The organism is Paenibacillus sp. FSL H8-0168 (assembly GCF_038592955.1).
In the GTDB taxonomy this organism is placed as follows: domain Bacteria; phylum Bacillota; class Bacilli; order Paenibacillales; family Paenibacillaceae; genus Paenibacillus; species Paenibacillus polymyxa_B.
On sequence record NZ_CP151948.1, the window covers coordinates 4,550,906 to 4,666,248 of the forward strand.

A 115,343-nucleotide genomic window follows, 5' to 3' on the forward strand; every position below is an offset into this window, starting at 1 on the left:
CGGTACCAGTGAAATTATTAATCTGAAAGCAGGCTATGATGACGATATTTTTGCTGGTGCCTGGCATCATAACGCCGTCATTCAAAATCCAAAACCGGGCACCTATAAACTGAACGTCACAGTTCCTGATCAAGGAGCATATCTCCTGATTGCACGTTACCAGGCTGTTCAAGTTCCAGAGCTGAAATACAATCTGAATGCAGTGGGCCCGAAGCTAAACCTGAAACCACAGGATTCCCCGGACAGCGTTACACAAGTTACCTACCAAGTTCAATATTATGGTGATCCGCAGCAAGCAGTCACTTCTGCCTCCAAAGGTTTGACGGTACAGCAAAAAACCGTTAAACCTACCGGACAAATAGAGCTATCCAAAGCGGACAAGCCCGGCATCTATTCTGTAACCTATGAAATTAGCGGCACCACAGAAGCAGGTTATCCGTACCGTCGCACAGCTGTTCAATCCATCTATATTGATGCTGACGGCAATAAGTATGTTGACTAATTAGTACAACCTAAAAAGCCTGCGAACCCCTACATATATGGGGCGTTTGCAGGCTATTATTCATTACAAAACTTCTTGATAGTGGTAATACTTTGTAATTCCATTCTTGTGTTCAATCGGTTGTTTGATTCTGATTCCTCAGCTTATGAAGCCAATAGTAGCGGTGTAAATCCATAATAAAATGGAAAAGAACAAATGCCAGCATGGAGTATACACTGATCAATACTGTGGCAACTAATTGTTGTGTAGCAAATCCGAGGGAAACATTAGCTATCAGATAACCAGCCCCAGTAAATGTGGTGATCGTCACTACAGGCGCTCTCTTGTTTTTTTCCTTAACTTTTGGTTTCTTCTTATGTTTTGAAGGATCTTTGAATTTCGCCAAATTATATTTTATAAAGGAATACAAGGCGACTCCATAAAGGGCAAAAGAACCTATAAAATACCATGAAGTATCCAGACCCAACATGCCATAAGCAAACTTTTGTGTCATGATCATGAAGCCCATAGAACAAATCAAACCAAATACACCACGGAATAAAATGTAATTCAACTGCAATTTGCGTGGCATGATGACCAGTACTAGAGCCCAAATGTTTATCATAACAATCGGTGGCAACAGTACATAAACGTAAACTGCAATGTATGGATTTCCCACTAAGGGGATAACCAGAAACAGATCTAACAGTAATAAAACAAGAATGATGACATTGGAACGAATACTGTTGACTGGGTACATCTTCATACTTTTCTCAAAAGAAGCCCTGTTATCACTCATAAACTTATAAGCCCTCCGTTAAATAAGTAAACCTACGGATAAGGATAGCCAAGGCTATATCCATTGTCCACTTTTTACTGTCTTTAACTCTTGTCGCAGTTCTTCTATAAAATCAGTCACAATGCTTTGGACAGCATCTTCACGGGACATACGAATATACCGACTGGTCTTTTGAATGTCTTCCTCGAACAATTGAAGTATCCTATACATGGCCTCCTGATCTCCACTTCGTACTAATTTTAGCAATTGGACGAACTCAGCATCCGAAATAACTCTTTGAGCATTTTCTTTTTCCATTTATTCACCGCCTGTTGGGATAGCTTTAACTCTTTTGCAATCTGTGCTTCGGTTTTATCTAGTATGTAAAGGTCAAAGATGATCATTTTTCCGATCTCAGAAGATAGAGAGTTGATAAGCTGTAATGTGTACATATTAGAGTTTGAAGATTCTGTAAAAGATGGGGCGCTGACGGCTTCGTTCTTTTCCATTACAAATTCATGATTGGTTTGTACCCGAGCACGATACTGGATTCTCCAGGCAATGCGGTACAGCTTCTTTCGATATTGTTCCACCAATGTTAGCTGAGACTTATCCATTGTAAATCACCCTTTCTCTTTGGATTTGACTTTTTCTAAATCCTCATACTATAGGGTAATTTGCAAACCTATTTTACAACCAAAACAGAACATTTGTTCTTATTTATTATACTATTTTTACATGCAGTTGTATATGGTTCTTTTAATTTACCTTCCTTTATATATGGCTAAAAAGGAGGGAATACATTGCAAATGGATGATGCTCTTTCTATGGTTACCAACGTAGGCTTTCCGGCTGGACTTTGTTTTATTTTGTTGCGACACATCCTGCACACGATGGAGGAAAAGCTGGATAAGCTGGATCTCTCACTTCATGAGCTGATTCAGGTTATCCAAGATTTAAACGACACTAACAGCTCTTCTTCCAAAAGCAGCAAACCTGACGAATAACGAACACAAAGAAGCTCCAGACGACGATCATCCGCCGTTGGAGCCTCTTTGTGCGCTAATTTAATTTCTAATGATTATTTTCCAGTCTGAGCTTGGTCGTGGCCATTCTGCTCAGCACGATTTACGTCAGATACTGACAGACCATAAGCCCAGTTACTTTGTGGCGGTACAACCCATACGGTATCTGGATCATCGCTAAGCGTCCAGCCCTGATAGACCAGCTGGGAATCATCCTTACCCAGTGATATGCTCAGCGTAAAGCGGTGAACAGGCTTGTTCAGCTCAGAGGCTTTGCGCAAGGCCTGACTGCTGGCCAGGTTTTTGATTTGCTGCGAGAGGGAAGTCGCCGTGTCACTGGCTACTGACTTTCCGTTCAGCGTCCAAGATGTGGAAGCACTGTCTCCGGTTCCGCTGTTACCGGAGGATTTGAGCATCCATGAAGCATTTTGGCCTTCCCACTCTATTCCGCTCAGCTTGGTATCGTCCCAATCGAACGGCGTTGTATCTATAAAATCATCAGCACCCAGCAACAACCCTGAAAGTGTATCGATAGGTACAGAAGCTATCTCTTTTTTGTCTGATAATACATAAACAGCATCTCCGGAAGGCAACGTTTCACCGAAGGCAAAGGTACGAACGTCACCCTTCTTGGTCTTAATCTCAATCTGATCATGGGTAGCGCTGATCCCATATTTGGCTACGTCTGTAGGAGAAGATTCCACCACTTCACCCAACTTTACATTTTGAATCGCCGCTAGCCAATTGTCTATTGTATATTGGTTTAATGGGTAAGTCCGTGGCTTGCTCATGCTCCAATGACCATCATGTTGTTCAAGTTCCACCGACTTGCCGTCCTTTCCAGTGATCGCGAAAGACGTAATATTCTCTTGCGTAAGCTGAACCAGCTGGCGAGCCGCCGGCGCTTGTTCACGAAAGAAGTTTTGGCTCTTTGCATAGATTATACCCGCTCCCAATACAACTAACAGTAGCACTGTGGGTATCCATTTTCTCATGCTCTTCTTCGCCTCCACCATAATAAGATTCCGATGACCGCGAACAGCAACGGCAATCCGATGACAGATATGGTCAATATCGTTTTCGCTTGTGCAGGAGTCAAGTAAGCTACCTTATAATCCTGCTCCTGACGAGGACGAATGGTGAGCCCATCAGAGTGTTCCTGCACATAATTCAGACTGTTCAGCACAAAGTCTCGATTGCCTCCTGTGCTGATCTCAGTGTCGCTTAAGAGGGCCGACGTTCCGAGAATAACGGCTTTGGGCTTGCCGTCTTTTCCTTCTACCGCATAACCGAGATTCAGCGGCCCCTGCGGGTCTTTGTCATCCTTCTGCGTTTCGTTGTTCAGCAGTCCTTGGATATTCGTTTCACCATAGCTGGCTGCAGAAGATTTCATCAAAAGCGTCGTCTTCCAATCCTTCTGCTCTCCTGCCTGCAAAGCAATAGACAGTGAAAGAACCGGGTACAGATTGGAAGCTGCCAACTTATCGGTGATCGCATGACTGCCGAAGGTAGGAACCGTCCATAGAGGTCCAAGTGTATTCGTCTGTTCCTGATCCACCACGATGGCATGAGTGTCCTTCACTCCATAATCAGCTGCTAATGCATCAAGGTTTTTCCAATCGGACCCCATGTTCGGGTGAAAGCCTAGTGCCATAAAAAGCTTTCCGCCATCATTCAGATACGTACGAATACTCTTCAGTTCCGTTGCACTGATATCACGTTCTGGTCCGACAATAGCCAATATAGACGCATCTTTGGGCACGCTACCCGCCTGATTAAGCTGAACTTCCTCTGTTTTCACATTATCTTGTGACAGTGAGCTGCTTAATTCAGTCATTTGGGACAATGGGATTTCCTCATGTCCAGTTAGAAAGACCACTTTCCCTTGACGGGTAGATGATAATCCCAGCAGTCCACTAGTCAGCTTTTCTTCCCCGGTAAATTGGTATGCCCCTTCACCACTCCCCTGAGCTTGCGTAAATAGACTCCCAATATCTATAACCCGCTTCTTCTCCCCCTGCACCAACACAATAGATGCTGAAGTAACACCATATTGCTTGGCCAGTATCGGTTCCTGATTCAGATCGTATTGTTCGACCTTAAGCTTGTTGTTACGCTTGGCATATTCATTCAGCATGTCCGTAACATCCCGGTTCAGCTTCTGATTTTGTGAAGTAGATACGGTAAAAGCAATGAGCCGTACGTCTTCCTTTACACCTTGGATGGTCGTCAACGTTTGGTCAGACAGCGTATACTGCTTGCCTGCCGTCAGATCCAGTTGAAAGCCACCCAAAGACCGCAGAAATAACGTCAATAAAATAAAAATACCTACAGCAGCAACTGATAGTACCACACTATTGGTATGACCCAGCCATTTTTTCATATTCATTACCTCCACCGTTTCCGTTCAACCACCTGGATGCTGAATAGCAAAAAGAGCACCGCCACCGTCACGTAGTACATCACATCGGCTCCATTCAGCAATCCTTTGGTGAAACTGTCAAACCGTGCGGTTAGTGAAAAAGGTTCCAGCCATTGCTGCACCGCCGCAGATGCACCCGTCTGTCCACCAAACGAATCCAGCATCCAGAACATAAGTAAAATAATAAAACCGACGACCGCTGACATCATCTGATGCTGTGAAAGCGTCGAAGCGAATAAGGCGATCGCCATCATGGCTGCGCCAAGCATAAATAGACCGATCACAGATGTAAATACCAGTGTCCAATCCAGCGACCCATAAAAGGACATCACGACCGGATACGCTAGACTGCACAGCACTAATATGAGCAACATGCCCAGCGACGCCAAAAATTTACCCACGATCATTTCCGTCACACTCACAGGGGAGGTAAGCAGCAGTTCATCCGTACCTTGCCTGAATTCCTCCGCAACCAGCCTCATCGTGAGTAATGGGACGACGAACACCAGCATGGACAAGGTGTCACCGAGTACCAGCCGATAGTCCAGAATGCTAGGCTGATACATAACAAAATTTGTATAAAAAAGTAACCCCGTCAGCAGCATGTACACTGCAAGCGCAAAATAGGTCGTTGGGGTCCACAGATAGGCTTGCAGCTCTTTTTGACAGACCGCGAACAAACGCCTCATGACCGATTACCTCCTGTATCCTTATCTTCTTCAGCCTTATCGTCGCCGGACGCAGCATCTCCATGCTCCACCGTGATAGCCGTAGGGGCTGCATTCTCCGAGGAATGTAGGTCTTGTACTGCTGGATCGCTGACCTGACCTTCTTCCGTCTCGCGGGTCGTTAACTGCTGGAAGATATTTTCCAAGCTAAGACTTTCTTTTTTCATCTCCAAAATCGGAAGCTTCGCATCAGACAGCACATAAAATAGTTCTTCGCGAAAATCCTCACCGGAGGCTCCTGTGAGTAGCAATCCGGTCATATCTGGCTCTGCGGCGGTCAGCTTCGTGTTCGCTGGAGGCAGCGTGGTCGTCATAGATTCAACCTCTACTTTTCCCCAAGTACGAAGGACATCCAACACCTGCTCACGCTTCCCTCTGACCTCTACCTTCACCTTGAATCCATCTTCCATCGAACCGCCGAGCGCGTCAGGGCGCCCATCCATGACCAGTTTCCCTTCATGGATGATGAGAACACGATTGCATAACGCATCCACCTCAGGCAATATATGCGTGCTAAGCAATACCGTATGATTTTCGCCAATCTCCTGAATGAGCTGACGAATCTCCAAAATCTGATTGGGGTCCAAACCCGAGGTCGGTTCATCCAACACCAGTAAATCCGGGTTATGAATAATCGCACCTGCCAGTCCCAAGCGCTGTTTATACCCTTTGGACAAACTGCGGACTAATTGTTTTTCCCGCCCATTCAGTCCTAGCCTGGAAATCATCTCCGAAATACGCAGCTTCTGCTCTCTCGCAGGCACGTCCCGAATACTAGCTACAAACTTCAAATAGGATCTTACGGACATATCCTCATACAAAGGGGGAGTCTCCGGCAGATAACCGATTTTGGAACGGGCCTGTCTACCCTTATCCTGAATCGGGATACCATCAATCGTAATCACTCCCTCGTTGGGTTGAAGATACCCTGTAATCATGCGCATCGTCGTCGTTTTACCCGCACCATTCGGCCCGAGGAAACCAACAATTTCACCGCGCTGCATTTCAAAATCCAGCTTATGTACACCCCGGTTGCCCTCATACCACTTGCTCACCTGCTGCACTTTGAGCACATGTCCCACCCTTTCCCTTATCGTATTGACAGATCATTTCGAACTACACACACATATCAAAAGAATTCCATAGCGATAAGTTCGGAAGACCAAAGCCTTCGCGAAGCGGCCTCCTCCTACTTCCCTCCACCTAAAATGTTGCATCAGTAGCGGGTAGCGGAGCGGAGGATTTGGAGCTGGAGAAGCGTCAGCGTTCGCCTTTGCCTTCGGATTTTTACCTTTACATGTCTTATTTAATCACAGAAAAATCCCACGGCAACAGCGATCGGAAGCCCAAAGCCTTCGCGGAGCGGTCTTCCCGCACCTTATGCTACACTTTTAAATTCTAATAATAATCCCCCACATATAACTCCAGCTTAACGTCACTTAAATAGAAGCTTAAAATAATGTGTCTGAAATGTGAACACAAAATTACACATATACCCTCAGAAACTTGTACGGTTCGCTAAGGTATGGATTCGCATCTACTATCATTACAACGTGTGAAGGGAGTGTATAAAAGCGATGAGTGTATTGTTTACCAATCTAGTTTCTAACGGCGACTTCGAGATCGGATCAACCCTTTTTTGGAGCTCTGTCAATGTGACTGTCACTAACTTATCTGTAAAAAAGACAAACTTTTATAGTGCGATCCTGGCAGGAGGCGCAGTAGATGCATCTCTTTCCCAGGTCGTTTTTGCTGCACCAGGCGAAAGTTATACGTTAAGCCTTTCAGCTGCAAAAATAGGAAGTCTGTCCAGTCCTCAAGTTAACATTTTTCTGTATTACTATGACGCAACCTTTGGCTTCCTTGGCACGGGGCTGACTACCTATTTGAGTGCAGGTACATTGCCAGACGCTGTGAATGGGACATGGCAAAGCCTATACGAAGTAACAGCTCCTGTACCAGCCAACGCAGCCTATGCCTTTTTGATTATTAGTAAAAATGCCATGGCTAACACCGCTGATGTAGCTATTGATTCCATTGCTCTTGTTAAAGCAAGTGCAGCTGGAGCTGTGGGTCCAGCCGGACCTGCCGGCCCAACTGGTGCTACAGGCGCTAGTGGCGCTACAGGTGCTACGGGGCCTGCGGGTGCCACAGGCGCTACGGGCGACACTGGCGTTACCGGACCTGTCGGACCTACGGGTGCCACAGGTGACATAGGCGCTACCGGACCTGTCGGACCTACGGGTGCCACGGGCGACACAGGTGTTACTGGACCTGTCGGGCCTACGGGTGCCACGGGCGACACAGGTGCTACTGGACCTGTCGGACCTACGGGTGCCACAGGTGACATAGGCGCTACCGGGCCTGTCGGGCCTACGGGTGCCACGGGCGACACAGGTGTTACTGGACCTGTCGGACCTACGGGTGCCACAGGTGACATAGGCGCTACCGGGCCTGTCGGGCCTACGGGTGCCACGGGCGACACAGGTGTTACCGGACCTGTCGGACCTACGGGTGCCACGGGGGACACAGGCGTTACCGGACCTATCGGGCCTACGGGTGATACCGGGCCTACAGGGCCGACTGGACCTACTGGACCATTCGGCCTTGGATTTACCGGACCTGTCGGGCCTACGGGTGCCACGGGGGACACAGGTGCTACCGGACCTGTCGGGCCTACGGGTGCCACGGGTGATACAGGACCTGCTGGACCTATCGGGCCTATCGGGCCTATCGGCGACACAGGCGCTACTGGACCTGTCGGACCTACGGGCGACACGGGACCTACAGGGCCGACTGGACCTACCGGACCGTTTGGATTTACTGGCCCGATTGGGCCAACAGGAGACACTGGTCCACAAGGACCGATTGGACCTACCGGACCTACGGGGCCGACTGGACCTACGGGGCCTACCGGACTCTAACCTCCTTTTCTACCACATCATGTTTAAGCGATGTACCATACCTTATCGACAAAGCCGCACAGCATGTTAAAAGCTTTGTTATCCTTGCCCTGCCGCGATTGTGGCAGGGCTTCTATAAATCAGACCTCTTTTAAATCCAACTTTATGTTTGACCTGAACCCTTAGATGGTTCCCAAAGGAGTGATGCTCAATTGATCAGTATCAGCCTGTGCATGATCGTCAAAAATGACCAAAATACGATTGGCCGTTGCCTGGAATCGGTCCATCCTATTGTGGATGAAATCAACATCGTGGACACAGGTTCACAGGATCGGACCATTGACATATGTCGCAACTTTACGGATCGAATTTTTCCATTTGAATGGGTAGATCATTTTGCCCTTGCACGTAACTACTCGTTTGAGCAAGCTACGCAGGAGTACATTCTCTGGCTTGATGCCGATGATATTTTGAAGGAGCAGGATGCCGTCAAGCTGCTTGAGCTGAAGCAAACCCTTGATTCCTTAGCCGTACCAACCGTCGATTCCGTGTCTATGAATTATCATTATGGCTTTGATGATCATGGCAATGTCACCCTACATTTTCGCCGAAACCGCTTGATCAGAAGGTCAGCCGGATTCCGTTGGCACGGAGCCGTGCATGAGTACCTCGCCGTAGACGGGAATATTCAACATGCCGATATCGCCATAACTCATACCAGAACACATACGGTCTCTCCAGGAAGAAATCTGCGAATTTATGAGAAGTTGCTCGCCCAAGGTCATGCCTTCTCTCCTCGTGACCTCTACTATTACGCTAACGAGTTAAGAGATAATGAAAGATATGAGCAGGCCGTGCAGGCTTACCAGAATTTTCTAGATACCGGACAGTGCTGGGTAGAGGATGCGATTAGTGCATGTAGCAAAATGGCCGACTGTCTGCAACAACTTGGCAAGCTGGAGCAAAGTATTACCGCGGCTCTCCATAGTTTGACCTTCGATACGCCCAGGGCAGATCTATGCTGTCGGATAGGTCATTATTTTTTGCATAAAAATGAGATCTCCAAAGCTATTTATTGGTACGACATGGCTACCACTCTGAATCCTCCCGACACGATGGGCCCGGTACAGGACGCGTACCAAACGTGGTTTCCTCATATCCAGCTATGCATTTGCCATTTTCGGATGAAGGATTACACACGTGCGAATTGGCACAACGAACAAGCTGCAATGTACGTTCCCAACGACCCGCATGTCCTGCATAATCGGCAATTTTTCAGCTCAATCCTGAATCCTCCCCAATAGAGATGTCTCCCATACTCACCCCTCAATCTTTAAGTAAGTCAAAGGAGGAGCAAGCGGAATGCAACAATCGAATCGGTACAAGATAGCTGTCTATGCCATTAGCAAAAATGAAGCCCGATTCGCCAAACGCTGGATGCACACCATGCGTGAAGCCGATGTTGTCATTGTAGCGGACACCGGCTCTACAGACGATACTGTTTCCCTGCTACGCGAAGCGGGTGCAGAGGTGCATCGTATCGAGGTAACTCCTTGGCGTTTTGACAAGGCTCGCAATGAGTCCCTACGGCTGGTCCCTGACGATATAGATATTTGTGTCTGTACGGATCTGGACGAAGTCTGGGAGGAAGGTTGGCGGTCGCGGCTGGAACGGAACTGGAAGGAAGGAACTACCCGGATGCTATATGCCTTTACGCATGGACAGCCTGGGCAAGATACCGTTTATACATGGTTCTGGAAAGAAAAAATACACACTCGTCACGGTTACCGCTGGGTACGCCCGGTTCACGAGGTGCTTGAATATATCGGGGAGGGTGAAGAACGCAGCATTCGATCCGATCAGCTCCGCTTGTATCATGATCCCGATCCGCACAAATCCCGCAGCCAATACCTTCCGCTGCTGGAGCAGTCTGTGCGCGAGTTTCCCGAGGATGACCGCAACATGCATTACTTGGGGCGAGAATATATGTATCATGGCCGCTGGGATGAGTGCATTACTACACTGCAACAACATCTTGCCATGCCGCAGGCACGCTGGGCAGATGAACGCAGCGCTTCGATGCGCTTTATTTCTAGAGCCTATAAAGCAAGTGAACAATGGCAGGAGGCAACACGTTGGTTATACCGGGCTATTGCGGAAGCGCCGTATTTACGTGAACCTTACACGGAAATGGCTCAGCTGGCCTATCATACACGGAACTGGTCCGCCGTCTATCATATGGTTGAAGAAGCGTTGCGTATTTCAACACGACCCGATACGTACATGCAAGAAGATTTTTGCTGGGACGCCACACTGTATGATCTTGGTGCCCTCGCTTGCTACGAGTTAGGCCTTTTACACAAAGCTTGTGAATTTGCGAGAGAAGCAACAGAGCGCTCCCCGGACGATTCTCGCCTTAGCCATAATTATGCGCTAATTCAATCTAGGCTTCCATAGAAACCCACACCCCGTCCTGTAGGTTGAATAACTTGGTATAGGAGCTTGTGATTGGCAAAGGAGGTTATTGAGATCAAAGTTCTATTTACTTTTTATATACCGAGCGGCGGCGTAGAAACCTTGAACCGCCAACGCTGTAAAGTGCTCATGCAGGACGGGATTGAATGTCATCTTCTCTATTATCAGCAAGGTACAGGGATGCAAAACCTGAACGGCGATATTCCTGTATTCATGACTTCCTCTGAAGAAGAAATTCGAATGCTGGTAATTACTAACCGCTATGATGCAATTATCGTCTCATCGGATTATCCTATGCTCCCCAGACTGCGAATGTTGGGCTATCAGGGGGTATTAATCTATGAATCGCAGGGCTTTGGTTCTCACGAAGAGGCTGCTTGGGTGGTCGCGGATGCAGTTCCGTATCTTCAGAGACATGCCAACGCGGTGCTCTTGCCCAATACAACTCATCTGGTGCAGCTATTTACCGACATGTGTCCATGGCTTAATCGTTATGTATTTCCAAACGTACTGGATACCAGCGTATTTAATTATGTACCTAACACTCCTCCGATCAATCCGATTATTGCCTGGGTTGGGCGGTTGGAGCCCAACAAGAACTGGAGGCATTTTGTCGACATTTCTTACTGGATGCTGCAAAACCGTGCGGATCTTCGAATCTGGATGTTTTATGATGACACCTTGTCTCAGCCGGAGGATAAAATACAATTCGAGAACATGCTTGCTCAGCTTGGCATGTCCTCCATTATCGAGCGTTTTAAAAGCGTACCTCATGCCCAAATGCCCCTGTACTACTCCATGATTGGCGACTCAGGCGGCTACCTGCTATCGACCTCGCTGGTAGAGGGCTTCGGCTATGCGGTTGCTGAGGCGATGGCCTGTCGTTGCCCGGTATTAAGCTCTGATTCAGACGGAGTACGAGCATTCATTGACCACAACGAAACCGGTAAATTTTATCAGCAGGGGGACATCTTGCAGGCGATACTGCAAGGACTAGACCTGATGAACAACGTACCTCAACGCGAATCTATCCGCAGGAAAGGGCTGGAACGAATCGTTAGTCTGTTGGCACCGGATAAATATGTGCGCTCCTTCAGGCAGATGATGAATACGCTGGGTGTGAGGTAACTAAAAAACAGCTGACGACAACCCTTTTTATATACGGGTCATCGTCAGCTTTAACTTGCTTTTTTATTATGGAATATTGGAATCTATCTAATCTTTAGTAAGCGGTCTCCTGCATGAATATCCTTGGGATCCTCAACTAAAATATCCGTGTACACGGCTGTATTGGTTACAATGACGGATGTGGTAATATCATATCCTTCATCCTCTATAGCCTTGGGATCAAATTCAACCAGCTTGTCCCCTTTTTGAATCGTATCCCCTTCAGACACAAAGGAAGTGAAATGTTTTCCTTTCAAGCTGACCGTATTAATCCCAATGTGAATGAGCAGTTCAACTCCATCCTCAGAAATAAGCCCGATGGCATGCTTGGTTTTGAAAACGGTAACAACAGTTCCGTTAAATGGCGCATAGGCTACTCCTTCTTTCGGAATAATTGCGGCCCCCTGGCCCATCGCACCGCTGGAAAAAGCTTCATCTTTTACTGCAGTTAAAGGAATCAATTCACCGTGTAGAGGACTGAATACCGCTTTTTCTTCTTCTTTGTTTTCATCTGCAATTTTAATCTCAGACGCAGGTTTTGCATTTTTATAACCGAAAAGATAGGTCAAAATAAATGCGACTACAAAAGCTACAACCAAAGATATAATAAAGCCGATGAAACCTGCATCCATGCCTTTTGGATTAATGAATAGAGGTATACCAAAAATGCCGCCTGAAGCAAATCCATATGCCGTTGAGCCGAGTAAGCCTGCAGCAGCTCCTCCTATACCTCCAGCGATCGAGGCTAAAATAAATGGTTTTTTGGCGGGTAAAGTAACCCCGTAAATAGCTGGTTCAGTAACCCCCATCAAACCCGCAATTGTGGCAGAAGTGGCGATAGGTTTTAATTTAGGGTCCCGTGATTTCAAAGCGATGGCAAATGCCGCACCTGTTTGCGCAAAAGTCGTACAGAAAAGCATACCGTTAATCGGATCAAAACCGTTCGTAACTACATTATTCAGGAGAATTGGAATGAACGCCCAATGCAGACCGAAGATAATAATGCCCTGCCAGAATCCGGCCAGAACGAGGCCAGCTACAGCCGGACTTAACTGGTAAATCCACATAGAGCCTTTGGCTAACCCATCGCTGATTATAGTTGCTATCGGTCCGACAACCAGAAAAACAAGCGGTGATATGATGAGCAAGGTCAGAAAAGGCACCATGAACATTTTAATGGAGGCAGGTGCAAACTTACTTATCATTTTTTCGACCTTTGCTGCCAAGAACGCTCCAATAATGATAGGTATAACAGAAGAAGTATAATTAATCAGAACGACAGGTATGGTCAAAAAGGACAGCGCCGTTTTATCCGTAAAGGCGGAAGTAATGGTCGGGTACACCATCGCTGCTCCCAAAACGGCAGACAGATACGGGTTTCCTCCAAATTTTTTACCTGCTGAAAACCCTAGAATAACCGGAAAGAAATAAAACATTGCGTCTGCTGTCGCATATAAAATTTTATACGTGCCCATCTGATCAGTCATCCAGCCCAGGGATGTGCATAAGGCCAATAGTCCTTTTAGAATCCCCACAGCAGCGAGCACACCCACAACGGGCATAAACACACCTGAAATTACATCGACAAATCGGCTGAATAGGCTCGCTTTTTCATTCTTTTGATCATCTTCAACCATCTGATCTCCATGCTTTACTCCCATTGTATCCAGAAGAGCTTCGTATACTTTGGGAACCTCATTCCCAATGACCACCTGAAATTGGCCACCACTTTCCACGACGGTAATGACACCGTCAATCTGCTTGATCTTTTCTTTATCTGGTAATTGATTATCCTTCAATTTGAATCTCAATCGAGTGACACAGTGAATGACACTGTTCACATTTTCATTTCCGCCCACGGCACTCCATACTTCTTTGGCTGTTTTTTTATGATCCATCATGTTCACTCCTTCTTGGATGCGCTTTCTATTTTTCTATTCGTAGTAGCTGGATGTGCTATAACTGCGACAATTACGGCACTGATCCCGCCTGCAAGTTTACCCACGATCATGGCAATCACCATATTCTTGTCCATTCCTGCTACAAAGCCAAGATGTCCCCCCAGAACGAAAGATCCACTGACAGCAAAAGCAATACTGATCACTTTGCCTCTGGGCTCCATCTCTTTGACTAAAGTGAACGTAGGAATATTATGAGCAAGACTAGCTACCAGACCTGCAGTAGCCGATGGATCTATGTTTAGCAAACGTCCTGCCCGTTGAAGCGGATTTTTAAATATTTTTGTAATCCAAGCAACCAACGGAAACGCACCAGCCAATACAATAGCAATCGTTCCAACCGTTTGCACACCGACAGACAACGGAGCCATATTGGGAATAATAACAAATCCAGTTAAGGTTTCGACCCCAATCGCTGCCAAACCGACAAGGGATAGAAGCCTAATGCCGTTACCAAACCACTTGAACAATCGGATCGTAAGCTCCGTAAATAGACGTAAACCCAGCATAATGATTATTGAAAGAAGCATGGGAATAATCAGATTTTTTAAAATCATTATCACGTCAAAACCAGCGGTTATTCCCCCTATGAAACAACCAACGGGAATTGTACTGGTACCGATTAAGATTCCTTTTGCAAAATATGGATGATCCTTTTTTTCCAAAATGCCGAGGGCAACCGGAATCGTAAATACGAGCGTTGGGCCAAACATGGTCCCTAGAAAAACCCAGGAAAATAAACCCGCTTGCTGGCTGTGCGCCATTTCTGCCGCAAGCGCGTATCCTCCCATATCTACCGCCAATATCGTATTGGCAAAGGATGCCGGATCGGCACCCATTGCCACATATAATGGTGAAACAATAGGAATCAACCATGAGGCGAGCACAGGAGCCAAGGAAACAATTCCTATCATGACCAGAGCAAGAGAACCCATGGTCATGAGCCCATTGTTGAAGGCTTGTCCCAACCCCCAGCGATTTCCCAAACATTGATCCAATGCACCCAGCACTAAAAAAAGAGCAATAACATACATCACAATATCGTTAATGGACATCCTGTTGCCTCTTAATACACATGAACTTTATGATTTTCTGCGCTGTCATAGGTGTCGAATACAAGCTGAAGGGTCTTGATATTGTCGTGACCACTCGTTTGAAATTCTTTTCCTGTGTTGAGACAATCTATAAAATGAGCCTGTAGCTTTTTATGGCTTTCCTCATAGTTTAATTCAGTCTTTTCAACCAATACTTTTTCGACTCCCTGATTATTAATGAGAGATAATTTACCTGTGTTATACAGTTTTAGGGTGGCCTCATCGCCTTCAATCACCAGCTGTTCTTTATGATCGGGAAGGACCTGCTCTGGAAGCTGCCCATTCAGTTCCCTACGAGTCGCCCAGCTCATGTCCATAAGACCAAAATAATGTTCATAACCTAACATGATAATGCCCGTGTCTTCTCCCTGTGTGTATGGGCTGACCCGCTTGGTTTCCGCATACAAACGCTGAGGTTCACCGAATAAGAAACGCCAAGTATCCAGCCAATGAACTCCCATTTCATAAAACAAGAGCTTGGGCATATCTCTGAAAAATGGCTGCGGCAGCTCTTTTTCCGGAGCAAACCTCGGCGAATAAAAATCGGTATGCGTATAACGTATAACATTCATATTCCCAACGATATTCTCTGCCAGCAATTTTTTTATAATTTGAAAAGGTTCAAGCCAACGCCAATTTTCGGTCACCATTAGTCTGACTCCTGCTGCTTCAGCAATACTTACCATCTGCTCGGCTTCCTCCACAGAACGTGCAAAAGGTTTTTGGCACATAATATGTTTTCCGGCTGCGGCCGCCAGTCTAACCAGTTCCAGATGTGTCTCAGGAGGTGTAATAATGTCCACGACATCAATATCCGCTTCGCTTAGCATCTCCTCCAGGCTGGTATAACAATATTCAGTAGGGATATGGAATTGAGCTGCTTTTTCAAAAAGTAAGCCTTTATTTCGATCACAAAATCCTGTGATTTCTGCATCCGAGATAAACTGCCATGCTTTTATATGTTTTTCCGACCAATATCCCGTTCCAATAACGCCGATTTTCCACATGTTGCTTCACTCCATCCACGTTCTTCTCTGTTTTTATTTTGTTCCGATGATGACAACATCACTTTCAAAGCTGTGCATGTCTAGCACCGATTGATCCTTTTGGACGGACACGTCGGTTTGGGCAAAACGCTTCCCGGCTAAATCAATCGTTGTAAACTTGTAATCCTGCACGTTGATACTTAGTCGTACCTTCGTGTTAAATGGGACATACAAGATCATGGAATTCTCGTTCCCCGCAGCTCTGATTTCCTCTGTCTTGTTTAAAACAATATCTAGCGGCTTTACGCCAATCAGGTTATACATTTCAAATAAATATTTAATAAAGGAATAATCCCACGCACCTTCAAATCGCAATGCTGTTCTCCAATCATAGGGACTATCGAATCCTTCCCCTTCTACAATGCCGAATTTCTTTCCTTTTTTGTGCCAGCTCCAAATCCCATGCGCCCCGTAGGTGATGCCCGCTCCCCCGCCTGCAAGGAGGCTTTGCCATGCCGCTTTTCTGGCATCCAGTGCAGTGTATCTGCCATACATATTGCGGCTATAACTAATTTGTTCATAACATGGCTCTCCATTAATGACAGGCCGTATATCTGGCTTATGGTAGAAATGTTGAGCAATCTCGTGACCCACATGCTGAAACTCGGAATTATGTCCTGATTGATACATATAAAATCCAAGACCCTTGTGTTTCTCAAAGGCTGGAGGAATTTCTCTCAATCTCCCTTGAATATGCAGCGTAGTTAAGCTTGCAGGGCTTAATTGTTGTACAATTTCCAGTGCTTTTAAATAATAGGAATTGGCACGTTCGGTCGGAAAATCACTATCCCCGCTAATCAGAAAAATAGGATCAAATGGAGAAAAACGGTTTACGACGTATGTTACATAGGGTTCAACGCATTTAAACGGCATTTTATTACCCTTTTGGAACATTTCAGCCCATGTATCCGGCACATAGTTACACCACAACAAAACCAGTGCTGGAACAAATCCACGCTCTATAGCCATTTTCAACATGATTTCTGCCCGGTCAAAATAAGCTTCGTTTAATGTATGGTAGTCAAAATCCCCATTTTCCAGTAATGCAAACGGCTGTAGGTTCAGATCCGATTCACTTGCGTCCCATTGTCGGAGCATGTTGATTTGCAACACATTGAAACCTTGCATCTTCCGATAGTCAAGATAATCGCTCCACTCTTCTATCGTAGCGTTGGTAAATACACTCCAAACCGTATCTGCCAAATAAAAAAACGGTTTTTCCTCTTTTGTAAAACTTCTTTGATTTTCAGCCATGTTTAAACTCAAATGAATCACCGTTCCTCTCTTGCTGTATTCCCAAAATCACCTAAACAAAACTAAATAAATAACTAAATTTATATGATTATTTCGCAAAATAAACTAAATTAAAGCGCTTTACACTTGAATATTAACACTATAAATCATAAATGGTCAACAAATTTTTATTTTTAGTTATTTAGTTTAGTTTAGTTTATAAACTAAACTTTCTTGCAGAGTAATGATATAATTTATGTAGTTTAGTTCAATAGGGGGTTCCACATTGAAAATTGATGATATTGCAAGGCTTGCAGGTGTTTCGAAATCTGCTGTCTCTCTTGCTTTTAATAACAAACCCGGAGTGAGTGAAGAAACCAAGGAGCAAATTCTAAAAATAGCCCAAGAGCATGGATATAAACCACGCACCATGAAGACAAGCAAGGAAGTTATTAAAAATCATCATGTGATACGCTTTGTGGCCTGTAAAAATACAGACATCGTAACAGAACATTATGATTCACTTCCATTTTTCAATGAGTTAATTCATCATATTACCAATCAGGTGAGAGAACATGGAAACACCTTGATTTTTTCGTCTTTTGATAGCCATAGCCTCGAAGAAGAATTATCTGCTTTGGAAAAAGATCAGCCTTCTTCAGGCATACTTCTGCTCGGTACCAATTTAACTTCTGAGATTATTCATTCCATACAATCCATTCATTCCAATATTGTGATTCTGGATACTTGCTTTGAACACGTCGATGCCAGTTTCGTATCTATTAACAACTATCTTGGTGGGTATCAGGCAGGCCAATATTTAATTCAGTCAGGACACAGAAAGATAGGATACGTACAATCCAGTACGAGGATTCTTAACTTTACAAAACGAAAGGAAGGGTTTATTGCGGCTTTAGAGGAGCACAATCTTTCCATAGAAAATGGGCTTACATTTGATATGCATCCCATGCTTGTGATGTCACAGGACGTATTTAAAACAGCTATTCATGAACTGAATGAGCTACCTTCGGCCCTATTTTGTGAAAATGATTATATGGCGATCAGTGCCATTAAAACGTTTCAAGAAATGAACATTCGAGTGCCTGAGCAAATTTCCGTCATGGGATTTGATAATATACATGAAGCCAAGGTGATTAGCCCGGAACTCACAACCATTCATGTGAAAAAGGATATTTTGGCCCGAACTGCTGTAAACTTGCTTATGGAGAGGCTTAACAATCATCAGGGGCATCATACTCAGGTTCTTGTGAATACGGAGGTTATTCAAAGAAGATCTTGTGTAGCCTTGAAATGACCTATGATCATTGGTTTATTATTGCTTGCTCTCTCTATGATTTTAGAATAAAGCCGCCATGTTGGCGGCCTTTTCTATTTTCGGACTCCATATTGGACATTTTCAATTTATCGTCATTCGTTGAAATCTTCCTCTGTCAAATCCATATTTACGCTCGCAGCAGTTCGACTGCCGTCGGCCGCGGCAAAAATCAACTGGGAAGGCATGAAGTACGATGAATCCCCGGCAGCATATACACCAGGTATGGAGGTTCTCCCCGCTTCATCCGTCTTGATCCCACCCGACTCCGTTCTTTCACAGCCCAAACGTTCTCCAAACGGTGCACTTTGTACAAACTGGGGAGACACAAAGCCGCCGACCCTCGGGACTTGAGTGCCATCCGTAAAGCGCACATGCTCCAACTTTCCATTGTGACCGATGAACGCCGCAACAGGTTGCTCCATTACGATGATTCCTTTAGAATAGAGCCGTTCTTTTTGCTCGTCCGACAGGGATGCCTGACCATTCGTACAGACGATCAAATCCTTACTCCAGTTAAGGAGTAGTTTGGCTGTATGAAATATAGCTGCCGATTCAGAGACGAGAACAAGCGGTTTATCCCGCAACTCCCAGCCGTCGCAATAAGGGCAATTAAATAAACTTTTCCCGTATAACGGATAAAAACCTTCAATCTCGGGGAATATCTCCTTTACGCCCGTCGCCAATATCAATTTCCGCGCTTGAACGCGATGGCCTGACGAATCAAGTACCTCAAATCCAGATTCGTTTTTTGTAATCGAAACAACCTCGGTTTGCAGATGATGGACAGACGGATAACGCAACACTTCCTCATAAGCTACACGGCGGAACTCGGCCGGCGTTACGCCGTCTCTCGTAATAAAACCGTGCGACGCATGCGTAACCGCATTTCTGGGCCGATTATTATCAATCAAAGCCACACTTCTTCTGGCCCTGCCAAGCACGAGGGCTGCATTCAATCCGGCGGGCCCTCCGCCAATAATAGCGCAATCGTACAGCATAACACCCAACTCCTTTTAAAAGATATTAAAGATTCTTTATATCTATGATAAAACAAAAAAAACTCTATACATAACTGGCAACCACCCTCTTTCTATATAAAGTCGCTTACTTTGAAACTTGCGTTTGCTTTTGCGCCAAATCGGACAATTTCGTATTTTTAAGATGTCGTTCCATTTTCTCCTCTGCTTCCCTCATTACAACTTGAATCAGGCACTCGGAGCCGTGGACAAAATCACATTCAAACAAAGAATTGGTTCCTTCAATGGCATGGATAATATCCAAAAAGGTAATGTCCTCTTTATGACGAGATAGTCGATAGCCTCCATTGGCTCCAGAAACCGATTCGATCATCCCAGCCTTCACAAGCCTTGTCAAAATTTTCGAAAGATAAGTTGGTGAAACATTTTGGGATTCGGCTAGTTGCTGAACACCTACCGGCTTCACCGACGAATCCGTAACGAGCATGAGCATAGTGTGCAGAGCATAATTCGTTGCTTTTGTAAATTTCATAACTACACCTCAATCAAAGACTTATTGTATCCACTATATCCCCGAATCTGCTAGTGTGTCAAGGTCATCTAGCATTCAGGCTGCTGTTAATCCTTCTTTTGGTTACGCTCTAACCGTTGTATACTGTTCATCAGAACAGCTAAGAAAGGGGGCTCGTTGTGCGTATTTTTGATATTCTTCGTATATTGGTTGCAGAACAGATGGTCAAAGGAGAACACTTGGCAAATGCATTGAAGGTATCTTCTCGAACGATACGAACGGATTTAAAGGAATTGGGTGCTCTGTTGTCAAAGCATGGAGCAGCAGTTAAGCCCCTTAAAGGAACAGGATACAAGTTAGAGGTTCGGGACGAACAAGCATTTCATCATCTACTGAAGCAATTAAAGGATTATGATCATCATGTGCCCTATCCATTAGCGAGTTCTTCTGAAGCTAGAAACCGTTTTTTAATGAAAAAGCTATTGCTTACCAATGCATATGTCAAACTTGATGATTTAGCCGAGATCCTGTATGTTAGTCGATCTACTTTACAGAATGACCTCAAAGAACTGCGCAAGTTACTGGCAACTTACGGACTATCTCTGGAGAATAGACCCTATCATGGTATTCGAGTCAAAGGTAATGAGGCCAAGCTGCGTTATTGCATTTCCGACTATATATTTAACAGGTTAGATGAAATAGGCGAGCAGCAGGTGTCCCCCCCTCTTCTGATCTCTAACGAAGAGATGGAATTCATAAGAGAAGTGATTCTGGATCGTATTGAGATCCATGATATTCAGTTGTCGGACATTGCCCTGAACAATCTGGTCATTCATATCGCTATAGCATGTAAGCGTATTCGCGAAGAAAGGTATGTGTCGTATTATCCGCAAGAGATGAAAAAAATTGAAGCGCAGAAAGAGTTTAGGGTGGCGACTGAGATCGTATCCGCCTTGGAACAAATCATGAAGCACTCCTTTCCACTTGTTGAAGTTGCGTACATTGCTGTTCACCTGTTGGGTGTAAGGACCGTCGTTAGTGCCCGTATGGATGAGGTGGAGATTAAAAAGATCATTGATAAAGATATCTACGAACTGACTATCGAAATACTAGACCAAATTGATCAGCAGTTGAAGATGAACATTCATAACGATCAAGAATTGCTAATTGCATTTTGCCTTCACCTCAAACCGGTGATCAACCGTTATCAATACGGAATGAATTTGCGTAATCCTATGCTGGATGAAATCAAAGCCAATTACCCGCTTGCCTTTGAAGCAGGTATCATTGCTGCGGAAGTCATCAAGCAGCGGCTTCATATACACATCGAGGAAAATGAAATTGGGTATTTAGCCATTCATATCGGAGTCGCGATGGAAAGAAAGAAAATGGAGGACGCGCCCAAAAGATGTATGATCGTATGTGCTTCTGGACTCGGCAGCGCTAAGCTGCTGTATTATAAGCTTCAATCGGTCTTCGGTTCCAGGTTGGATATCGTAGGAACCACTGAATTTTATAAGCTGAAACAAATGTCGTTGGATACATTGGACTTTGTCATTAGCACGATCCCCATTTCAGAACCACTTTCTATCCCCATGATCCATGTGAATACATTTTTAGGCGGTTCCGATATTACTAAAATTGAGCAAGCCATTTCTGAGGCCAGACTTCCTGCTGTGCAGTATGTACGAAAAAAATTGGTCTTTCTTCAGCAGAAGTTTGAGAACAAGCTCCAAGTGCTTGAATTTATAGCCGAAAAAATACACGAAGCAGATCTTGTAAAAGGCCCCCTGCTGCAATCTGTAATAGAGCGTGAAGCCGTTTCCCCCACTTCATTTGGCAACTTGGTCGCGATCCCGCATCCGATGGAACCTTTCGCAGATTCTACGTTTTGGGCCATCTGCACATTACAAAAAGCTATCGACTGGGATGGCAAGCCGGTACAGTTTATTTGTATGCTCTGTATACAGCGCACCAAATCAGAAGATTTACAGACTATGTATCATATTTTGCTTGAAATTTTAAATAATGAACAGCTCGTCCAGCAGCTTATTCGCTGCAAATCATATACAGAATTCATAGAAGTGTTGCATAAAAATTGTTGAACACAAGGAGTATGTGAACAAAGGAGAAATCTAAAGCCTACAGGGCTGGGGTTTCTCTCTTTTTATATTTAATGATAAGACTTCAACTAGAAAGAACGATTTATTTCCGTTAAGAAGAGGAAATAATGTGCGTTATGTTGAAAGCGATTCCAAATTATAATAGCCATACGACGAGGATGATTGAAAGGAGAGAGGATCACGTGAATAATGATGAATCTACAGAGCACGACGTGAACATGGAGGACATGGATGACACAGAGATTGTATTCCAAATTATATTATACGCAGGGAATGCACGCAGCTCGGCCATGGAGGCGATTGAGCTTGCAAAGGCGGGGAAATTTCGGGAAGCCAAAGATGAATTAGCCACAGCAAAAAAAGAACTGGTGTCCTCCCACAAAATTCAAACCAGAATTATCCGCAATGAAGCAGCGGGTGAAAAAACAGAGATGTCCGTCATGATGGTACATGCTCAAGATCATCTGATGAATGCCATCACCATTCGCGATATGGCCTCAGAGTTTGTAGACCTGTATGAACGCATTGATCAATTCGTACCGAAATCGTAGAGGGAGGGACGCTATCCCATGGCATTCAAAGACAAACTGGTCGATGGCCTCACATCAGTAGCAAATGCAATCAATAATTTTAAATATATTATAGCGATCAAATCAGCTTTTATCACATTGATGCCTGTTATTATTGTCGGTGCCTTTGCTGTATTGATTTCTAATATGGTCATGGACCCGGTCAATGGTCTTGCGCATTTTAAGCCGTTCTCATTCCTGGCTGAGTACAAACCGATTTTCTCGGGCATTAACTATGCCAGCTTGAATATCCTTACCATTCTGGCTATTTTCATGATTGGTCTGGAGCTAGGAAAAATTAACGGTGAGAAAAATCTCTTCCCCGGTTTGCTTGCTTTAATCTGTTTTATCTCTGTGACACCAACCACGATAGAGTTGATGGTTAACGGTGACATGCAAAAAGTAACAGACGTCTTAGCCCGTCAATTTACGGATACCAAGAGCTTGTTTTTAGGTATTTTCATAAGCATCCTATCCGTTGAGCTGTACAGTAAGCTGGGCAAGTCCGATAAGCTAAAAATCAAAATGCCTGAAAGTGTTCCCAGCAATGTGGCCGTTTCTTTTTCTGCATTGATACCAACCATCATAACGGTGACAGTCTTCTCAATGCTCGGATTTTTCTTTCATAAGTTTACAGGTCTCTACCTGTACGATGCCGTCTATAATGTGGTGCAAAAACCTCTGGAGACCGTAGTACAGGGACTGCCAGGTATACTGGTGCTGATGCTGGTTGCGCAAATCTTCTGGGTGATCGGTATTCACGGGAACCAAATGGTAAAGCCCATTCGTGAACCCCTGCTACTTGGCGCGATTACCGTCAACATGACTGCTTATGAGCAAGGACTGCCCATTCCGAACATTATTACGATGCCTTTCTGGGACGTATACATGAGTATCGGTGGTTCAGGAATTACGCTGGCCCTCTTGATTTGTATTATGATCGCTTCCAAGCGTGAAGATATGAAGGAAATAACAAAGCTTTCATTGGGTCCGGGTCTGTTTAATATTAATGAGCCTGTCATTTTTGGACTTCCGATTATGTTGAATCCATTGATGGCTATCCCTTTCATTATTACTCCGCTCATCACAGGAACGATTGGTTACTTCTCGACGTTGCTTGGATTTGCAGGTAAAGCCGTCGTCATGGTTCCATGGACTACTCCGCCTATTATTAATGCCTACCTGTCTACAGGTGGAAGCATTGGCGCCGTCGTAACTCAGATCATTTGTATTGTGGTAGCCATTATCATTTATTTCCCGTTCGTCAAAATTGCCAACAAGCGAACGGCTGAATAATGCGTTACTATAGAAATACATCAATAATTGAAAACGCATTCTTTATACAATGAAAAGGAGAAACATGTCATGGCTAAACATACGATACAAATTCCGTCGAATTTCATCATGGGTGCAGCGGCTTCCGCTTGGCAGACAGAGGGATGGAGCGGTAAAAAAGAAGGTCAGGACTCATACCTAGACCAATGGTACAAAAATGACCGCTATGTCTGGCACAATGGATATGGACCCGCGGTTGCAACCGACTTTTATAATCGTTATGCCGAGGATATTGCGCTGATGAAGCAGATTGGACTAACCCATTATCGTACTTCTATTAATTGGTCCCGCTTCTTAACGGATTATGAGAATGTAGTGGTGGATGAAGCGTATGCGGATTATATGGGCCGGGTCATTGATGAGCTGATTGCAAGCGGAGTCGAGCCGATGATTTGTCTGGAACACTATGAGGTACCCGCTTATTTGCTGGACAAATATGAGGGCTGGTCCTCCAAGCATGTAGTGGAACTGTTTGTAAAATATGCGGAAAAAGTGTTTGAACGGTATGGCGATCGGGTCAAGCACTGGTTTACGTTTAATGAGCCCATTGTTGTACAAACGCGTGTCTATCTAGATGCCCTCCGCTATCCCTATGAACAAAATACGCGGAAGTGGATGCAATGGAACTATAATAAAACGCTGGCTACCGCGAAGTGTGTACAGCTTTTCAAAGCAAAAAACTATAGTCAGCACGGGGCTAAAATAGGCGTTATTCTGAATCCCGAAGTCACGTATGCCCGATCAAGCGCCCCTCATGACCAATACGCGGCGCATGTGTATGATTTATTTTACAATCGAGTATTTCTGGACCCGCTTATTAAAGGCGAATACCCACAAGAATTATTCGATCTCATGGGCAAGCATGATATTACATTTGAAGCTACAACGGAAGAGCTGACCGTGATTAAGAAAAATACCGTTGACTACGTCGGAATCAATCTCTATTATCCCCACCGGGTCAAAGCGCAGAGTAAAGCGTGGAATGAAAACACCCCCTTTCACCCCTCTTACTACTATGAGCATTTTGATCTTCCGGGTAAAAGAATGAACAAGTCACGGGGCTGGGAGATTTATCCGAAAATCATTTACGATATGGGAATGCGTATCAAGAACGAATATCACAATATCGAGTGGTTTGTCGCGGAAAATGGTATGGGCATTGAGAATGAAGTTGCTTTCAAAAATGAGGAACACATTATTCAGGACGACTATCGTATTGACTTTATAACTGAGCATTTATACTACACATTACAAGCTGTAGAAGCGGGCTCCAACTGTACAGGTTATATGCTGTGGGCCTTTACAGACAACGTTTCTCCCATGAATGCTTTTAAAAATCGCTACGGACTGGTGGAAATTAACCTAGACAATGATCGAAGTCGGCATTTGAAGAAATCCGGCTACTGGTATCAAGCTGCTATCAAGGAACGCTCGTTTGTTGCTGATCTGGATGAAGAGTATAAGTAGTTAAAAATGAATTTCTGGAGGCGCTCAACGATGAAAAAAATTATTCTGGCATGTGCTGCGGGTATGTCCACATCTATTTTGGTTTCTAAAATGAAAAAAGAAGCAGCAGCAAGATCCATAGAGCTGAACATCGAAGCCATCCCCGAAAGCACCATTAAGGAAGAGCTGGAAGGCATTACAGATTCTGTGATTGCTATTTTGCTCGGACCTCAAGTACGCATGCGTAAAAAGGCAGTAACCGAAATTGCTGCTCCCTATAGCATTCCTGTAGATGTCATTGACACGTTGGCTTATGGTAGAGGAAACGGTGCAGCTGTCCTAGATCAAGCCTTGAAGCTGGCTGGCGAGAACATCTAATTGCTATTCAAATGAAAAAGAGGCTGAGTATTTCCTCAGTCTCTTTCTTGATATCCGCGCGCTTTTGATCACATACCTTCTTTGCCTGAGCCCATACTACTCACATACGTTTCCTGTAAACCAGCAGAAATGCCGTATAGCGGTTCCCAACGAAGCCAATGTCTGGCGACTGCGTTACTAAGACAGCTATGGTGAATATCTCCAGCTCGCGCCGGTGAATATACAGGGCGGACAGACGAACCGTGCAGCTTTAGTAAATCGTAGGCCAGTCGATTGATAGACGTCGTTCGTCCCGTACTTACATGTACTGTGCGTTGATCCGCTGCATGAATAGCCGCCATATTCGCTCGAACGACATCCTTGACGTACACAAAGTCGCGGGTTTGTGTCCCATCGCCGTGAATGAGCAAGGGGCTTCCTTTTTTCAGCCGCTCCATAAAGAGAGCGACTACACCACCCTCTCCCTTCGCAGCCTGACCGGGACCATACACATTTCCATAACGCAAAATCGTGTAGTTCATACCGTACAGCCGATAAAAAAGTCGAATATACGATTCTGCGGTCAGCTTGGACAGTCCGTAGCCTGAAATCGGCTCCACGGGATCGTCTTCCTGTATACATTGCTTTTGTAGCTCTCCATATACACCGGACGTGGACGCAAATATAAATTTTGACACACCAGCTTCATGACAAGCCTGCAACATATGAATCGTCCCCAGTACATTCACATCCGCGTCCTCATCGGGTTGATGAATGGATTGCTGCACATCCGCCTGTGCGGCCAAGTGAAACACAATATCCGGGCTTTCCCGAATCAGCAGCGTCCTAGCTTCAGAGCTGCGAATATCCGCAATATGCATGACTGCGCGCGGGTCCACATTTGCGATATTCCCGGTCGTCAGATTATCCAGCACATGCACTCTGATGCCCGAATCAGCAAGCGCATGTACCAGCTGAGAACCAATAAATCCGGCTCCCCCGGTGACCAAAGCCTTCACTAGCTCACCCTCCTTTTGAACCGAAGCATATGACTTCCCTTCGCATCATGTTATGCGACTCCCTATAGCTTGGCGCAGGCACAAGCACAGTCCGAAGACAATCTATAATGTGTCTCTGGAATCTCACCACCTCAGACATGCAGCCTGACATTTTCCAGCATATAACGCCACATCTCATCCTGACCGTTCCATATATCCTCAGGCGGTAGCTCCACTGAAACCAGCCGCTCCAATCCCCAATCCAGCTCCGTCACACCATCAGTCCCTGTATAATCCACGTATAATAAGCGAAAATCGTGTGTAATCCTCTGCAATAACACATCATGTAGTTCCACCGCTTGCTCCCGACTGCCCCCGAGACGAACCAGTAGCAGACGGGACGCAAGCGTGAATTGATCTAGTAGACGTGCGATGCGGCGATCAAGCGTCGTTTTGAATGCGGGGTAGGAAGTCAGCTGCTCCGATGTATTCTCGCTAACCGGAAAATGGTGTGCCGCTGTAATCCCATAGTTTGCATCCTCGACCATGAAGTTATGCTCGCCGTAATCGTGCCCCGTGACACGCAGACTGTCAACATCCATAAAACCGGCAAAACGGGCGTCCAGCAAGCGACTGATCTGTGACAAGTTACCGGAAATCATCCAGTCCAGCGGACCCGCATAGGGACGCAGTCCGTTTTTATCCAGCTGAATGGAAGGCAAGCAATGTCCACCCAGACTGAATACAGCATCATAATCCCCCTGCAACCGCTCAAGCACGACGCCCTCCCCTTTCCGAAGACAAGGTCATCCCTTTAAAAAGGGTACGCCAATGCGGATCACTCTTGTAATTCCATACATCGGCAAAAGGCATTTCCACCGCGCATACATGCGGAAGCTGCCAATCCACCTCCGTCAACTCCGTTACACCGGAACAATTCACCACCAACAAACGAAATTCATTCGCTACCATGCCTGACAAAATACGTTCCAGTTCCTCTACTTCTTCATAGGTTCCCAGCATACGGACGAATAAGCTGCGCTTCGCCATCTGTGTTTTTGCAAAAAAACGTTCGATACGACGGTCTATCTTTTCCCTGAACTCGGGATAGGTCACCAGATCTGAGGACGTATTGCGTTCCTGTGGAAAATCATGCACCGAGATCACATTATAAGCGATATCTCTGACCATATAATTCAGTTGGCTCGTACCAACGACACTTAAATTGGGCAAATCCATAAATCCGGCAAACCGATTTTCTAGCAAGCGGTTCACATCGGACAGCGTGTCAGACATCATCCAATCCAGTACCCCGGCAAACGGCCGCAAACGGTTCTTTTCCAATTGAATGGCAGGTGTACAGTTTTGTCCCAGACTGAAGACCGCTTCATATTCCCCTGCCAGCTGTGCGAGTCTCATAGCCGTGCCTCCTTTTTTAATACGCCCCTTCCCTCAGCGACCCTTCTTCTGTAGTCGAAAAGGGACTTCAGGCCGTAGTATGTTCCACTCTACATTACATGCACAGCACGGCGAAAAGGGTTGGACACCAATGCGCTTTTTGTCAAAGAGGCGTACAACTATCCAGTCCAATCCCGGTTATTTTTCATATCTTATTAAGGCTGGTAACCTAACGGAATTCAAGGAGGCATCATCATATGTCCGTGTTTCTTTTAACCGTCGATCACCATCTCGCTTACCACAGCGCCCATATAGAAAGCTGCCATGTGACCTTTTTCAATCGTGAAAAGAGAGCCGTCGATGTGTTGCTGGAAATGGGAAATGACAGTGGCGTTTTCCGACGGCAGCTCCTTCGATTGAGCCCTTCTCCCGAAGCTGGCTCCGTGCTAGAACTCAAGGATATGGAGACCGCCCAAAATCCTTTTTACCTGCGAGTGGTGACGAGTATTTACAATCCGGAAACGCTGTTTATCCTGGCTGAATTTTTGGAAAACGGGAACATTGTCGCTAAACGTACAGCCAGTCATTTTACCGTGACGCCCTAATGAACGGGCAGAGGAGGAAGAAGGTATGTTGAAATATTCAGTTCAAAATAAAGCTGAGCCAGGCACATATGCACTGCCTTTTCAGGTCACCGAGCAGGAGAGTGTGCTCTCTACATTAATCATTCCTGCAAGTAAATCTGAAGGACGTATTGTCATTGAAGTCTCTTTGGCATGGGAAAATCCGCTGCTCAACTGGGATATCGGGGAGCTAGACATTCGATTGCGTCGCAATGATGAGCGGGGACCTATGCTGGATTGGTTGCAGGATTCCTGTTATCAGGAGGGATTTGCTGAGTTAAGCTATGAGGAAACGGGAAAACAGGCAGAGCCTTATGTATACTGCTTGACCGTACAATCAGCTGACCGTCGTGCTGTTGTTACGGGACCGCTCATAATTCGAGGCTCCGTTTATGAAGATTAACGAAAACCTGGATGGACAATGAGCTGAAATAAACTAAAGGCAGGTGGGACTTTTAAGCCCGACCTGCCTTTTTATATGGTCTGTGCTCTCATGGTGCGGGTTGTTTCAGTCGTTCCAAAATGTCAACGTCCGGCAGCTTATAATCTTCCGGCAACGAGGTGTTAATTCGGTTCCATATTGCGTAATCGACCTTCAGATCCGGGTGCGACTGCTGGATTTCAAAAATACGGTTGTACAAGTCTCCAACAACAGGAAAAGTCATGCTCTGCCTCCTAACTGTTGAATCAACGTACTCAACGTACTTGATTCAGCGCTTGCCCATAAATATTCACGAGCCGTTCAATCATAACATCCAGAGACCAATGCGCGGTCCCCCATGCTTTGGCACGTTTTCCCATAGCTATCCGCACTTCATCCTGAGCCAGTAAATGCTGCAAATGAGCTGCCAGTGCCTCCACATCGCCAACCGGGGAGACCAGTCCGGTGTGTTCATGCTTCACCATTTCCGGCAGTCCGCCCGCATCCGATACCACTGCCGGAAGCCCCATAATCTGCGCCTCCATGACCGAAAACGGCTGATTGTCCTGTATGCTCGGATGGACAAAAAGGTCCGCCAGTTGTAAAAGAGCAGGTACATCTTCACGATGCCCCAGAAAAACCACGTCTTCCTCCAGCCCTAGCTCCTTCGCCTGTGTTTGAAGCTCTTCCCTTTTATCTCCCTCCCCGACAATCCAGCAAACCCAATCCGTACGACTTGCTTTCAGTAGGCCAAGAGCGCTTATTAAATAATGCAGCCCTTTGATATAGACCAGCCGTGAAGGACAAATTATAACTTTTTTCCCCTCAGGTCGTACTACGTCCGTTCCCCGGGCGTGGACTTCCCAGAAGTGCTCGGTATCCAATCCGTATTGAAAAGTGACAATCTGCTGCTCAGGCACTTCGAACTCACGCACGAGCGTCTGTTTCATCCATTCTGTAGACGTAATGGTAATATCCGCGGATAGAGCGCCATAGTGCTCCAGCGCCCAATAATATTTCCACATCAGCGTCTCACGGTAACCCTCCTCATGATCCCGCTCCAGAGCCATCATGACTTCACGAGCCAGCGAGCCATGAATATTCGCTACCAACGCACTGTCCTTACGTTTGACCCGACTTAGAGCACGCGTCGCAATAACATCTTGCGTGTGAATAACATCATACTGCTCAACCCCGAAATACGCCGCTGCCAGCTCCATACAGTATCGATCCTTTTCCACCGTCTGCACCCATGAATCCAGATGTAATACAGGGACAGCCGATTCATTCAGCTTCGTATGCAGTAGGGGCAGCAGTTGATCCTTCAGTAGCTCCCTATCTTCAAAAACAATATGGTATTTAGGTGTATCCGGTCCGTTCCCCATCAAATCTACCGTGTGACCCAGTAGCTCCAGTCTCCGTTTAATTTGCAGCATAAAGGGCCATACGCCACCCAAATGAGGAATCGGCCAGTACGTAGCCAACAAAATTTTCAAAACAGCCTCACCTCCTCTGTCTCGTACGCTGAGCTACATTCCGTTACTTCCGTAAATTTGCTGGAAACCCGATAACGCATCTGTCCAGACCGCAAAAAATCCATTATTCGGCACGATCGTTACATCAATAAAATTACCGATCGTAACGACTGGAACCGGACTAATCCCGTTAGGATTAAAGGAGCTGTCTGTTATTCTGAGGTTCGTAAATGTATTCCCTCCGTTCGCTGATTCGGCCACAAATACGTCTAATAAAGAGGTCGTTATTTGATTGGTATAATATACGATCTTAATCACGCCGGTCACAGGCGAAACATCAATAGCCGGGAAAAAATGCTGTGCCCCGGCACTGGCTCCTGTCACCGATTGCGGTGCAGTCCAGCTTAATCCACCATCCACCGACCGGGCGAGTAGTACATCCGCATACCCTGCCCGATTATCCTGCCAGACCGCATAAAGTGTTCCCTGATTCGGGCTAGTAGAGCGATCCACCGCAATGTTGGCCATCGGCAGCACATTGAAGCCAAAACCGGCCACGGGCAACGGACTTGGAACCGGGACAACAGAAGACACAGGCAGCGAAGAACTGAATGCTGTCCCCCCATTGAAGGATACAATGACCTGATATTGGTTAACCGGATTCGTCACAATGTACCCGACATAAATCACCCCTGTAATGCTCACGGTGATTTCCCCACGCGTAATCTGATTGGAGCCAGGGGTGAGCACCACGGGTGTATCCCACGTGATCCCTCCATCCTGTGAGCGCTGGAAAAACATGACGGACCCGCCGAAAAAGTCAGGATTGTATTGATGCGTATAACACAAATAGATGTTTCCGGTATAGGAGCTGACCTGAGAAGTATCAAATTTCACGCTGACCTCAACATTATTGACAAATGTCCCATACCCCCGCTGGGCAATCACGGGCGGATCAAATGTATTACCGTTGTCTCTAGATACATAGGTAGCGATAGTACCGCTCAAGCCGTCTGCGGTAAATACGTGACAGGCTATGACAAACAAGTTGGGAAAACCGTAGCTGACGCTATGGGATTCCGCCCCTACATAGCCGGCTGGTAGCGGTAAAATCTGCTGTGTAAAGGAGACACCGCCGTTACCTGAACGGTATACCGCCGTCAACGGCGGCCCTGTCGTAAAATCGATAGCCGCAGACACAATGGTACCGTCGAGCAGGTTGAAAGCTACACTCGGTTCCTGCGCCAGCCTTCCGTTAGGCGTAAGCTGTACGTTCGGCATCAGTCCCCACCTCCCGGTACACCAGCAAAAATTGTCAAACTGCCTGTGCGCGTATCCGTCCAGACGGAAATGTAGCTATTCGGCGGTACAATGGCGACATCAATATAGTCGCCGATCAGCTCTGATTCGCCTCCACCGACATTCGGATTAAAGGAGGTCGTCGTGAGACGGCTGTTCGTAAAGGTGTTGCCTCCATCTGACGATTGGGCGGCGAACACATCCAGATTAAAGCCGTCCAAGCGATTGGTATAGTACACGACAACGACCAGTCCCGTCTTAGGCGACACCGAAATCGCAGGAAAGAAATTTTGCGAGCCAGGCGGGCTGTCTGTCACAATGATCGGAGCACTCCAAGTACCGCCAAAATCGCTTGATTTGGACAACAAAATATTGCTGTATCCCTGACCAAAGTCCTGCCAAACGGCATATAACGTATTTGTTGTGGACGGCACAGCCGAGCAGTCAGCAGCCAAGCTGGGAATATTCAGTATCCTAAAGCTGTAACCGGGGACGGGCAAAGGATTGGGCACCAGCGTTATGTTGGATACGAGAATATCCCCGCTAAAGGTAGCGCCTCCATCGAAGGATCGCCGGATAAAATAAGCCGGTGTTTGCGGACCCGTACGAATCCAACTGACATAGACACTTCCATATTTGTCGACCGCAGGCTCAGGTCGTTCTGTGGAAGATTGGATATTCGAAAGCAATAACGGTCGATCCCAAGTTAGTCCTCCATCGGTGGAACGCTGGTAGAACGCCGCAGATTGAGCATTAAAATCTACATTATATTGGCGGTTATACGTGACATAGACGTGCCCGAGATAGGGACTTGCCCCCGCATTATCCGTCGTAATATTAGTCCAGTCATTATTAATGTAATCTCCAAAACCCGGATTAATGACCACCGGGGGGGAAAAGGTGGCCCCATCGTCCGTAGAGCGATAGATCACGACAGCCCCGTTCTCATTTCCCGGAAACACATGTGCGGATATGATAAAAATATTCGGGAACAGATAGGCTACCATTCCTGCCTCGGCTCCTGTATATCCCGGTGGAATTGGCAGTAAAGAATCAGTCCAGTTCGCCCCAGCGTCCAAGGAACGATACAGTCCAATGAGCGGGGGCCCGCTACTAAAGTCAACAGCGACAGCCACAACAATATTCGGATTCAACAAATTAACGGCGACACTGGGCTCAAATTTGGGCAACCCGCTGGGTGTAACCTGAAAATTAAAGGGCATTGCGAGCATTCCCTTCATTATATAAATGGACATGCCTGAAGTGTTTCTATTAAAATGTACTTTTTTCAGCACAGCCTACAGACAACCATACAAGCTTTCTTTTCGATAGATTCATAGTATAGAAGCATCCCTTCAGGGATTTTTCCAATATTCTGTTTTTTGAGAGGATGATTCGATTGGCTTTTACAACCGGATATATGACCAACACTAGAGATTTTGGTACTGCCTGCTCCAATGTCGTTGTAAATTTGGTCAACGAGGATACAGTGAACGCGGCAACCGTAACGGTACAAATTTTTTTCTCACTCGTACCGGATACCAAGATCCCCTTGTACGTGACATCGATTAACGTACCTGCAAACTCCATTGCCCGACGTACCTTCTTTGTACAAGGGGTACTTGCCTATGAGGTTCAATACAACGTAGTCTCCGCTGCACCTTCCAATGTTGTGCTCTCCAACTTTGGACTAGATCAGTTTGGTAATGTTGTACAGGAGCATCGTGTTCTTCAGTCGGAGCTGACCACAATTCCGGCGCTGTCTCCTGTCAGCTAAAAACAGCCCTGCTCCAGGGCCTGATGCAATCTGTGCGTGTAATACACGTAATTCCATTCCGGCGGTACTGACTGCACTCCTCGACCGCTGCCGATGTTTGAATGATCATCTGTATAGTAGGAAAAGGCATGTGTATCCTGTAATGGGCGCAACAAATCCGTCAGATACAGCAAATCCGTCACAGCAATATATGGTTTGACACCGAAGCATACTACAAAGCGGGTCGTTGTTTCACCAATAGCCTGAACCAGTGCTTCTTGGACAGAATAATGCGGCCTCGGCGTTACGATTAACCGAGGATCGAGCATCATCGGCAGGAAAGCGCTGGCTCCCTGTTCTGGCGTTACATCCAGCAACCGTACCACACAATTGCTGTAGTGCTGCTCCAGCAGATTATCCAGCAATGATTCAGCTTGAGCCATATCCGTGACAGGCATTAAAATCGTCATTTCAAGTGGGATGCCCCGACGTGCTCTCGCCTCATGCTTGGCGATTTGGAATGCGTGCCGCCAGCGTCGGTGCTCCTTCTGGCTGTGCAAGCCGGCCGATACACTAAAAGCAGAATTCACCCGGTAATCCATCAGGATTTCCGGGATGAATTTCATGCTGCACGTCTCGGTCAGCCGCAGCCAATAATCATAATCCTCCACAGGTTGTAGCCGATAACTCCCAATCTGACGGGCATATTGGCTTTTGTACATAAATGAAACCCCAACGATGCTGGCGTTCAGCAATTCGTGATCCGGCTGACTTTGGTACCGGATCAACGCTTGTTGATGCTGCTCGTCGTACAACGGGTTACCCGCAGCGTCAATCTGGCGGAAAGTGGAGAACACAAGCCCGAGCGAATCTGGCCCCTGCTCCAGCTCCCACCGTAATCGTTCGATAAAGGATGAATTATAAACATTGTCGCTGGATACCCAGGTCACATACTTGATCGCCGGATCTTTAAACAACTCGTCGAATCCCCGGTTAAGGGCATGGGATACTCCTTTGTTCTGAGGGAGTGTAACCAACTGAACGCGCGGGTCCCCCATTGCTGCGTTGAGCGCCGGCCCTACCATTTCCGGCGCTCCGTCAATAACAATGATGAAGCGAAATGCCCTATAGCTCTGGGCTAGTACGGATGAGATCGCAGCTTGCAGATAGCCGATATCCTGTTTGTACAGTGGCATAACAATCCCCGTATCTACCATATCAATCCCCCCTGACAGACTTTCGGCTTCATGAGGATAAACCGCTCAACACCTGACTGAAGCGATCTCGATAACGTGCTTGGGTTATGTTGTACTCCCGCTCCACAGCGGGCCAATGTTTTTTGGTTCCCATTTCATCATGCCAGCGGTAGTTAACCAAGGACTCGTTCAGAAAAGGAAATGGATATCCCGCCAGCATCACTCGGTACCACATATCCAGATCATGTGTGTACGGCAGCAGTTCATCAAACAAACCAATATGTGCAAACAGCTCCCTTTTAAACATAACCGTGCATCCATTGACCGGATTTCCTTGCTGAAAAAAACGGTAAAACTCCGTCATAGACGGAAACACGGCAGCTGCCTGGTAGCTTGTGACTTGGCTGTATTGATTAATGAAATTGAAATTGGTATGGGAGATGTACGCACCGTTTTCCACCATAAAAGAAACCTGATTATTAATTTTGTCCCTATGATAGGTATCGTCGGAGCTGAGCCACGCAATATACTCCCCGCTGGCATGTCGGATACCATGATTCAGGGCGCTGGCTGTTCCACCATTGGATTTCCCTAAATAATGTATATATGGACGATAGGGCTGAAGCATATCAACATGTTCCGTGGACCCGTCATCGACGACAATAATCTCGAGGGGCCCATAAGTTTGCTCTAGTGCACTTTGCAAAGCCTGATCCACATATGCACAGTTATAAAAGGGAATGACGATCGTTACTTTCGGTCTCATATCGTTCCTTCCTTTCCAGCTCGGCGGTATTGAATCATATCCTCCAGAGATTGCGCCAGCTGTATGGTCGGCTTCCAGCCCATGTCCTCCAGCTCTTTCGCACGGTATGCCTCGGTGGATGCTGACTCTGACACATCCCCCCATTGTATGGGAATAGATGTTTTGGCCAGCCCAACCATACGTTCTACGATATTGCCCAGTTCCACAATGCGGCCTGTGCAGACCGAGTAAACTCGGCCTGGCACACCCTGTTCCAATAGCACCCCGTATGCGCGAACAGCATCACGAACGTCGAGGAAATCACGTTGCGCATGTCGGGAAGATACCCGGAACGGGGCAATTTCAGTTACGGACTGCCCCTCCAGACGTTCCGTCTGAACGATATACCCCGCGAGTAATGCACAAAATCCGGTAGATGGACCCGGACCGATCAAGTTGCAAGGCTCTGCCAGCATGACGGATTGTTCGAACAGCGCGCCCCACGAGAGCGCGACTGCCTCTTGAAGGCTTTTGCTAAGGCTGTATGGATGCGTTGGATGATACGGTGCTTGCAAAGCCGTCTTTAGCCGAGAACCCGCCACAACAATTCTGGCTTTGGGGAAAGGTCGCAGTACATCGAGCAGATACAGAGTGGACAGTACATTGGATTCCATGTATAGCAGGGGGTTTTGCCAAGATTCAGGGACGGAATTTTTACCACCTAGGTGAAGCACGTAATCTGGAGCAATCTGTCTAATGACTTCGCCTAGACGTTTCTTGTCGAGCAAGTCACACACATAAGGCGTAATACAGCTACGGGTCTCCGCCTCTGGGCTGTTATTTTCATCATCGTGAGCCAGTAAGATCAGTTCTGGGACGGAATCGGCAGTGCGAGTCAGCGCCGCTACCTCCCAACCGAGCTTTGCAAAATGGCGGCAGGCATGCATCCCGGTATAGCCCGCCGCTCCGGTAATGACTATGACAGGCCGACGTTGTTCCGCTGTGCTTCCGTCCATTCCAGCAGCTCCTTCAGCATGATGCTGTAGTGAGGAACATCGTAGAGCAGATCGGCCCGGGTAGAACGAAGCGTCCGGTCCTGCACCGGCTCATCTTTCGGCACGATCCGAATATCCTCCCTTTTCCAGATGTCTTTGAACAGCAGCAGCAAATCATGCTTGCTGATCGGTTCAGGGTGAACCAGATGAATGAGTCCGTCCAGCGGCTCATTCATCTGCACCTGTATCGCCTTCGCTAATTCCAACGTCGTAACCCCGTTCCAAAAGACTCGGCGATACCCGTTAACGTCTCCGCTCTGCTGCAAGAACCAGTGCAGCAGACCAATGCCTCCCGGCCGAATTTCCGGCCCGATAATGGAGGTACGGATAGTCAGATGCCCTGCGGCCTTTACTTCTCCGAGTATTTTCGTCAAAGCATAGGCACTTGTCCCATCGGGTTGATCCGTCTCCTTATATAAACCAGGTACCCGATTTCCTTCGAATACGCAATCCGTGCTGATATGAATCAATCGGGCACCAATACTGTCCGCTATCCGCCGGAGAAGATGTGGCAGCAAGCCATTGATTTGGTATGCTGCAATCTGATCCTCTCCGGCATGCTGATTCAGTACGCCTACCGCGTTAATCATAACGTCTGGCCGTACACTCCGTACCAGTTGCTCCACCATAAAGCTGTCCTTTACATCCAGCAGCAGGCCGCCTTTATTTTCGGGATCACGGGTGGTGTAGAACACGTTATACCCGCTCTGGTTTTGGAAATACTTAACCAGAACATGGCCTGCCATGCCGTTACCACCCAAAATAAGCAGCTTCATTTGATGAACCCCCCGCTTTGGAGAATGCTGCGAATCTCCTCTTTCGACATCAAATTAAACTCCGAACTAAAGCTGCTGAATGACACGGGAGGGCACTGATTATAGCGGTCCTTTAATTGAGGAATATTCAGCGTTGGGAGAATGACCAAATATTGCTCGTCATAGACTACCGTCGTCAGGCTTTCAAAGTCACTCATCAAAATCTCATGAATTTTCTCGCCGGGACGCACACCTTTTTCTACAATTTCTACGTTTTCCACACCTGAATCCTCAATGAGCACCTCAGCCAAGTCCAAAATACGGCAGGTTGGCATGGTCATGATAAAAATTTCCCCGCCGACACTTTCCACCGAGGCTTTGAACAGGAGACTGATCGCATCACGCAAGGTCAGGAAGAAGCGGGTCATGTTCATATCTGTGATCGAAACCTTGCCTTTTTGGCGAATCTGGCTTTGGAACAGATGCACCACGCTTCCGTTGGTGCCTAAAACATTACCGCCGCGCACCGTCACGAAACGTGTATCGCTATTCAGCAGATTGGCGTAAACAATCAGTTTTTCTCCAATCGCCTTCGTCATGCCGTAAAAATTGGACGGATTCGCTGCCTTGTCAGTCGATATATAAATGACTTTCTTTACCTGATTGGCAACAGCGGCCTCGATCACGTTTTGGGTGCCTACGACATTGGTTTTGAGTGCCTCGTAGGGCTGATCTTCACAGACGGGAACGTGTTTGAGCGCTGCCAAATGAAATACATAGTCCACTCCTTGACAAGCGGTGGTCAGCGCATCCTTATCCCGAATATCTCCAATACAGAAGCTGAGCCGTTCATCCTCAAACTGCCTGTTCATTGCAACCTGACTGGATTCTCCGCGTGAAAAGATAATGACCTCTTTGGGGTTACGCGGCAGTAACTGGGTAACCAGCTCATGCCCCCAGGAGCCGGTACCGCCGGTAACCAAGATACGTTGGTTTTCAAACATGCCGTTTCCCTCCAAGCAGAAATTTAACTACCTTATCCGACACATCTTCCGCCAGATAGCCCGCGGGACATTGCCACTTATGGGTCATCCCGGTCATTATGGCTACCGCGTTTGCTATAACCTCGCCATCAAGACCAGACACGATATTGCTGCCGCAATCTACCGTTTCCGGCCGTTCGGTCGTCCGGCGCATCGTAACCGTCGGCACCCCCATGACACAGCATTCTTCCTGTACGGTACCACTGTCCGTCAAAGCGCAGCGGGCATGCCGCTCCAGCAGAACGAAGTCAAAAAAACCGAACGGTTCGTGAAATTCCACTAGCGGATCAAGCTGGATCGGCGGGTGGCTTGCGATTCGGGCGGCAGTGCGGGGATGAATACTGCAAATGACCCGCTGCCCGAACTGCTGGGCTACCCGGTTAAGACCATCTAAAATAGCCAGCAAATGCGGTGGATGGTCCACATTTTCAGCTCTGTGGGCAGTGACCAGGAAATATTCTCCCGGCGACAGTTCCAACTTTTTCAAAATTCCACTGCTCGATATCTCTTTCTTATAGTGCTGCATCACTTCGTAGATCGGATTTCCAGTCAGTATAATTCGTTGGCTTGGGAAGCCTTCGCGTAGTAGGTGCTGCTTGCTTTGCTCCGTATAAGGCATATTAATGGTAGATATCGCATCAATGACACGCCGGTTCTTCTCCTCCGGCACATCCAGATCATAACAGCGGTTCCCCGCCTCCATATGCACGACCGGATAACCCATACGTTCCGCAAGTAAGGCACATAAAGCGCTGTTCGTATCACCGAGCAATAGCACATGATCGGGGCGTTCCTTGTTTAAAATATCCTCCATCTGCGAGTACATGGCGGACAACTGTTTGCCCAGTGTCCCCGCTTTCTCCTGAAGTACATAATCCGGGGCACGCAGTCCCAGCTCGCGAAAGAACTGCCCGCTCAGGCTTTCGGTGTAATTTTGGCCCGTATGCACAAGCACATGTTCATCTGCATGGCGGTCCAGCTTCGGAATGATCAGGCTGAGCCGTATAATCTCCGGTCTTGTGCCGAGCACGGTCAATATTTTCATGGTTTTGGAACCCACCTTTGCTGTCGTTGTTTCATTGAATTGTGGCGTTCAATGAAGGATAGCCATCCAGCAGACTGGCTGTGCTCCAGCTTAACGTTCATCTCAACGGTCCGGCGTAGGTTCACCCGGACCGTTGTTTTGTATGCTGTCCAGCCTTGAGCGTGACTCGCTTCTGCTTGTGCGTGTTGTGTCGCCGTGACCGGTGCTTGAATTTCCGCTTGAGTTTCTGTCTGGACTTGGTTTTCGGATAAAGTCCCTTCGACAACGGGGACCCGTGAATTTTCTTGAGGCGACTCTTGCCGCCGCTTCTCTTATACCTGCGATTCCGCAGTCGGGTACGCTTGCGGCCCTTTGGCCATCTCGCCCGAATACTACGCTTGCCGCGGGGCAATTCGGGTGGTGAGTCAGGTAGAGGGGATACTGGTTGTGGCAAGCCTTGAATAGCTGCATATTCGATTGGTGGCAGGCCAAGCACAGGCAGTTGACACACCACCGATTCGGGAAATTCTCGAATCGTGTTGGTATATCCCTCCGGTATAGCGGTGACCTGACGCAACCCTTCGCCTTCCCTCGTCCATACAGGTCCACCCGGCTGCTGAATCAACGGGAACCAATGCGGATGATGACATACCCATTGACTGACCATGAGGTGTAAACTACCTCGGTAGGAATCAGGTCCGTATACACGTGTAGCCGCACTGTTGTTACGCACACCAATCCGTTCCACTTCTTCGGGATGATCGAGCAGATAGCCCACTTTTTGCGCCAGCATGTCGCTGTTGCCCGGCTCTACCAAAAAATCTGTATTTCCGGTCGCCTCCATCAACTCCACAAGTCCACCCTGCGCAAAGGCTACCACGGGCTTACCGTAAACCAGCCCTTCCAGGGCGGTCAGGCCAAAGCCTTCCTCCACCATACTTGGGATTACAACAATATCCATTGCGCTATAGGCCGTTGACACGGATTCCTCGAATGAATTGAACTGGAAGCGGCGGCTATAACGAGATTGGCGGATTAAAGAGACACATTTTACGTAATATTCCGAGTCCACCGAGCTGCCGATGATCCAGAAACGACACCGCGAATTGGTTTCGCACAGCTTTAGAGCCATTTGGACAAAAGGCAACAGCCCTTTGGCTTCGTAAATAAAGGAAGAAATATAACCAATGCAAATATGGAAATCCCGCAGCCCCAGTTTTTCACGTTTCCTTTTCCGTTCCAGCACATGCTCTTTGGGAGATGGCATATCCATATCCCGGCAGGGAGACAACACCGTATGCGGACGTGTCAGTCCCCCACCATGCAAAGGACGCATTACAGCTTGCGAAATGCCGATGACCCATTGGCTATAGCGCTCAATGATAGAAACAGAAACTGGCGTATGCGCATTCTGGTTAATGACCTCGGTTATTTTCCAGATCACCGGAATATTAAGCTCTTGGGCAGCCATTGCAGGCATGACGTTCACACAGGTATTGACCAGCACCACATCAGGTCGAGCATGCCGAAGCATCTGGAACAACGGTGCATACGCCACATGGGTCCGCAAATTCTCCGCATCCTGCGCCAATCCCTCATATGGGGTATACATGCCATGCAGCATGAACAGGTTCTGTGTCAGAACGGTGATTCCGCGCTTGCGGGCCATTGAGGTCAGCCGCCCTTCACCAGGCGTTACGAGAATACAATCGAAGTACGTACGCATGTCTAGACAAAATTGCAATAGCAGCTTCTCTGCCCCCGTAATACTGCGGACGTTGCTAACATGGCTGAATAGCATCATTTTCGGCTTGATCGGAGTTCACCTCCTTTAAAATAGCAACCATCGGACGTGTGAATCACCTTATGGAAATATGACCGACAACAGTTGGTCAATCCGGTGACCATACGTGTGCTCCCGCAGGGTTCGTTCCAGAGCACGTAGGGCAATTTCATGGCGCTCTTTTTCATGCGTCAAATAAAACTCAACCTTCTCCAGCAATTCCTGCTGAGAGCTGTAGGTCTCTATCTCTTCCCCCGGCTTATAAAAACGAGCCAGATCATCTCTTGTATCTGTCAGTTGCAACGTGCCACTGGCAGAAATTTCAAACGTGCGCGGATTGGGCGAAGCCCCCGGAATTTTCAGTGAGTTGTTGTTCACCGAATCATCCTGATGGGAACGATGAAGATTAATTACGATTTTGCTGCCGTTATACGAATCATTGGTTTCGACCGGAGACATCCAGCGACCCAGCTCAATTTTGTCGCCATACGACTGATAATCCGGGAGACGATCCCACCAGATTCCGTTGATTTTAATGTTACGAGCCATGAGCTGCGGCATAATCGGATTGAAGAAATAGATGCGGTTCCAGTAGGCTGAGCCTGTAAACCCAATCTCACGTCGTACCGAAGCGGGCGAGCTGAGTGGGAAATAGTGAGTCAGAAATGCTCCAAAGGGCAAATAGTGCACAGACGTGCAACCCAACTGACGGTACAGCTCCATGCAGTTCATTTCTAACGTGAACACATAATCATAATTCGTAACAATTTTGGTCGTCGTGTCGGTGTAATATGGATCGTCCGTTAGCCAGATGGCGGTGGGGATGCCCAACTGGCGTACCGCAGTAACTTGCTCCAACGGAAGATCCATTCCATCCAGTGCCAGCATCAGATTCGGACGGAGCTGAGCGGCAATATCTCCTACCGGCTGACGTGGGTCTGTTACGGTAACCTGAGCCGTCATGCTTTGCAACGTGGTAATGACCGCCTCATCGAGCGGAGAATACGGAAGGCCTTTGCCTGAGACGACATACAGTACATGGATTTGTCGAAAAGGGAAAACTGCTTTCATCCGTGCAACAATTGCGTTAGCACGTCCGCGCAGATATCCTTCGTCGTATCCGTCATGCACTCCCGCAATTCTCCCCCTTTCCCAGGAGGCTGCCGCCGTCTGGTGAACAGCCGGGTCATACGGTCCTGTCGTAGATATCGTCATCACTTTCACTCCTCACTGTTTATGGTGTTTACTTTAGGCCATCGCCTTGTCCAGCAGTTCTTCCATGCGATTGGAGTACATATGCTTTTGCATAGTCGTGTACAATGCGCGCCAGGCCATGCGTTCGCGTTCCCAGTCATGCTTGAGATAGTAGTCCAGCTTCACTTTCAGTTCCTCTGCTCCAGAGAAGGTTTCAATGTCATAGCCTGGTCGGTAATAACGGCTCAAATCCTTCCGAACATCCGTCATTTGAAGCGTGCCGCAAGCAGAAATTTCGTATGTCCGAGGATTGATGGACTCCGCTGAAAGCTGGTGTGTATTCCGATTATCCAGTCCGGGGTCTGTCGGGCGGTGCATATTGATGACAATTTTGGAGCCGTTATAATATTGAGCGGTCTCTTCCGGCTCCATAAAACCCGGACGGATAAAGCGTTCCAGCACATCCCGACGGGTCAACCGATCCCAGTGCCCACCTACGATCAGCACTCTTTTGTCCGCCAAGAAGGGAGCAAGGTAGTCGAACAACTTCACACGGTTCCAGAAGGCATTTCCAATGAAGCAAATATCATGCTGATGCTCCCGCTCTACCCTTCGGGGATAAAAGATACGAGCTGACGCAGCCAGCGGCAAATAGTGAACCCTCGTTACTCCCTGATCGCGATAAAACGGCAGGCAAGAAATTTCGTGCGTAAATACGACATCGTAGGATTGACAGATCAACGCCGTATCCTCCGTAAAGTAAGGATCATCTACAAACCATATGGCCGTCCGAATGCCTAGGGCTCGTATTTGCTGCACCTGCTCCAGATGATCCGCCGGAAAAACATGCAGCCCATTCATGACCAGCACGAGGTCTGGACGTTGAGCCTCGGCGTCAGCTAGCATCGTAGCAGGCGTACCGAAGACGCATGAGCTGCATATTTGACCTAATGCCTCTTGCACACCTGTGTCTATAGCTGCGAAACCTTGCGGAATATACAACACTTTCAAATGACGAACAGCAGGCTGTATTGCCACGACCTGTGACAGAGCAGCCGTGCAACCGCCCATTCTGCGTCCTTCCCGATAGCCGCATCGGTACGCTTCGCGTTCATTTCCGCTTTGTTGATCGTTCACATCCTTCACCCTGTCCTGTTGTAGGATAAACTTCTGTCACTCCTAAACTATATGCGGAGGGGTCAAACGCATCATGGACGACTGCCACTGCCCGGACAAAATTGGCGTTTGCCCGTCCAACTGCCGAACCGCAAATAACCCCAAAGCTGTTAGCTTCGGGGGTGAACAGTAATAGAATGATTTGCCCAGTTTACTGAGCTTTGTAAGCGAGCTGGTGTCCATCTTCATAACCTTTGGCAAAACCTGAATTGAAACCCTCGTTGTAAGCTGCATCATATCCCTGCTGAAATGCCTGCGGATCATGCTCCAATGCAACAGTCCCGGGCTGTGGATTCTCCGCAGAAGGGGCTGCCACCGGGTTAGCTTGAGGTTTTTTCCGCCGCCGCAAATGAGGATGTCTTCTACGTTCAGAATAAAGCCCCCTTTTACGGCGTCTTAGAGCAAGGAGACGTCTTCTTCTTCGTTTTAATCTGCGAATGCTGGAACGCCGGGCATCTTTACGTCTTTTGCGGGCTTTGTCCCGAGTGGCGCGTTCCCACCTTGTACTCATTTTCATTCCTCCTTTGCTTTCTCGTGGTGGTTTCATTTTTCTGAACAGGCACACGGAGCCACGGCTTAGTCGGTTTTCCATATACCTGCCGTCTTAATGGAATACCCGCCAACATTTGCGTGATTTCTCCCTGGTAGTTGCTGAGTATACGAATGGTTTCTTCCAGACGGGTAGCCGACATATCCGCATGGGGCGTCAAGTCCGCAAGACTGGTCAGCATCCGAGCAACGGCGTGCTGGCTGGCAGCAATAGACTCCATCATATCCAGCTTGATCTCACGTTCACGCCTCATGCTCATTAGTTCATATCCCCCGAGCCCATTCCTCCCATCATCCCTTCCATGCCGCCACCCTGCTGCTCATCCTGATCCAGCAATGCTTTGAGATTGCTGCAAAGTCCAGTCTGAAGCCGCGTTAATCCCTCCAGCATTTCCACCATTTGCTCGTGAATCTCCAAAGGTCGCCCCAACTGTTCTTCATCGGTGTCAAAGGCGTGGGGCGCCAGATGGTTCAGCGCCCAATTACGCACTTTTTCTGCTTCGACCGCCTTGGCCTCCAGGATCATAGACACATTCCGCTGCATTTTGGAGGCCGCGTCCAGCATGTGAATCATTGCTTGTTCCCTACTCATGTGTTCACTCCCTGCCCTCGGTTGTTACGTTACTCCTCTTCCGGGTATGCCGTTTCCTTCACGACACGAACGAGCATTTCAGCCATTGCTTCCTGAAGATCGGCAATGCCGTTCAGATAGGCCACAATGCTTTTGTTTACTTGTCCCGAGCTTTCGAGAATGCCCGGAATTCCGTCAAAACGCGGCTCCTCATCTGGCAGTTCATGTATGATCTGCGCCATGCGCACAACCACCTGCCGTTCCGCATCCAACAACCTTGACATCTGCTGCTGCGAGTGCGAAATGTGGATCAGCAAATCATCTAACTCGTTATGCATAAGCCCCTCCTTTATGTGCTCCGCCGTGCGGAACGCACGAATTACCTACGGGCTTTCCGCTACTACAGCGTATGCCGCAGCGAGTAGTCGGTTCCGCCTAAAAGCGCCTATTCAGATCATTACAGATGCCCGTGCAGCACTGGTGGAGCAATAATAGGCTGCTTCTCCACCAAAGCCGACAAATCTCCGGGAGACAAAAACTGAATTCGGTAGTCCTCTGCCCGCCAGCTCATCGCAGCGTACAGAGTAAGGAACGGCCTTTTCCAGCCGTTACCGATTTGATACAGTTGCCCGCCCTCAGCATACAATACCTCGATCCATCGCTTGCGTTGAGCCGGTATATTCAGTGTGGGCAGCATGGACATGTTCTCCAGATCGGGAGCTGCCAGTACAGGAATGGGTTCCTCTGGCAGCTCAGCTGTAGGTGCATCAATGTTGCCGGAAACTGTAGCCTCCGGCTTCCCTACCAAGGGAAGCACCAACAAATCCAGCTGAGACACTCTAACAGGGCGCACATTTTCACCTCCCGCAGCACTGACTCCATGCAGATATCGCCTTCTTCCCGGCTCTAACCGAAATACTGCACCGGACGGTCCCTGAACAACCGCTCCGATGGGATAAAAGCTTGCCCCTGATACGTGTGTTTCCTTACCTGTTGATATCTGGCCGTCCGTCTCCGCTGTACTGAATTCCAGATTGCGGATTAGCTTATCCGCGTCTCCCCACTTTTGTACAAAAAAGGATCGGTTCCGGCTGCTTTCCTCCATTGAACCGCTTTTTTCGGTCGTTTGAGGAAAACCATACACCGTATCCCGATCTCTTTCTTCATAATGGATAAAAGCATCTCCAGCAATTGCCATACGTATCCCCAACAAACGCACACGCAGTAGCCAATCTGCATGGGCTTCCTCAGTACTGTGGCAGCCTTCGTCCCAATAGCCCGTTTTTTCCAATGTCTCTCTGCGCAGCAATAAACAAAATCCGGCTAAGCTTTCGGTCTCTCGCCATGCATCCGGATTGGGAATATTGAAGGCCATGGCAAATTGACGAGCTCCATTTTCGTTCATATAAGGAACCTCAATCTGCTGTTCTTTGAATGGACCATTCGTTACAGCCCCAACAACACCAATACGCGGATCGCTGTATAAACACCCTAACAACCGATCCAACCAGCCGGGGGTCACCATAGAGTTTTGATCCAGTACCACGATAGTTGTGCCTTTTGCCATCATCAGCCCCTGATTCAGGCAACCTATCATTTGAACATCTTTTTTTAACAGCGCATAACGCACAGCGATGCTTTTACGGAGCAAATAGGTGGGTGTCCCGTCCGTCGATCCGCAGTCCACCACAATAATTTCGTGAGGATGGCTCGTATTCTCCTCAATACGGTGAATGCATGCACGGAGCTGCTGAAGCTGATTGCAGGACGGAATGATAATACTGACACCTTCAAAAACCTTGCCGAACGAAGCCTGGCCCAACCTGTTGCCCTGCTCCTGCCCCCTTTTATATCCTGACCAATAGCCTTTCTTTCCGAGCCGCTTGCTGTGTTTCCTTTGCATACTCAGGCGTTTCATGCCGTTCACTCCTCCGGGTGGCATTATGCCTATACTATATGCCTGGCCCGGCCGGATGGTGTTTCGTTGAGATCAGGGTAGAAGTCCTTTCATTTTCACTCCAGCTTCCTGAAGGGAATCGAAGGTTCCTGCGTCGCTCCAATAGCGCCGTAAAATATCATATTCCAGCTTGCCTTCAGCTGCATAACAGTTGTTAACATCCGTGATCTCAAGCTCACCGCGTGCCGAAGGTGTAATTTGCCGGATCTTATCGAACACGGCAGTATCGTACATATAGATACCCGTAACGCAATATTTGGATTGGGGATGCTGCGGCTTTTCTTCAATCCGCATAATGCTCTCCGGGCGCTCAGGATCAAATACGGGTACCCCGTAACGACGAGCATCTGCCACCTTTTTCAACAACACTCTGGCGCTCCCCGGGGGCTGTTGCTTGAACCGTTCGATCACAGGTCCCAAGTCTTCCTTGAACAAATTATCACCTAACAAAACAGTGAATTGCTCTTCTGACTGCATGTAACTTCTTGCCAGTTCGAGTGCTTCCGCAATGCCGCCCGCCTTTTCTTGAATCCGGTATGTCAGTTGGACACCATAATCACTGCCACTGCCCAAAAAATCGGTATACAGCCCGGCCGATTGTTTACCAATAATAATAAGCATATCGGTGATTCCAGCCTGTCGTAGCCTCTCGATACCATATACGATCATGGGATACTTGCCGACCGGAAGCAGATGCTTGTTGATTAATGTAGTCAACGGATGAAGGCGCGATCCGGTTCCTCCTGCGAGAATAACCCCTTTCATATCTTCCTTCCTCCTTCGACAGCATGTTCAGTGCATGCAACCCCAGTGTTTCCAGTTTCGATGAACATTCTGGGATCTATGCTCCATTTCTCTATAAACAAACGATAGTTCCGCTCGATCAGCTCTTCAATCCAGGAAGTTTCCGAGCGTGAGAAGCTCGCATTCCCCTCGTGATAGACAAAACAGTCGTTGCACATGAGCAGCTTGTAGCCATGCACGCGTGCGCGCAGACAATAATCGTCATCCTCATAATGTCCGGGACTGAACCGTTCATCCAGCAATCCGATCCGTTCCATCAGATCGCGCCGGAACAGCAAACAAAACCCGACCAACCGCTTGACCTCCTGCCATCTGGAGGGATTACTTGCATTATTCTGCTCCGCATATCTCAGACAACTGGCCAAATCTCCTTCCAATCCGTGTATCTGCTGAATACCGCTGACGTAATTCGTCACCGGTCCCACCAATCCCACCATGCTTTCGCTCTGCAATGCAGCCAACATAATCGATAGCCATCCCCGCGTAACCGTCACATCATTGTTTAAAATAACGAACTGATCACCCGAAGCTAGCCGGAGCCCCGTATTACATGCTGCTGGAAAGCCCCTGTTTTCAGGAAGACGTATGCTGATCAGCCGCTCGGATGCGCAAAAACCATCCGTTCCGTCATTCGAAGCGTTGTCCACAACAATGATTTCATACGGTACATCTATCGTATGTGTCCGAATTGCTTCAATACACGGCTTTAACAGATGTAGGCCGTTATAAGTCGGAATAATGATGCTCGTCAGACTCATTGTGCATTCCTCCCTTTGGCAACGTCTACCCGTGTTGGAACAGGCCCGAGCGGGGAATACCCGGCTACCTGAAACAACGCCGTCAGTGCCTCTGCATGATCACCGACGATCAACTGTTCCATAGCGTTCCCTTTGCCAACATTGAAGGTCCGCTTACGGTTTGTTTTAATGACATCGACAGCATGTACTGCCGCCACGATCATGCCATGCAGAATTGCCATGGCGTGGGCTTTTGGCGGTACGGCAAGCACTGCTGAGCCAAGCTGATCCAGTAAACGCCGAGATAATGCATGCGGTACGGCGGTTAATGAGCTTGCTCCCAAATCCGGCCTGCGCAGTACGCGATTCAGGAATGCTTTGCACCGTGTCACGCTGTCCTGCTGGGCATAGGGCGGCAAATGTCTGCCCAGATCATTAAGCGCAACATCCGTTCCCTGATCCACCGCGTGGAGAAAAGGCAGCAAATCAGATGCTGGAATCGGCAAATCTCCGTCCACGAACAGCACAATATCAGCCTGCGTCATACGCGCGCCTACCGCCCGGCCAACATCATGCCCCAGTCGATCCGGCACGTTGACAAGAGTCACACTGGGATGATGTTTGGCTACGGTGGAGCGCGTGCCGTCCGTGCAGCCGTTCAATACGACAATGATATCCGTAAGCGGAAGTTTTTCCAGCTCGCCCAGTACCCGGTCAATCGTTGACTCTTCATTACAGGCGCTGACCACGGCCGCTGCCGTTCCCTGTAACATAGTATCTCCCGGAACTTCGCGTTCCACAGGCGGAGTCACTTCGGTCATTCCTTTCGCCCGAGGTGTGGGCTTTCTCACCCTACGGCTATGCATTGAAGTCGTCGTTCCTCGTTTTCGCTGCACACGTCTGATCCCCCAGCTCGGTTCTTCACGCTTCCCTCTGCGATACTGTCTACTCACAGTTTCACCTCGTCTCTGATCCGTTTGCGCCCCAAATCCGTATATCCCGCACGCGTTCCCAGACGCGATGTAAGCCAGGCAATGGCATCCAGATGATCCTGAACAATTACATCTGCCAGCGGGTCCTTGCCGTTCTGTTTTTTACGTGTCGCATTTATTTTACCGACAGCTATTCCATATACAGTCACCACTCGTAACCCGGAGGCGATGGACATAGCTTGAAATAAAGGAGGTTTCTCCAAGGGCTTTAGACCTATTTCCTTTAGAGCCTTTTGACTTATGGCGTGTGGAATGCCAGTCATAGATGCTCCCCCTAAATCAGCACGATTCGACAAGATATTCAATACATGCTTTGCCTCCACTACAGGATGTACGGGCGTACGATTCACAGGTCCATGGTAATCATTCAGCACCACATCCGCCCCTGCACATATGGCGTGTATAAACGGCCGGAGTCTAACGCAGGGAATGACGATATCCCCATCCAGGAAAAGCAGGATCTGTCCGGATGCCGCCTCCGCTCCAATACGACGGCCAACATCATGTCCGAGCGGTTCCGGAAAGGAAAGCACACGAGCTCCCGCCGCTGCTGCCACCTTCGCCGTTCTATCGTGTGATCCGTTCTCAACGACGATAACCTCTGTATGTGGATGGACACGGCGCGCTTCGCGAATCACAGCTCCGATTGTTTTTTGCTCATTCATGGCCGGAATAATGACAGATACGAAAAACTTTCCCACTGATGACGGTTCAGATGGTCGCTCTTCGCCGATCTGTGCCCCTCTCTCCGTGTCGAGTACCTCCCTCATGGCAGGGGCTACCGGATTCTTATGCATGTTCGGCATTCGTAACGGCAGCCACATCTTAGAATGATAGTAAGCGCCGGAATGCCGCCTCCGTTTGATCTTGTATCCAGCTCTTCCCTGTTTCTTCATGCTCCCGTCTCACCTCCCTTCCTGCTGTATAGATGGACAGCATGATTAGGACAGTTCAACATAACCTATGCGGTCCAAAAGCCGTGTGTAACGGCAATCGTGGAGTCTTTTCGACACAGCAATTTTCGACTTTATTTTACATAACTTATTAATCCTATTAAATAAATGAGTTATTAGGGTCTAAAGAATCATTTTGGATAAATTTGTGACATAGATCTTCTCGTCCGTCATTCTCTGTGCTAATATCAGAGCCAGATGATGGGAGTTCAAAAAATCAACATTTGTTTTTTTTGCATAAGTTAATATTTTTCCATTATCCACCATTATTCTATTTTCTTTTTATACGACAGGAAAGGAGGAGTTTGTCACCTTATTAGGCTACATGCTTCATATTGCAGTACCCTCTTTTCACGTACGCTTCATGAAAAACACTTCGGTATTTCTCTTCATGTTCCATTTTCTTCTATTCCAGACGACAACACGACCTACATAAATGGCGCAATGCCTTATTCAAGACAGGATGATTCATCCTGACAATAATCGAGGAGAGTGAATTTTTAATGAAAAAAGTATGGGTTTCGCTTCTTGGAGGAGCTATGTTATTAGGGTCTGTCGCGTCTGGTGCATCAGCGGAGAGTTCCGTTTCGGGGCCAACTCAGCTTACACCGACCTTTCACGCCGAGCAATGGAAAGCCCCTTCCTCGGTATCCGGGGACGACATTGTATGGAGCTATTTGAATCGGCAAAAGAAATCGTTACTGGGTGCGGACAACTCTAGTGTACGTGAACAATTCCGAATCGTTGATCGCACAAGCGACAAGTCCGGTGTGAGCCATTATCGGCTGAAACAGTATGTAAACGGGATTCCCGTATATGGAGCTGAACAGACTATTCATGTGGGCAAATCTGGTGAGGTCACCTCTTACTTAGGAGCGGTGGTTACTGAGGATCAGCAAGCTGAAGCTACGCAAGGTACAACTCCAAAAATCAGCGCTTCTGAAGCAGTCTACACTGCATATAAAGAAGCAGCTGCACGGATTGAAGCCCTCCCTACCTCCGACGATACGATTTCTAAAGATGTTGAGGAACAAAGCAGTGTAAGCAAAGACACTTACGCCGAAGCAGATAACAACGGAAAAACGCTATCTACTGATAAGGAAGAGCTGAGTCTTGATAAAGCATCTGCCCTGAAAGATAGCAAAATTGAGGCGGTGGAGACAGAAAAAAGTTCCATTGCCAAAATCGCTAATCTGCAGCCAGAAGTAGATCCTAAAGCTGATCTGTACTTCTATCCTAAAGGGGATGACCTGCAGCTGGTTTATGTAACAGAAGTCAATGTTTTAGAACCTGCTCCACTGCGTACTCGCTACATTATTGATGCCAATGATGGCAGCATCGTATTCCAGTATGACATCATTAATGAAGCGACAGGCACAGGTAAAGGTGTGCTTGGTGATAGCAAATCATTCACCACGACGGCTTCCGGTAGTAGCTACCAGTTAAAAGATACAACACGCGGTAATGGTATTGTGACCTACACGGCCTCCAACCGTCAAAGCATCCCAGGTACCCTTCTGACCGATGCCGATAATGTATGGAATGATCCAGCCGGCGTAGACGCCCATGCGTATGCTGCCAAAACATATGATTACTATAAGTCCAAATTCGGACGCAACAGCATTGACGGACGCGGGCTGCAACTCCGTTCGACAGTCCATTACGGTAGCCGCTACAACAACGCCTTCTGGAATGGCTCCCAAATGACTTATGGAGATGGGGACGGTAGCACATTTATCGCATTCAGTGGGGACCCCGATGTGGTAGGTCATGAACTTACTCACGGTGTCACAGAGTATACTTCGAATTTGGAATATTACGGAGAGTCCGGTGCATTAAATGAGGCTTTCTCGGACGTCATCGGCAATGACATTCAGCGTAAAAACTGGCTTGTAGGCGATGATATTTATACGCCAAACATTGCAGGCGATGCCCTTCGCTCTATGTCCAATCCTACGCTGTACGATCAACCAGATCACTATTCCGACTTGTATACAGGCAGCTCCGATAACGGTGGCGTTCATACGAACAGCGGCATTATCAATAAAGCCTACTATCTGTTGGCACAAGGTGGTACTTTCCATGGTGTAACTGTAAATGGAATTGGCCGCGATGCAGCGGTCCAAATTTACTATAGTGCCTTTACAAACTACCTGACTTCTTCTTCCGATTTCTCCAACGCACGCGCTGCTGTGATCCAAGCAGCAAATGATCTGTACGGTGCGAACTCGGCAGAAGCAACGGCAGCTGCCAAATCTTTTGACGCTGTAGGCGTAAACTAAATCATATACGCTATAATCCTCATATCCCGTCCATAGACCTTTGCCGTTGTGCAACTGTCACTTAGGCCTGCTCATAATGGACGAAAAAATAGGGGTGCAGTGTACAAGTCTGCGCCCCTTCCCCCCTTATTTATGGCGTCCCCTCAAAGGGGCGCCCTTTTCTTGTTCATCGGGTCCCTTCGATCATTTTCGACTAAATAAGACAAATAAACAGTAAATCAGGGACTAAAGATTCATTTTGGGGTATTTTGTAAAATTAATCTTCTCGTTCGACAACCTCTGTGCTAATATCAGAGCCGAGACGATGAAATTGCAAAAAAATAAACCTTAATATTTTACATAAGGTCATTTTTATCCAGCCTCTTCACGTTTCAAAGGAGCAACAAGACTTACATATATGACGCAATACTTCTTCAAACAGGGTGTTTTTTACCTCAACATTAACAAGGGAGAGTGAGTATGAATTGAAAAAAGTATGGGTTTCACTTTTAGGAGGAGCTATGTTATTAGGATCTATAGCGCCCGGGGCCTCCGCAGCTGAAAATTCTGTTCCCGATCCGACTCAGTTTACACCAACATTCCAAACGGTGAACTGGAAGTCTCCTTCAACGGTAACAGGTGACAATCTGGTCTGGAGCTTTTTAAATCGACAACAAAAAACATTATTGAGTCTGGACGATACCCACATCAGCTCCCATGTGCGCGAGCAATTTCGTATCGTGGATCGCACCAGTGACAAATTTGGTACAAAGCATTATCGGTTAAAACAATATGTAAACGGAATTCCCGTATTTGGAGCCGAACAGACCATCCATGTGAACAAATCTGGTCAAATCACCTCTTATTTGGGAGCGGTCATTTCGGAAGATCAACAAGCCAATGCTAAAGAAAATACAACTCCAAAAATCAGTGCTACTGAGGCTGTATATACCGCATATGAAGATGCAGCTATACGGGTTCAATCTCTCTCCTCCTCCGTCCAAATCGTTCCTGAACCTTACGAGGATACAAGTAGTGTTAGTAAAGACACTTACGAAAAAGCATCTAACAATGAATTATCAATTACTACTGATAAGGACTCCTTGGATTTGGATAAAGCAGTTGAACTGGAGAACAGTAAATTGGAAGTGGTAGAGCCTGCATCCTCTATCCCCAAGATTGCCAATCTGGAACCAAGTGTGGACCCTAAAGCAGAACTGTACATCTATCCCGATGGAGACTCAACACGTCTCGTCTATGTAACCGAAGTTAATACTTTACAGCCCGCTCTGCTGCGCACACGTTACTTTATTGACGCTAATGACGGAAAAATCGTATTCAAGTATGACATTCTTAACGAAGTGATCGGCACAGGGCGCGGTGTATTCGGTGATACCAAAACATTTGAAACAACAGCTTCGGGTAAGAAGTATCAACTAAAAGATACGACTCGTGGTAAAGGAATCCTAACTTATAACGTCCACAACACCGAGACGCTCCCCGGCACCCTGTATACAGATTCCGATAACGTATGGGAAGATCCGGCTGCGGTGGATGCCCACGCTTACGCTATCCGCACTTACGATTATTACAAGGATAGATTTGGACGCGACAGCATTGACGGGCATGGCATGGCCATCGCTTCGGCAGTCCATTACGGCGCAAAGAACTACAATAATGCCCACTGGGGCGGCACTCATATGCTTTATGGAGACGGAGACGGCACGTTATTTGCCCCTTTTAGCAGCGACCTTGAAATTGTTGCCCATGAGCTGACACACGGTGTAACCGAGCATTCATCAGGGCTCGTGTATTTCGCTGAATCTGGTGCATTAAGTGAAGCCATCTCAGATATTATAGGCAACGACATTGAGCGCACCAATTGGGATTTCGGCAAAGTCGCTTATACCCCTAATATTAAGGGCGACGCCATTCGCTCCCTTTCCGATCCTGTCAAATACGGTCAAGTCGATCACTACAGCAATCTCTATCCTGATCCTAACAACGAGGATTATGGTGGAGCCCACATTAATAGTGGTATTATTAATAAAGCCTACTATCTACTGGCACAAGGAGGCACTTTCCATGGTGTCAAGGTAGATGGAATCGGACGTGATGCAGCCGTATATATTTATTATAATGCCTTCACCAATTATCTGACTTCCACGTCTAACTTCTCCACTGCGCGAGCCGCTGTGATCCAAGCGGCCAAAGATGGTTATGGTGAAAATTCAATAGCAGTAACCTCTGCTATGAAGTCTTTTGACGCTGTAGGTGTGAGATAAGTGAAATAATATAAACTTCCCCGATATTACAAGTCTCCCCCCTTCTCTCTTATGTATACGGCGTCCCACGATGGGACGCCTTTTTTCTAGTATAAAGCTGATTATTGGCAACTATATTTCCGGCTTCTTATTATTGCCCCATCGCAATCCAAAGGACCAACCCTTCACATAGCGGACCTGAGTGTATGCGTTCCACAGTAAGTACTGCTGAATACCTCTGACGTTGTGTGACGGATACCATCACTCCCGGTATACTCGCATTGGCAGTGATTACATACTGTGTATTTATAAAAGGCTTCTCAAATACAACGCTCACTTCACCCCTATCCGCTCGTGCGGGGAGGTGAAAAGAAATGCTCCCATATTGAGGTGAAGCTATATGATCGTCAGAAGCCTCGTCACTGGTCGCTGATCCGTCGTGAATGGCATTCAGGTTTAATTCTTTCTCCATATCGAAAGCTAGATCGATATCTTGCTCAGACAAGACCACGCGTTGCTTTGGGCGTGGTCTTCCTTCAGCAATGTGAATACTGGTTATGGAACAATCCAGTAATGAATCTTGCTCTGCCTGATCTTCCGTCGTAATAGACGGTTTATCGTTATCCATCCTGCATTCCGTATCTGACTCAGGCACAGACAACAGCAGTACAGATGCTCGATTCATCTGCATCGCTTCCTCTAGCGTTTTGGGGAGCTTATGCTTCTTCCATGCCGCTTCCTCTACAGCTTGAACCGAGGTATCCTTCTCTACAGGGGCAGGTACCGTTGCCGTCCCGCGTTGGTTCGGTCTATGACTGCCGGAAGTCGAAGCCGCTTTCTCCTTGTTAACACGGGGGGAGGGAACCGCATGGGAAAGGTTACGCCGTGCTGTTCTTTTATCCTTAGGGCTATGGTTCGTACGATGGTTCATGATGACCGCTCCTTTGGCACAGGAGTGAACCAGCGGTCGCTCCGCTTCATTCACCCGGCTGGGAATCATGGCTAATGCCTATAAGATAGCCTATGCGCGTAACAGCGCCTACGTCACTCCGTTACGCAGTCCGTTATGATTTGTGCCCAGCGTTGTGCTGAGTGCTGCCATAAAAATCGTCTCCGTACCTCGCCAAGTCCGGCTTCTCCCATCCGTCGTCGCAAGCCAGGTTGCTGGAGCAGCCTGATGATGGCATCGGCCATTTCCTGCTCACCGTGAGACGGATACACAAGCCAGCCTGTCTCGCCGTGTTGTACAACCTCTGGAATACCGCCGATTCGTGAAGCGACCACAGGCACTCCTGCCGCCATGGCTTCCAGATTGACCAGCCCGAAGGCCTCATCCTTGACTGAAGGAACAACGGTCACATCGGCTAGCTGATATAGCGAGGCCAATGCTGGATGCGGAACATAATCGAGGAATTGCACATGCTTCCCCAACCTTAGTTTACGCATCTGCCGATGCAACGACGCCGTGTACGGCGTGAGGCGGTCATGCCCGTAATAGGCACTACCTGCAATGAGCAGCAGTACATCCGGGCAGGCGCGGACGACATGCCGCAGGGCCTTGAGCAGCCGGTGAACGCCCTTCCCTGGCATCAGTCTGCCCGCGAATAACACGATTTGGCGGCCTGACCAGCCGAAATCGTCTAATCGCGCCGATCTGGCCGCTTCTGCTGCTGGAGTCCACCTTGGTAGGAAATCGCCGGGATGGATACCCAGCTTGTTTATGACAATGCGTTCCCTGACCGTGTCGGGACAGTCAGAAGCTACGATTGCCCCTAAATACGCACTATTCACGATAATGCGATCCATCGAGGCCAGCAGCCTACCCATGTTCTCCCGTTTGAGGTGGGGCTCTCGGATGAACGTGGTCGAATGCAAAGTCAGCACAATTCGGCTATTGGGCAAAGCCTCGCGAATGGCATACGCAACTGCCGGGCGGTTGTGTACATCTACTACCGCTGGTAACCATCTCTTTAAATCAGCAATCACCTCAAAAATATAGCCTGCTCCCCGCGTATAACGCATGCAGGGAATTCCGTCGACATCGCCATGATCCGGTGCCTCTGCTCCCTTTATGCCATAGATCTGCGCTTGAAGCTCATGACTAGCCAGCGGTACCATGCGGGCAATTACCCGCTCCACAGAACTGCTGCGGGGCGAAGGTATAACAAAGGAGCCCGGTGTAACGACTGCTACCTTCGGCCTCTGCATTACCTCACCTACTTTCTGAGCTTATTCCAACACTCTTCAACACTCATCTTTTATCATATCGTCTGCCTCGCTGAAATGTGCCTCGCTTCTAACTTTGGGCTTACCGCAAGGCAAGCGTCCATGCCTGGCCGATCTTTGATACATATGATGGACTAGAATCACAGTATGATCAGTTGGAGTGACTACAAGGAGGGCGGACATACTCATGTTGCATGTCGGCGTCATGCTCAACCCGGCAACCTACCGGGGCATTCCCGCCATGAGGACGCGATATGAATCTATCGCCAATTACGAGGACGCCGGGTTAAGCTACGAGCTCATCCCCTGCTTTCTTCGTCTGGAGGATATTCATATAGCGACCGGAACATGCCGGGCTTATGTTAAACACGGCAACGAGTATCGGCAGATGATTCTTCCGTTGCCGCCGGTCATCCACAATCGGACTCTCTATCGGCAAAATGAAAATGCTAGAGATATCAACAAGCTTGTACAAAAGGGATTCTATATTTTTAATGAACAAAACCGTTTCCACAAAGACCATATACATGCAATTCTGCAGGAAGACCCTTTGCTACGCATCCACCTCCCCAAAACATTGCAAGGCAGCCTGTCCTCCATCCATACCTTGATGGAGGAAACCGGAGATATTGTAATTAAACCCAGTAGCGGTAGCGTGGGTAGAGGAATTATGCGTCTGCGACATTCCCGCGGAGGCTGGACTTTGCAATGCGCTCATCCGGCTATACCTGAGCGTTGGTCCACCCTACGTTTGAATGTCGGAGAACTCCCATTATTTCTGCACAAGCGACTGCTGCATGTGCCTCATATCGTACAGGAAACCATACCGCTTGCTTTGTACAACAATCGTCCGTTTGATGTCCGTGTGTCGGTTCAGCGCGGATATGGCGGTATCTGGGGTGTGACAGGCATGTATGCTAAAATTGCCCCTTCCCACACCTTCGTCTCCAATGTGGCACAGGGCGGTACGGCCCGTTCCCTACTGGAGGTATTATCACAAACCGAGACGGTTCAGACTTCGAACGCAGTCCGGCTGATGAATGAACTGGAGAGACTCTCGTTACAAATCGTGCACCGACTGGCACAAAACCTTCCCCGTCTCGCCGACGTCGGTCTGGATCTGGGAATTACCCATGAGGGCAAGATTGTTTTTATCGAATGCAACGGTCGTGACCAGCGCTATGGCTTCAGCCAGGCGGGCATGCACAATGTCTGGAAAGAAACATACACTCAGCCGATGGCTTACGCTCGTTGGCTTCTCGAACGGATGCCTTCGTCAGACACCGAACGTTCACCAGGCCGTCCACTGTATTGATTTACGTCACATTCTGTGTCAATATAGTTCAGAGCGGCCGGACAGGTTCCGGCCAAGACGGCTCGGAAATGAACAAGGGGGATCTGTAATGGCAAAACAGTGGCTGCGGCTCATGACGGAGCTATCATCGCGCAAGTGGGTGTGCCGGATTGTAGGCTCCTTCGCGCAAAGCGGTGCAAGCCGACTTTTTATCCCCACCTTTATACGTACGTACCAGATCCAGACGCATGAGGCGGAACAGGAATGGAAGGAATACCGTTCCCTAAACGCCTATTTTACACGCAAATTAAAAGCGGGCATGCGCCCGATTGATACGAACGCCGAGGTGATGACCAGTCCGGTGGATGCACGGATTACTTTCACTGGCCCAATTACGTCCGGCACTCTTTTGGATGTCAAAGGGCAGGACTATACGCTGGAAGAGCTTCTTAACCGTTCTCCGCGTCTTGAAAAATACACACACGGCTATGCTTTTGTGCTCTATCTCAGCCCGACGGATTATCATCGCATTCATGCACCAGTATCCGGTACACTGGTAGAAAAAGAACATCTGCGCGGCAAGGTATACCCAGTGAATGACTTCGGCTTGCAACATATGCGAGCAGTTCTTAGCCGCAATGAACGACAGATTACGTACATTGCCCATGAATATGGTGAGGTGGCGGTCGTCAAGGTTGGCGCAATGAATGTGAGTAGCATCAAATATACGGATGATAAGGCCGTCTCATGGACAAAAGGAGACGATCTCGCCTATTTCGAATTTGGATCAACTGTCGTTTTGCTAACTGAGAACGGCACGTTTGAGCCAGACCCCGCATTGAAGCCGGGGGATGCGGTGAAAATGGGACAACGTCTGGGTTGCTTTCGACATGATCCCAAAGCATAAGTGAATTTATCGTAACAGGATTATAGCTACACATATGAGCATTGGGATGGATGATGTTAAATTGCTCATATAAAAAAGGACCCGGCGTAACTGCCCGGGTCCTTTTTTGGAATTTATCCATTATATTCTTCACGCCTAAATCCGAAACAGCTTGTCCAATGTCCATAGCATTACCGGATCTCAGACGGACTTTTCCCCGTGTACTGCTTGAATTGACGGCTGAAAAAAAAGATGTCACGGTACCCCAAAGCCTCTGCCACCTCGGTCACATTCATTCCGGCATGTAGTAATAGATGCTGTGCACGCTCAATCCGCATGCTGATAATATGAGATTGCGCGGAAACACCCAGCAGCTCCTTGAATTTAATTGAAAAATAACGCGGTGACAGCCCCGCTCGTGCAGCCAAATCCTCGACGCGATGAGGAAGTCCCGGATGCTGACGCACGTAGTTGGCCGTTTCTCGAATGACCTCGGTGAGCTGGTTACTGGCTTGTTGCTCCTGAGGCTCCTTACGGTCCGCACGCAGTAGATGAATCATCAGTTGTTTCAGGATCAGCTTGCCTTCTTCGTCAGCTCCGTAAGCACGCTCTAGGCGTAGTCTAACGTATCTGGCAAGCATATGCTCTACCTCGAACGTTTCCTCCAGCATACGGTAGCTTGCAGGAATTAGCTTTGGTTGTTCGATAAGATCAAAATGAATATAGGTAAGTATGAGCGGCTTTTGCGGGTTATGTGTGGCACGGGTATCATCCCCCGGCTTGAACAGGAAGCAGCTCCCCTTGCTCACCGGATACGACGTCCCGTTTAAGACCACTGTTCCTTCTCCGCTCCATACATAAAATAAATCATAGTTTGGCATCGGCTTCTCGCGTACCTGCCACTTCCAGCCCGGCTCGCACACAATTTTGGCGAAGGCCGACAACAGGATAAACGATGACGCAGATGTATCCAGCAAAATCTGCACCTCCTTTTGTTAATCTTTGGTTGTCCTCTATCCCGTTAATTTATAATATAAGCTCAGCGCCGTCATTAAGCAAAAAAATGCGCTTTTATGTTCCAGATGCTTTTGCGTGACGCTTACCGTGTGTAATGCTATAATATGTAATCAAAATGACTTGGAAGGATGAAACGGGAATGAATCCACTGGCAGCGCAGTTAAACCAAAACATTCAGACAGGCAACGAGCATGTATATCAAATGCTTTCTCTTTTAGGGAAAGAAATTTATTTCCCAAAAGAAGGGATTTTGAGTCAATCCGCAGAAGCAGGGAAGCTTGCTAAAAAGTACAACGCTACGATTGGCATTGCTACAGAAGGCAATGGTCCTATGCATTTGGAGGTCATTCAGGAAAAGCTGTCCGCTTACAATCCCAAGGATTTATACCCTTACGCTCCCCCTGCGGGCAAACCTGAACTACGTAGTGTATGGCGCGACAAAATGCTGAAGGAAAACCCTTCGTTGGCTGGAAAAAGTTACGGCCTTCCCGTAGTTACGAACGCGCTGACCCACGGTTTGAGCATCGTTGCCGACCTGTTCACGGATGAAGGGGATGCTGTCATTTACCCAGACAAAAACTGGGAAAACTATGAGCTGACTTTCGGTATTCGCCGTCATGGACGTTTGGTGAATTTCCCGTTGTTCACAGAGGATCAACGTTTTAATAGTGAAGGATTACGCGACGCTCTACTGGCACAGAAAGAATATGGCAAAGCGATCGTTGTGCTGAACTTCCCGAATAACCCGACGGGCTACACACCGGGAGTCGAAGAGGGTAAAGCGATTGTTGCTGCCATCCAGGAAGCCGCGGAAGCAGGCATCAATGTCGTAGTTGTGACGGATGACGCTTATTTTGGTCTGTTCTTCGAGGACTCCCTGCACGAATCACTATTCGGTCAGTTAGCTGGACTTCATCCGAGAATTCTACCAGTCAAAATTGACGGAGCTACCAAGGAAGAATTCGTTTGGGGCTTCCGTGTCGGATTTATTACCTTTGCTTCGGAACATCAGGATGTACTGAGCGCACTGGAACAAAAAACATTAGGGATTATCCGGGCAACGATTTCGAGCGGTCCTCACCCATCTCAAACCTTCGTACTGGATGCCCTAAAATCAACGGACTTTGAACAACAGAAGAAAGAAAAGTTCCAAATTATGAAGGGGCGGGCTAATAAAGTCAAAGCGTTACTCGATAGTGGAAAATACGGAGATGTATGGAGCTACTATCCTTTCAATTCGGGTTATTTTATGTGCCTCAAGCTGAACGGCTTGTCCGCTGAACGACTGCGCACACATTTGCTGGAACAATATGGGGTAGGGACGATTGCGCTGGGTGAATATGATCTCCGAATCGCATTCTCATGTATCGAGGAAGAGTATCTGGAAGACCTGTATGACATTGTTTACCGTGGCGCACAAGATTTGTTGAACGCCTAATATGTAACAGATTAAATATAGCATCATTAGCGGTATGCCGGATGTTGCGGCATACCGCTTTTTAATGGGCTGAACCATTGTAAGTCACACTTCGCAACAAACTATCCTTCAGCAGCGAGCAAAGATTTCTGTGCGAGTGGCAGCAGGATGACTACCTCGGTTCCGACTCCGGGCTCACTCTCATAGTGTATACTTCCGTTCATGGCTTCAATGATTCGAAAGGAGACAACCGTTCCCAGTCCCGTTCCTACCTCTTTGGTTGAAAAAAACAAAGTACCCACTCGCTCCAGATGCTCCTGACTCATGCCTTTTCCGGTATCCCTAATATGCAGACATGCCTTCTCTTCCTGAATCGCCAGCTTTATGTATACCCTGCCCCCATCATCCGCAGCTTCGATCGCATTTTTCGTCACATGTATTAACGCCTGTAACAGCTGATTACGATCCATATGTACGTATATTTCATTCCTTAGCTCAGTATACAGTCTTACGCCTTGCTTGGTCGCCATCGGTTTCAAAAGCAAAACAATCTGTTGAACCATGCCAGACAGATCCATCAGCTCTGTGTTCCCAATCTGCGGTCTGGATAAGTTCAGATAGTCGCTAATAATTCTTTCAGCCCGATCGACCTCTGCTAGTGCCAAAGCAATATATCTGCGATTTTTCCCTTCTAGCCCTGACTGAACCATTTGCAGGAACCCTTTAACCACGGTCAACGGATTCCTTACTTCATGAGCCATAGAGGCAGCCAGTTCACCTAAGGTATTCAGATGCTCAGCATATTTAATCTTTCTTCTCATTTCTTCCCGTTCCAAACTAAACTCCATCCAGAAAGAGGAGGCTCCAATGCTTAGGAATTGAATCACACCGAACCAGAGTATTGCCCGGATCAGCTCGACCTCATCCTTATCCAGCCTGCCATTGGCCCAGGAATGTATTAACAAAAATATAAGCATGGCAATATTGGTCCATATACTCATTAGCATATTCATGCCCACCCGAAGCAACATACTATTGAGCTGCATAAACTTTTTTCTTACCAAGAGAGGGCCCAAATAACACAACATCATGCTGGGAAAGCTCACCACCATAGACTCAGGATCTATATACATACGAGCCATCACTATCAGCGTTATATTCAGAAGCCCTGCCTTAGGACCAAAATATAAAACAGAGAGGATCAAAGGAACATATCGGAGATCCCAATATAATCCATACCAAATGTACGAAAACATAAGGCAAAGCACAGAAGACACACCCAACACCCCTCCCATAAGCAACGGGGTATGTTTCCTATGCCGATGATCTGACAAAGCGCTATATACTAATAACGGTACAAACACAAGAAATATGTTCACGAGCAGCTTATCTACCAGCATCTCGTCTTTCCCACTTTCCAAGTGATAATGACTACGTACTTCTTCTATTCTCGATAATACGTGTCTTTTCCTCTATCCTCCCCTACATCTGATGAAAAATATAAGGCGATTCGGCAACACACCTGAGCATTGGCCCACGCAATCTGAAAATCCACTTCATAAGATACGATGTATCCTTTATCACAATGACCGAGAGGAGAATGAGCATGGGAGCAGAAGAAACAAGAGGCGGTTACGGTGGTTACGGCGCATTCACAAGCACAGGAACAATTCTGGTACTGTTCATTTTATTAGTTATCATCAGCAAAACGATCTTTATATAAGCAGACGGATATCTGCACCCACGGCTACGATAGCAGTGAGCTTACAAAAAAAGGCTAATTCGCAGACAGCTCTTGCTGCTTGCGAATTAGCCTTTACTTTATTCACATAGATACAAATTACACTTCTTCCTCATCTTGACCGTCCAAACGCCATTTTTTGGCTTGAGCGCCTCGTAACAGAAACACTACTGCAACTCCCCCAAGCAGCGTGAGCAGTGTAGACAGTAGATCTTCCGTTCCTTTTGCCAGAAAAGGAAGCCACAGAACCACAGCAGCCGGCAACGTCAACCGAACAACAAAGTCGAGAAAAGACGCACGACGACTATGCGCAGGAATCGGATATAACTGAAGCCACAACGAATCCTTGTGATACTGCTTTAGTGAAGTAACCTGTACACCAATGAGGAATATGAAAAATAAATATACTGCAATCCCAATCCAGCTAGCATGGGTGATATATATAATTAACAACCCCAGAATTCCAAGCCGAATGACAATACCTGCTGGCTCTGTACGCAGGAATGTCTTAAACAGCAGGTAACGATACGCTCCCCTTCTGTTCCAAGGTATGTTACCTCCCAACCAGGACAGCCAACGACGTGGCGTCACTCTCTGCGTAAGGGCGGGCACATCGACAAACCAGCCCAAAGTGCGCATCACCCGAGCAGCCTGCATACCCTCTGTGCGAATCAGCTTTTCCCAAGCCACTAGAAGCTTGACCGGAAAACGTAGAACAAGCACGTACACCACACTGACCAATATGATAAATGGCACGCTGTGTAGTGGAGGCTGCCATAGCCATGCGGCTACCATCAGCACAGCCAATACCCACCGAAGCAGACGATAGCCTACACTCCCGCCAATCGATACCATGCGAAGCTCTTGCCAGCCGCCGTAGCTGAATAGCAGCTTTAACAGCACAAACAGTAGCAGGGTCAGTAGCAACGGCTTAGGCGCCGCATCACTGCGAATATACAGCGGCCACACGATAATAGACAGCAATAGCAAACCGAATATTTTATACACCACACCCCGAATCCGGCTGGCCTTAAAATAATGGTGCATCGCATGCTCCTGTGGACGGAGGAAAACAATATCCGCTGCGTTTAAATACGTACGAAAGCTCGAATGAGCAATCGGAATAGCCACAATAAGCATGATCCAGCGGATGGGCAAATCCGGTGGAGTATGCATTAGTAGCGACGTGTACCATGCGGCAAAGGCAATCAGCGCAAAGCCGAAGACCACCGCCAGACCACTCTGAATGACATAGCCCAGATAGGGCAGTACCTGTCCCCAGAACGCTACACGTCTTTCTTTATGCAGACGTTGCAAATCCATGCTCATTCCCTGCCCTGTACCAGCTCATAAAATGCATCTTCCAGCGGCATGCCCGGCTTACCCGCCTGTGCTGTCACTTCGTCCAGCGTACCCTGTGCAATGATGGCACCCTGATGAAGTACAATGAAACGATCACAATAATTTTCAATCGTGGACAAAATATGAGAACTGAGCAGAATGGACGAACCTGAACGCTTCATCTCTAACATAAAGTCAAGCAGGGAACGAATACCCAGCGGGTCCAAACCCAAAAAAGGTTCATCTATGACATACAACGGCGGTCCCGCTAAAAATGCGCACATAATCATCACTTTCTGGCGCATCCCTTTAGACAGATGCATCGACATACTCCCACTTTTATCCCGCATACGGAACAAGTCCAGCATTTGATCACTGCGCGAGCGGAAATCTGCTTCGCTAACTCCGTACGCTCTGGCCGTGAATTCCATATGCTCCATCACCGTCATTTCAGGATACAGCTCTGGAGATTCAGGTACAAAAGCAATGGCTCCCTGATATTCCTCGGGATTCTCATCCTGCTTATGCCCCTGCACACGAATTTCTCCGGCCTGCGGTGTCATCAGACCCAAAATATGCTTCATGGTTGTACTTTTCCCGGCCCCGTTCAGACCGATCAGTCCTACCATTTCGCCCGGTTTCACATCCAGCGAAATCTGATGCAGCACCGGGCGCTTGGCGCTATATCCGCCGGTCAGTCCGTTAATTTGCAACACAGGCTGTTGTTCCATGGCTCCCCCTCTTCTCCCTTACTCGTTCGGTTTTGATCCTTTTTCCTTCAGCCATCTTGGCGCACCCTTGTTTTTGCGATCACGCTCGCGCTGTGCTTTTCCTGCTTTGGACAAGGCTGCTCCTTTGCTCTTGCTTGGAGCTGAACCGTTCGCGGAATTCCTGCCAGGACGTCCGTTTTCGTTGCGGACAGGTGCCTTACGGTTTTCTGTCAGTGCTCCGTCAGATGTGGATCTGCCCTCGGATGGTCTTACAGGTGCACGCTTGGCATCCGCCGGACGCGGCACGACTACTCGACCTCCGTGCAACGCACGCTCTGCGATGTCAATGCCCAGTTCACGGGAGAACTTACGCATGATGAACGTTTCACGGTCGGTGACAACCGATGCCACCAATCCTTTGCGTCCCATCCGTCCTGTCCGTCCTGCACGGTGAACATAAGCTTGACTATCCGTAGCCGGGTCAAAATGAATGACCATTTCAAGTCCCTCAATATCCAGACCACGAGCTGCCACATCCGAAGCGACCAGCACTTTGAGCTTGTCCTCGCGGAATTTGGCCAACACGTTGCTACGCGTAACTTTATCCGCATCTCCATACAAGGACGCCGTAGTCAGCCCCATATGCTTGAGCTTGGCTTCAATTTCCCCGATGGCATTGGTTGTATTCACGAACACCAGCGCTTTTCTCGGATTAAAATGACGCACCAGACGGCGCAGCATATCCACCTTATCCCGTTCTTCAGATACAAAGTAATAGTGTTCCAGTCCACTGGCCGTCTTCTGGTCGGGATCAATCCCAATTTCTACGTATTCACGCATCTCCCGTTTCGCCAGCGACTGAATCTCATCGTTCAGCGTTGCGGACAGGAATACCAATTGACGATCACGTTGGGCGGTGCCCAATATGTTGGTTACATCGCCTGCTCCGCCGAGCTGGAACATCTGATCCACCTCATCGATGACAATGGCTGTAATATTGTGCATTTTCAACTTTTTCGAAGCGATGAGTTCCCGTACACGTCCTGGTGTGCCCACGGCAAGCTGTGGATGATCCTTGAGCTTTTCGATTTGACGTTTAATAGCCGCCCCACCAATCAGACCGAGTACACGGATTCCACGATGCTCTCCGTAGCGCTGACCCTCACGTACAATTTGCATGGCCAGTTCCTGGCTTGGAGCTAGTATCAGCTTTTGCGTAGCCTTTTTCTGTGGATCAATCGCTTGCAACAGCGGCAACAAATAAGCCAGTGTCTTGCCTGTGCCAGTTTGTGAGCGCGCCAATACATGCTTTCCCTTCATTATTTCCGGTATAGCCTCTGCCTGAACTGGCGAAGGCTGTGTAATTTCATGCTCAGTCAGTTTGTCCAACAGATCTTGTTCAACGCCGAGCGATTCAAAATTCAATGTCATGAAAAGGTCCAACCCCTATACGTAAATTCGTTACTCTCCATTATATGCGAAAATAGCCCTGTTACCAAATCACAAAAATAAAAGATGTCCCTCACCATAGCTAATGGCTTACGGGACATCTTTTATTTCTTATTCATCATACCATGCCCCAGCCTGTCGGTCAGTCTGGGAGCTAACTGATACAGCTTGAGAAAAGGAGATACCCACCGTGGCAGATTAACCTCCTCCTTGCCAAGCTCCATCGCTCTTACGATATGCCGTGCTACCTTATCTGGTTGTAGCATAAACCAGCTTACATTTCGAACATATCCTCCTGAAGGATCTGCCAGTTCAAAAAACGGTGTGTCGATCGGCCCGGGGTTAATCGTCGTTACAGTCACTCCACTCCCGCGCAGCTCTTGCCGGAGCGCATTGCTGAAACCGAGCAACGCATGCTTCGTCGCCGTGTAAGAAGACGATTTGGCTGTCCCGATTTTCCCAGCCATTGATGCTACATTGACAATCTGTCCATGGCCCCGCTCTGTCATTTGCGGCAGAAACGCCTTGATGCAGCGAACAACACCCATGTAGTTCACGTCCATCATTTGTTCAAATTCCGTCAGGTCGGTTTCATTAAAATACTCAAACTTTCCGTAGCCCGCATTGTTAAGCAATATATCGACCCGTCCGTACTGTTCCAATACTCGGGCAGCAACAGCCTCTACCTGCTCCTGGCGGGTGACGTCCAGTTGGATAAGCTCATGTCTGCCGCTGATTCCCGCAGATACTTGCTTCAGTCGCTCCTGTGAGCGTGCTGTTAAAATAGGAATCGCGCCCTTTTCGCTTAACAACTGAGCGCAAAGGGCGCCAATCCCACTAGATGCACCTGTAATCACAACTATCTTGTCCTGTAGTATACTCACGGTCATCCCTCCGCATTAAAGAAACTTGCTCCTTTAATATTAAGAGATCATCACCTGAATATCCAGCTCACCAATTCCTTCCACCGTAAGCGGAATATAAAGGGCACGCTGAGGCACAAAAGTGGTCAAGTTTTCTGATTTCATGACCTGCGGAGGCGTAATATCCACGACAATTCCCTGACTGGACAAAATCGTACTGGCATTACCACTAATCATATTGCCCAATTCTGAAATTGCGCTTTTTCCCATCTCATCAATTTCAGTCAACACAAATCCGCCCATCATCGCTGATACCATACGTAGCGCCACCTGTTCATTCAGGCCGAACACAATATTTCCGCTAAGCTGTCCGGTCATCCCGATCATAATCCAGATGTGGTCGTCCACCAGCTCGACATTTTTCACACCAAGATTTCCGGGTGAAGGAGATACTTGGATCAATTGTTCAATGACCCGTCGCGCCGACTCCAAAAAAGGATTTATCACTTCTGCCTTCACGATCAAAGCGCCCCTTTACGATGGGCTTTTAGACACACAACAAAAGTCCCATTTAAATTAGAATTTTTTAATTAAATATTACTGTAAAACGAATCGATCCTCAATAAAATGCTCTCTATATCACTTATCGACAGCTACCCGGTAATTTTTTATAGCTAAACCACAAAAAATGTGAATAATGTCCTATATCTTTCTTCTTACCGGTTTTAGATTGATTATTTTTGAAGGATATCAGGACTTTAGTCTTTATTTCCCAATATACCACACTTTAAGGTGCTCTGCTTCGATTCATTGCCCTTCCTGCTCGAATAACCTATAATTTAATGAAATAAAGCATAACGACGGTTTTACATATGAACCTATGGATTGGCTAAAAATATTCATTCTATACAGCTGCGACAAGATTAAGAAAAGAGAGGAGGAACTTCATGAACATCAGTCAACTTGAAACACTTATCATGATTTCCAAAACGATGAGCTTCCGCAAAGCCGGAGAACTTCTCAATTTGACGCAGCCGGCGGTGTCCGCCCAAATTAAAAGTCTAGAGGATGAGTTCAAAACCATTCTGATTGACCGCAACCAGCCTGTCACCCTGACCGACCGGGGAGCTGTTTTTTTGGAACACGCCGAGCGCATATTGGAGGTTGTTGAGGAATTAAGACAAAAATTGTACGATCTAAACGAAACACCACAGGGTCACATTGCGCTGGGTACCACAACATCCATCGCTATTCAAATTTTACCGCGCGTGCTTTCCTACTTTCAGGATCAGTTCCCTCTTATCAAAACCTCCATTCAATCCATGGCTTCCTCCATGATTTATCAGCAGGTGGAGAACGGACTTATTGATGTTGGCATCGGCTATCTGATCGAACGTAATCCTAATTTAAGCACTTCGGTTCTGTATTACGATTCCTTTGAGCTAGTCGTGTCTCCTACTCATCCGCTGGCTTCACAACCACATGCTACCATTGAAGCCCTTCGGGAAATTCCGCTGATTCTGCTCTCTCCCGATACGGTGGGACGAAAATTCGTGGATGATGTATTTAAAAAGCACCAAATCGTGCCTCATGTCGTGATCGAGTTGTCCAGCAGTGAGGAAGTCAAACGGATGGTCGAAATTAATCTCGGTGCTGCCATTATTTCCAGACTATCGGTCACTTCTGAACTGCGTGCAGGCACATTAAAAATGATCCATATTCCCGAGCTGGAAGTTAGTCATCCTGTAGGAGTGATTTATAAATCCGGCCGATATCTAAACTCAGCCATGCAGCAATTTTTAAGTGATCTGAAGGGGATGCCGGAGACGAATTTTACCAGTTCTGAATAACGTAATTCACTATGAACACCATACGAAATATAAACCCTGATTACGAAAGGAAGACAGGCTATGAAATTTGATCTGCACACCCATCATTTCCGCTGCGGTCATGCAGACGGAAACATTCGAGATTACATTGAAGCAGGCATTCAGTCGGGCTTACAAGCGATTGGTATTTCGGACCATTCCCCTTTCTTGGGCAGCGAACAAGATCAGGCTTTTCCTAAAATTTATATGGCTAAGTCACAGCTTGCTGAATACGTAGAAGAGGTACAACAGCTTAAAAAGGAATACGAAGGCCGTATTGACGTGCTCCTCGGTTTGGAAACGGATTATTTTCCTGATTTTGCTGAATTATATCGTTCCACTCTGGCTCCTTATCCATTTGATTACCTCATTGGGTCGATTCACAATGTCGAAGGGGACAGCATTTTTAACCGTAACCGTTGGAACAAATTAAGCGATGCTCGTAAAATCGAGGTCAAACAAGCCTACTATGCGCTCATTCAGGAATCTGCGCGAAGCGGCATGTTTCAGATTTTAGGCCATATTGACGCAATGAAGGGGAACTTCCCTGCCTTTTCAGACATTCCTGCTGATGCAGCCATTGATGAAACCTTGCGGGTAATTGCGGAATCCAATGTGGCGATTGAAATTAACACTTCGGGTAAAACCAAGCTAAGTGGCGGATGGTACCCGTCTGCTTCTATTTTAGAGAGAGCGCACCATTTTGGTGTGGAGGTTACTTTTGGTTCGGATGCTCATAAGCCTTCGCGTGTAGGCGATGACTGGGAAGAGGTAAAGGCAATGCTGAAGGATATCGGCTTCCGCGAATGGGTTTATTTTAAAGAAAAACGTAAAATTCCTGTGGCGCTTTAAAATTCAAGGCGGGGATTGCCGCTCCGCAAATCATTTGACCATACGAACGCTGCTGCAATGGGATTGTTGGGAATTTTAAATTATAAGGTAATATCCCATTGCAAAGGCGAACGCTTAGCAAGATTATGACATCTATGTATGAGGAGAATTACATATGCACTTGGAAGATCCTATGGACAAGCTCAAAAAGCTAAAGCATGACATTACGCGATTTATGCTCATCTATAAGTTTGCGCTCGACGAAATGGAAACCAAGATTGAAATATTAAAGCAGGAATTTCAAGCACTGCACGATTACAGCCCTATTGAGCATACCAAATCACGCCTTAAATCTCCTGAGAGCATCATGAATAAAATGATCCGTAAAAATAGCGAGTTATCGCTGGATGCTATCAAGGATCATATCAAGGATATCGCCGGTTTGCGTATTACTTGCTCTTTTATTTCTGACATTTATGATGTCAGTAACATGCTTCAGAGACAAAGTGACTTGAAGGTACTGGAAATTAAGGATTACATCAAGAATCCCAAGCCGAACGGTTACCAGAGCCTGCATTTACTGGTTCAAGTTCCTGTATTCATGTCGGATTGTGAGGAGCTAGTCTGCGTAGAGGTGCAAATTCGAACCATTGCGATGGATTTCTGGGCCAGCCTGGAGCATAAAATCTTTTATAAGTACAACCAGTCCGTTCCCGAAAGTCTGACACGTGAATTAAAGAACGCAGCGGATTCCGCTAATGCGCTCGATCTTCAAATGGAGCGGCTGCATCGTGAAATTAAGGAGATTAAAGACGCTAGAGGTGAAGAAGACTCCATAGAGGAGCTCCGGAAGATTACGATTAATAATCAGCAAATTACGGTGCCGGCCAATTTCCTGAAGCTTCTAGGGGAATAAATGGATAGGCTTCGACGGTGATCCACCGCTATGCGAATGATTTGATCTTACAATCGCTGTTGCAACGGGATTCTCTGGATTATATAAGCCCTTTAAAGGGTAGAATCCCATTGCAAAGGCGAACGCTCACGCTTCTCCAGATTCAAATCCTCCGCACCGCTGCCAACCCGCCTCTTAGCTCTCTAAAGCATATTCCACACCTCTGTAAAATGGATTCTCAATAAGCATCTGTAGGCTGATCCAACCGCCTTTAAGTTGCTTTAGAAACAGTTTAACTTCTTGTCGGTTGCCGCTGTGGATAATTGACAGGGTTAGAATAAAATTTTATACTTTTCTTGCACGGACGACCGAATTCAAATGAAGGGGATTTCTACATGACTGAGGGAGGAAATGGTACATCTGATAAAATACTCGCTGCTGCATTTAAATGTATATCTGCCAAAGGTTATGCTAACGTTTCCATGCGTGATATAGCTGAAGAAGCAGGCGTAGTATTAAGTCAATTAAATTATTACTTCAATAATAAAGAAGGATTATTCAAGGAGCTTCTTAAATCTGTAAAGCAAGAATATTTGAATAATATCGAAAATAAATTACAGAACATAGACACGACTTCAGAAAAGGTATCCTTTTTGGTTGAGTACTGCCAGGAATTGATCAAGGAAAACACGGATCTATACCGTTTGCTACTAGATTTCTTTAATATGGCCATGTGGTCCACATCATTTAACAAAGAGTTAAGCGCCTTTTTTAAGGAAGTTTCGGATGTGATTGGAAAGTACATTGCCAGTGATTATTCGATCAATGAGAATGTACAAGCTTCTCCCAAATTAATCACTCGAATGGTTATTGGCTCGATATTCGGCATTGCCATTCAATATATATTAGACCCGGATGACGAGAAGGTTTTAGATGGCTTGAATATTATTCATGCCGTCATTAAATAACTTTTTACAGAAAGCGTTAAGCCAAATGAGGCCATGTTACGTTCCATTGCAGGGACGAAAGCATGGCCTTTTGGATTGGAGCATATTGACTTTTAAACGTTGGCTTATTCTAAAATCGTCTTGCTGACGAACTTGCCTAAGCCCCTAAGGGCAGTATCAAAATGACGTTGCTCAATATGAAAACGTGAGAACCGTTTTTCGGGATACTGCTCAATAGATTCCTTAATCGCAAGCATAGCTGACCGTTGACAAAGCGCCTCCAGATCAGCCCCTGTCATTCCCTCGGTTACTTTGGCAAGACTGGCAAACGAAACATCCTCCCCCAGTGCCCGCCCTTGGCAACGTACCTGAAGAATAGACAACCGTGTATCATAATCAGGAATAGGTAGTTCAACAATAAAGTCAAAGCGTCCAGGTCTGAGCAAGGCCTTATCTAATAGATCCGGACGGTTGGTGGCTGCAAGTATTAACACCCCCTGCAAGTCCTCTATATTGTCCATTTCCAAAAGAAATTGGCCGACCATACGCTCACTCACCTGTGAACCTCCATCCCCTTTACCACGTGCGGGAACGATAGCATCAATTTCGTCGAAGAAAATGATCGAAGGTGCAGACTGACGGGCTTTTTTAAAAATCTCACGAATTCCTCGTTCCGATTCACCCACCCATTTAGAGAGCAGCTCAGGTCCCTTCACTGAAATAAAATTCACTTCACTCTCCGTCGCTACAGCTTTAGCCATCAATGTTTTGCCCGTCCCTGGAGCACCTGTGAGAAGAATACCTTTGGGGGGTCTTGTATGAGCATACTCAAAACGATCACTGTATTTCAAGGGCAGTTCCACCGCTTCGCGGAGAATATCCTTTACTTCCTCCAAACCACCAATGTCCTGCCATCTCACATCCACAACTTCGGTTGAAACCTGCCGGATCGTTGAAAGTTCAATCTCATTCAAAGCCATATCAAAGTGCTTCATGCTGACCTTAATATCGGCAAGTTGCTCACCTGAAAGCTGGGAGTGAATAAAATCAATGCGGGGCATAGCCTCACGAATGCACACCATAACAGCCTCGCGGCATAGTGCAGCAAGATCAGCACCCAGAAAACCATGCGTCATTGCGGCTACCCGTTCCATATGGACATCATCAGCCAACAGCATTTTCCGAGTGTGAATATTCAGGATCTCAAGCCGCCCTTCCTTGTCTGGAGAATTTATACCAATTTCCCGATCAAATCGACCCGGACGCCGCAGCGCAGGATCAACATTGTTAGGAAGATTAGTAGCCGCAATAACAATGATCCTACCACGCGATGTAAGGCCATCCATGAGGGCAAGAAGCTGGGCGACCACCCGTTTTTCCATATCACCGAGCACGGTATCCCGATTAGGAGCCAACGCATCAATTTCATCGAAAAAGATGATCGCTGCCGAATGCTCCTGCGCATCCTCGAAGATTCTCCGTAGCATTTGTTCCGACTCACCATAATGTTGCTGAATGATCTCAGGGCCGTTGACATGGATAAAATAAACGCCTGATTCTTGAGCAACCGTCCGGGCAATGAGCGTTTTGCCACACCCCGGAGGGCCATACAAAAGCAATCCTCTGGGGGGATCGACACCCAACTGCTCAAATAACTGAGGATAGCGCAATGGAAGCTCCACCATTTCCCGAACTCTGGAAACCTCCTTGCTAAGTCCACCTATATCCTCATAGGAAATCGTTGCCCCTTGCGCACGTAATTTAGTCCCACCTATGATGGATGTTACTGTTGAATCATTAAACACAACAACCCCCTCAGGAACCGTTTCTACAACTTTAAAATCAAATGAACGACCAAAAAGCTCCACACATATCCGTTCTCCCTTGAGTGTTGGCAATCCAGCGACTACACGCCGATACTTCCGAATATCCTCTCCACTTTCCTGCTTTTCTTTTTCACTTGGACGAATTTTTCTGATGAAGCGTGTGAAAAAGCCTCGGTCCTGATCCTCCTCTATAAAATAGGACTGGGTATGGGAGGATGGAATCAATGTAACGTTGCGAGCCGGTGTATGAGTTACCTTGGTAACATGTACCTGCTCACCGATATCCACTCCAACATTTTTCCGCAGAATACCGTCCATCTGAATCTCTCCTTCCCCGGCATCCAGCTCCGAGAGTTTGAGGAGAGCAACATTTTGACGCTTGCCTGTGACAACAACGATATCCCCATGGCTCAGACCCAAACGGACCATATCTGCCTGATTCATACGGACAATACCGTGCCCTTCATTTTTCGTGCGATCCTCTATAACACATAACATGTATGGTTTAACCGGCGTAACTTGGACGAATTCAGGCTCCATTTGTAGGTTCATATCATAACACCTTCACTCTATTAATTTCATAGCTGCCGCTTAGTCAAAATGCTGGTGGCTCACGGCTTGCCCAATGCCTGGCGCAGAGGTAACTTTAGCCCTCTTTAAATCCTTAGCCATATAGTAGCTGACTACAAATGTGAACAAACCATATGAAATAAAGGCAACGTGGTAAGACCAGTAACCATTGAGCGCAAATATGCCTTCTTTAAAATAGGGTAAAAAGGTGAGGGGCAGAAAGGAAACTCCAGTGAATATCGACAAGTAAGCAGTCCAGCGAGGCATAATAGCAGGTTTTTTCTTATCCAAAAATATAAACAAAGCAATAGCAAAGGATTGAATCGTCGTAATCATGTATGTCATATCGTAAGTATACCAACCTATAAAGTGAACAGCCTTAATCAGCTCTGGATCTGCTGTTCCCGCCATTTCAGCACACCAAACCCAAAGCACCGGGCCAAAGGAGAGCACCCAAGCAGTCAACAGCCCCCCCGTGAGATTCAACAACGACAAGATCGGTGTCTTCTCCCTTTTCCACATTTGTACCGTCAATTGACAGGACCAGGTGAGATAAAACATCCCAAAAAAAGTAGATAAGGATTGCCCTAATAAAATAGTATCGCGGTGCGGGAAATAAAAGTTTGCCACAAGCTCTGCTCCAGTAAACTTCGGATCTGGCGGCGGATAGTTATGTCCCAATATCACCCAGGTAAAACCATAGAAAATAACAAAAGCCGCTCCAGACCACGCACACCACGTTTGAATTCGGTTAACCATACGTTCGTTCACAGTTCTCTCTCCTCTCGGTATAACAGGTAAATCATTTTTGCTGTCCAACAATTAATTCGGACGTACGACCTAATATCAAAAATACAAGATCGTACTAAGGATGTCAATACTTAATCTTGAGTACATATTGAGCTGCTAAAACAACCTGTCTAAGTAACTCCTGCATCTTTATTCTCACTCTTCTTGGTTTTCAATCATATAACGTGCTGAAAGATCTGTTTGTCCAGTCGTAAAATTGGGTTATTATCGTTTCGTACCCTTTGGGATCATTATTTCGTCTACCTTAACAAAACTAATTCCTAGAGGAGTGATCAACGTATGAGAAAAATACTGGTGCTGGGTGAAACGGCTGCTGGAGGAATCCGAAAACTCCGTTACGATCCTCACACGAGGCCAAACAAGCGATCGTTCGGTGACTGTGTTCAACGGATCTGTACAGATCGTACCGATTCGCAAGCGCTGGCAGAGGGGTATTCGTTTCTTTCCCTACATGAATGGCTTCCAGAGCTGGTAGCCAGCTTGAACCGTTCCTATGAATCATAGAAATCGCCTGTAATCGTAGGTAGCTGCAATAGAAACACAAAAAAAGAGGACCCGAAGCTTCGGGTCCCAGCAACATATATTATTCAAAAGGGGGTCATGTCTGTATTGTACCCGTCCTGTGTTAGAGTTGTTTTGCAGTTATATTTCATCTTTGTAACAAAATATTCCACTGCCATTTCTATGCATAATCCCCTTGGTTCATCGAAAATACCAATACACTCGGCACCTCTCCTGAGGGATCATAAGCACCAATTGTACGCAGCAGGCGCATCTTATTTTTAATAAGTACGCGCATGGAAGCCTGATTATCCTCTTGGCAACGACTTTCGATCCGCTTGAGCTTCAAAGATCCGAAACCAAAATTCAGCATTTCTCCCACCACTTCTGTAGCCAGCCCCTGTCCCCAAAAAGGACGATCCAGAATATAGCCCAGCTGTGCCTCACCCGTTCTTTCATTCCATTGCTGAAAAGAGACGATACCGAGCAACGGTGAGGAGGTAAGCTCATTGGATTCACCAAGTAGATTGCTTTCTCCTGTATTTCTCTGATGCCATTCCACCGCAAAATGCAGGGAATCTAGTGAATCAGCAGATATTTTAATTTGCGCAACCAGACCCCGCATTCGTGTATTGACTGGTTTGCGAATTCGATTCACATATTGGATCACCAATGGATCGGATAGAATCCGTTCCAGCGCGGGATAATCCTCCGTTCTTAGCTGGCGCAATCGGACTCGGCGGGCGTAAAGCTCCGGTAGCCCAAGACGAAGCATTTCTCTGGTCAGCACAATGTTCCCCCCTGCGGATGGATTGGCTTTTAGAAATGAATGTTTCCATACTTAATCCAGGTCCTGAATCCCGCGGTAAATTCCTGTGCGCAGCTCTCGAATATAATACGGCAAAGAAGGCACAGCAGCTTCCTCCGCTTGTTCTACCGCCAGTTCTATATCATAAGGTACACGTACAAAATGAATGGAGAAGGACGTAGGCTGCTCCTCTCCCATCTCGCCCTCTAAAATGCAGTAGGAAGCCTGCGTAACATCCAACGGATTCCCGACACTGCCGACGTTAAAAAGGGTTTTTCCCTGAAAATGCTGGATAAAAGCATTGTGCACATCACCATATCCCACAACATCTGGAGCAAAAGCAACTTTTCCATTTTCTTCTGCTAACGGATCGAACATGGCAAGCCGTTTTTCCGGCTCATCCCATGGCTGCACACGGTGATATACACTTTGCGGCGAGGCATGCACCAGACGGATACGGCGTCCGCTCATTCTGAAATCATGATGAAACGGTAACTGTGCCAAATACTGCACTCGTTCTGCCCCCAAGCGCTCGGCTTGCCAGCTAAAATTGAGATCATCCGTAATACTAACCAGCTCATCCCAATTCCCCCGCACGACCACTTCACAACGTTGACGGACAGCATCCAGAACCTCACACGGGCTAGGCCCTTTGCCGATCAGATCCCCCAAACAAAACACACGGCTAATGCCTCGGGAAGCAATATCCTCCAGCACCGCCTCACAGGCAGGCCAATTGCCATGAATATCTGAAATGACAGCAATACGATCCATCTGAACCTCACTCCTTTGTCCGAAACGACTACATCTCTACACTACATTCAAGCCATCTTTATGTAGTTCCAACATATATGATAAAGATGAAAAAAAGATCATGGCCTATTGGCCGGATTTTAGCGTAATGACACTAAGCTCCGGTCTGCACAGCACGCGAATCGGCAAATGTGTCATGCCAATGCCTCGGCTGACATACAGCGGCATTCTCTCTGTTCCCACATGAAATAATCCCTGGATGTACTTGCGTCCACCCGGAGGCGGCATTGGTGCTCCAATGACCGGCAAGCGTACCTGTCCTCCATGCGTATGCCCCGACAGTTGAAGATCAAAGGACATTTGCGCCGCTACATCTGCATAGTCCGGCTCATGCATCAGCAGCAGCTTGCACATCTCATCAGGTAGCCCGTGAATGGCACGCTGCGGATTGGGCTTGCCCATAATGTTATCCTCTAAACCGACCATGGCTACACGCTGTCCCGCAAGCTCTACAATCGCATGCTCGTTTCTCAGCAGCGTAAACCCGGTTTTCGGATACAATTCCTGAACTCCGGCTGGTAAGCCTCTATAATCATGATTGCCCAAAATAGCATATTTGCCAAGTGTGGCGTGCATCGAAGCCATAACTGGAACAGCAGCCTTCATGGATACTGCATAGTCATCTACAATATCGCCTGTAAAACAGAGCAAATCTGGCTTCAGACCTGCTATACGGTCCGCAAGCTCGCGCAGATCCTGCTCATCCATATGAAAACCCAAGTGCACATCACTGAAATGTACGACCCTGATTCCGTCAAAAGCAGACGGAAGACGAGGGAGAGTCAAGTTGAAGCGTGTAATTTCCAAATGATTAGGCTCCCATAAGGAAGCATATCCTCCAGCCAGAAGCGCTGTTCCGGCTGTGGCTAAAGCCGCCTTTTTCAAAAAATGACGGCGCGAAGGATTGGCTGGTTCATTTGAAATGGAACGCCGCGAAGAACCGGGAGGGATAGCGGCCCCCTGATGCGGGCCATCCTGACTCTCGCGGCGGGTGTGCGGCGTCTTCTCCATATGCGTTCCCCCTTGCGATCTATTCCTTGATCTCACTTTTTAGAAACTCTTACTGTCCAGAAGCTTTAGCGATGGGTGGACAACCACTGCTCCGCATAGTCTACCAAATCACGTTGCCTCGCGAAAAAACATGAAGCCTCTCCAATGTTCACTCGCGTAAAAGCTGAGGGACAGTCCCGTTCAAAATCAAGTCCCAGCTTCTCAAAGTCATCTGAGGTAATATTAAAATCCTGAAAAGATACCCACGCTTTTGCTCCATCCACCATCATAGGAGCTTGATGCATGATCACTTCTCGTCCATTATAGGCTGTTCGATATTCCGCCAAATGCAAGGACGTGTTGCTGTCATGTCCGCACCCCAACAGCAGCACATAGGCATCTGCCTCATACAGCTTTGCCAAGGGCGAATGCTCACCCAGCCCATAGTCGAGCTGATGATCTGTCAGTAATCCCAAAGCAGCAGGTCCACGTGCCGCCAGAGAAACATGCGGATGCCCGCTGCGCTTGGTTCCCGGCAGGCCACGGAACGTTTCTACAATGATGCCCATCCCCCCGGTCAGCGTCCAGGCCGGATCATAAGCGGGCATTTCCTCGCGTACCAATTCCCACCATGACTCGTCCAGAGGTGGGTTCATCCAAGTCGAGGGATCAGTCAAGTCATGAGACTGTGTCGGCATCACCAGCGTCCCTTCCGGGCCAACCGCTTCGGTTAGCGCGGCAAGAATGGCCGAGGCCCCGCCTGGAATAAAGCGTCCAAAGCTGCGCATCGACGAGTGAACAAGCAATGTCATGCCGCTCCGAACTCCCAGCTCCTTTAATCCCTTCATGACATCCGACCTAGTGACAGGTCGATTCGTTATCGGTTGCACAGTCACCTGTCCAGCCTCCTTTTCTCCAAAAACGATACACAATACCATAATTATACCATAACTGCTATCCGCGCTCCTTCCTCCATGTTACCCTCCATCTTTTCTGAGCGCAAAAAAACAGGCTTTCTCCAGTTTGAGAAAAAGCCTGTTTGGGCATAACCTATTTGCTATACAGTCAGCCAGCGCTTGAACATATGCTTGGTCGTTTCCTTATTCATTTCGGCAATAGAAGTTGTCAACGGAATGCCTTTCGGGCAAGAGCGTACGCAGTTTTGCGAGTTCCCGCATCCTTCCAGCCCATCGTCCGTCATCAACGCCTCCAGCCGCTCTTCCTGATTCATTTCCCCTGTCGGATGGCTGTTAAACAGGCGAACCTGAGATATCGCCGCTGGTCCGATGAACGTCGTCTTCTCGTTGACGTTCGGGCAAGCTTCCAGACAGACACCGCAGGTCATGCACTTGGACAGCTCATACGCCCACTGACGCTTTTTCTCTGCCATTCTAGGACCAGGGCCCAGATCGTAGGTACCGTCAATCGGAATCCACGCTTTGACCTTCTTGAGCGCATTAAACATCCGGCTGCGGTCGATGACCAAATCCCGAACTACCGGGAATGTGCTCATCGGCGCGATCGTAATCGGCTGCTCCAGCTTATCGACGAGTGCTGCACAGGCCTGACGCGGCTTGCCGTTAATCACCATGGAGCATGCTCCGCATACTTCCTCCAGGCAATTCGACTCCCAGCATACCGGAGCCGTCTCTTTACCGTGGCTGTCCACCGGGTTACGCTGAATTTCCATCAGCGCGCTAATCACATTCATCCCCGGACGATAAGCCAATTCGAATTCTTCCGTATAGGGACTGGCTTTAGGATCAGCTTGACGGGTCACAACGAACTTCACTGTTTTATTCGACTTCACTGCTTGCTCCGACATCTAAATACACTCCCTTCCGTTATTTGTTCTTGGAATAATCCCGAATACGCGGCTTGATCAGCGAAACATCCACCGCTTCATACGAGATTTGTGGTCCTTCCGGTGTCCAGTCCGCAATCGTTGTTTTCAGGAAATCCTCATCGTTGCGATCCGGGAAGTCTGGTTTGTAATGGGCCCCGCGGCTTTCGTTGCGTAATAGCGCACCTTTGGTCATCGCTTCAGCCAGTTCCATCATATTCCACAGTTGCCGTGTAAACGCCGCACCCGCATTGTTCCAGCGCGAAGCGTCATTGATGTTAATGTTAGAGTAACGCTCCTTCAGCTCCTTGATCTTGTGGATCGTAGCTTCCAGCTTGTCATTATAACGAACGACAGTCATGTTGTTCGTCATCCACTCGCCCAGCTCTTTATGAAGAACATAAGCATTTTCTTTTCCGTCCATATGCAAAATACGCTCATATTTCTCCGTCTGCTGATGAACTGCTGCATCAAATACGGAGGTAGCTATATCCTGTGCAGATTTTTTCAAGCCCTTGATGTATTCCACAGCCTTAGGTCCAGCCACCATCCCGCCGTAAATGGCTGACAGCAACGAGTTCGCACCCAAACGGTTCGCACCGTGATATTGGAATTCACACTCACCAGCCGCGAACAAGCCCGGTATATTCGTCATCTGATTGTAATCGACCCACATACCGCCCATTGAATAATGAACAGCCGGGAATATTTTCATCGGGATTTTGCGCGGATCGTCACCGACGAATTTTTCATAAATTTCAATAATGCCGCCCAGCTTTACATCCAGCTCTTTCGGGTCCTTGTGGGACAGATCGAGGTAGACCATGTTCTCGCCATTAATACCCAGTCCATCATCAACGCATACACTGAATATTTCACGTGTCGCAATATCACGAGGGACCAGATTTCCATAAGCCGGATACTTTTCTTCGAGGAAATACCATGGCTTACCGTCCTTATACGTCCAAATACGACCGCCTTCTCCCCTTGCCGACTCGGACATGAGACGCAGCTTGTCATCACCTGGTATAGCCGTCGGATGAATCTGGATAAACTCACCGTTCGCATAGCGTACGCCTTGCTGATACACTGCACCGGCAGCCGTGCCCGTATTAATGACGGAATTCGTGGTTTTACCGAAAATAATCCCGGGGCCACCAGACGCCAAAATAACTGCATCCGCCGCAAAAGTCTTCACTTCCATCGTACGCAAATCCTGCCCGCAAATCCCTCGACAGATGCCTTCATCATCCAGTACAGCCTGTAAAAACTCCCAGTTCTCGTACTTGGTTACCAAACCCGCAGATTCCCAGCGCCGTACCTGCTCATCGAGAGCGTACAGAAGCTGCTGTCCTGTCGTCGCACCGGCAAAGGCGGTCCGATGATGCTGGGTACCGCCGAAGCGGCGGAAGTCCAGCAGTCCTTCCGGTGTCCGGTTAAACATGACGCCCATGCGGTCCATGAGATGAATGATCCCCGGAGCCGCTTCGCACATCGCTTTTACCGGAGGCTGGTTGGCCAGAAAGTCCCCCCCATAGACTGAATCATCAAAGTGAATCCATGGTGAGTCTCCCTCACCCTTGGTATTAACCGCACCGTTGATGCCGCCTTGAGCACAAACGGAGTGGGACCTTTTGACCGGAACCAAAGAAAATAAATGAACGTGAACTCCCGCCTCTGCCGCCTTGATCGTAGCCATTAGACCTGCCAGACCGCCGCCCACGACAATAATGTTGGATGCTGCCATTTCTGCTCACTCCTTTTTTTCAGGATTTTAACCAAATCCCCTTTTACGTTTGAAAATAGAATCTCAACACGATGTATAATTGATATGAGTCGTTTATAGTAGCTGTTTAAAAGCGCCGCATTGCACCAAGGCAGTTGCCGTTTCCTGAAATTCCGCACTGCGGAATGCAAGCAGGGAAGCGATGAAGCCGATAGACACCACCACGAACAGGGTCATACAGATATAAGAAGATACTTTTTGCGCACGTGGTCCCACGGTAATCCCCCAACTAACCATAAATGCCCACAGTCCGTTAGCAAAGTGAAAGGATGCCGAAACGACACTGATTAAATACAAAATGAAATAAACCGGGTTCGTCACGATGCCATGCATGACTCCGCCTAGCTCCTCATGGGTTACATTACCCAGAGCCACCTGAAAGCGCGTGTCGTATACGTGCCAGATAATAAATACAAATGTAATGACGCCGGAAATACGCTGGAACAGAAAGCGCCAGTTACGTGAATAGCCGAATCTTTTGACATTCGGGTCAGCCTGATAAGCAATATACAAGCCATAAATTCCGTGGAACAGTAATGGCAAGTAGATGAATAACGTTTCTAGCACAATAACCAGTGGCAAACCATTCAGGAAGGCCACGCTGCGATTAAATCCTTCCTTGCCGCCCTCCACCGCTGTGAAGTTCGTCACCAAATGCTCAACAAAAAATAGAGCCAGCGGAATGACGCCAAGAAGCGAATGCAGCTTTCTGGAATAAAATCCTCTCATCTAGGTCATGCTCCCTTCTCCCGATAATAGCGTTTTCAATAGTAATATAACATATAAATTGACAGTTTCCGACAGGAAATGTCCAACAAGGTGTCCCTTATAAGGAAAAACAAAAGTGTGAACATCTTGTGTCGCTTTCATGTTACTCCTTTTCGGCTTATAATGGAATTGCAATATACGTATTAATTATTATGTCTTTTTTGCATATAGAGAGGAAGTGGATGATTTGTTTGAGGATTTGAACGCTTTTGCCGTCATTGTCGAGCAGTCCAGCCTGAATAAAGCCTCCAAACTGCTGAATCTGTCCCAACCTGCCCTGTCTCGCAAAATTGCCAAGCTGGAGGAAGAGCTGGGTGTGAATCTCTTTGATCGTCGGGGCAAACGGCTCGAAATTACGTCCACTGGCCGATTTGTTTATACATTCGCGCTAGAGCAACGGCAACGACAGCTTCGCTTTTTACAAAAGCTGTCCCAGCACAAAAATGAAGCCCAGAGTATGCTTACACTCGGCGCAAGCCTCACGACGCTCCAAACGACGCTGCCTACCCTCGTCGAAGCTTTCATGAGCAAGCATCCTCAAACCGAGCTGAAGCTGCTCACCGGTAAAACCCATGAAATCGTCGCCTTTGTACGTGACAAAAAAGCAGACGCCGGTATTGTCGGGTCTGCCATTCATGAAGCTGGACTGCGTTGCATTCCGCTATTTGATGATCATTTGGAGCTCGTCGTTCCCATCGGACATGAATTAACGGTCAAGACAGGAACAGCCTCGATGAAAGATCTGCAAGGATTGCCGATGATTATTTTCTCCAAAGGGACCTGGTACCGCAGTCTGACGGATGACTTGTTCCAGCGCAGCGGCATCATGCCGGATATCCGTATGGAAATCGACTCTTTCGAGGCGATTGTACGCCTGCTTCCAACCTGTAAGGCTTCAGCCTTGCTGCCCAAATCCTATTTGCGTAGCGAACTATTGCGGGATAATGGACTCACTGCATTGTACTTGCCCGATTTGAAGGAGACACGCCGAACGACCTCCCTCATTTACTCGGAGACGACCGATCTCGGTCCGACAGCACGACGCTGGATTAGCGAGACACGGGCTTCGTTTGCAGGCTACCGTATGGTGTAGAGGGTTTAATCCTCTTCATTAACATTAACAACCTCATCCTCAAAGCGACCGATATTGTCATTCGAACCGATGATGACCATAATATCGTCTGCTTTTAGCCGATCCATAGCCGTCGGTGCGATCAGGATACCGTTCGCTGTATGAAGCGCCACGACGCTACAACCAAAGCGAGTACGGGCATTTAGCTCTGCTAGCGTTTTGCCATTCAGACATGCAGGTACATTGAGTTCCACAATACTGTATTCCTTAGACAACTCCAAATAATCGAGCAAATTAGGCGTGACTAGCTGGTGAGCCACCCGGATACCCATATCCCGTTCTGGATAAATAATCCGGTCCACACCGAGCTTTTCTAACGCACGCCCGTGCAGCACAGATATGGCTTTGGCTACAACTTTTTTCACACCCAGCTCCTTCAGCAAAATGGCGGTGAGGATGCTTACCTGAATGTCATCACCAATAGCAACAATGCCACAATCGAAATTACGGATGCCCAGTGATCGCAACGAGTCTTCATCGGTAGCGTCCGCCACGACAGTATGTGTCAACATCTCACTCATACTGTCCACAACATCCTCATTCCGGTCAATGCCTAGCACCTCGCACCCCATATCCACCAATTGCAAAGCCAGGCTTGAGCCAAACCGCCCCAAGCCAATAACTACAAACTGCTGCGTTTTCATATCTACTCGAAAACTCCTTATCTGAATCAATTTCATAAATGGGGATTTTGCAAAAATCCCATAAGCGACTTCCAATGAAGAAGATATAGATCGAAATGGTTTAGTTCGTCTATATCTTGACTTCGGAGCGACTGGTATCGAATTTTGCAAAATCCTGAAATGATTAAACCAACGAAATGTATATGAAATGATTCATCCTATAATCATTTTGCCTTCCGGATGACGATATAATTCTTTACCCTTTTTCGGCCCCAGTGCATAAGCTAGCGTGAGTGGCCCCAGTCTACCTGCAAACATCGTCAGGGTAATCACCAGCTTACCTATGACTGTTAAATCAGGTGTAAGCCCCATCGACAGCCCCACCGTACCAAACGCAGACACCGTCTCAAACAAGATCATCAGAAAATGATGATCTTCGGTTGCCGACAAAATCATGGTCACCCCGATCACGAACAGCAACCCCAGCAGTGTAATGGTCAAAGCCTTGTAAATTCGTCCCTGCGCAAGTCGGTACTTGAACAGTACAATATCTTCCCGCCCCCGCAGCATCGAAATCACTGCTCCAATGAGCAGGGCGAATGTTGTGGTCTTAATCCCGCCTCCAGTGGAGCCAGGGGAAGCCCCAATAAACATGAGTATGATGATAAAAAACTGCGTAGCCTGCCGCAAGCCTGCGATGTCCAGCGTATTGGCACCTGCGGTACGGGGAGTAACGGACTGGAATAAAGATCCCAGTAGCTTACCACCCCAATCAAGCGAGCCAAGAGTCTTTGGATTCGTAAACTCAAATACAAAAATCACGAGCGTGCCGACTACAATCATAGCGCCCGTCATGCTGAGTACCACCTTGGTATGCAAGGACAGTCTCTTGCGCTTGCGATATTCTGCCAGGTCTGACATCACTACAAAACCAATGCCGCCAGAAATAATTAGAAACATTGCGGTAAAATTAACAATCGGATCATATACATAACCTGTCAAGCTGCGAAATTCACCGAATAAATCAAAACCAGCATTGTTAAACATGGAGATGGCATGCCAGATTCCAAAATAAATCGCCCTGCCTACAGGCATATCAAAGGACCAGCGAACCGAGAATATCGTAGCGCATACGCCTTCAATAACCAGTGAGTACAGTAATACCTTACGGATTAACCCGACAATTCCCTCTACAGAAGTCTGATTCATCGCTTCCTGCAAAATGAGACGCTCCCGCAAGGAAATCCGACGCTTGAACACCAGTGCAATCAAGGTAGCCATGGTCATAAAGCCAAGACCGCCGATCTGGATCAGCGCAACGACGACAACTTGACCAAAAGTGGTAAAAAAGAGCCCGGTATCCTTTACGACAAGCCCGGTTACACAGGTCGCAGAGGCGGCAGTAAACAAAGCGTCTATAAACGCAAGTGGCTTTCCTGTTGTATTGGAGATCGGCAGCATTAACAATAAACTACCTATAAGAATGATAATGGCAAAGCCCGCAACGAATATCTGCGGTGGAGAAAGCCGAAGCCAGCTTGCATTGGGATTCATCTATTCATCACTTCTCTCCTAATCCTTAAAACTATAAAAACAGTGATTTAATACGGTGTAAGCTCGCTACGCGTTCCATTTGATCTTCCGATCGTCGTTGCCCCTGAATTTTTTGATTTTTCCAAACCTTAAGTAACTATAATTAGCATTCCCTGAATACAGGAAGAATGCATGTCAAGCACTATTCGATCCCCCTGTGCTAATGGCGCGCAGTAGCGAAGGGGGCAGAATTGTTCTGAAGAAGCGAAGCGTTTGCCTTTATCTCCGGATTTTAACCATTAAAGGGGGTATACAATCAAAAAATCCGGGGATAACAGCAATCGGAAGAATAATCTGCACCCGCAGCGGTCTAACCAATCCAAACACTTTTATACGCACAAAAAAAGACACCGGAAAACCGAGTGCCTGACTTGGTTCCTGCTCATAGCCTACGAGGTTAGCTGACGGATTCGGGCAGCACAGTATGCCCTATTTACACTTCCGATCCAGCAGGATCGGCTGTAAAATTCACCCCAGTAACATGGTTCCCCCGTTTTCCCATAGAAATTCGGCTCAACTGTATATCATTACCTATGTATTTTATAGGCATTGCCTCAAGATTATAATCCTTCTATATCCAGATCACAAAACCGATTTCGCCGAAAAAACGTGAAATTGGCTTTATTTTGCGAATGGGCATCGTTTAATCGCAGCTTATCTAATTTTATTGGAACTTTAAAGTGCTTTCACTCTATTTTCATGAATATCGCTAGTCTGTTGGCGGGAACCTGTGCAGTATGATATCTTTAATGGATGTTCTTATTTACAGATTAAGGAGGAAACTCATGAATCCTATCGGGAAACCGGTCGTGCTCACGGCCAACTTCAAAAAATTAGGCTTGCTGGGCGGGATTGGCCTGATTTGCTTTTTTATCTTTCAATTGCTTATTCCCTCGCTTAGCAATCCGAGTCCAGAATCAGTAATGAACGCAAAGGTCATCAGCAAACAAGAAGCGGTCATACACGCATTGGACTTCGCCCGCTCCGAGCTGGGCTATACTGAATCACAGCCTGAGGAGCCCGTCGTGACCTATCAGGCCGAAACAGATTTGTACGGTTATTTATCTAGAGAAAAACTGCTTCAACAGTACGACCGTACATGGAAAAAACGTTACCCTTACGAAACCTTTCGGGTCGATCTGCCTGAATCCTCAGCGAAGAGTAAGCTGCAAATTCATGTGGATTTATCCACTGGCAAGGTCGTTAGCTTTAAACGAATCACCTCCAATACCAATTACACACAGGCTGATATTTCTACGGATGAACAAGCACGTAACAGGCTTGTACGTGTGGCTGAGGACGGCATGACCCTCGAAGCCAAGGAGCAGGCGGCCGCAGTATGGGTCAAGCGCTTTGGCTTTAAGCCGTCGGATTTGAAGCTTGCGACCACTGAACAAGAAGGCGGATTAAAGTATACCGTAGACGATAAAAAAATCGGCGCCTCGGTACTTACATTGGCTTTTACTTTTGAAGACGGTGATGTTCGCTCCTTCACTCAAAGCTTTTCGGCCCCGTCGTCCTATACCGATTATATCGAAAAGCAAACATTTTGGGCGAATTGGATGACCTATGCGGGTTATGCCCTATTTAGCTTTGTACTGGGTGTACTTGCCATTGTGTATGCGTCACTCACCCGACGACATACTTCATTTGTACGCGGCATTGTTCTATCCGTTGTATACTTTATTGCTAGTATAGCTGGGACCATGAACATGCTGCCTTTATTGCAAGCAGAAGCAGGCGGTAAGGGCATGCTTATATTTCTTATGGTTTTCCAGATTGGTGTTACCTTCGTCATGGCTGTAGCGCTCTACTTCTCCTTGGTCGGCGGTGACGGGCTTATGCGTCAGGTTGGACTGAATGCATGGCCACGTGCAAAAGAGCCGGGCTACGGGCTGTATGTGCTTCGCAGTATGTATGTTGGCTACTTGTGGGCCTTTATTTTACTCGGGGTACAATCCATTTTGTTCTTTATACTGGAGCGCACATTTAATACATTCTCCACCACAGATGCCACGCAATCCCCTTACAATATGGCTTATCCATGGCTACTGCCGATTATGGCCTGGATGGCAGGTATTGGAGAAGAGACTGTCTACCGTCTGTTTGGTATTCCGATGGTCAAAAAAATAGTGAAAAATACTTTTGTTGCGTGTCTGATCACCACGCTGATTTGGGCACTGGGACATACACTTTATCCAATCTATCCGGTGATTTCCAGACCTATTGAGCTGACTTTTCTTGGTTTGCTGTTCAGTTTTGTGTTCCTGCGTTACGGCTTTATTGCCGCCATGTTCAGCCACGTTATTTTTGACAGCATTTTAATGGGACTTAGTGTGATGAGCCTGGGAGACACTGTGAATGTGAGCGCTGGTCTATTCTGGATCTTACTTCCAGCCATCGTGGGTTACATCATTTATTGGTTTAGTCCTAAAAAGCCAAATCGAATTATGTTTGAACCTATAAAAAAAGAGGAGCCGTATTCTACGACTCCTCCTCCCGAAGGGCAGCTATAATCTGACGCGCAAGCTTATCCCCAATAGAGAGAGGCCGGAAGTCTTCGACACTGGCCTCTCTTATTTTTTTGAGCGATCCAAAATGCTTAAGCAGTAACTTACGCCGTTTCTCGCCGATGCCTGGAATAGAGTCCAGCCGGGAAGTTACCATAGATTTGCCGCGTTGCTCGCGGTGGAACGTGATGGCAAAACGGTGAACCTCGTCCTGAATCCGTTGCAGCAGATAAAATTCTTCGCTATTGCGTGCAAGTGTCACGGCCTCAGAGGACTCTCCCACTAATAGTTGGGAAGTTCTATGTTTGGCATCCTTCACCAGCCCACACACAGGAATGAACAAACCCAGCTCATTTTGCAATACATCGGTCGCCGCCTTAATTTGTCCACGTCCACCATCGACAACGATCAAGTCGGGACGTTCCAAATTTTCCTTAAGCACACGTTCATATCTACGTCGGATAACCTCACGCATTGTTTCATAATCATCGGGTCCCTGCACAGAACGGATTTTATATTTTCGATACTCCTTCTTGGCAGGCTTGCCATCAATAAACACGATCATGGCTGAGACTGGATCGGAACCCTGGATGTTGGAGTTATCAAACGCCTCCACCCGGTGCAAGCTATCCAGTCCAATGGCACGTCCGAGATTGCTTGCAGCTTTGGATGTCCGTTCCTCATCCCGCTCGATCAGCTTAAACTTCTCATCCAAAGCAACACGTGCATTTTCCGTCGCCATGCCTGTCATTTGCTTTTTCAGTCCACGCTGCGGTACAAGTACCTTTACATCCAACCATTCAGCCAGAGCGAGAGCCGCCGTACTCGGGTCCTCCAGTCCACCGGATAGTTGGGTTTCTGTTTCCTTTACTCCGGTATCTTGGTCACCAACTTGGTCTTGATTTGTTGCTGCATAAGTTGCCCGTTCTTCAGCCACCAGCAATGAGTCAGCAGAAGGCTCTGTCTCCGTTTGTATCGCTTTCTCATCTATCTGTCCGGTAGCATCGGTTGTAGCTGCACTGTGGAGTACAGTTTCTGCCGCAACCGGTTGATCGACATTGACCTGTTCTGCCTGCATCAGCCTAGGAGAATCTGGCAGCAATATTTCTTGCGGCACTGCCGGGTTGTCACTATAATATTGCGTCACATAGGACATAAAATCACTGTAAGCTTCACCGTAGAAAGGAAAAGTCGACATATGGCGCTCGATCATTTTACCTTTGCGGACATATAGGATTTGTACACACATCCAGCCCTTATCTACTGAAAAACCGAATACATCTCGATCCTTCGCATCCGATGTGGTGATTTTCTGCTTTTCCATCATCGCGTCGATGCTGATAATCTGATCTCGCAGCTCCTTGGCCCGCTCAAAGTACAATTCCTCTGCGGCCTCCTGCATTTTACGCTGAAGATCCTTTTTAATTTCCTCATGTCCCCCGCTTAAAAAGGAACCAATCTCCTGACCAATCTGGTCATACGTTTCCTTCTCGACCTCTTTCACACAAGGCCCCAAACATTGATGCATGTGATAATACAGACACACTTCCTTGGGCATCACACCACACTTGCGTAACGGATACATACGATCCAGCAGCTTCTTCGTCTGATGTGCCGCGTAGGAATTGGGGTACGGTCCAAAATATTTTGCTTTATCTTTCAGAACGCGACGGGTCACCTCCAGCTTGGGGTGTGCCTCGTTCGTAATTTTCAAATACGGAAAGGTTTTATCATCCTTCAATAGCACGTTATAACGAGGCTGGTACTTTTTAATGAGGTTGCACTCCAAAATGAGCGCCTCCATATTACTGCCTGTAACGATATATTCAAAATCACGGATATCGGAAACCAGTCGCTGCGTCTTGCCGTTATGGCTACCTGTAAAATAGGAACGGACCCGGTTTTTCAACACTTTGGCCTTGCCGACATAAATAATGGTGCCTTCGCTATTCTTCATCAGGTAACAGCCTGATGCATCCGGCAGTAACGCTAATTTGTGCCGTATGTTCTCCAGCGCCTTCTCCTGATTCTGCAAGTCCTCCGCATAAGGTTTCATTCGCCCGGTTCCTCCTTCCATTCTTAATGATTACTCAACTAACTATTTATAATATATAGGAATAGTACACAAAAACGCCCCCGGTATTTACAACCGGAGGCATTGACCTTTCATGGCCGCTCCACCAAGCCCCCGCGGGAGCATGGGTCACATGCGATGATTATTGGTGTTTAGTAAGCATGCTTTTCAGTGCTTCTTTGGAGTTCAGACCTACCACTTTATCGACAGGCTGTCCGTCTTTGAAGACGATCAGGGTAGGAATACTCATCACGCCGAAACGGGAAGCAGACTCTGGATTTTCATCCACGTTCACCTTCGCGATTTTGACGCTGTCGCCAACTTCTGTGGACAGATCCTCCAGAATAGGAGCGATCATTTTGCAAGGACCGCACCATGGCGCCCAAAAATCAACCAAAACGGTTCCTGTGCCTTCGACTTCTGCGTTGAAGGATTGATCGGACACGTTAACAATTGCCATTGTATGTTCCTCCTTTATAGAAAAGTCAAGATTATTATAACCTGTAATGTCTGTTTCGACACCTTTTAATTATATCACAATAGTCTTTTAATTGTAAGATATCAAAATAGCAGACGGAAAACCGCTTACCCCCGCTGATTTTTTCCCTTTACGGTAATGACATCTACAAAAGGACGAATCCGGTCCATCAAGCGTTGTCCCTTATATATTTCCTCTCCGTCCTTGCTCGTAAAGCTGAGATGCTTCTCCAGCCCCTGCAATGAGTAATTGGAAGTATAAAAGGTCGGTTTGCGATTCATTCGGTAATTCAGTATGGAACCCATCACATGGTCCCGTACCCACGGGCTTAAATTTTCAGCACCAATATCGTCAAATACGAGCAGATCACAATTTTTGAGCATTTCGGTCGTTTCCTTCAGCTTCTGCCCGTCCTGAATCATGGACTTTAAGTCCTCCACAAAATCAGGCATATACACGATCACACCGTTCAGACCCGACAGGGCCAGCTCGTGCAATAGATAGCCCATCAAAAAAGTTTTACCCGTACCAAATGTACCTTCCAGATACAGTCCTTTTTTGGATAGACCCTGACTTTTCGTTTCTTCAATGTAACGGAATAGCTGTGTGACGGCAGGCATACGTTGTGAATCTTTGCGCGCAATTTCAAGAGCGTTATATCCCTCCAGAAGGGCGCGTTCATCCACATAAAAGCTTTTAATTCGCTGACGCACCCGTTGTTCATGTTGGGAAGCAACCAACTTCGCACATGGGGTCCGAATGTCCACGATTTCGGCTGTTCCATTCGGATATTCCACGCCCAGCTTACAAAAGTGGCCCTGAAAATCGTTAGGACACTGTTCCAGCCCCGGACAATTGTCGCAATTTCGACGATCCCGGGCATACTGAAAGAGCATGCTCATGTTGAGTCGCAATTGTGTTTCGTCCACATCAGGATGCGCAGCACAAAACTCCTGCACGAGCGGATCATTTAGAACTTGATCGGCTACATTGCGAGTGCGCTGGCGAAACGAAGGGTTCTGCATCTGCTGTAGCAAATCGCCCAGTGATTCCAAGAACGCTCCTCCTTTCTTAAAATGTGCAGAGTTATGGACACCTTAAAATCTATCTACACCTTTTTCTGTTTTCCGGATTGCATTCGTTCAGCCAGACGCAGCAATTCATCCAATTCTTCCTCAGATACAGACTCCTCGGAAGGGTGATCCTGAACGATTGGAATGGATGGCTTGGCAGGCCCATTATTTTTGGCATATGCGCGGGATCGGCCGCCGGAAGGAGAAGCAGAGGACTGTTTTCCTTTTACCTTGGCTTGATCCCTTATATATTGAACGGCTTTCTCGTAAGTGTTTACCTGCTTAAGCAGCATGTTGGAAGCAACGGCCTCGACAAAGTTGCGGTTAATCCGCTGATCGCTCCCAGATACGAGCAGTGACATCAAATAATGGATCAGCACGTTGATGACTTCACCGGGCAGCTTATAGCTGATATCAATTTTCTCGAATATATCCAGCAGGTTACCGGGAACCGTGCCGGGGAAAAAGGTTTGCAGCAAGCGACGATAAGGCTCGTTGCGCAACATCATATTATACTGGTGAATGTCACATTTGGCTGTGAATTGTGGTGGAACCTCCACATAAAATTCCATTTCCACAGCCTGTTCTGCAGGCGGCTCTTCAGATGTGGAAGTTTCCCTCTGGCGCAAGGCGACTACTTTGGCGGCCTGTACCTGCTGTTCCTCCTGACGCTTCCGATCCTGTCTGGAGTGCTGACTAGCCCGAAGCTGAAGCTCGTCAAGCAACAAATCGCCTGCTTCGGTAAAAATACCATCCTCATCCAGCAAGCGACTAATATCCTGTACAGAAAGGTCAAATTTGCGAACAACGTAATTGACCATGCCTAACTGCTCGTGCTCAAACCGAAGACGTTCCACGTGCTTACGATTGGCAGATTCACGCGGAAAACGGAGAATAATATCTGCATAATTCAATGCTTCCTCCGATTCTGACGCTAGTGCTCCAGTCTGACGGCTAGTGGACACCTCGGACAGCGCCTGCTCCAGTTCATAATCTATAACATGGGTATTCAGTTCAAATAACTCGTAGAAAGGAATCGAAATATTCTCTTTATTATAGGAAGATTGCGACCATTCGCTAGATTCTCTGCTCCACAATGATTCTCTCAGAGAAAGCACTGCAAACTTACCGATTTTGTCTCTCAACAAAAGGGTGAGATGCTGCGTTCTGAAAAATTCAGCAGGTGCGAGCGGCGGCTGCATCTCATATTCATACATATAGTCGTCCGTTTCGGGTGCATACAGCCTGGACGTCTGTAACAGACCGACGGCCTCCAGTTTGGAGGTCTGTTCAATCAAATACTTGCGTCCCTTTTCACTCGGCTCCAGTCCCAGTGTCAGAAAAAGGCGACGCTGCTGTTCCAACGGCGAATAACCAATTTGTCCAACTGGCACATGCTGGAACAACAGTCGATACAGACTGACCGCAAATGCGCCTACCATCGGCTGATAGACGCTTCCCAGCATCAATTCATCCAGTGCGCTCAAGCCAAATTCCCGATAAACGCAATAGCGGTGGTTCTCAGTATAGTGCAGCAGGTTTTTCATCCGCATTCCAACATTCTTCCTTTCCTGACATAACGGTCTCCAAGATGTTTTTCTATTCTATCATACTTGCCTTCTGGTGGGGCCAACAAAATAAGGGCAATTGTTCTCCTTTTTGGCAGCCATATTCGTCTGAGTTCTACTTTTTTCGAGAATACTAACTATTTTATGACTTTGTGACCTGCATCATGGTAAAAATAAAATTCTTCACACTTCTTTCATTGGTGAAAAGCTTTACTTTGAGCTACAATATAATGGTTAAGCATCACGTATTGGATACAGGAAAGATATAAGGAAGTACACATAGTTCGGCTAAGCCGATTATCATTTACAGATCGTAAAGGAGTGTAGATCGTGAGTCAACATCAACCACAACAAACCCCAGCAACACCTAACGAAGTAGCCTCCACACTGGAAGGCTGGTATGCGCTTCACGATTTCCGGTCCATCAACTGGACAGCATGGAAAACCGCAGATGATGAGGAACGTGCTGGAGCACTGGATGAGCTTCAAGAGTTTATGAAGGAATGGAGCACTACCGAGGAAGCGGGTCTGGGCAGCTCAGCTGTCTATACTATAGTCGGACAAAAGGCTGATTTTGTCATGATGCACCTGCGCGAAACGCTGGAAGACCTCAATAAACTGGAAAATGACTTTAACAAAACAACCTTCGCCAAATATACAACCAAAACCTACTCTTATGTGAGTGTGGTGGAACTAAGTAATTATTTGAGCAAGGATGAAGATCCTATGCAAAATCCACAAATTGTCGCACGCTTGAAGCCTGTATTAAACAAGGCCCGTTATATTTGTTTCTATCCAATGAACAAAAAACGTGATCTGGATGACAACTGGTACATGCTTTCGATGGACGAGCGTCGCACCTTGATGCGTAGCCACGGTTTAATTGGACGCAGCTATGCTGGCAAAGTAAAGCAAATCATTTCCGGTTCCGTCGGCTTTGACGATTGGGAATGGGGTGTAACACTGTTCTCCGATGACGCACTTCAGTTCAAGAAGCTAATCTACGAAATGCGTTTTGATGAAGTCAGTGCCCGTTACGGTGAATTCGGCTCCTTCTATGTCGGCAGTGTGTTGAATGAAGAGACATTTGAAGACATGTTGAAGCTGTAAAGCACAACCGTCAGTACCATTCGCAGCATACAATTAAGGATTCCGCGAACTCCCACTTTCGGGACGACGGAATCCTTTTTTATAAGACCTAAAACTATAATAGAAGAGAAAAGGCCCCTCACGGGTGCCTGATTAAATCGTATTCTTTATGAATGCCAGTCATAGCCAAGGAATGATATCTCCGATTATTGCAGCACAGGCTCGACCCCTACGGATGTATCCTCACTTTTCGCCAGCTTTCTTTTCTCCAAAGCGATCAGGATAAAGATCAGAAGCAGCAAACCACTTAGTAAGACCAAAAAGCCTCCCAACTCGGGAATAAAATATTTTAAGCTCCCACCTTTGAAGCCCATACCTCTCAAAAACTTGAAATGCCAGGTCAATGGAAGAATATTACTAATATATTGCAGCGATGTAGGCAGCATAGCTACTGGCAATTGAGCGCCACTCAGTAAAAACGAAGGCAGTATAATTAGCATGAGGCGTGGGGAAGCTTTTCCCGGATTCGCCGCACTCCACCCTAAAGCCATCGCAAACAAACTCAACGTAATCGTGTACAGGAGAAATGGAATACTGAGCTGCCATACATTCGCTTCAAACCGAAGTCCGCCAATCTGCTTGAGCAAACCAATGGACAAGTAAAAGGACACACATCCTACTAACGCATACGGCAACACCCTAAGAATCAAGCTATACGAATGCTGAAGCTCCTCTTTTAATCTTCCTTGCTCCCGCAATCGCGGGACAATGGTCAGTACAGTAGCACCAATCAGTGAAATCATGACCGTATTAATGAACCCCATAACCGAGGTCATTAAAGTAGCATTGGTAGGATTATATAATAGGCGCTGCTGAAGCAGCATATTGGAAGTAAGCCCTGTAATCTGGCTGTCACTCATTCCCATCCCCTTTAATCCACCACCAGCCAGCACCGCATTTTCTGTCGCCATGATCTCTGTGACTGCCGAGCGTAGATTTCCAGTAGCCTGACCTACCGTATTATCTACATAAAAACCGATGTTGCTCTGAACTCCTTTAATCCTATTTTCCTCCAACCCAGCTGGAAGGTAAATCACCGCAAAAAACTTTTCATTATATAAAAGTAAATTCGGATCGGCTTCATTCTCTTGCACATGGCGTACATCAATATACTGCGATGCATCTAATTTATTAATAAGCTGTCGGCTATAACTGCTATGATCTAAATCGACTACAGCTACAGAGGCATCGTTAAGCTGATTATTTTTAAAAACAAATCCAAAGGCTACAGCTACTACGATAGGAACGAGCAGCATAACAAAAACCATCTTACCGCTGATCAACAGCTTCCATTCTTCTATAAACGCCTTCATTTCGTCACAACCTCTACCGTCATTCCAGGTAATAATTCAGATGTGCGCTGAACATCCACCCGTACTTGGAAGGAGCTTATATCCGACAGACCTTTGTCCCGACTCATTCTCATGTTGGTATACTGAGGAGCAGAAGTAATGTACCTCACCTTGCCTTGGACATCTTTATCTAAAGCTACAACGTGCGAAGTCACATTTCCCCCAGCTTTAAACTGTGATATGGAATCCTCGCCCACATAAATATCGTAGTATAGCTGATTGGTTTCAATAACGGCGCCCGTTGCCCCCGTAGAAACGATCTCTCCCATTTTAGGTACAATACGCGACACCTTACCATCTGTGGATGCCTTCAGCACCATACGTCCTCGCTGCAATTCCAAAGTTTTGAGTTGAACACTCAATGCCTGCTTTTGTTGAGCCAGAAGATCCACATTGTATTCGCTATTCTTAACATCTTTTCGTGTTTGCGAGGTTTGAGTCAAGGCTTCCTTGGCCTTTTCTGTTTTGATACGAGCCTGCTGGCGTTCCTCAGCAGTTGCACCCGCCTCCATTTTATCCAAAGCGGTTTGCTGCTGAGCGATCCCATTTTTAGCAATGTCCGATTGTTTGCTAGCCGCTGTAATCTGGTTATTGGCAATTTCAACCTGATCCTTAGCTGTATCTAACGCGATTTGGGCATTATCCAGTTGGTTTTTAGCGTTATCCAGTTCTGCTTTGGTTCCAGCTCCGGCATCATATAACGCTTTGATACGGTTGTAATTCACTTTAGCCAAGTCCAGAGCCTGTTGTCTGGATGATACTGTTTTTTGTGCAATTTCCGCATTTCTTTTGGCTGTCTCTACTCCTGTCAGAGCTGCGTCCAACGATTGCTGTGCTGCTTCAATAGCCAGCTTTTGTCTTACAATATCCTCCGCACGTGTGCCTTGGTTTAATAAGGACTCTCCCGCTTGCGCGGCTTGAATGTCCAATTGCCCCTGTTTTTCTGAATTCGAAATTTTCTCCGACTGATTTTGCAACCCGTCTTTAGCCTGTTTTATTTTCACATCAGCCTGTGCGATATCCGTTTTTAATTTCTCAATTTGCAAATCAAGGTCTACAGGATCGAGGGTCATGAGCACATCCCCTTTTTTCACCTGTTGTTCTTCCTTCACCTCAATCGTGTTTACTCTTCCCCCTACGCCCTGAAAAGCAACATTCACGGTATCTGCCGTAAGCAGTGTATTTTTTTGTTGGGCTGCCATACTCACAGCATCCTTGCCGCTCATTGCCATTAGCGTACCCCCGGTACCTAACGCGACAACAAGTAAAACGTACACGATGATCTTTTTGTTCATTACAATAAACTCTCCTTCATGATGATTTAGCCAATGATAGTTAAAAATAATAGTCAAAAACAAATAAGGAGCCTTATAGTACGACGTCTAACTATTTAAGCCGGGAAATTTGATTATTCCTGTTTTATCCGTTCAACACCTGAGGAAAGCTTCTGTAAGAGTGTTGCAAAAAGATCATGATCCTCCTGCGTAAATTCATTCATCAAATCCGAAAAAAGCTGAATGAACAGTGGAATTCTTTCCGTCATTAACTGTTTTCCTTCATCAGTCAAAGAAATCGCGGTCATACGTCGATCCGACAACGTACTTCTTCGGATGATCCCGTCCCGTTCCAGCTTGTCAATTACGCTGGTTACTGTTGAACGTGTAACTCCGGAATACTCAGCCAACTCGGACGGAGTTAATGAACGGTCATACAAATACAAAGGCATTAGAATTTTAAGATTTCCAATAGATACCCCATACTCAGACAGTCTGGAAGACACCCCATTGTACACCTCGTGAGCTGTCTGCACGAAAAGTACTAACGTATTCAACGATCGGGAATCCACATTTGGAAACTTTTCAGTCAATAAATTTATTTTCCTGGGATCAGCATTGATGTTAAAATCAGAATTCAACGTGAAGGTCCCCCTCTATAATTTGTAACCATACTATACGTCGCCATATAGTTATAAGTCAATACCTTTTTTTGATTACTTCTACTTAAAAAAGGTCTCCAAGCTCCTGTATTGGAGTCGTGGAAACCTTTCTGCCTTAGAAAAACCGTCCCTTTTTCAGCACTAGCGGAATCCCGCCAATGATGAACAGATAGCGGAGATCGACAATTTTTTTCAACTGTGCTGCGATCCAGCCTTTTATTTTGCGTTTGCCCACCACGGCGACGGCTTCGCCTTTTCCAAGCGAAGCAACCGTCCCTTTGTTGGAAAATACGAACTTGTGCAGCTCCTTTTTGCGAAGAGTAGCGGCCAGATTCTTGGCACAAAGGACCCCTTGCTGCATCGCAATTTGGGCAGTCGGTGGATAAGGACGTCCTTCGGGATTAAACATCAGGGAGCTGTCCCCGATAATAAAAATATCATCGTGGCCCGGTGCACGCAGAAAATCGTCAATTTTCACCCTTCCGCGCATCACTTCGAATCCGGCTTTCTCAATTAATCCGTTCCCACGAATCCCTCCCGTCCAGACCACCGTGCAGGCTTCGATTTTCTCACCCTCACCAACGATTACACCATCCTGCAAGCATTCCTTAATCGGAATTCCAATGCGGAAGGTAACTCCTTTACGCTTAAGGACATCCATCGCATACTCCACCAGTTCAGGATCGAACCCTGGCAGTGCCGTAGGAGCTGCCTCGACGTTAATGATTTGAATCCGGTTGAAATCGATGTCGTACGCTCTAGCGAGCTGTGGCAAACGATCCGCCAACTCCGCTACAAACTCAATGCCGCTGAAACCAGCGCCCCCAACTACAAAATTGAGGCGACCTGGCTTACCGTCATTTTTATACAAGGCCAGCTGGTATTCAATATGCTCACGAATCAGGCGAACCGAGTTAATACTGCGAATCGTCAGCGCGAACTTATCCATCCCCGGAATACCGAATGTTTCGGGCTCCCCGCCTAGTCCGATGACCAAATAATCGTAGGACAGCGAGCCATCCTCCAGCACGATTTTTTTCTCCTTTGGTATGATTTCCTTAACCGTTCCTTTGACTAAATCCACCTTGAACTCATCGATTAGCTGCGCAATTGGAATCCTTGAATGTTCAATCGTATCTGTACCTGCCGCAGGCATATGAAGATGTGTCGTAATATAGTGGTAATCATGACGGTTGATCAGCGTGACATCCGCCTCATTGTGCTTGAGCTCCTTTTGCAATTGCTGTGCCGTCAATATACCGCCATATCCGGCGCCCACAATGACAATTTTGGGAATACTGCTCATGCTTCTACCCCTTCCGATATACATAATTATTCAAAGCTGTTCTCTCAAAACGGTTAATTGATACTCACAGAAAAGTCTTCATCAAATATTAATCGCTTTAACTTTGCAAGCGGAACCCAGCAGTTTATAATGATAAACAGTGAATCATGCGTTCGGCGGCTATCTGAACCTCTATGCGGCTGATTCAATATCTACAAATCCCATACTATCCCTTTCGGAGGTGTTTTTAGAGTGACAGCTCAATCCACAGGTGCGGAGATCCGCGATCTGATTATTATCGGAGGCGGTCCAGCCGGTATTTTCGCCGCTTTTTACGGAGGAATGCGTCAGGCATCCGTCACCTTAATTGAAAGTATGCCCCAACTGGGCGGCCAGCTTGCAGCCCTTTATCCTGAAAAATATATTTATGACGTTGCTGGCTTTCCTAAAGTGACTGCACAAGAACTGGTTAACAATTTGGTTCAACAAATGAACCACTTTAATCCAGAGGTGCAGCTAGAAGAGAAAGTCGTATCGTTAGAGAAAAAGGAAGAACGCCACTTCATCGTAAAAACAGACAAAGGTGGCGAGTATCATGGTAAAGCGGTTATTATTACCGCTGGCGTTGGTGCTTTCGAGCCGCGCAGACTGGAGCTTCCAGGTGCCGAGCGTTTTGAAAAAACGAACCTGCATTACTTTGTCAGCGACCTGAGCAAATTTGCAGGCCGAAAAGTGCTAATCAGCGGTGGTGGTGACTCTGCTGTAGACTGGGCACTTATGCTGGAACCGATTGCAGAACAGGTTACATTGATTCACCGCCGTGACAAATTCCGTGCGCATGAACACAGTGTCGAAAACCTCCTCGCTTCCAAAGTAAACGTTATTACACCAACGGAAATTACAGAATTGCATGGAGAAGACACGATTACCAAAGTCACTCTTGCTCATGTAAAAACCAAAGAAACACAGGAAATTGAAGTGGACGATGTGATCGTTAACTTTGGATTTGTATCCACACTTGGCCCGATTGCTGAATGGGGAATTGAAATCGAAAGTAACTCTATCGTGGTCGACTCTCGCCAGGAAACCAATATTCCCGGCATTTTCGCCGCAGGGGACATTACGACCTATCCAGGCAAGCTTAAGCTGATTGCGGTCGGCTTTGGTGAAGCTCCTACGGCAGTCAACAACGCCAAGGTCTATGTAGATCCAGATGCCAAGTTGTCTCCCGGCCACAGCAGTAACATGAAATTGTAGTGTCTAGTTTAGACTATGACAAAAAAGGGTATTTTACTCCAAATTTGAATCTTTGGAGTGAAATACCCTTTTTTACGGTGTGCCTATTCGTTGCAGTGATTGTCTGTAAAGTCATTCGAACCCTGAATGACTTTACAGTCGCAGTACGAGAGCTTGTCCGGTCTAATGAAGGACTACGGCTGTATTCATCTCTAGATTTCTTTTGTGAATCTCAGCCAGCAACAGTGCAATGAAGTCACATTCAAGTTTAAGCTCGATTGCCATCTGATAGGAATCCAAAAGCATTTCATCCGTCAGCATAGCCATCCTCGACACAACCTTTCCTTTTATTTCAAAATCTATTCTATCAAAATACCAAAATCGGAACAAGCGTTCTGTTATCCACAGTCAATTGTGGAAATCCTGTGTATAAATTGTTGGTAAGTGTCGTTAACCCATATATGTGACAGGGGATAATGTGGACAATATTTATACACAGAATTTTGACGCTCGAACACAAAAAAAATATTTTTATTATTTATACAAATATATTATATTTAGCGTCTTGTTAATAGATTAAATTGGAATTTTATTGAAGAAAACAGAAGTTATTGAGGTCTTGTATTAACCTCTAAAATCCATACCCGTCCATTCTGATCAAGCCCGTAATCAAATCCCAGTTGTCCGATCCCGGGAAATCTCCTTTCCAGTACAGGAATACAGCGTTGTGTAAGTTCAATGATCTCTCGCCGCTTTTGAATAGCAAGCCGCCGGGGATATATCATCCGAAGTGCCTCTGTTCCCTTCAGCAAAGTGCCCCCCTTGCACAGATTCGTAATGACCAGCCCAGGCCGAGCATGACGTGCAACCACCGCACGAAAATCCCATCTCTGCCCTTCCTTCACAACTTTGACTCGATAGTCGACAGGTCTACCTTGAATACTTGCCAGTTGGATGCCTTGTTGAATGAGATATGGACGTTGGATTCGGAGCTTATGGATTCCGATTACAAGCGCTCTAAAATGACTGAACCGGTGCGTGTGCTCCATACGCGTACAGGTGTATCCCCTACGCTCCTTTGCCACACGCATGACTCCGACTCCTCCGCCTCCTTTCACTGGTTTTATAAATACAAAAGCATGCCGCCGCAGCATCATGCGCAATTGTTCTTCACTATATAGACAGGTTTCCGGTATATAAACGGCGGTATGTGGATGGTGGAGCAGCGCCTTCGTCTTTAGCCATTTGCTTGCAAGTTGTCTCATCTAACCCTCTCCTTTCGCCGTCAGTTATACTTATACATACTCAACAGGAATGTTCTATTCTTGGATGATTGTCCGCGGCATGTGCCTATTTCGACAAGATCATGGCGAACGGTAGCATGCACTGAATATCACTGGTACAATGACAATAATCTACTACCATTTGCACGGAGCAGCGGAAATTACCGGCAAATCGTTTTTTCAACAAGGAGGTCAACTCATGAATAGCAAAATTGGCATCATGGACATTGGCTCAAACTCCATACGTCTGGTGATCTATGAAATGACAGAGACAGGAGCCTATCGAATTGTGCAGGAATGCAAAGAAGCTGCCCGACTGAGCGAAAAGGTTGGGGCCAACGGCCGTATGGAACGGGAGGCGATTCGAAGCATCGCTCCATTGTTGCGCCAATTTATGGCGGTATGTCATATGCACGGGGTTGTCCGTATGCGTGCAGCAGCAACAGCAGCCATCCGCAATGCCACGAATTCGGACGAAATCGTCCAATGGATCGCGGAGGAGACAAATTTAACACTGGAAATACTGAGCGGAGAGCAAGAAGGCTATGCCGGTTTTCTGGGCGTAGTGAACACTATGAATGTGAGTGACGGAATCATCATTGACATCGGGGGTGGCAGTACCGAAATTACGCTGTTCCGCGATCGAGAGCGGCTGCATACGGTGTCATTTCCCTTTGGCGCCGTCAATATGAACTGGCGCTTTGGACGTGAGGTCAAGAATGGCGAATGGTCTCCTCAGCAGATTGAGGAAATGGAGAGCTTTGTCCGTTCTTCACTGCAAAATCATGATTGGATCTTCTCCAATCCGGATCTGCCATTCATCGGGCTGGGCGGAACCCTGCGTACTTTGGCTAAAATCAATCAGAAGCGGCAGGATTACTCACTTCCTGTGACGCACCATTACGAAATGACGATAGAAGATGTCGATTACTTCTATGGCAGTCTGCCCCATCTTCCCTATGAAAAACGCAAAAAAACAGCCGGCCTGTCCAAGGACAGAGCCGACATCATTGTACCGGGTCTTATTATATTGAAAACGATATTTGAAGCTGCTCAAGGCTCCGCGTATTTGGTCAGTGGAGCGGGGCTGCGAGACGGCCTATTTCATGAGCTGGTCAACGCGGAACAGCCCGTGGTAGCTAATCCGCTTATCACATCCATTCGCAATATCCTTTCGTTTGCTGTCCCGGTTAGCGAAGCGCATGTCAAGCGGGTTAACGAGTACGCCGTCCGTCTTTATGACACATTAGCTAACGGAACCTCAGCTGCTATGGACAAGCGCTTGTTACTGACCGCAGCAACTCTTTACAAAACGGGGGCTGCCTTGAATTACTATCATTTCCGCCAGAATTCCGTATTCTGGATTTTACATGCAGGCATTGGCGGTTTATCCCATAGGGAAACAGTACTAGCCGCGTTGATCGCGGATTACCATCCCAAGAACCGGACTCCCCGTTTGCTACGCACACATGCCGATATTTTGGAGCCTTCCGACGAGGAACGTGTACATCGGCTCGGCTCGCTGCTCCAGCTCGCGATTGGCATGGATCGGAGTGAGTCGGGAATGATTACCAGCATCAATCCCACTACAGGGGATGACGCACTGCATCTTCGTCTGGAAAGCAAGAGTGAACCCATATTAGAACAACGGGAGCTAGAATCGGTTGCCAAGGATTTTCAAAAGGCGTGGAACCTTACATTGTCGTGGTCCATTCTACCTTCTTCCAATTTCTAACCTTCATCGCTTCAGATTGGCTCCTGATAGGAGCCTCTTTGTCGTTTCTGGATACAAATTGATAGCTGCCATTAGGCAAAAGCTGGCGCGCCTTCACATTATCCCTTAACGATAAATGCAGAATATCTGCCAGCATTTCTTTGATCCCGTCATCATAAATCGGGCACATCAGTTCAATTCGGCGGGTCAAATTGCGCGTCATCCAATCTGCACTGGACAGAAATAACTCGGACTTGCCTCCATTTTCAAAATAAAACAATCTGGAATGCTCCAGGAAGCGGTCTACAATACTGATGACACGTATGTTCTCGCTGAATCCTTCCACACCGGGACGCAAACAACAAACCCCTCTAATGATAAGATCAATCTTCACACCTGCCTGGGAAGCTGCATATAGTTCATCGATCATCTCTTGATTGGATAAGGAGTTGATCTTGGCAATAATCCGGGCGGGCTTACCTGCCAATGCTTGCTCAGCTTCCCTACGGATGAGTTCAAACAGCTTGTTCTTCATTCCCGTTGGAGCCACCGTAAAAGCTTGCAAAGTCTTGAGCGCAGAGAATCCCGTGATTTCATTAAACAGTTCGGAGGCATCCTCGCCAAGTACCGGATCTGACGTAAACAATCCGATATCCGTATACACGCGCGCCGTGCTTTCATTATAATTGCCTGTGCCTACGTGCACATATCGTTTGAGTGCGTTGCGCTCATGACGTATGACAAGAATGATTTTGGCGTGCGTCTTCAAGCCAACCAACCCATACACTACATGACAGCCTGCTTTTTCAAGCTTACGCGCCCAGGCAATATTACGTTCCTCGTCAAAACGGGCTTTTAGCTCCACCACCACCGTTACCTGCTTGCCCGATTCGGCCGCACGTGCCAATGCCGGAATCAACTTCGATTCCCCGTTGACACGGTACAGGGTCATTTTGATTGCCATCACATCCGGGTCTTCTGATGCCTCAATGATAAAATCAGTTACCGCATCGAATGATTCATATGGATGGTACACGAGCACGTCCCGTTTGCGAAGTACGTTGAAAATATCCTCTTGTGGGGGCAGTTCTTCCGGATACAGTGGTTTGATTGCCGGAAATTTCAAATGCGAATACCCCTCCAAATGATCGGCAAAAGACGACAAAAATGTCAGATCCAACGGCCCGTCCATCTCAAACACATGATCGAACAGCTTGAATTCGCGTTGAAGCTCCATCAAGGCATAGGGATGAATCCCTTTTTCTACTTCCAGTCTAACCGGCGCCCCCCGGCGTCTTCGACGCAGCTCTTTTTCAATCTCTTCGAGCAAATCTTCGATCTCTTCTTCATTAATGGATAAATCGGAGTTACGCGTAACACGAAAGGCATGAACCGCCTCCGGAACATATCCGGTGAACAGCGTTTGGATGTGATGCTTGATTAGTTCCTCAATTAAAATAAATGATTTCTTCTTGCTGTTCGACCGCAAAGGCACCGTAACAACACGTGGAATATTCGAAGGCACCTGCACAATGGCAAAAAGCGGTTTATCCTCCTCCGTATCCCCGGGACGTCTCAAGACGACCGCTAAATATACGTATTTATTGTGAACGAGTGGAAAAGGACGGCTCTGATCGACCGCCATCGGCGTGAGTACCGGAAATATAATTTCATGAAAATATGCATCCAGCGACTTTCGCTGTGTTGTATTTAAGTCTTCATATTCGAGCAGTAAAAGACCTTTTTTCGTCAAGAGGCGAGAAATATCACGATAGGTCCGGTATTGTTCCGATACCATCGAGGCGGTACGCTTGATCAGCCGTTTGTACAAACCGGAGGGGGTATATCCCGTAAAATCCTTTTGCATAAAACCCGCCTTGATCTTCTCGCGCGTCTCTGCAACACGAACAGCCATAAACTCATCCAAATTGCTAGATACAATCGCCAAAAATTTGGCTCTCTCCAGCAACGGTGTATCTGCATCCTGAGCTTCCTGAAGCACACGGCGATTAAATTCAATCCAGCTTAAATCTCGGTTAAAGTAACGTTCTGACCCGGCTTTATCCTTATTCTGACTCTCTATCAACATATGGCCTCCATCAATTCATGCAGTATAGTTACCCTTTATTGTACTATTAGATGAAACGCGCTAGCATCACAGCAGTGTAAACGCAATGTAAAATGTGTGTAAACACAAACTGGATGTTTGAAAAGGTCATTCGGATGCTTTACAAAAATAGCATTAAGCGGTACAGTGTTTACGTCTGTTTCATAGAGTAGATTGACGAACCGTTCCTTTTTCAGTTGTTTATGTTCATTATGATGTGTAGTAATCACTTAGTAGCCACGTTCAATTGCTGATTTTCAAATGGCATGATATAGGGAGGATTTACGTTATGGAACCCAAGAAAACGCCACGCGTACTGCAAAAAAACATCGAATTTTTCACCGCGGCGCTATCTCAACACCTCGTTTCGGTCTGGCAAGAGGACCCTACAGGTGTATACTGTGAGATTGGCTGTGGATATATCGAGTTATTCAGTAGCGAGATGATTCGGGTGCGCAATCAAGATGGAACCCCAAGCCATTATGACCGCAATATCACCATGTTTCAGTTAATCACGAAGGATCAGCCGATATAATTATTATATGCTATGCCTGCGCTGTTCTTCCAGATTAGAATTGTTTTATATTACAATTACCGATTTTGATATCTGCTGAATCTTGCAGATTTTCCAAAAAGCGCCTCAGAGCGCTTTTTTTGTCGACTTTTTTTGAACATCGTTTCGAAAAGCAGTATGATAAGGGAGCATATTACCTAAATTTAAAGGGGAATCAACCGATGGAGCATACGACATCAGATGGGCGCATCCTGGTTATGACCGCGGTTGAAGCCGAACGGGAAGCTGTACTGCGGGGCCTGAAAGGCGATACCCGTTTTGTGGTCGAGCTGGCTGGCGTGGGCGCACCGTCCGCAGCGGCTTCAACCGCTTTAGCATTGGCGGCAACTGGTGACTACCGTCTGGTCATCAGCGCCGGAATCGGTGGCGGCTTCGTCGAGGTCGCTGCACTGGAGAGCGTCGTTGTTGCTGACGCGATCATTGCCGCCGACCTGGGAGCAGAAACGGCAGAGGGCTTCAGCAGCGTGGACGAGCTGGGTTTCGGCTCAAGCCGAATTGCCGTGAACGTTGCCACCGCGCAGCGGTTCGTTCAGGCGTTGCGTGCCGCTGGACAGACGGCTGTTGCGGGGCCGATCCTGACCGTTTCCACAGCCACCGGTACGGCGGCAACAGCGGAACGGCTGGCCAAACGCGTTCCCGGAGCTGCTGCCGAAGCGATGGAAGGCTACGGCGTAGCCGTGGCGGCAAATAGACTGGAACTGCCGACGATGGAAATCCGTACGATTTCCAATGCTGTCGGTCCACGTGACCGTGCAGCCTGGCGGATCAAAGAGGCTTTGCAAGCGTTGGAAGCCGCATTTTCTACATTAACGGAGGTTATATAGATGCAAATTGCTTTTTCACCTTGTCCCAACGACACTTTTGTCTTCCATGCCCTGGCGCATGGATTGATTCCGGGCGCACCCGCGTTGGACATTACATTTGCCGATATCGATATCACCAACAATCTGGCGATCACACCAGACGGACTCGATATCATGAAAATTTCGTATGCTGCACTCCCTTGGGTGCTGGATGAATATGCCCTGCTGCCTTGCGGAGGCGCATTGGGCCGGGGGTGTGGCCCGCTCGTGCTGACCAAGGAAGGTTCAACGATCGAAGGCCCCGAAGCCCTGTCTGGCAAGCGTGTAGCCGTTCCAAGTGAACGTTCCACCGCCTATCTGCTGTTCCGCCTGTGGGCGGCCAAGCATGTGCCGGGAGGTGTCGGCGAGATCGTCGTGATGCCGTTCGACCAAATCATGCCTGCTGTCCGTGACGGGCAGATGGATGCCGGGCTGGTCATTCATGAAGCACGGTTCACGTATCCGTCCTACGGACTTAGTAAGCAAGTTGATCTGGGGAACTGGTGGGAAGAAGATACAGGGCTGCCGATCCCGCTCGGAGCCATTATTGCCCGCCGTACGCTGGATTTGGATGCGATCACAAACTGGATACGTGCCTCTGTCGAATACGCTTGGAAGCATCCAGAAGCTTCGCGTGAATATGTATTGTCTCATGCGCAGGAGCTTTCACCCGATGTCGCCCAATCGCATATCGACCTATATGTTAACGATTTTACCGCCAATCTGGGCGACAGCGGATATGCCGCCATCGAAGCTTTGCTCGGTCGCGCAGCGCAGGAAGGGCTGGTACCTTCGTTTGATTTAGCCCAACTGCGCCCTACTTCCACAACAACACGTTAAAAGGAACAGACATGCCATGCATGTTTTCCTGCTGAATAGATTAGTTTAAACATATAAAACCTCCCGAACGAGCACATGGCCTAGCCATGCGCCCCATTCGGGAGGTTTTATCATTTCATATGGCGAATCCACATTCGGACTCGCTTGATCCTTATTCTTAGTTCTGTTCCTGCTCCACAACCTCGGTCTTAAATACGTTATCCAATTTGGTACCCAATCTTTTGACCAGTGGTACCTTGATATCCCGGCTCAGCTCCTTGAAAAAAGCGTCCATGTCACAATTAATCTTATCCAACACGACCTTTACGGTGCCCTCTGCCAAGATCTGCTCATTCAGATCCTCCGGTACGGTAACCGAGATATCATACTTCTTGCTTAACGTTTTAATGTAGCGGGTAAAGATTTCGATAAGCTCCTCATTGTTGAACTTCTCAACTGCAACTTGCCCTTTGTTGGTAAATTTCAAATTCACTCTCACGTTAGCATTTCCCCTTTTCCTTTTGACCATTTATTTTGGATAAACGTTGAACCTTTCAGAGGCTCTTCAAAGAAAGGGCCTTACCGGTCGTTTTAGACTCTTGTCCTTTGATATACTAAGTATAACACATTAAGGCCGTTTTCATTTCCCAACTTGTCGTTTTATGATAAAAAATGATACAATTTGCGCATTTTCAGCATAAATTCTTTCTTTTCATGCCAATCATTAGAAATAGTTTATACACAAATACACAAAAAAACGCCTATCTCGCAAAAGAAAGACGTTTCCGTATAGATGCTTAAGTGGTATGCATTTACAGAGGTTTCGTACATTCCCAACCGTGTGAACGATACTCACGCACAGCGTCTCGTATATCCTCAATATCATCAGAATGCAGCAAAACGGCAGGTAGAATTGCCCAATACTCATTCTCCGCTAGATCAATAAATACGTCCTCGACATCGTAATATTGCATATCGCCAAATGCCATATCCCTGATTTTCTGTCCAACCAAAGGTGTAAACTGGGAATCAAATGTTTTCATTACCTTCGTATATTCCTTCACGCCCGTTGCCGAGATCTGCTGTGAAATAATGACGCTCAATGATGTTACCTCCCTGACCTAATAATGCTCATTATACCCTTCTCTCAGACCTTCTACAAAACCTTGCGCAAAAAAAATCATAAAAATCAATAGTCCAATGCCAATAGCTACGGAGCTGATTACGATAATGAAGATACCCTGCGTGTTTCTTTGTTCCATCTTTTTAGTCAAAATTCCGAAAACAAGACCTATGATCCCTAACAAGCCTCCAAAGACAAAAAAACTAAATATGAACCCCAAACCTGCAAAAATCCAGCCAAAGAAAGCGAGCAACCATCCTTGCTGCTGCGGCTCACTCTGCTTCATCTGCCAGCGTTCCCTCGCTGTAGGTGTATATCTGTCCATTCCTTAGCTCCCCCGCTCCACTTGCATTCCTTAAGACAAAAATTCGCTCGCCTTCTCCCGATGGACAGGCTTGATATGCATGTCCAACACTTTCAAAGCTGCTAGCACAACCCCCGCATCATCTGTAAAACCCAACATCGGAATAACATCTGATATAGCATCTAATGGAGAAATAAAATACGCTAAGGCTCCGAATGCTACCCCTTTGGCATAAAGAGGCGTTTCAGGATCTATCGCACAATAGTACATAGCCACCGCATCCTTCACAAAGGGAACTTTTCCAGCCGTGGACTTCACCTTGTTGAAAAATCCCTTTTTCACCTGTTCTTCCTGTTTTGGATCATACTTGGCTTTGGTTACGTCAAAATCCTTCATAGGTTCCTCCTATTGCTGACCGGTGAGTTTGAAAGTGCCACCTTCCCGCTTACCAAGCGGATAATTTTGAACCGTCATTTCCACTTTCGTGTTCTTATCCCATACCGGAAGCTTGTCAGATGTACCGTACCCTTTCATAGCTATGTTTATGACTTCCTCCGCCTTCTTCGTCAATGCAGCAGAGGACATATTATATTTACCATAACCTTGATAAGCACCGCCAAAACTGAGATTAGGTTGATTGTTCACATTCAGTAGCACACCCTTCAACGTGCCATCTTCTGTTACATCAAAAGTCACTTTTTCCAATACAAAATCATCGGTGACGACAGATGTCTGCTCTAACATATGCGTTATGGCTGACAGGTTTGCTGTTAATCTAACTCGTTCCAGTAGCGCCGCTGTATCGTTTTGTTGCTTCGTTAATACTTGTGTTGTCTTATTTAGTGAAGCGTTCGCACTAGTTAAAGTATTTACCTTCGTATTCAGATTATAATTCCATACCCCCAAGGCTATACATCCTAGTACGGCTACTCCTGAAATGACTGTTGCTACAACTGCGAGCTTACGAACAGAATGTGGTTGCGGCTCCACAGACTGAGTATGACTGCTTAATTCTCCCATACCAAACTCCCTCTCTACTTATATAGTCATATTTTACTATCCCCCTCTCTGATAATCTAGTATATTTTTCCTAATTGCATATTACTATGCATTTGTACAGGAATTCGTTTCATCAGCCTTTGAGCTTCGGTTCTTTCGTTTTCCGGGAGATGCTGTATTTACCAGATACACACTGCCTGCAATCAGCACCAGCCCCACAACAAACGTCAAAGTAAGTGATTCCTTGAGCATTACCATACTAAAGACCGTCGACAACACCGGTATCATAAACGTATAGGAGCCGACGGTTCCCGCATCTCCGTTGTCGATTAGTTTAAAATAAATCATCCAGCCCATCGCAATCACGAATATCGAAATAAACAATAAAATTGCGATAAAGGATGTCGTCCAGTGAATATCGCTCCATTTCTCAGTCGTAAATCCAATGCCATTGAGTATAATCCCTCCCAAAACGAGCTGCATCGTCACCGCCCAAATGGAATCCAACTGTTGGCTTTTTTTCTTCATATAAATTGTTCCGAGCGCCCAGCACAGTCCTGAAGCTAGCCCCAACACAATGCCCAGTACCGACAAATGCCCTGCCATTCCACCAGAGCTAATCACAATCACCCCGCCAAAACCCAGCACCAGTCCAATGACCTTCAGGGGAAACATACGCTCCCCCAACCACATCCAGGAGAATAATCCCAACAGGATCGGCTGAAGGAATACTAAAGTGGAAAATAACCCAGCAGGCAAATAACGCAACCCTACCGTCTGCAAGCCATAGTAGCCTGCAATATTAAATATGGCCAGCACCAGATAAGTCCACGCATTCTGTCTAAAGCGCAAGGTTTCCCGGTGACGCATAGCGAACAATAGCAGAATCACACCACCCAGTAGGGTACGGATTCCTGAAAAAAATATCGGCGGTGTATCTGGCAAGGCCAGCTTGGTCAAAGGCCAGTTGATCCCCCATACCATCACTAATATCAAGACAAGCCACAGCGTAGCTTTAGGTGTTAATTTTTTCATAGATGTCTTCTCTCCCTTAAATTTTCATCGCTCATTGCTTACGACTAAAATCTGAATAGCCGTTTGCAAAGTTTTGCTTTACTAGCGTATACTGTGGTCACTAATAAATAAAATGAATGTTTTCAATGAGGGAGATAACTTTTCACTTATGACCATTACTCAAATTATGATCTTCGTTCGCGTAGCTGAAACGCTAAACTTCACCCAAACTGCCCATGAGCTGCATATGACGCAGCCCGCGGTCAGCCATGCCATCGCCAGCATTGAAAACGAGCTGGATGTCCAGCTATTGCTGCGCGACCGAAAAAAAGGAGTGCTGCTGACAGATATCGGGCACAAGGTACTGCTGCAATTCCGTATGATGCTGCAAAGCATGGAAAAGGTACAGCAGCAGGTAGCTGCTGAAAAAGGGCTGGACGTGGGCACGATCACGATCGGTGCCTTTCCTTCTGCCTCAGCCTATTTTCTACCCCCGATTATTCATCATATTCGTCAGCATTATCCGAACCTTGTTTTCGATCTACATGAAGGCTCCACGAATGAAGTCAAGGAGTGGGTGCATACCAGAGAAATCGAGGCGGGTATCATCCTGTTGCCAGACCCTCAGGTAGATGTCATCCCATTATGTCAGGATGACATGGTTATTCTCCTGCCAGACGGTCACCCTCTACAATCGCACAACAAAATCGCCATTCGAGACTTGAATGAGCAGGATATGATCTTTTGTAAAGGTGGACATGAGGTCGCCATTATGGAAGGTTTTGAACGCGAGCAAAGTCAGTTGCAGGCACAGTTCATTACTCATAATATCAGCACCTTGGTCAGCATGGTTCGACAGGGACTAGGTATGGGTATTGTCTCTTCACTCGCCTTGTCCACGTTCCCCCATGATCTGACCGTCAAGGAGACTTCACCTCTGATCACACGCCAAATCGGTATCGCTGTACCATCCCTGCATAATGCTTCACTTGCTGTACAGTTATTTGTGCGGACCGCGCAGGAGCTATTTACGGATTCGAAGCAGTAGAAGCATCGGTAACGAGATTTTGGCAGGTGTATAATGTTTCCTAAATACTTTTCTTGTCTTAATATGGTGTACTTAAAAAATAAAAAGGAGTTTTCCATAAACGGAAAACTCTTTCGCACTTTAAACAATCTGCTTCTATACTTTCTTCAATGTCGGACCAATCCACCAGCCAAATCATCCCATCGCCAAGAAACCTCATGTCCATGGAGATGTAGCCCCCCAAACCACTCGTCGATCCCTTGAACTGCAATGCGGTCCACTGATCCATTCAGTACCTCATTACCCAACTCTGTCAGAATTACCTTTCGGTTCAGAAAATCCGGAATTTGTCTGAAATCCAAGCCGGCCTCATCCCCGTCAATGATCAGCAAAGGATGTTCGCCTTGAGCCAAAGCACGAATAAATTTCCAGTATTCGAGATCACCCATGCCGAGCACATGCAGAACGTCTGTTACCTGACGAAATAATTCCAATGGCGTATCCACTCCATTATGAACGGTCTGAAGCGTGGTCTGTTCCACAATGCCAAGACCATTCCGCTCCGAGGGCAACCGCTTGAGATGCGCTGTGAAAGCTTCATAGGCAAAAGGCAGACCGGAGGCTGCCAATTCTGCCTTCTTGTCTTCCAGCAGATTAGCCATTTGGGCAGGATCGGGAGAAGCATACGCCTGCCAAAGCTCGCTTCCGAGCTCCATTTCTTGCCGTCCAATGGTCCGCCAGGTCCCGGATAATGTCTGAAGCTGTGCCGGAGTGAGCTGTCCCAGACCATGAAACCGTTCGATTCCCGGAAACTCCCCAATACAGAGCAGGCTCAGCTTCGTGCGGCCCAGTTTCTGTCTCTTGAACCAGTGGAGCAGATAGGCGAGCATACTCTGATCAAACAGGTCATGTTCAAACCACAACACGACTTCATCATACTTAATAAACTCACGAAGTTTCTGCTCTTGTTCCTCACACCCCGTAATGTATTCGCTGGCCGGAATACCCATCGTTTCCTCCAGGACCCGGGCCCGCAGTACCCGTTCTTCAGCCCCCGCTGGATTTGTAAATATCGGTCCTGCCGGATATACCTCTCTCCATACAAGCACGTCACCTTGTACAACACCCTGCTTCAACATGTCACCTACAACATCACCGTTAACAATATGTAGCATGTTTTGCCCTCCCTCATACAAATGATTGAACACGGAGACGAGGTCGGCCACCGGGAGTGTACCTTTCAATTTTCGGCGTGCATCGTGCAGCCGCTTCTTAAGCGTCGGGACCGGAGTGCCCAGATAATCGGAAATTTCCTGAAGAGAGTAACCGTAAAAATAAAACAGCCGCAGAGGCACGCGCAGCTTGGCAGACAGTGCCTTCACCGATTGTTGCAGAACTTGGCTCTCCTCTCTACGCTCCGCAATTTCTGCCAAACCCGGTACTCCTCCCGATACCTGCACAGCTTCATCCAGAGGAAGCACCGAATGATGCTTGCGCCGCAGCATCCGCTGACACTGTCTTACGACAATGGTCTTGAACCAGCCTGGAAAAGCGGACGGGGTCTGCAGCTTCTCCAGATTCTGATAAGCCTCTATGAACGCATCCTGCACGGCATCTTCCGCGAGATGGACATCCTTCAGCATGTCATAGGACACGGCATATGCCATTCCGCGAAAATGCAGCATCAGCTGCCCGAACGCTTCCGCGTTCCCTTGCCGCGCCTTTTCAACCCACTCCCTCATACGTTCCTAGCCTCTTTTCTTTCGTGTTCTTAATCTTAAGTGCCAACTCCGTGGGGGAAGGTTACAAATCATATGATGAAAAAATGAAATGATTGATAAATAGCGTCACTGAACACAGCTGTACACAGCAACCATATTAACAGATTCTTTCTCAAAAGAAGCATAATGTAGCTACAGGTTGTTGGTTTTCAATAGAAATATATCATCCTTTATTTTTTACGAGGTTAAGTTCAATATGACTTCGACCATGTAGCCATAGCAGTTCATCCAGTAAAAACGCCAATCCATCCTTACTACGCAAACGCTCGATCAGTTCTGTAACGACTTCCATAATCTCACGCTGTACATTGTTCGCTAGTTGGAGACCCCCACTTTCCCCATCCACATAAAGATGTGGATGATCCGGTTGTTCTACCTTTCGTACATGTCGCAGACACAATATCCCATGTTCAAGATAAAAGAAATAGCTACGATCATACAGAACTCCCTCAAATAATTCATACATATGAGGATCATCATCAGGTCCATATACCATGGCAACTCTATTCAATTCAACCGATTCCGTCATAAATAATTTCTCTCCTTCTGGATTG

At 47.1% G+C, this 115,343-nt stretch carries 112 protein-coding genes and 1 riboswitch (1 of these 113 cut by a window edge); of the genes, 35 read left to right on the forward strand and 77 right to left on the reverse strand.

Annotated features, from left to right (window positions below):
- A protein-coding gene (locus MHI21_RS20075) for an alpha/beta hydrolase (protein WP_342418791.1) crosses the window boundary here: on the forward strand, positions 1-502 show its 3' portion. The gene continues 1,076 nt to the left of window position 1, outside the view; 502 of the gene's 1,578 nt are visible here — the last part of the coding sequence; the start codon falls outside the window, past its left edge; it ends in the stop codon at positions 500-502.
- A gap of 112 nt (positions 503-614) precedes the next feature.
- On the opposite strand, the gene MHI21_RS20080 is transcribed toward MHI21_RS20075, so the two are convergent.
- The 3 genes from MHI21_RS20080 to MHI21_RS20090 are packed head-to-tail and all read right to left on the reverse strand — an operon-like array spanning position 615 to position 1,876.
- Positions 615-1,280: a hypothetical protein gene (locus tag MHI21_RS20080; protein WP_165179150.1), complete on the reverse strand. Its 666-nt coding sequence runs from the start codon at positions 1,278-1,280 to the stop codon at positions 615-617.
- A gap of 54 nt (positions 1,281-1,334) precedes the next feature.
- Complete coding sequence (locus MHI21_RS20085) at positions 1,335-1,577, reverse strand: helix-turn-helix domain-containing protein (protein ID WP_081330688.1); 243 nt, start codon at positions 1,575-1,577, stop codon at positions 1,335-1,337.
- Positions 1,520-1,876 (reverse strand): hypothetical protein, encoded by a 357-nt coding sequence (locus MHI21_RS20090; protein ID WP_025719486.1) that lies wholly within the window; start codon positions 1,874-1,876, stop codon positions 1,520-1,522. The genes MHI21_RS20085 and MHI21_RS20090 overlap by 58 nt, the downstream gene beginning before the upstream one ends.
- Positions 1,877-2,062: 186 nt before the next feature.
- Between MHI21_RS20090 and MHI21_RS20095 the strand changes: the two genes are divergently transcribed.
- Entirely contained in the window at positions 2,063-2,266 is a 204-nt protein-coding gene (locus tag MHI21_RS20095) for a hypothetical protein (protein ID WP_311079638.1), read from the forward strand.
- Between the two features lie 74 nt (positions 2,267-2,340).
- Here the strand turns inward: MHI21_RS20095 and MHI21_RS20100 are convergent, their stop codons facing one another.
- Genes MHI21_RS20100 through MHI21_RS20115 form a run of 4 tightly spaced genes read right to left on the reverse strand, consistent with a single transcriptional unit; the run spans position 2,341 to position 6,507 of the window.
- Entirely contained in the window at positions 2,341-3,279 is a 939-nt protein-coding gene (locus tag MHI21_RS20100; protein WP_342418792.1) for a DUF4340 domain-containing protein, read from the reverse strand.
- Positions 3,276-4,667 carry a GldG family protein gene (locus tag MHI21_RS20105; RefSeq protein ID WP_341163227.1) on the reverse strand — a complete coding sequence of 464 codons (1,392 nt, stop codon included), beginning with the start codon at positions 4,665-4,667 and terminating at the stop codon, positions 3,276-3,278. The genes MHI21_RS20100 and MHI21_RS20105 overlap by 4 nt, the downstream gene beginning before the upstream one ends.
- Before the next feature lie 5 nt (positions 4,668-4,672).
- The gene (locus tag MHI21_RS20110; RefSeq protein WP_341163226.1) at positions 4,673-5,395 is read right to left on the reverse strand and encodes an ABC transporter permease; all 723 of its coding nucleotides are present in this window, start codon (positions 5,393-5,395) and stop codon (positions 4,673-4,675) included.
- Entirely contained in the window at positions 5,392-6,507 is a 1,116-nt protein-coding gene (locus MHI21_RS20115) for an ATP-binding cassette domain-containing protein (protein ID WP_223821948.1), read from the reverse strand. The genes MHI21_RS20110 and MHI21_RS20115 overlap by 4 nt, the downstream gene beginning before the upstream one ends.
- Positions 6,508-7,011: 504 nt before the next feature.
- Here MHI21_RS20115 and MHI21_RS20120 point away from each other — a divergent pair.
- From MHI21_RS20120 to MHI21_RS20135, 4 genes are all read left to right on the forward strand, one after another.
- Positions 7,012-8,358 carry an NTTRR-F1 domain gene (locus MHI21_RS20120; protein WP_342418793.1) on the forward strand — a complete coding sequence of 449 codons (1,347 nt, stop codon included), beginning with the start codon at positions 7,012-7,014 and terminating at the stop codon, positions 8,356-8,358.
- 191 nt (positions 8,359-8,549) lie between these two features.
- Positions 8,550-9,641, forward strand: a complete 1,092-nt coding sequence (locus tag MHI21_RS20125) for a glycosyltransferase (protein WP_165179143.1) — start codon at positions 8,550-8,552, stop codon at positions 9,639-9,641.
- A gap of 58 nt (positions 9,642-9,699) precedes the next feature.
- On the forward strand, positions 9,700-10,794 hold the full coding sequence (locus MHI21_RS20130; RefSeq protein WP_342418794.1) for a glycosyltransferase: 1,095 nt from the start codon (positions 9,700-9,702) through the stop codon (positions 10,792-10,794).
- Between the two features lie 51 nt (positions 10,795-10,845).
- Positions 10,846-11,940 carry a glycosyltransferase family 4 protein gene (locus MHI21_RS20135; RefSeq protein WP_342418795.1) on the forward strand — a complete coding sequence of 365 codons (1,095 nt, stop codon included), beginning with the start codon at positions 10,846-10,848 and terminating at the stop codon, positions 11,938-11,940.
- A gap of 83 nt (positions 11,941-12,023) precedes the next feature.
- On the opposite strand, the gene MHI21_RS20140 is transcribed toward MHI21_RS20135, so the two are convergent.
- The 4 genes from MHI21_RS20140 to MHI21_RS20155 are packed head-to-tail and all read right to left on the reverse strand — an operon-like array spanning position 12,024 to position 17,352.
- Positions 12,024-13,877 carry a beta-glucoside-specific PTS transporter subunit IIABC gene (locus MHI21_RS20140; protein ID WP_165179244.1) on the reverse strand — a complete coding sequence of 618 codons (1,854 nt, stop codon included), beginning with the start codon at positions 13,875-13,877 and terminating at the stop codon, positions 12,024-12,026.
- Between the two features lie 5 nt (positions 13,878-13,882).
- Complete coding sequence (gene eutH / locus MHI21_RS20145) at positions 13,883-14,992, reverse strand: ethanolamine utilization protein EutH (RefSeq protein WP_342418796.1); 1,110 nt, start codon at positions 14,990-14,992, stop codon at positions 13,883-13,885.
- Positions 14,993-15,003: 11 nt separating this feature from the next.
- Positions 15,004-16,038, reverse strand: a complete 1,035-nt coding sequence (locus MHI21_RS20150) for a Gfo/Idh/MocA family oxidoreductase (protein ID WP_165179139.1) — start codon at positions 16,036-16,038, stop codon at positions 15,004-15,006.
- 33 nt (positions 16,039-16,071) lie between these two features.
- Positions 16,072-17,352 (reverse strand): DUF4038 domain-containing protein, encoded by a 1,281-nt coding sequence (locus MHI21_RS20155; protein WP_165179138.1) that lies wholly within the window; start codon positions 17,350-17,352, stop codon positions 16,072-16,074.
- A gap of 244 nt (positions 17,353-17,596) precedes the next feature.
- On the opposite strand from MHI21_RS20155, the gene MHI21_RS20160 reads away from it, so the two are divergent.
- On the forward strand, positions 17,597-18,625 hold the full coding sequence (locus tag MHI21_RS20160) for a LacI family DNA-binding transcriptional regulator (protein ID WP_165179137.1): 1,029 nt from the start codon (positions 17,597-17,599) through the stop codon (positions 18,623-18,625).
- A 113-nt stretch (positions 18,626-18,738) separates the two neighbouring features.
- Here MHI21_RS20160 and MHI21_RS20165 read toward each other — a convergent pair whose 3' ends face one another.
- Both MHI21_RS20165 and MHI21_RS20170 read right to left on the reverse strand, forming a co-directional pair.
- Positions 18,739-19,644, reverse strand: a complete 906-nt coding sequence (locus tag MHI21_RS20165) for an NAD(P)/FAD-dependent oxidoreductase (RefSeq protein WP_342418797.1) — start codon at positions 19,642-19,644, stop codon at positions 18,739-18,741.
- A gap of 106 nt (positions 19,645-19,750) precedes the next feature.
- On the reverse strand, positions 19,751-20,155 hold the full coding sequence (locus tag MHI21_RS20170; RefSeq protein WP_165179135.1) for an RrF2 family transcriptional regulator: 405 nt from the start codon (positions 20,153-20,155) through the stop codon (positions 19,751-19,753).
- Between the two features lie 158 nt (positions 20,156-20,313).
- Here MHI21_RS20170 and MHI21_RS20175 point away from each other — a divergent pair, with 158 nt between their 5' ends.
- The 5 genes from MHI21_RS20175 (at position 20,314) to MHI21_RS20195 (ending at position 25,985) form a co-directional block, all read left to right on the forward strand.
- Complete coding sequence (locus MHI21_RS20175; protein ID WP_342418798.1) at positions 20,314-22,239, forward strand: BglG family transcription antiterminator; 1,926 nt, start codon at positions 20,314-20,316, stop codon at positions 22,237-22,239.
- Positions 22,240-22,484: 245 nt separating this feature from the next.
- On the forward strand, positions 22,485-22,808 hold the full coding sequence (locus tag MHI21_RS20180) for a PTS lactose/cellobiose transporter subunit IIA (RefSeq protein WP_238808257.1): 324 nt from the start codon (positions 22,485-22,487) through the stop codon (positions 22,806-22,808).
- An 18-nt stretch (positions 22,809-22,826) separates the two neighbouring features.
- On the forward strand, positions 22,827-24,122 hold the full coding sequence (locus MHI21_RS20185; protein ID WP_069290287.1) for a PTS transporter subunit EIIC: 1,296 nt from the start codon (positions 22,827-22,829) through the stop codon (positions 24,120-24,122).
- A 69-nt stretch (positions 24,123-24,191) separates the two neighbouring features.
- A complete protein-coding gene (locus MHI21_RS20190; protein ID WP_165179132.1) occupies positions 24,192-25,628 on the forward strand; it encodes a glycoside hydrolase family 1 protein in 1,437 nt (478 codons plus the stop codon).
- A 30-nt stretch (positions 25,629-25,658) separates the two neighbouring features.
- Complete coding sequence (locus MHI21_RS20195; RefSeq protein ID WP_061830059.1) at positions 25,659-25,985, forward strand: PTS sugar transporter subunit IIB; 327 nt, start codon at positions 25,659-25,661, stop codon at positions 25,983-25,985.
- 68 nt (positions 25,986-26,053) lie between these two features.
- Here MHI21_RS20195 and MHI21_RS20200 read toward each other — a convergent pair whose 3' ends face one another.
- The 3 genes from MHI21_RS20200 to MHI21_RS20210 all read right to left on the reverse strand — a co-directional run bounded on the left by MHI21_RS20200 (position 26,054) and on the right by MHI21_RS20210 (position 28,381).
- The gene (locus tag MHI21_RS20200) at positions 26,054-26,983 is read right to left on the reverse strand and encodes an NAD-dependent epimerase/dehydratase family protein (protein WP_342418799.1); all 930 of its coding nucleotides are present in this window, start codon (positions 26,981-26,983) and stop codon (positions 26,054-26,056) included.
- Between the two features lie 131 nt (positions 26,984-27,114).
- The gene (locus MHI21_RS20205) at positions 27,115-27,741 is read right to left on the reverse strand and encodes a DUF1796 family putative cysteine peptidase (RefSeq protein ID WP_134903946.1); all 627 of its coding nucleotides are present in this window, start codon (positions 27,739-27,741) and stop codon (positions 27,115-27,117) included.
- A complete protein-coding gene (locus tag MHI21_RS20210) occupies positions 27,734-28,381 on the reverse strand; it encodes a DUF1796 family putative cysteine peptidase (RefSeq protein ID WP_134903945.1) in 648 nt (215 codons plus the stop codon). Before MHI21_RS20210 ends, MHI21_RS20205 begins: the two co-directional genes overlap by 8 nt.
- Before the next feature lie 236 nt (positions 28,382-28,617).
- On the opposite strand from MHI21_RS20210, the gene MHI21_RS20215 reads away from it, so the two are divergent.
- Positions 28,618-28,965, forward strand: a complete 348-nt coding sequence (locus MHI21_RS20215) for a hypothetical protein (protein WP_165179127.1) — start codon at positions 28,618-28,620, stop codon at positions 28,963-28,965.
- Positions 28,966-28,990: 25 nt separating this feature from the next.
- On the forward strand, positions 28,991-29,386 hold the full coding sequence (locus MHI21_RS20220) for a hypothetical protein (protein WP_165179126.1): 396 nt from the start codon (positions 28,991-28,993) through the stop codon (positions 29,384-29,386).
- Positions 29,387-29,474: 88 nt separating this feature from the next.
- On the opposite strand, the gene MHI21_RS20225 is transcribed toward MHI21_RS20220, so the two are convergent.
- The 4 genes from MHI21_RS20225 to MHI21_RS20240 are packed head-to-tail and all read right to left on the reverse strand — an operon-like array spanning position 29,475 to position 33,401.
- The gene (locus MHI21_RS20225; RefSeq protein WP_341163218.1) at positions 29,475-29,648 is read right to left on the reverse strand and encodes a hypothetical protein; all 174 of its coding nucleotides are present in this window, start codon (positions 29,646-29,648) and stop codon (positions 29,475-29,477) included.
- Between the two features lie 31 nt (positions 29,649-29,679).
- Positions 29,680-30,900, reverse strand: a complete 1,221-nt coding sequence (locus tag MHI21_RS20230) for a glycosyltransferase family 4 protein (protein ID WP_341163217.1) — start codon at positions 30,898-30,900, stop codon at positions 29,680-29,682.
- 33 nt (positions 30,901-30,933) lie between these two features.
- A complete protein-coding gene (locus MHI21_RS20235) occupies positions 30,934-32,160 on the reverse strand; it encodes a sialidase family protein (protein ID WP_341163216.1) in 1,227 nt (408 codons plus the stop codon).
- A complete protein-coding gene (locus MHI21_RS20240; RefSeq protein WP_341163215.1) occupies positions 32,160-33,401 on the reverse strand; it encodes a sialidase family protein in 1,242 nt (413 codons plus the stop codon). Before MHI21_RS20240 ends, MHI21_RS20235 begins: the two co-directional genes overlap by 1 nt.
- A 167-nt stretch (positions 33,402-33,568) precedes the next feature.
- On the opposite strand from MHI21_RS20240, the gene MHI21_RS20245 reads away from it, so the two are divergent.
- Positions 33,569-33,955, forward strand: coding sequence for a hypothetical protein (locus tag MHI21_RS20245; RefSeq protein ID WP_342418800.1), 387 nt, complete (start codon positions 33,569-33,571; stop codon positions 33,953-33,955).
- Here MHI21_RS20245 and MHI21_RS20250 read toward each other — a convergent pair.
- The 18 genes from MHI21_RS20250 to MHI21_RS20335 all read right to left on the reverse strand — a co-directional run bounded on the left by MHI21_RS20250 (position 33,952) and on the right by MHI21_RS20335 (position 50,411).
- Positions 33,952-35,151: a glycosyltransferase gene (locus MHI21_RS20250; RefSeq protein ID WP_342418801.1), complete on the reverse strand. Its 1,200-nt coding sequence runs from the start codon at positions 35,149-35,151 to the stop codon at positions 33,952-33,954. The two genes, MHI21_RS20245 and MHI21_RS20250, sit on opposite strands and share 4 nt — an antisense overlap.
- Positions 35,152-35,179: 28 nt before the next feature.
- Positions 35,180-35,896 (reverse strand): glycosyltransferase, encoded by a 717-nt coding sequence (locus MHI21_RS20255; RefSeq protein WP_254326744.1) that lies wholly within the window; start codon positions 35,894-35,896, stop codon positions 35,180-35,182.
- Entirely contained in the window at positions 35,893-36,891 is a 999-nt protein-coding gene (locus MHI21_RS20260) for an NAD-dependent epimerase/dehydratase family protein (RefSeq protein ID WP_342418802.1), read from the reverse strand. Before MHI21_RS20260 ends, MHI21_RS20255 begins: the two co-directional genes overlap by 4 nt.
- A complete protein-coding gene (locus MHI21_RS20265) occupies positions 36,852-37,706 on the reverse strand; it encodes an SDR family oxidoreductase (protein WP_165179120.1) in 855 nt (284 codons plus the stop codon). The genes MHI21_RS20260 and MHI21_RS20265 overlap by 40 nt, the downstream gene beginning before the upstream one ends.
- On the reverse strand, positions 37,703-38,689 hold the full coding sequence (locus MHI21_RS20270; RefSeq protein ID WP_069290300.1) for a polysaccharide biosynthesis protein: 987 nt from the start codon (positions 38,687-38,689) through the stop codon (positions 37,703-37,705). The genes MHI21_RS20265 and MHI21_RS20270 overlap by 4 nt, the downstream gene beginning before the upstream one ends.
- Positions 38,682-39,773, reverse strand: coding sequence for a UDP-N-acetylglucosamine 2-epimerase (non-hydrolyzing) (gene wecB / locus MHI21_RS20275; protein WP_341163212.1), 1,092 nt, complete (start codon positions 39,771-39,773; stop codon positions 38,682-38,684). The genes MHI21_RS20270 and wecB overlap by 8 nt, the downstream gene beginning before the upstream one ends.
- Before the next feature lie 121 nt (positions 39,774-39,894).
- Positions 39,895-41,556 (reverse strand): glycosyltransferase, encoded by a 1,662-nt coding sequence (locus MHI21_RS20280; protein WP_165179118.1) that lies wholly within the window; start codon positions 41,554-41,556, stop codon positions 39,895-39,897.
- A 60-nt stretch (positions 41,557-41,616) separates the two neighbouring features.
- Positions 41,617-42,750 (reverse strand): glycosyltransferase, encoded by a 1,134-nt coding sequence (locus MHI21_RS20285; RefSeq protein WP_165179117.1) that lies wholly within the window; start codon positions 42,748-42,750, stop codon positions 41,617-41,619.
- A gap of 33 nt (positions 42,751-42,783) precedes the next feature.
- Positions 42,784-43,875: a DUF3880 domain-containing protein gene (locus MHI21_RS20290; RefSeq protein ID WP_342418803.1), complete on the reverse strand. Its 1,092-nt coding sequence runs from the start codon at positions 43,873-43,875 to the stop codon at positions 42,784-42,786.
- Positions 43,876-44,056: 181 nt separating this feature from the next.
- Positions 44,057-44,416, reverse strand: a complete 360-nt coding sequence (locus MHI21_RS20295) for a hypothetical protein (protein ID WP_180984647.1) — start codon at positions 44,414-44,416, stop codon at positions 44,057-44,059.
- Positions 44,364-44,714, reverse strand: coding sequence for a hypothetical protein (locus tag MHI21_RS20300; protein WP_342418804.1), 351 nt, complete (start codon positions 44,712-44,714; stop codon positions 44,364-44,366). Before MHI21_RS20300 ends, MHI21_RS20295 begins: the two co-directional genes overlap by 53 nt.
- Positions 44,714-45,046, reverse strand: a complete 333-nt coding sequence (locus tag MHI21_RS20305; protein WP_029518277.1) for a hypothetical protein — start codon at positions 45,044-45,046, stop codon at positions 44,714-44,716. The genes MHI21_RS20300 and MHI21_RS20305 overlap by 1 nt, the downstream gene beginning before the upstream one ends.
- A gap of 29 nt (positions 45,047-45,075) precedes the next feature.
- The gene (locus MHI21_RS20310) at positions 45,076-45,363 is read right to left on the reverse strand and encodes a nucleoside-diphosphate sugar epimerase (protein ID WP_250240231.1); all 288 of its coding nucleotides are present in this window, start codon (positions 45,361-45,363) and stop codon (positions 45,076-45,078) included.
- Positions 45,364-45,482: 119 nt separating this feature from the next.
- Positions 45,483-46,943: a glycosyltransferase gene (locus tag MHI21_RS20315; protein ID WP_341163209.1), complete on the reverse strand. Its 1,461-nt coding sequence runs from the start codon at positions 46,941-46,943 to the stop codon at positions 45,483-45,485.
- A 72-nt stretch (positions 46,944-47,015) separates the two neighbouring features.
- The gene (locus MHI21_RS20320; protein ID WP_341163208.1) at positions 47,016-47,747 is read right to left on the reverse strand and encodes a sugar phosphate nucleotidyltransferase; all 732 of its coding nucleotides are present in this window, start codon (positions 47,745-47,747) and stop codon (positions 47,016-47,018) included.
- Positions 47,744-48,544 carry a glycosyltransferase family 2 protein gene (locus MHI21_RS20325; protein WP_341163207.1) on the reverse strand — a complete coding sequence of 267 codons (801 nt, stop codon included), beginning with the start codon at positions 48,542-48,544 and terminating at the stop codon, positions 47,744-47,746. Before MHI21_RS20325 ends, MHI21_RS20320 begins: the two co-directional genes overlap by 4 nt.
- A complete protein-coding gene (locus MHI21_RS20330) occupies positions 48,541-49,476 on the reverse strand; it encodes a glycosyltransferase (protein WP_342418805.1) in 936 nt (311 codons plus the stop codon). The genes MHI21_RS20325 and MHI21_RS20330 overlap by 4 nt, the downstream gene beginning before the upstream one ends.
- Positions 49,473-50,411, reverse strand: a complete 939-nt coding sequence (locus MHI21_RS20335; RefSeq protein WP_341163205.1) for a glycosyltransferase — start codon at positions 50,409-50,411, stop codon at positions 49,473-49,475. Before MHI21_RS20335 ends, MHI21_RS20330 begins: the two co-directional genes overlap by 4 nt.
- A 560-nt stretch (positions 50,412-50,971) precedes the next feature.
- On the opposite strand from MHI21_RS20335, the gene MHI21_RS20340 reads away from it, so the two are divergent.
- Entirely contained in the window at positions 50,972-52,750 is a 1,779-nt protein-coding gene (locus MHI21_RS20340; protein WP_342418806.1) for a M4 family metallopeptidase, read from the forward strand.
- Positions 52,751-53,214: 464 nt separating this feature from the next.
- On the forward strand, positions 53,215-55,014 hold the full coding sequence (locus MHI21_RS20345; RefSeq protein ID WP_342418807.1) for a M4 family metallopeptidase: 1,800 nt from the start codon (positions 53,215-53,217) through the stop codon (positions 55,012-55,014).
- 130 nt (positions 55,015-55,144) lie between these two features.
- Here the strand turns inward: MHI21_RS20345 and MHI21_RS20350 are convergent, their stop codons facing one another.
- Positions 55,145-55,924, reverse strand: coding sequence for a WIAG-tail domain (locus MHI21_RS20350; protein ID WP_342418808.1), 780 nt, complete (start codon positions 55,922-55,924; stop codon positions 55,145-55,147).
- A gap of 113 nt (positions 55,925-56,037) precedes the next feature.
- Positions 56,038-57,201 carry a glycosyltransferase family 4 protein gene (locus tag MHI21_RS20355; protein WP_342418809.1) on the reverse strand — a complete coding sequence of 388 codons (1,164 nt, stop codon included), beginning with the start codon at positions 57,199-57,201 and terminating at the stop codon, positions 56,038-56,040.
- Between the two features lie 205 nt (positions 57,202-57,406).
- On the opposite strand from MHI21_RS20355, the gene MHI21_RS20360 reads away from it, so the two are divergent.
- Both MHI21_RS20360 and asd read left to right on the forward strand, forming a co-directional pair.
- Complete coding sequence (locus MHI21_RS20360; protein ID WP_342418810.1) at positions 57,407-58,534, forward strand: YheC/YheD family protein; 1,128 nt, start codon at positions 57,407-57,409, stop codon at positions 58,532-58,534.
- Positions 58,535-58,622: 88 nt separating this feature from the next.
- Positions 58,623-59,420 carry an archaetidylserine decarboxylase gene (asd, locus tag MHI21_RS20365; RefSeq protein WP_341163199.1) on the forward strand — a complete coding sequence of 266 codons (798 nt, stop codon included), beginning with the start codon at positions 58,623-58,625 and terminating at the stop codon, positions 59,418-59,420.
- Between the two features lie 170 nt (positions 59,421-59,590).
- On the opposite strand, the gene MHI21_RS20370 is transcribed toward asd, so the two are convergent.
- On the reverse strand, positions 59,591-60,376 hold the full coding sequence (locus MHI21_RS20370) for an AraC family transcriptional regulator (RefSeq protein WP_061830088.1): 786 nt from the start codon (positions 60,374-60,376) through the stop codon (positions 59,591-59,593).
- A gap of 179 nt (positions 60,377-60,555) precedes the next feature.
- Here MHI21_RS20370 and MHI21_RS20375 point away from each other — a divergent pair, with 179 nt between their 5' ends.
- Positions 60,556-61,854: an aminotransferase class I/II-fold pyridoxal phosphate-dependent enzyme gene (locus tag MHI21_RS20375; RefSeq protein WP_061830089.1), complete on the forward strand. Its 1,299-nt coding sequence runs from the start codon at positions 60,556-60,558 to the stop codon at positions 61,852-61,854.
- Positions 61,855-61,955: 101 nt separating this feature from the next.
- Here MHI21_RS20375 and MHI21_RS20380 read toward each other — a convergent pair whose 3' ends face one another.
- Complete coding sequence (locus MHI21_RS20380) at positions 61,956-63,233, reverse strand: HAMP domain-containing sensor histidine kinase (RefSeq protein WP_028541463.1); 1,278 nt, start codon at positions 63,231-63,233, stop codon at positions 61,956-61,958.
- Between the two features lie 206 nt (positions 63,234-63,439).
- On the opposite strand from MHI21_RS20380, the gene MHI21_RS20385 reads away from it, so the two are divergent.
- Positions 63,440-63,556 (forward strand): hypothetical protein, encoded by a 117-nt coding sequence (locus MHI21_RS20385; protein WP_023990126.1) that lies wholly within the window; start codon positions 63,440-63,442, stop codon positions 63,554-63,556.
- A 117-nt stretch (positions 63,557-63,673) separates the two neighbouring features.
- On the opposite strand, the gene MHI21_RS20390 is transcribed toward MHI21_RS20385, so the two are convergent.
- The 5 genes from MHI21_RS20390 to MHI21_RS20410 all read right to left on the reverse strand — a co-directional run bounded on the left by MHI21_RS20390 (position 63,674) and on the right by MHI21_RS20410 (position 68,456).
- Positions 63,674-64,897 carry an ABC transporter permease gene (locus MHI21_RS20390; protein WP_342418811.1) on the reverse strand — a complete coding sequence of 408 codons (1,224 nt, stop codon included), beginning with the start codon at positions 64,895-64,897 and terminating at the stop codon, positions 63,674-63,676.
- A gap of 2 nt (positions 64,898-64,899) precedes the next feature.
- A complete protein-coding gene (locus tag MHI21_RS20395) occupies positions 64,900-65,646 on the reverse strand; it encodes an ABC transporter ATP-binding protein (protein WP_342418812.1) in 747 nt (248 codons plus the stop codon).
- Positions 65,647-65,664: 18 nt separating this feature from the next.
- Positions 65,665-67,056, reverse strand: coding sequence for a DEAD/DEAH box helicase (locus tag MHI21_RS20400; protein ID WP_342418813.1), 1,392 nt, complete (start codon positions 67,054-67,056; stop codon positions 65,665-65,667).
- A gap of 122 nt (positions 67,057-67,178) precedes the next feature.
- On the reverse strand, positions 67,179-67,958 hold the full coding sequence (locus MHI21_RS20405; protein ID WP_342418814.1) for an SDR family oxidoreductase: 780 nt from the start codon (positions 67,956-67,958) through the stop codon (positions 67,179-67,181).
- Between the two features lie 39 nt (positions 67,959-67,997).
- Entirely contained in the window at positions 67,998-68,456 is a 459-nt protein-coding gene (locus tag MHI21_RS20410) for a chemotaxis protein CheX (protein WP_061830098.1), read from the reverse strand.
- A 428-nt stretch (positions 68,457-68,884) separates the two neighbouring features.
- On the opposite strand from MHI21_RS20410, the gene MHI21_RS20415 reads away from it, so the two are divergent.
- From MHI21_RS20415 to MHI21_RS20430, 4 genes are all read left to right on the forward strand, one after another.
- Positions 68,885-69,787 (forward strand): LysR family transcriptional regulator, encoded by a 903-nt coding sequence (locus tag MHI21_RS20415; RefSeq protein ID WP_023990132.1) that lies wholly within the window; start codon positions 68,885-68,887, stop codon positions 69,785-69,787.
- A gap of 60 nt (positions 69,788-69,847) precedes the next feature.
- A complete protein-coding gene (locus tag MHI21_RS20420; RefSeq protein WP_209949719.1) occupies positions 69,848-70,657 on the forward strand; it encodes a histidinol-phosphatase in 810 nt (269 codons plus the stop codon).
- 154 nt (positions 70,658-70,811) lie between these two features.
- Positions 70,812-71,552, forward strand: coding sequence for a GTP pyrophosphokinase family protein (locus tag MHI21_RS20425; RefSeq protein WP_307353305.1), 741 nt, complete (start codon positions 70,812-70,814; stop codon positions 71,550-71,552).
- Between the two features lie 374 nt (positions 71,553-71,926).
- On the forward strand, positions 71,927-72,499 hold the full coding sequence (locus tag MHI21_RS20430; RefSeq protein ID WP_209940361.1) for a TetR/AcrR family transcriptional regulator: 573 nt from the start codon (positions 71,927-71,929) through the stop codon (positions 72,497-72,499).
- A gap of 104 nt (positions 72,500-72,603) precedes the next feature.
- Here MHI21_RS20430 and MHI21_RS20435 read toward each other — a convergent pair whose 3' ends face one another.
- Together MHI21_RS20435 and MHI21_RS20440 are read right to left on the reverse strand one after the other, a co-directional pair.
- Entirely contained in the window at positions 72,604-74,856 is a 2,253-nt protein-coding gene (locus MHI21_RS20435) for a CDC48 family AAA ATPase (RefSeq protein ID WP_342418815.1), read from the reverse strand.
- 39 nt (positions 74,857-74,895) lie between these two features.
- Positions 74,896-75,645, reverse strand: coding sequence for a hypothetical protein (locus MHI21_RS20440; protein ID WP_209940363.1), 750 nt, complete (start codon positions 75,643-75,645; stop codon positions 74,896-74,898).
- A 318-nt stretch (positions 75,646-75,963) separates the two neighbouring features.
- Here MHI21_RS20440 and MHI21_RS20445 point away from each other — a divergent pair, with 318 nt between their 5' ends.
- Entirely contained in the window at positions 75,964-76,188 is a 225-nt protein-coding gene (locus MHI21_RS20445) for a hypothetical protein (RefSeq protein WP_342418816.1), read from the forward strand.
- A 178-nt stretch (positions 76,189-76,366) separates the two neighbouring features.
- Here MHI21_RS20445 and MHI21_RS20450 read toward each other — a convergent pair whose 3' ends face one another.
- The 7 genes from MHI21_RS20450 to MHI21_RS20480 all read right to left on the reverse strand — a co-directional run bounded on the left by MHI21_RS20450 (position 76,367) and on the right by MHI21_RS20480 (position 83,154).
- Positions 76,367-76,975 carry a GNAT family N-acetyltransferase gene (locus MHI21_RS20450; RefSeq protein WP_342418817.1) on the reverse strand — a complete coding sequence of 203 codons (609 nt, stop codon included), beginning with the start codon at positions 76,973-76,975 and terminating at the stop codon, positions 76,367-76,369.
- A gap of 51 nt (positions 76,976-77,026) precedes the next feature.
- Entirely contained in the window at positions 77,027-77,767 is a 741-nt protein-coding gene (locus MHI21_RS20455) for a metallophosphoesterase family protein (protein WP_342418818.1), read from the reverse strand.
- Positions 77,768-77,872: 105 nt separating this feature from the next.
- On the reverse strand, positions 77,873-78,817 hold the full coding sequence (locus MHI21_RS20460) for a metallophosphoesterase (protein WP_342418819.1): 945 nt from the start codon (positions 78,815-78,817) through the stop codon (positions 77,873-77,875).
- A gap of 65 nt (positions 78,818-78,882) precedes the next feature.
- Complete coding sequence (locus tag MHI21_RS20465) at positions 78,883-79,692, reverse strand: AAC(3) family N-acetyltransferase (protein WP_342418820.1); 810 nt, start codon at positions 79,690-79,692, stop codon at positions 78,883-78,885.
- 161 nt (positions 79,693-79,853) lie between these two features.
- A complete protein-coding gene (gene sdhB / locus MHI21_RS20470) occupies positions 79,854-80,621 on the reverse strand; it encodes a succinate dehydrogenase iron-sulfur subunit (protein WP_013311795.1) in 768 nt (255 codons plus the stop codon).
- 19 nt (positions 80,622-80,640) lie between these two features.
- The gene (gene sdhA / locus MHI21_RS20475) at positions 80,641-82,386 is read right to left on the reverse strand and encodes a succinate dehydrogenase flavoprotein subunit (RefSeq protein ID WP_061830109.1); all 1,746 of its coding nucleotides are present in this window, start codon (positions 82,384-82,386) and stop codon (positions 80,641-80,643) included.
- A gap of 93 nt (positions 82,387-82,479) precedes the next feature.
- Complete coding sequence (locus tag MHI21_RS20480) at positions 82,480-83,154, reverse strand: succinate dehydrogenase cytochrome b558 subunit (RefSeq protein ID WP_061830110.1); 675 nt, start codon at positions 83,152-83,154, stop codon at positions 82,480-82,482.
- A 226-nt stretch (positions 83,155-83,380) separates the two neighbouring features.
- Here MHI21_RS20480 and MHI21_RS20485 point away from each other — a divergent pair, with 226 nt between their 5' ends.
- Positions 83,381-84,286 carry a LysR family transcriptional regulator gene (locus MHI21_RS20485; protein ID WP_028541456.1) on the forward strand — a complete coding sequence of 302 codons (906 nt, stop codon included), beginning with the start codon at positions 83,381-83,383 and terminating at the stop codon, positions 84,284-84,286.
- 5 nt (positions 84,287-84,291) lie between these two features.
- Here MHI21_RS20485 and MHI21_RS20490 read toward each other — a convergent pair whose 3' ends face one another.
- The gene (locus MHI21_RS20490; RefSeq protein WP_028541455.1) at positions 84,292-84,969 is read right to left on the reverse strand and encodes a TrkA family potassium uptake protein; all 678 of its coding nucleotides are present in this window, start codon (positions 84,967-84,969) and stop codon (positions 84,292-84,294) included.
- A gap of 192 nt (positions 84,970-85,161) precedes the next feature.
- On the reverse strand, positions 85,162-86,502 hold the full coding sequence (locus MHI21_RS20495; protein WP_209949713.1) for a TrkH family potassium uptake protein: 1,341 nt from the start codon (positions 86,500-86,502) through the stop codon (positions 85,162-85,164).
- Positions 86,503-86,912: 410 nt separating this feature from the next.
- A riboswitch (cyclic di-AMP (ydaO/yuaA leader) is annotated at positions 86,913-87,065 on the reverse strand.
- 261 nt (positions 87,066-87,326) lie between these two features.
- Between MHI21_RS20495 and MHI21_RS20500 the strand changes: the two genes are divergently transcribed.
- Complete coding sequence (locus MHI21_RS20500; protein ID WP_342418821.1) at positions 87,327-89,057, forward strand: type II CAAX endopeptidase family protein; 1,731 nt, start codon at positions 87,327-87,329, stop codon at positions 89,055-89,057.
- On the opposite strand, the gene uvrC is transcribed toward MHI21_RS20500, so the two are convergent.
- From uvrC to MHI21_RS20520, 4 genes are all read right to left on the reverse strand, one after another.
- Positions 89,026-91,107 carry an excinuclease ABC subunit UvrC gene (gene uvrC / locus MHI21_RS20505; protein WP_165179094.1) on the reverse strand — a complete coding sequence of 694 codons (2,082 nt, stop codon included), beginning with the start codon at positions 91,105-91,107 and terminating at the stop codon, positions 89,026-89,028. The two genes, MHI21_RS20500 and uvrC, sit on opposite strands and share 32 nt — an antisense overlap.
- A gap of 160 nt (positions 91,108-91,267) precedes the next feature.
- Positions 91,268-91,585, reverse strand: coding sequence for a thioredoxin (gene trxA / locus MHI21_RS20510; protein ID WP_010347861.1), 318 nt, complete (start codon positions 91,583-91,585; stop codon positions 91,268-91,270).
- Between the two features lie 125 nt (positions 91,586-91,710).
- A complete protein-coding gene (dnaI, locus tag MHI21_RS20515) occupies positions 91,711-92,658 on the reverse strand; it encodes a primosomal protein DnaI (RefSeq protein WP_342418822.1) in 948 nt (315 codons plus the stop codon).
- 53 nt (positions 92,659-92,711) lie between these two features.
- Positions 92,712-94,229, reverse strand: a complete 1,518-nt coding sequence (locus tag MHI21_RS20520) for a DnaD domain protein (protein ID WP_061830115.1) — start codon at positions 94,227-94,229, stop codon at positions 92,712-92,714.
- Positions 94,230-94,574: 345 nt separating this feature from the next.
- Here MHI21_RS20520 and hemQ point away from each other — a divergent pair, with 345 nt between their 5' ends.
- Positions 94,575-95,354: a hydrogen peroxide-dependent heme synthase gene (gene hemQ, locus MHI21_RS20525; RefSeq protein WP_209949709.1), complete on the forward strand. Its 780-nt coding sequence runs from the start codon at positions 94,575-94,577 to the stop codon at positions 95,352-95,354.
- A gap of 185 nt (positions 95,355-95,539) precedes the next feature.
- On the opposite strand, the gene MHI21_RS20530 is transcribed toward hemQ, so the two are convergent.
- From MHI21_RS20530 to MHI21_RS20545, 4 genes are all read right to left on the reverse strand, one after another.
- Positions 95,540-96,706, reverse strand: coding sequence for an ABC transporter permease (locus tag MHI21_RS20530; RefSeq protein ID WP_342418823.1), 1,167 nt, complete (start codon positions 96,704-96,706; stop codon positions 95,540-95,542).
- Complete coding sequence (locus tag MHI21_RS20535) at positions 96,703-98,040, reverse strand: biotin/lipoyl-binding protein (protein WP_342418824.1); 1,338 nt, start codon at positions 98,038-98,040, stop codon at positions 96,703-96,705. The genes MHI21_RS20530 and MHI21_RS20535 overlap by 4 nt, the downstream gene beginning before the upstream one ends.
- A gap of 113 nt (positions 98,041-98,153) precedes the next feature.
- Positions 98,154-98,660 carry a MarR family transcriptional regulator gene (locus MHI21_RS20540; RefSeq protein ID WP_341163186.1) on the reverse strand — a complete coding sequence of 169 codons (507 nt, stop codon included), beginning with the start codon at positions 98,658-98,660 and terminating at the stop codon, positions 98,154-98,156.
- 136 nt (positions 98,661-98,796) lie between these two features.
- A complete protein-coding gene (locus MHI21_RS20545) occupies positions 98,797-99,987 on the reverse strand; it encodes an NAD(P)/FAD-dependent oxidoreductase (protein WP_264454565.1) in 1,191 nt (396 codons plus the stop codon).
- A gap of 231 nt (positions 99,988-100,218) precedes the next feature.
- Here MHI21_RS20545 and MHI21_RS20550 point away from each other — a divergent pair, with 231 nt between their 5' ends.
- On the forward strand, positions 100,219-101,223 hold the full coding sequence (locus MHI21_RS20550; RefSeq protein ID WP_023990157.1) for an NAD(P)/FAD-dependent oxidoreductase: 1,005 nt from the start codon (positions 100,219-100,221) through the stop codon (positions 101,221-101,223).
- A gap of 162 nt (positions 101,224-101,385) precedes the next feature.
- Here the strand turns inward: MHI21_RS20550 and sda are convergent, their stop codons facing one another.
- Positions 101,386-101,529, reverse strand: coding sequence for a sporulation histidine kinase inhibitor Sda (sda, locus tag MHI21_RS20555; RefSeq protein WP_007431918.1), 144 nt, complete (start codon positions 101,527-101,529; stop codon positions 101,386-101,388).
- Between the two features lie 281 nt (positions 101,530-101,810).
- Positions 101,811-102,467, reverse strand: coding sequence for a YheC/YheD family protein (locus MHI21_RS20560; protein WP_235308433.1), 657 nt, complete (start codon positions 102,465-102,467; stop codon positions 101,811-101,813).
- A 217-nt stretch (positions 102,468-102,684) separates the two neighbouring features.
- Between MHI21_RS20560 and MHI21_RS20565 the strand changes: the two genes are divergently transcribed.
- Positions 102,685-104,220, forward strand: coding sequence for a Ppx/GppA phosphatase family protein (locus MHI21_RS20565; RefSeq protein WP_342418825.1), 1,536 nt, complete (start codon positions 102,685-102,687; stop codon positions 104,218-104,220).
- Here the strand turns inward: MHI21_RS20565 and ppk1 are convergent.
- Entirely contained in the window at positions 104,180-106,288 is a 2,109-nt protein-coding gene (ppk1, locus tag MHI21_RS20570) for a polyphosphate kinase 1 (protein ID WP_165179088.1), read from the reverse strand. The genes MHI21_RS20565 and ppk1 overlap by 41 nt on opposite strands.
- Before the next feature lie 307 nt (positions 106,289-106,595).
- Here ppk1 and MHI21_RS20575 point away from each other — a divergent pair, with 307 nt between their 5' ends.
- The 3 genes from MHI21_RS20575 to MHI21_RS20585 all read left to right on the forward strand — a co-directional run bounded on the left by MHI21_RS20575 (position 106,596) and on the right by MHI21_RS20585 (position 108,562).
- Positions 106,596-106,841, forward strand: coding sequence for a hypothetical protein (locus MHI21_RS20575; protein ID WP_007431922.1), 246 nt, complete (start codon positions 106,596-106,598; stop codon positions 106,839-106,841).
- A gap of 200 nt (positions 106,842-107,041) precedes the next feature.
- Positions 107,042-107,704 (forward strand): futalosine hydrolase, encoded by a 663-nt coding sequence (locus MHI21_RS20580; RefSeq protein ID WP_342420230.1) that lies wholly within the window; start codon positions 107,042-107,044, stop codon positions 107,702-107,704.
- The gene (locus MHI21_RS20585; protein ID WP_342418826.1) at positions 107,705-108,562 is read left to right on the forward strand and encodes a 1,4-dihydroxy-6-naphthoate synthase; all 858 of its coding nucleotides are present in this window, start codon (positions 107,705-107,707) and stop codon (positions 108,560-108,562) included.
- A gap of 157 nt (positions 108,563-108,719) precedes the next feature.
- Here MHI21_RS20585 and MHI21_RS20590 read toward each other — a convergent pair whose 3' ends face one another.
- The 6 genes from MHI21_RS20590 to MHI21_RS20615 form a co-directional block, all read right to left on the reverse strand.
- On the reverse strand, positions 108,720-109,040 hold the full coding sequence (locus tag MHI21_RS20590) for a hypothetical protein (protein ID WP_014277849.1): 321 nt from the start codon (positions 109,038-109,040) through the stop codon (positions 108,720-108,722).
- A gap of 313 nt (positions 109,041-109,353) precedes the next feature.
- Positions 109,354-109,644 carry a hypothetical protein gene (locus tag MHI21_RS20595; RefSeq protein WP_165179085.1) on the reverse strand — a complete coding sequence of 97 codons (291 nt, stop codon included), beginning with the start codon at positions 109,642-109,644 and terminating at the stop codon, positions 109,354-109,356.
- A gap of 18 nt (positions 109,645-109,662) precedes the next feature.
- Positions 109,663-109,989, reverse strand: coding sequence for a hypothetical protein (locus tag MHI21_RS20600; protein WP_342418827.1), 327 nt, complete (start codon positions 109,987-109,989; stop codon positions 109,663-109,665).
- 30 nt (positions 109,990-110,019) lie between these two features.
- The gene (locus MHI21_RS20605) at positions 110,020-110,364 is read right to left on the reverse strand and encodes a YkvA family protein (RefSeq protein ID WP_013311822.1); all 345 of its coding nucleotides are present in this window, start codon (positions 110,362-110,364) and stop codon (positions 110,020-110,022) included.
- Positions 110,365-110,373: 9 nt separating this feature from the next.
- On the reverse strand, positions 110,374-110,988 hold the full coding sequence (locus MHI21_RS20610; RefSeq protein ID WP_342418828.1) for a hypothetical protein: 615 nt from the start codon (positions 110,986-110,988) through the stop codon (positions 110,374-110,376).
- 84 nt (positions 110,989-111,072) lie between these two features.
- Positions 111,073-112,002 (reverse strand): DMT family transporter, encoded by a 930-nt coding sequence (locus tag MHI21_RS20615; RefSeq protein ID WP_013311824.1) that lies wholly within the window; start codon positions 112,000-112,002, stop codon positions 111,073-111,075.
- 148 nt (positions 112,003-112,150) lie between these two features.
- Between MHI21_RS20615 and MHI21_RS20620 the strand changes: the two genes are divergently transcribed.
- On the forward strand, positions 112,151-113,029 hold the full coding sequence (locus MHI21_RS20620; RefSeq protein ID WP_254326712.1) for a LysR family transcriptional regulator: 879 nt from the start codon (positions 112,151-112,153) through the stop codon (positions 113,027-113,029).
- 146 nt (positions 113,030-113,175) lie between these two features.
- Here the strand turns inward: MHI21_RS20620 and MHI21_RS20625 are convergent, their stop codons facing one another.
- Together MHI21_RS20625 and MHI21_RS20630 are read right to left on the reverse strand one after the other, a co-directional pair.
- Complete coding sequence (locus MHI21_RS20625) at positions 113,176-114,750, reverse strand: sigma-70 family RNA polymerase sigma factor (RefSeq protein WP_342418829.1); 1,575 nt, start codon at positions 114,748-114,750, stop codon at positions 113,176-113,178.
- A 202-nt stretch (positions 114,751-114,952) separates the two neighbouring features.
- The gene (locus MHI21_RS20630; RefSeq protein WP_342418830.1) at positions 114,953-115,318 is read right to left on the reverse strand and encodes a hypothetical protein; all 366 of its coding nucleotides are present in this window, start codon (positions 115,316-115,318) and stop codon (positions 114,953-114,955) included.
- Between the last annotated feature and the right edge of the window lie 25 nt (positions 115,319-115,343).

Bases quoted from the DNA above. Each gene is read 5' to 3' on its own strand.
- MHI21_RS20080 (WP_165179150.1), bottom strand. From the start codon at position 1,280: ATGAGTGATAACAGGGCTTCTTTTGAGAAAAGTATGAAGATGTACCCA.
- MHI21_RS20085 (WP_081330688.1), bottom strand. From the start codon at position 1,577: ATGGAAAAAGAAAATGCTCAAAGAGTTATTTCGGATGCTGAGTTCGTC.
- MHI21_RS20090 (WP_025719486.1), bottom strand. From the start codon at position 1,876: ATGGATAAGTCTCAGCTAACATTGGTGGAACAATATCGAAAGAAGCTG.
- MHI21_RS20100 (WP_342418792.1), bottom strand. From the start codon at position 3,279: ATGAGAAAATGGATACCCACAGTGCTACTGTTAGTTGTATTGGGAGCG.
- MHI21_RS20105 (WP_341163227.1), bottom strand. From the start codon at position 4,667: ATGAAAAAATGGCTGGGTCATACCAATAGTGTGGTACTATCAGTTGCT.
- MHI21_RS20110 (WP_341163226.1), bottom strand. From the start codon at position 5,395: ATGAGGCGTTTGTTCGCGGTCTGTCAAAAAGAGCTGCAAGCCTATCTG.
- MHI21_RS20120 (WP_342418793.1), top strand. From the start codon at position 7,012: ATGAGTGTATTGTTTACCAATCTAGTTTCTAACGGCGACTTCGAGATC.
- MHI21_RS20130 (WP_342418794.1), top strand. From the start codon at position 9,700: ATGCAACAATCGAATCGGTACAAGATAGCTGTCTATGCCATTAGCAAA.
- MHI21_RS20140 (WP_165179244.1), bottom strand. From the start codon at position 13,877: ATGGATCATAAAAAAACAGCCAAAGAAGTATGGAGTGCCGTGGGCGGA.
- eutH (WP_342418796.1), bottom strand. From the start codon at position 14,992: ATGTCCATTAACGATATTGTGATGTATGTTATTGCTCTTTTTTTAGTG.
- MHI21_RS20150 (WP_165179139.1), bottom strand. From the start codon at position 16,038: ATGTGGAAAATCGGCGTTATTGGAACGGGATATTGGTCGGAAAAACAT.
- MHI21_RS20165 (WP_342418797.1), bottom strand. From the start codon at position 19,644: ATGCTGTACGATTGCGCTATTATTGGCGGAGGGCCCGCCGGATTGAAT.
- MHI21_RS20170 (WP_165179135.1), bottom strand. From the start codon at position 20,155: ATGAAATTTACAAAAGCAACGAATTATGCTCTGCACACTATGCTCATG.
- MHI21_RS20180 (WP_238808257.1), top strand. From the start codon at position 22,485: ATGGATGACACAGAGATTGTATTCCAAATTATATTATACGCAGGGAAT.
- MHI21_RS20185 (WP_069290287.1), top strand. From the start codon at position 22,827: ATGGCATTCAAAGACAAACTGGTCGATGGCCTCACATCAGTAGCAAAT.
- MHI21_RS20190 (WP_165179132.1), top strand. From the start codon at position 24,192: ATGGCTAAACATACGATACAAATTCCGTCGAATTTCATCATGGGTGCA.
- MHI21_RS20195 (WP_061830059.1), top strand. From the start codon at position 25,659: ATGAAAAAAATTATTCTGGCATGTGCTGCGGGTATGTCCACATCTATT.
- MHI21_RS20210 (WP_134903945.1), bottom strand. From the start codon at position 28,381: ATGAGACTCGCACAGCTGGCAGGGGAATATGAAGCGGTCTTCAGTCTG.
- MHI21_RS20215 (WP_165179127.1), top strand. From the start codon at position 28,618: ATGTCCGTGTTTCTTTTAACCGTCGATCACCATCTCGCTTACCACAGC.
- MHI21_RS20220 (WP_165179126.1), top strand. From the start codon at position 28,991: ATGTTGAAATATTCAGTTCAAAATAAAGCTGAGCCAGGCACATATGCA.
- MHI21_RS20225 (WP_341163218.1), bottom strand. From the start codon at position 29,648: ATGACTTTTCCTGTTGTTGGAGACTTGTACAACCGTATTTTTGAAATC.
- MHI21_RS20235 (WP_341163216.1), bottom strand. From the start codon at position 32,160: ATGCCGAACGTACAGCTTACGCCTAACGGAAGGCTGGCGCAGGAACCG.
- MHI21_RS20240 (WP_341163215.1), bottom strand. From the start codon at position 33,401: ATGCCCTTTAATTTTCAGGTTACACCCAGCGGGTTGCCCAAATTTGAG.
- MHI21_RS20245 (WP_342418800.1), top strand. From the start codon at position 33,569: ATGATTCGATTGGCTTTTACAACCGGATATATGACCAACACTAGAGAT.
- MHI21_RS20250 (WP_342418801.1), bottom strand. From the start codon at position 35,151: ATGGTAGATACGGGGATTGTTATGCCACTGTACAAACAGGATATCGGC.
- MHI21_RS20255 (WP_254326744.1), bottom strand. From the start codon at position 35,896: ATGAGACCGAAAGTAACGATCGTCATTCCCTTTTATAACTGTGCATAT.
- MHI21_RS20260 (WP_342418802.1), bottom strand. From the start codon at position 36,891: ATGGACGGAAGCACAGCGGAACAACGTCGGCCTGTCATAGTCATTACC.
- MHI21_RS20265 (WP_165179120.1), bottom strand. From the start codon at position 37,706: ATGAAGCTGCTTATTTTGGGTGGTAACGGCATGGCAGGCCATGTTCTG.
- MHI21_RS20270 (WP_069290300.1), bottom strand. From the start codon at position 38,689: ATGTTTGAAAACCAACGTATCTTGGTTACCGGCGGTACCGGCTCCTGG.
- wecB (WP_341163212.1), bottom strand. From the start codon at position 39,773: ATGAAAATATTGACCGTGCTCGGCACAAGACCGGAGATTATACGGCTC.
- MHI21_RS20280 (WP_165179118.1), bottom strand. From the start codon at position 41,556: ATGATGCTATTCAGCCATGTTAGCAACGTCCGCAGTATTACGGGGGCA.
- MHI21_RS20285 (WP_165179117.1), bottom strand. From the start codon at position 42,750: ATGACGATATCTACGACAGGACCGTATGACCCGGCTGTTCACCAGACG.
- MHI21_RS20295 (WP_180984647.1), bottom strand. From the start codon at position 44,416: ATGAGTACAAGGTGGGAACGCGCCACTCGGGACAAAGCCCGCAAAAGA.
- MHI21_RS20300 (WP_342418804.1), bottom strand. From the start codon at position 44,714: ATGAGCATGAGGCGTGAACGTGAGATCAAGCTGGATATGATGGAGTCT.
- MHI21_RS20305 (WP_029518277.1), bottom strand. From the start codon at position 45,046: ATGAGTAGGGAACAAGCAATGATTCACATGCTGGACGCGGCCTCCAAA.
- MHI21_RS20310 (WP_250240231.1), bottom strand. From the start codon at position 45,363: ATGCATAACGAGTTAGATGATTTGCTGATCCACATTTCGCACTCGCAG.
- MHI21_RS20315 (WP_341163209.1), bottom strand. From the start codon at position 46,943: ATGAAACGCCTGAGTATGCAAAGGAAACACAGCAAGCGGCTCGGAAAG.
- MHI21_RS20320 (WP_341163208.1), bottom strand. From the start codon at position 47,747: ATGAAAGGGGTTATTCTCGCAGGAGGAACCGGATCGCGCCTTCATCCG.
- MHI21_RS20325 (WP_341163207.1), bottom strand. From the start codon at position 48,544: ATGAGTCTGACGAGCATCATTATTCCGACTTATAACGGCCTACATCTG.
- MHI21_RS20335 (WP_341163205.1), bottom strand. From the start codon at position 50,411: ATGAAGAAACAGGGAAGAGCTGGATACAAGATCAAACGGAGGCGGCAT.
- MHI21_RS20340 (WP_342418806.1), top strand. From the start codon at position 50,972: ATGAAAAAAGTATGGGTTTCGCTTCTTGGAGGAGCTATGTTATTAGGG.
- MHI21_RS20350 (WP_342418808.1), bottom strand. From the start codon at position 55,924: ATGAACCATCGTACGAACCATAGCCCTAAGGATAAAAGAACAGCACGG.
- MHI21_RS20355 (WP_342418809.1), bottom strand. From the start codon at position 57,201: ATGCAGAGGCCGAAGGTAGCAGTCGTTACACCGGGCTCCTTTGTTATA.
- MHI21_RS20360 (WP_342418810.1), top strand. From the start codon at position 57,407: ATGTTGCATGTCGGCGTCATGCTCAACCCGGCAACCTACCGGGGCATT.
- asd (WP_341163199.1), top strand. From the start codon at position 58,623: ATGGCAAAACAGTGGCTGCGGCTCATGACGGAGCTATCATCGCGCAAG.
- MHI21_RS20375 (WP_061830089.1), top strand. From the start codon at position 60,556: ATGAATCCACTGGCAGCGCAGTTAAACCAAAACATTCAGACAGGCAAC.
- MHI21_RS20380 (WP_028541463.1), bottom strand. From the start codon at position 63,233: ATGCTGGTAGATAAGCTGCTCGTGAACATATTTCTTGTGTTTGTACCG.
- MHI21_RS20385 (WP_023990126.1), top strand. From the start codon at position 63,440: ATGGGAGCAGAAGAAACAAGAGGCGGTTACGGTGGTTACGGCGCATTC.
- MHI21_RS20390 (WP_342418811.1), bottom strand. From the start codon at position 64,897: ATGGATTTGCAACGTCTGCATAAAGAAAGACGTGTAGCGTTCTGGGGA.
- MHI21_RS20395 (WP_342418812.1), bottom strand. From the start codon at position 65,646: ATGGAACAACAGCCTGTGTTGCAAATTAACGGACTGACCGGCGGATAT.
- MHI21_RS20400 (WP_342418813.1), bottom strand. From the start codon at position 67,056: ATGACATTGAATTTTGAATCGCTCGGCGTTGAACAAGATCTGTTGGAC.
- MHI21_RS20415 (WP_023990132.1), top strand. From the start codon at position 68,885: ATGAACATCAGTCAACTTGAAACACTTATCATGATTTCCAAAACGATG.
- MHI21_RS20420 (WP_209949719.1), top strand. From the start codon at position 69,848: ATGAAATTTGATCTGCACACCCATCATTTCCGCTGCGGTCATGCAGAC.
- MHI21_RS20425 (WP_307353305.1), top strand. From the start codon at position 70,812: ATGCACTTGGAAGATCCTATGGACAAGCTCAAAAAGCTAAAGCATGAC.
- MHI21_RS20430 (WP_209940361.1), top strand. From the start codon at position 71,927: ATGACTGAGGGAGGAAATGGTACATCTGATAAAATACTCGCTGCTGCA.
- MHI21_RS20435 (WP_342418815.1), bottom strand. From the start codon at position 74,856: ATGAACCTACAAATGGAGCCTGAATTCGTCCAAGTTACGCCGGTTAAA.
- MHI21_RS20445 (WP_342418816.1), top strand. From the start codon at position 75,964: ATGAGAAAAATACTGGTGCTGGGTGAAACGGCTGCTGGAGGAATCCGA.
- MHI21_RS20455 (WP_342418818.1), bottom strand. From the start codon at position 77,767: ATGGATCGTATTGCTGTCATTTCAGATATTCATGGCAATTGGCCTGCC.
- MHI21_RS20460 (WP_342418819.1), bottom strand. From the start codon at position 78,817: ATGGAGAAGACGCCGCACACCCGCCGCGAGAGTCAGGATGGCCCGCAT.
- sdhB (WP_013311795.1), bottom strand. From the start codon at position 80,621: ATGTCGGAGCAAGCAGTGAAGTCGAATAAAACAGTGAAGTTCGTTGTG.
- sdhA (WP_061830109.1), bottom strand. From the start codon at position 82,386: ATGGCAGCATCCAACATTATTGTCGTGGGCGGCGGTCTGGCAGGTCTA.
- MHI21_RS20480 (WP_061830110.1), bottom strand. From the start codon at position 83,154: ATGAGAGGATTTTATTCCAGAAAGCTGCATTCGCTTCTTGGCGTCATT.
- MHI21_RS20490 (WP_028541455.1), bottom strand. From the start codon at position 84,969: ATGAAAACGCAGCAGTTTGTAGTTATTGGCTTGGGGCGGTTTGGCTCA.
- MHI21_RS20495 (WP_209949713.1), bottom strand. From the start codon at position 86,502: ATGAATCCCAATGCAAGCTGGCTTCGGCTTTCTCCACCGCAGATATTC.
- MHI21_RS20500 (WP_342418821.1), top strand. From the start codon at position 87,327: ATGAATCCTATCGGGAAACCGGTCGTGCTCACGGCCAACTTCAAAAAA.
- uvrC (WP_165179094.1), bottom strand. From the start codon at position 91,107: ATGAAACCTTATGCGGAGGACTTGCAGAATCAGGAGAAGGCGCTGGAG.
- trxA (WP_010347861.1), bottom strand. From the start codon at position 91,585: ATGGCAATTGTTAACGTGTCCGATCAATCCTTCAACGCAGAAGTCGAA.
- MHI21_RS20520 (WP_061830115.1), bottom strand. From the start codon at position 94,229: ATGCGGATGAAAAACCTGCTGCACTATACTGAGAACCACCGCTATTGC.
- MHI21_RS20530 (WP_342418823.1), bottom strand. From the start codon at position 96,706: ATGAAGGCGTTTATAGAAGAATGGAAGCTGTTGATCAGCGGTAAGATG.
- MHI21_RS20535 (WP_342418824.1), bottom strand. From the start codon at position 98,040: ATGAACAAAAAGATCATCGTGTACGTTTTACTTGTTGTCGCGTTAGGT.
- MHI21_RS20545 (WP_264454565.1), bottom strand. From the start codon at position 99,987: ATGAGCAGTATTCCCAAAATTGTCATTGTGGGCGCCGGATATGGCGGT.
- sda (WP_007431918.1), bottom strand. From the start codon at position 101,529: ATGGCTATGCTGACGGATGAAATGCTTTTGGATTCCTATCAGATGGCA.
- MHI21_RS20560 (WP_235308433.1), bottom strand. From the start codon at position 102,467: ATGAGACAACTTGCAAGCAAATGGCTAAAGACGAAGGCGCTGCTCCAC.
- MHI21_RS20565 (WP_342418825.1), top strand. From the start codon at position 102,685: ATGAATAGCAAAATTGGCATCATGGACATTGGCTCAAACTCCATACGT.
- ppk1 (WP_165179088.1), bottom strand. From the start codon at position 106,288: ATGTTGATAGAGAGTCAGAATAAGGATAAAGCCGGGTCAGAACGTTAC.
- MHI21_RS20575 (WP_007431922.1), top strand. From the start codon at position 106,596: ATGGAACCCAAGAAAACGCCACGCGTACTGCAAAAAAACATCGAATTT.
- MHI21_RS20580 (WP_342420230.1), top strand. From the start codon at position 107,042: ATGGAGCATACGACATCAGATGGGCGCATCCTGGTTATGACCGCGGTT.
- MHI21_RS20585 (WP_342418826.1), top strand. From the start codon at position 107,705: ATGCAAATTGCTTTTTCACCTTGTCCCAACGACACTTTTGTCTTCCAT.
- MHI21_RS20600 (WP_342418827.1), bottom strand. From the start codon at position 109,989: ATGGACAGATATACACCTACAGCGAGGGAACGCTGGCAGATGAAGCAG.
- MHI21_RS20605 (WP_013311822.1), bottom strand. From the start codon at position 110,364: ATGAAGGATTTTGACGTAACCAAAGCCAAGTATGATCCAAAACAGGAA.
- MHI21_RS20610 (WP_342418828.1), bottom strand. From the start codon at position 110,988: ATGGGAGAATTAAGCAGTCATACTCAGTCTGTGGAGCCGCAACCACAT.
- MHI21_RS20615 (WP_013311824.1), bottom strand. From the start codon at position 112,002: ATGAAAAAATTAACACCTAAAGCTACGCTGTGGCTTGTCTTGATATTA.
- MHI21_RS20620 (WP_254326712.1), top strand. From the start codon at position 112,151: ATGACCATTACTCAAATTATGATCTTCGTTCGCGTAGCTGAAACGCTA.
- MHI21_RS20625 (WP_342418829.1), bottom strand. From the start codon at position 114,750: ATGAGGGAGTGGGTTGAAAAGGCGCGGCAAGGGAACGCGGAAGCGTTC.
- MHI21_RS20630 (WP_342418830.1), bottom strand. From the start codon at position 115,318: ATGACGGAATCGGTTGAATTGAATAGAGTTGCCATGGTATATGGACCT.